Below are 98,034 nucleotides of genomic sequence, written 5' to 3'. Positions count from 1 at the left end.
CCTCTGCGGCGGCGCGCGCCGCGGCTTCGGCGGCCGCACGCGCAGCGGCCTCGGCGGCCCGTGCCGCGGCCTCGGCAGCCTCGCGGGCGGCTCGCTGCTCGGCGATGATCGCGACGAGCTCGCGCTCGACAGCCGCCCGCTCGGCGTCGATCTCAGCCTGCTCGGCCTCCGCCTGCGCCTTGAGCGAGGCGATCGCGTCCTGCCGGGCGCTCTGCTCAGTGATGAGCCGGTTGATCTCGTCCTCGCGCGTCTGGGCCACGCGCCGGGCCCGGTCGGCGGCGACGACGTTGGCCTCGGCCTGCTCCTTCAGCTCGGCGACGCGATCGGTGACAGCGCCCAGGCGGGTCTCGCTGTTGCGGTTGTTCGCATCGACCTGGCGCAGCTCGTCCAGGACGCGCGCCTGGCTGCGCAGCGCCGCATCGACCAGCCGGGCGTTGTCGAGGAAGTCGGTGGCGTCCTTGGCGTCGAGCATCACGTCCATGGCGGAGACCCCGGGTGCCCCCCGGTAGGCCTCCCGCGCCATCGCCCCCACGGCGTCACGAAGATCCTTCTCGTCGGCACGGTCGGCGGCGATGGTCGCGGTGAGGCTGCCTCGCAGGTCGGTCGCGTCCTGGAGTCGGCCGGCGAGGATGGCCGCCTCGCGCTGGGTGGCCTCCAGGGCCGCGCGCGCGTCCTCGAGCTCGGCCTGCGCCGCGGGCAGGCGCGCCTGGGTGGCCTGCAGGTCGAGCGCGGCCTGGCTCAGCTCGCTGCTGAGACCCTCGATGGAGGCTTCCAGCTCCTCGGCGCGTCGGTCGGCTTCGCTGCTGCGCCGTTCGGCCTCGGCACGGCGGTCGTCGATGCCGTCCGCGTAGCTGGCCCCGCCGGTTCCCGTCAGGGCGATCACCGCGGCGAGAAGGACGGCACCCGTCCGACGCCGCAGCCGACTCGTCGACACGACTGAGGGGACCGTCGGCCGGGACCTGACCGGTGTCTCGCGGGAGTGCAGCGACATGTGCGTGACGGCCGGGTTCGGGGACAGGGAGCGGGCGCGGCCGGAGGCAGGTTAAGCGCGGGTCGCCGCGTGGAGTGGTCCTGACACGCGGCCCAGAGCCCTGGACTTCTCGACGCACGACAACCCTGCGCAGCACGTGGAGCGTCTCACCGCGCTCGAGCGACGGGTGCGACGATCGGACCATGACCGAGCGGACGCGCGCTCGTCGGGTCCTGCCGCGGGTCGCCGCGGTCCTCACGGTCCTGCTCGTCGTCGGCGTCGGGCTGGTACTCGCGTTCCAGCGCTCGCTCGTCTTCGTCCCGGACCGGAGCTCCCCTCCCCCGGTGGACGACGTGCTCCCGGGAGCCAAGGAGGTCTCCCTGCGGACCTCCGACGGGCTGACCCTCGCGGCGTGGCACCTGCCGGCGCCGGAGGGCTGCACGGCGACGGTTCTCGTCGCACCGGGCAACGGTGGCCACCGCGGCTCCCGCGCCCCACTGGCCGAGGCGCTCGGCTCCGCGGGCTTCGGTGTCCTCCTGCTGGAGTACCGGGGCTACGGGGGCAACCCGGGGTCGCCGTCCGAGGCGGGTCTCGCCCGCGACGCCCGGGCCGCCCGCGAGTACCTGCTCGGCGCAGGCGTGCCCGAGGCGTCGATCGTCTACCTCGGGGAGAGCCTCGGTGCCGCCGTCGCCGCCGGGCTCGCCGCCGAGCACCCGCCGGCCGCGCTCGTCCTGCGGTCTCCGTTCACGACTCTCGCCGAGGCCGCGCGGGCCGTCTACCACGTGCCGGTGGGGGCGCTGCTGCGCGACCGGTTCGACGTCGTCGCCGCCGTGCGCCGGACGGCCGTACCCGTCGCGGTCGTGCTCGGGGACGCGGACACCACCGTCCCACCCGGCCTGAGCCGGACCGTCGCGGACGCGGCCCGGGAAGCGCCCCGGGAGGTCGTCGAGGTCGTGGTGCCGGGAGCGGACCACAACGACGCACCGCTGGTCTCCGGGACGCACCTGATCGGCGCGGTGGTGGACGCCGCGACCCTCGGGTCGGCGCCGCCGTGCGTCCCGGGCAGATGACCCCAGGTCCGTGGTCCCGGGATCCGCGCGTGCCGGCCGACACGTCGGGCTGTCGGTGGGCGCCGACGACTACCTGACCACGCCGTTCGGCCCACGCGAGCTGCTCGCACGAGTCCCCGCAGCCGGCCGCCGGCCTCCGGGCGCGGGGCGGGGCCGCACGAGTGGCTCGTGCGGCCCCATCCCCTGAGGTCGGCGTCGTCAGGGTGCCGCCGGAACCGTCACCCAGCCGGACCAGGTGGTGCCGAGCGCGTTGGTCGCACCGACGCGGACGTACCAGACCTGGAGCGCCAGGTTCCCTGTGGTGTAGCTCGTGGTGTTCGCCACACGGTTCGCGGAACCGGTCACGGTGGTGCCGTCGGAGCTCCACTGCACGGTGTAGCCGGTCTCGCTCGTCACATCCGCCCAGGTCACCGCAATCCGCTCTCGGGTGTTGCTGATCCGAGTCGGGGTCGCGGTCGGCGCCGGTGCTGCCGGAGCAGCCACGGTGACATCCACCACGGAGCTCAGGACGGTGCCCGCGACGTTCACGGCCCCCACCCGGTAGGAGTACGCAGACCCGAGCGTGACGCTCGTGTCGGCGTAGCTCCTGGCACCGACGGGGAGCGCCGCAACCTGCGTCCACGCCCCTGCGCCGGTCGAGCGCTGCACGACGTAGCCGGTCTCGTTGTTCGCGACGTCGTTCCACGCCAGCGCGACCCGCGGTCCCGCCTGCAGCGTCGCCGTGAGCCCGGTCGGGGCCGCAGGTGCGTTCACGGCCGCCGTGGCGGACGTGCTCTGCACCGTCAGGCTCGGGAACTGCCCGCCGTAGCCCACCGCGTTGCGCGCGACGATCCGGTAGAGAGCCGCTGCTGACGCGTTCGACGTCGGATCGGTGTAGGTGCGCGTCCCGGGGTCGTTGCCGAGGAGCGGCTGGACCCGTGGCGTGCCCACGGTGGTCCACGTCGACCCGTCCGTGGAGCGTTGCACCAGGAAGTCGGTCTCCGTGATCGAGTTGTCAGCCCAGGTGAGCACGATGCGCCGGTTGCTCCCGTTGCCCGTCGTCGTGAACGTCGGAGCGCTGGGTGCGATCGGTGGCAGCGCGAGGCTGACCGGCCGCATCATGTCCATCTCCTCGTGGCTGAGGATGTGGCAGTGGTAGACGTACTCCCACCCGAAGTTGACCAGCCTGTTCTCGATCGGCGTCGTCGGGTTGCCCTGGACGTCGAAATTGTTGAACATYGCGGTCGAGCCGATCGGCATCATCGGGCTCAGCGCCCGCACCGAGTTCGGCACCTCGAACGGCACCTTCGGGATGATCGGACGCAGCGCGACGATCGTGTCCTCGAGGGGGGCGATCCGGACCGTGTCCTTCCAGCCCAGCTCGTTCGGGTCGGGCGGGATGATGATGTTGTCCCACGTCACCCGGTTCAGCACCTGCACGTCATAGAGGTGGAAGTGGATCGGGTGGGTGTCGACGCCGTTGTGCGTGAACCGCCAGATCTGCATCCCGTCCGACGTCGACGACACGGGCGTCACCTTGACGTCCGCGCTCGGGAGCGCGGTGCCGTCGATGATCTCGGTCGCCGGGTTGACGTAGGGATACAGCGTGACGTTCTGCGCCCCCGGTGTCGGCGGCTGCGCCTCGACGCCGAGGTTGGCCTGCATGCGGCCGAACTCGTCGAACGTGGTCGCGTTCATCTCGTCGTGGATGGCCTTGGGCTGGAGCGTGACCGACGACTTGGTCGCCTGGGCGCGCAACGTGTTGAACCCGAAGGCCGTCGTGTCGTTGATGCGGACGAGGCCGTCGCACTTCTGCAGCGGCGAGCCCTTGGCGTTGCAGTTGCTGCTCGCCGCGAACGTCGAGCCGTAGGCGCTGTTGTACGCGGCCTGGCCGACGATCACCGGGTGCTGCCCGGACTCGAACACGCCGGTGCCCTGGGCGTTGTGCTTGAACGCCGCCTGCAGCCGCGCGAGGTCGAAGGGTGCCGCCGGGGTGGTGGCCGCGATCTTCACCTGCATGACCGTCCGGGTGTTCGGGCCGTACCCGGGCATGATCGCCGGGGCGCCGACCGGGCTGAGGTCGGGTGCGCCGGTGTAGTAGTCGTACGACGGCACGCGAGCCGGGAAGGCGGCGGGAGCGTCGTTGTACAGGATGAGCGTGCTCCCCGCGAACTTCGAGAAGTCCACGATGACGTCCGCACGCTCGGCCGGTGCCAGCAGCAGCGAGTGCTTGTCCACGTTCCCGACGTCGAAGCGCGTCGGGTCGGTGATCCACGTCGTCGGCTGCTGCCCGTCGATCACGGCCGGGGCCGGCAGGAAGCCGCCCTCGCTCGCGATCTGCACCCAGTCCGGCCCCGCGGCGCTCGTGAGCGCGCCGACGGGCGTCGGGAAGACCGTGGGGTCGGTCTGCGCCGCCGCAAGCAGGTTCGAGTCGAGCGCCACCTCGGTGGTCCCGTCGCCCTGGGTCGGGTCGGCGAGGTACCACTGGAAGTTGAAGAACCTGTCGTTCGCCGCGTTGAGCACGCGCATCCGGTAGGTCTTCGGGTCCAGCGTGACCGTCGGGTAGGCCACCCCGTTCACGAGCGGGGTGTCGTTGAACTGCTCCATGCCCACCGAGATGTTCGGTATGCCGGGGATCAGCTCAGGCTCGCAGAACGGGTCCGTGTCGTACTGCCACGTCGACGGGACGTCCAGGTTGCAGGCGGGGTCGTAGTACGGGTTCGCGATCGGCCCGTACTTCGTGTCGGCAGCCGGTGGCCAGAACCACGGTCCGTACATCCAGCGCCCGTACGCGCTCATGCCCGACGGGTCGCCGGGGTTCTGCGCGGGCATGTAGACGTGGTGGTACCAGAAGCTCCCCTTGGTGCCCCACCGGGCGGTGTCCCACGTCGGGTCCTGTGCCGCGAGCTGCTCCGCTCCGGGCACGAAGGTCTTGTCCTGCACGATGAGCGGGATCGTGTCGCCGGCACCGGGGATCGTCCCGGCGTCGACCAGTGCGCGTTCCGTGGGGTCGCTGATCATGTACCCGGCGGCCTCGCCGGCGTAGACGTTCAGTCGGGTGATGCCCCACGAGTGGTCGTGGTAGAACATCAGCCGCGCGCTCTGCTGGTTGGTGTAGTAGAAGGTCTGGCAGCCGTCGTCGCCCGCCGTGCAGCCGGACGTCGCCATGTCGGGGACCTCGCTCACACTGACGCCCTGCGGCCACGCGGTCGACTCGCCGGCCGGCGTGATCCACTGGTGAGGCGTCCCGTCACTGATCCACGGCGTGATGCCACCGTGCAGGTGCAGGGTGGCGCGGTTGTCCGCGAAGCAGCTGTCCGGCTTGGGGTACTGCGAGCACTCCGGGTTGCGCACCGCGTCGAGCACCGTGCCCTGGTCGACCGGGTCGGCCATCGTCATCGGGCCCATCCCTGAGCCCATCAGGCTGCTGTCGGTCGGCAGGAACAGGTCACCGGCGGACCCGGTGGGCAGCAGGTTGCGGAAGACGATCCGCACCGGGCGGTCCTTGGTCGCGGCGATGATCGGGCCGAGGTACTGCGGACTCGTCACGGCGAGGTACTGCTGGCCGTTGGCGTCGGTCGCCGGCGCCGAGGTGCCGTCCAGCAGCTCGTTGACCAGCGGGAAGTGCTGGCTGACCGCTGCGTTGGCGGCGGTCTCGAGCTGCACGTAGCCGCGCACGAGCGAGGCCGGCAGGTCGGAGCTGAACGTCGACCGGTACTGGACCAGGCCGATGACGTACTCGTCGGCCACCTGCGTGCCGTACGTCGTGGCCTCGGGGACCGCGACCGGCAGGAACTTGGCGGACGGGTCGCTCGGGCAGCCTGCACCGGCCGGGTCGCACGGCAGCGGCAGCGCGTCCTGGAACTTGCGCATGCCGACCGTGAGGTAGCCGCTGCCCGGCTGGGTCACCGCGATGCCGGTGACGGCGCCGACGGACGTCCGTGCGCTCGCGGCCGCACCGGAGCCGGTGCCGTCGGGATCGCTCACCGTGACCGTCGGCGCGCTCGTGTAGTCGGCCCCGAGCTCGAGCGGGGTCACCGCCGAGAGGGCGAGCGTCGAGCTCACCTGGGCAGGCGTCGCCCCGGAGATCGGGTCGAAGATCGTGCCGTTGTGGATCGCGACCCCCGGCGCGCTGGTGTACCCGGAGCCGGGCTCGTCGACCACCACGGCGGTGATCACACCGGCTGCGTCCATGCCGTCGACTGCGTCGCCGTTGGCGATCATCGGCACGTGGCCCCTCGCCTGCGTGCCCTCAGGCACCGCGGGCAGGTCGAACTCGACGGTGGGCATCGTGTACCCCGCACCGCCGTCCGCGATGATCACGGCGTCGACGCCGCCTGCGGCCGTCGCGGTGGCACCCGTGCCGCCGCCGCCGTCGACCGTGACCGCGAAGGTCGTGTAGCCGGCACCGGGGTCGTCCACGACATACCGCGTCACGACACCGGTGCTCGCGATCGTCGCGACCGCCGCCGCGGTCCCGTCGCCGCCGGTGATGGTGACCTGGGGAACGGTCGTGTAGCCGCTGCCGGGTACGGTCACCTCGATGCTGGCGATCCCGCCGGAGACCGGGTCGACGGTCGCCGAACCCTCGGCGCCGACCCCGTCACCCGTGATCGACACGCTCGCCGTCGGGAGCGTGAAGGGGCTGTTGGCCCAGTTCGGCGACGGCCCGAAGTAGTGCGGCACCACGGACGAGTCGGTGGGGCCCGTCGGCAGTGCGGCAGGAAGCACGGACGAGGAACCGACCGCACCGCTCTGGCCTGCCGGAAGGATCATGGCGGCGACGACGACGGAGATCGAGACCGAGGCGAGCCCCGCACGGCGGGCGCCACGACGTCGATGCCGACTTGGGGACCCAGCTTGCGCGACCAGTTGCGATGACATGAGATTCCTTCCACCCGCCGGACTCCCGGGCCGTCTCGACCCGGGACCAGTGCCCACGCCTTCGTGGGCGAAGTGATCGACCGGGCGCACCGCTCTCCCGCCGATGGACGCTCTCGACACGCTGTTCAGCTCTTGCCAGAATTACCCGGCTTTGTCCGCATGCGGGCAGGGCCGAAGGTCCCGGGGTCGCACACCTCCGGGTCACCTGGTCGGGTCAGACCCGGACCTCCGCAGTCGCGCCAAGCCCTCCCAGGGCACGGAGAGCGGCGACTCCCACCGGCTCAGCGGCCAGGAGCGGGACGATCGCGCACCGGGCGACACCCTCTGCCCGCACGCGGGCGATCTGGTCCGTCTCGGCCGCGCCGCGGCGCCGCAGCAGCGGGTCGGTGGTGGAGGCTGCTGCCACGCAGTCGTTGATCACCCAGGCCCACGGGTGGATGCCCGCACGGTGAAGATCCTCGGCGAGCTCCTCAGCCTCGAGCACCGGGGTGGCTTCCGGCAGGGTGACGATGAGGATCTTGGTGTAGTCGGGGTCCTGCAGCCGCATCATCGGGGTGGTGAACGTCGCGGCGCTCGGGCCCATCTGCCGCACGACGTCCCGGTGGTAGGACCCGGTGGCGTCGAGGAGCAGCAGCGTGTGCCCGGTGGGCGCCGTGTCGATGACGACGAATCGGCGCCTGCCCTCGTTGACGACCTTGGAGAAGGCCTGGAACACGGCGATCTCCTCGGTGCACGGGGAACGCAGGTCCTCCTCCAGGCCGGCACGTCCCGCCTCGTCCAGGGAGGCGCCCCGGCGGGTCAGGACCGACTGGCGGTACCGCTCGGTCTCGACTGCAGGGTCGATCCGTGAGACCTCGAGGTTCGGGACCGCCCCTGCGAGGGTCTGCCCGAGGTGGGCCGCCGGATCGGTGGTGGTCAGGTGGACGGGCAGCCCGCGTTCGGCGAGTGCAACGGCGATGGCGGCGGCGATGGTGGTCTTGCCGACGCCACCCTTGCCCATCGTCATGATCAGGCCGTGCTCCTGGGTGGCGAGCTCGTCGATGAGCGCAGCGAGCGGGTCGACTCCCGTCGGCACGAGGTCATGCGGCTCGGGGAGCCGGATGGACGACAGGTCGTCCGGCGCGAAGAGGTGCGCGAGCGCGTTGAGGCCCACCATGTTCTCGCCCTTGAGGGACAGCACGTCCCGGGGCAGTGCGGCGAGGTCCGGGGGCAGGGCCGCGAGGACGGCCTGCTCGCGCTCGTGGACGGCGGTGGCCAGCGCGTCGCCGGAGAGCGGGACGGGCATGACCGCGTTGATCACGAGGTGTTGGTGGTGCAGCCCGAGGGCGGCTAGCTCGTGATGCGTGCGCTGGACCTCCGCGACCGCCGCCTGGTGAGCCCGGGTCACCAGGACGAGACGGGTGCGACGCGAGTCGGCGAGGGCCGCGACGGCGGCGGCGTAGACCGTGCGCTGGCGGTCGAGACCGGCCAGCGGTCCGAGGCAGGAGGCGTCGCCCTTGCCCTCCTCGAGGAAGTCGGTCCAGGACGCCGGGAGCTGCAGGAGCCGGATGGTGTGCCCGGTCGGCGCGGTGTCGAAGACGACGTGGTCGTACTCGGCGGCCGCGTCCTCGGTGAGCAGCGCCGTGAACTCGTTGAACGAGGCGATCTCGGTGGTGCACGCACCCGCCAGCTGCTCCTCGATGAGCGCGACGTCGGCGGCGGGCAGGATGCCACGGACCGGACCGACGATCCGCTCCCGGTAGGCGGCCGTGGCCTGCTCCGGGTTGATCTCCAGAGCCCAGAGCCCGAGGACCGCAGGAACGGGCGTGATCGTGTTGCCGATGCTCAGCCCGAACACCTGCCCCACGTTCGATGCGGGGTCGGTGCTGACCAGCAGGACGGACCTGCCCGTGCGGGCCAGCGCGATCGCGGCGGCGCAGGCGATGGAGGTCTTGCCCACCCCGCCCTTGCCGGTCAGGAACAGCAATCGCGGGGCGCCGACCAGGAATCGCGGCAGGGTCGGGTCGGTCAGCACGACCCACCGCCGCCGCAGCACCCACCCGTGGAACCCGCCATCGGCAGGAGGGTGCCGACCGGCGCGGCCGCGCTCGGGGCGGCCCAGCGCGCCAGCTCGGCGCGACTGGGGTAGCGGCCTGCCATGGCGATGGTCCCGTCGACCAGGACCAGAGGGAGGCCCTCCGAGCCGGACACCCGCAGGAAGTCCAGCACGGCGGGCGTGCCGGCGAACTCGCCCGGCTCGCCGGCCAGGTTGAAGCGCGAGACCGCGACACCCTGGTCCCGCAGCCAGTCGAGGTCGGCCGAGAACGTCACCAGCTCCTGCGGGACGTTCGGCCCGCACACGCCGGTGCTGCAGCACAGTGCCGGTTCGAAGACTGCGATGGTGCTCATCTGCCACGACCTCCCAGGAATCGCATCGACGGCCGTCGATATCGACCAGTGTCGATCCGTGGACGTCGTCGACAACGTGACCTTCGTCCTGCGCCCGACCCCCGCCAGGCTCTGGGACCCAAGTTCACGCGCTCCCGCCGACCCGGCCGCGGGAACAGGTCTCCATCGGTTCTTCATCGTCCGTGAGCAGAACGTGGATCGGCGTCCCCGACGGTGTGGTGAGCGCCGGACCGTCCGGCGCGTTGAGTGAAGGAGCGTGCACATGACCGCCACCGCACCCGCTGCCACCCGGAGGTCGGTACCGTCAGGCATGAGCATCGTCGATCACCTGTCGCCGCTGTTCGGCAGCCGGCAGGGCACCAACCGCCTGCGCCTGATGCCGACCGACGACTACGAGGCCTCCGACGCGACCGCGTCGGTCGGGGCGACGGCAGCCCGCTTCGTGTCGATCGCGTACACCTGGTCCGACGGCGACGCCCCGCAGGACGGTCTCCTGCTGATCGGCGGAGACGCGACCACGGAGGGCGGCGCCCACGCCGTGTGGGTGGACTCCTGGCACACGGGACCGACCTGGATGACCTTCACCGGCGGCGTCGACGACGCCGGCGTGCTGCGGCTCGAGGGCTCCTACCCCGCAGAGTCCGGACCGGACTGGGGCTGGCACATCCACGTCCGGCCGCAGGACGAGGCGATCACCATGCACAACGTCGTGCCCGGGCACGACCCGTACCAGGTCGTCGAGCTCACGCTTCACCGCACCGACGAGTGATCCCCGGCCGGACACCACGTGGTGCCGACCGGGGATCGTCGCGGGACGACGCCTCTCAGCTGATCTTGCGCCGGTACACGGCCATGGACCAGACGTAAGCCAGCACGAGGATGCCGACGCACCAGGCCAGCGCGATCCAGATGTCGCTGCCGACGGGCTGCCCGGCGAACAGGTTCTGGAGGGTGTCGACGATCGAGGTGACCGGCTGGTTCTCTGCGAACCACCGCACCGGACCGGGCATGGTCTCCGTCGGGACGAAGGCCGAGCTGATGAACGGCAGGAAGATCAGCGGGTACGAGAACCCGGCGGCACCGTCCACGGACTTCGCCGACAGGCCCGCGACGACGGCGAGCCAGGTGAGCGCCAGCGTGAAGAGCGCGAGGATCCCGCCGACGGTGAGCCAGGCCAGCACGTCCGCCGAGGTGCGGAACCCCATGAGCAGGCCCACGAGCACGATGATGACGACCGTGATCGCGTTCGACACGAGCGAGGTCAGCACGTGCGCCCAGAGCACGGCCGAGCGCGTGATCGGCATCGAGTGGAACCGCTCGAAGATGCCGCTCTGCAGGTCGGTGAAGAGCCGGACCGCGGTGTAGGCGATCCCGGACGCGATCGCGATCAGCAGGATCCCCGGCAACAGGTAGTTGACGTAGTTGTCGGTGTCCGTCTGGATGGCGCCGCCGAACACGTACACGAACAGCACCATGATGGCGATGGGCGTCACGGCGGTCGTGATGATCGTGTCCACGCTGCGGGTGATGTGACGGATGGAACGGCCCGTGAGAAGGGTCGTGTCCCCGACGAAGCTCGTGCTCATGACTGGTCCTTCCTGGCCGTCGTGTCCTTGCTCCCGCTGCCGACCAGCGCGAGGAAGATCTCCTCGAGCGTCGGCTGCTTCTCGACGTACTCGACCGTCGCCGGCGGCAGGAGCTGCTTGAGCTCGGCGAGGGAGCCGTTGGCGATGATGCGGCCCTCGTGGAGGATCGCGATCCGGTCGGCCAGCTGCTCGGCCTCGTCGAGGTACTGCGTGGTGAGCAGGACGGTGGTGCCCTGCGTGGCGAGCTCCTGGATCACCTTCCACACCTCGAGACGAGCCTCGGGGTCGAGCCCCGTGGTCGGTTCGTCGAGGAAGATCACCTTTGGCTTCCCGATCAGGCTCATCGCGATGTCGAGCCTGCGGCGCATGCCTCCCGAGTACGTGGCCACCCGACGCGATGCCGCGTCGGTGAGGTCGAACCGGGCCAGCAGGTCGTCGGCCACCTGTCCGGGTGCGTCGACGCGTCGCAGCCGGGCGACGAGCACCAGGTTCTCCCGGCCCGACAGGATCTCGTCGACCGCGGCGAACTGGCCGGTGAGGCTGATGGACTCACGGACCCGCAACGGGTCCGTCGTGACGTCGAAGCCGTTGACCGCGGCGGTGCCGGCGTCCGGCTTCAGCAGCGTGGACAGGATCCGCACGATCGTCGTCTTGCCGGCTCCGTTGGACCCGAGCAGCGCGAAGATGCTGCCGGGCGCTACGTCGAAGTCGACGCCCCGCAGGACGTGCAGCTCGCCGTAGGACTTCTCCAGGCTCTGGAGGCGGATCGCGGGTCCGCGATCCTGGGTGCTGGACATGTGTGTCGTTCCCCTCTTCTGGTGTGGTCCGTGCTCAGCGGGCGCGCTGGACGGTGATGTTCCCGGACCGGGTACGGGCCCGGATCGCGACGGACTCCTCGGACTCCGCGGGCGCGCGGTCGGCCTCGAGGTGGTTGCGCACGTGCCCGTCCTTCGAGGACAGGTCGAGCCAGGCGGGGACGCCCTCCCGGACGCCGACGGTGACCTGCCCGTAACCGCTCTCGACCTGGATGGCGCCGGCGGAGACCTCGTCCAGCCGGATGGCGCCGTACGCGGTCTTCGCCGTGACCGAGGCGAGAGCGCGGGTGATCTCCAGGTCGCCGTAGGAGAGCTTGGCGTCGAGCTCCCCGCCGGACTCACCGACGTGGACGGAGCCGTGGGACGCCTTGAGGATCGCGTCCCCGCTGACCGTGCCCAGTCGGATCTGACCGTGGTCGGCCGTGATCTCCACCCCGCCCTGCGCGGCACCCACCGTGACGCCGCCGTGGCCGGCGCGCAGCCACAGGTCACCGGTGGTGTCGAGGTCCGCTCCGCCGGACGACGCCTTGATCCGGGTGGCGCCGAGGCGGCCGGTCGTGCGGACGTCGCCGACCGAGATCTCGGCCGTGAGGCGCGACCCGGTCGGCAGCTCGACCACGACGTCGACCGAGTCGAAGGGACCGGGGCCGATCCAGCTGAGGCGGGGCTTCGGGCCGGTGATCGTGAGCCGCTGGCCGTCGAAGTCGACCTTGGTGTCCTCGACTCCCCGGCGGTCGACCGACTTGGCCGGGTTGGTGGCCTTCACGGTCACGACGGTGTCGGTGCGGTCGCCGGCGACGACGACGATCTCGCCGACCGGCAGCTTGACGGCGAGGTCGATCGGGCCGGGGGTGCTGAAGGTGGGCATGCTGGCGCCTTCCTGGATCTGGGTGTGTTCGTCCGGCCCCGCGGGTCCGCGTGGCTGGTGGGTCGGAGGGCTGGGCGGGTTAGCGCGCCCAGCCGGCGAAGCTGTCGCCGGTGCGCAGCGTCCGCTGCGCGCTGCGTCGCTGCTTGGGTTGGAGGGCCGCCGCGATCGCGCGGACGAGCCACGTGTTGACGGACAGGCCGTCAGCGATCGCCGCCTCGTCCACCCGGGCCTTGAGGGCGTCGGGCAGACGCAACGTCGTGCGTGAGGTGCTCACGTCGTCGAGGTCGACGGGCGCGGCAGGAGCGTCCTCGGTCTCGGGCTCGCCGGCGGCCTGGGACACCACGAACTCGATCTCGCGTCCGCGGAGCCGGAGGTCGACGGAGCCGGGTGCGAGGTCGCGCGTGATCTCGCCGGCGGCGGCCGACAGGACGTCGAGCAGCACGAGCCGAGCGGCCGCGTCGAGCCCGGCGACGAGGCGCTCGGCGACGGCACGGGTCTCGTCCGTGCCGTTCTCCGCGGCTTCCACCAGCTGGCGCTGCAGGTCGGTGACGTACTGTCCGATGTCCATAGCACCATGGTGACACCATCGTGGTGTCACGTCAAGCCTCGATGGTGTCAGCTGGTGTCAGGGCTGTTCGTGGCCGAGAGTGAAGGCCGGCCGCGGGCGGGTGTCGACCGTGAGCCGGAAGTCGTCCGGGCGGTTGTAGTGCCCGGCGGGGTCGAACATCCGCCGCGCCGCACGGACGTGCGCGAGGTCCACGTCGGCGGTGAGGATCGACTCCTCGTGACGAACCGGGCCGGCGAGCAGCTCGCCGTTCGGTCCGACGATCACGCTGTTGCCGGGCTCCACCCAGCCGCCGTCACCGTCCTTGACCGTCCAGACCTGGTCGCGGTGCGGGAAATCGGCGGGGATCTGGTCGACGTGCGTGCAGGGGTTCGCGCCGATGACGTAGCAGCGACCCTCGCGAGCGATGTGGCGCAGGGTCGCGACCCACGCGTCGCCGCCGGCCAGAGTCGGCGCGGTCCAGATGTCGACGCCCTGCGCATAGAGGTAGAACCGCGCCAGGGGCATGTAGTTCTCCCAGCACGTCAGCCCGCTGATCCGGCCGTAGGGCGTGTCGACGACCGGCAGGGTCGAGCCGTCGCCCATCCCCCAGACGGTGCGCTCGGAACCCGTGGGCATGAGCTTGCGGTGCTTGGCCAGCAGGGTGCCGTCCGGGCCGAGATGGAGGGTGGTGTTGTAGATCGTGGCGCCGTGCGGCTCCCGCTCCTCGACGTTGATCACCACGTAGGCACCAGCGGAGCGGGCCGCGTCACCGAGCGCCTCGGTCACCGGGCCGGGGACGACGACAGCCTGGTCGACGAGCATGGCGAACCACTCCTCGTCCCCGTCCCAGATGGGCCTCGAGTCCATCCAGATCGGCGTGCCCGGGATGAACGCCTCCGGGAAGACCACCACGCGGGCGCCGGTCGCGGCGGCCTGCCCGATCAGGAGCACCGCCTTGTCGAGGCACGCCTGCTGATCCATGAGCACGGGAGCTGCCTGGACCGCGGCGACCCGGGTGGAAGCCATCCTCCACGGTAGCGATCCCGGTCGACGGTCGACAGGGGTGAGTGGGACCTTGACGGCTCCTCCCCGGAGCGCGGACCGTCGAACTCAGCCGCACCCAGGCGGCTCATCGAGCTCGGAGTCAGGAGTCGTCATGCGCACAGCACTCACCACCGCCGTCGTCGCCGGCCTCGGCGTCCTCGTCCTCACCGCCGGGTCCGCCGGGCCTGCTCCGGCCGACCGGTCGCGGGGCCATGACCGGGTGATCACGTTCGACGTGCAGTTCAGCGGGTTCTTCCTGCTCGACTTCAGTGCCACGGGCGTCCGCGAGGTCACGGCCATCGACGACCCCGCGCTCAACCCCAGCCGGGGCGACCAGATCGTGTTCGAGGACACGCTGCTCCAGAACGGGAAGACCGTCGGAGCGGGCGGTGGCACGTGCACCGTGACGTCGGTCGTGCCGGCCGATCCCCCGATCAACCTCAGCTGCCAGGTGTCCTACCAGCTGCGCGACGGCCAGGTCGTCGCTCAGGGCCGGGCCTCGAACGCACCCGTGAAGACCCTCGCCATCGTCGGCGGGACAGGACGGTACGTGGGCGCGAGCGGCGAGCTGGAGCTGACGGAGCTCGGCAACGCGGAGAACACCGGGACGCTGGTGCTCCGACTCGACCGAAAGTAGGCATCGACCCGCGGCCGCTTGACGTCCGACACGGTCGCGTGTGCCATATATCGCATGCCGATCCCACAGGACGTGCCCGCCGTCGACCGGACGCTGCTGCGCGACGACGTCTACCGTCGGCTGCGCGACTCCATCGTCGACGGAACCTTCGCGCCGGGCGAGCAGCTGAAGGACCTGGAGCTGGCCACCTGGCTCGGTGTCAGCCGCACGCCGGTGCGCGAGGCGCTGATGCGGCTCGCGCACGCCGGGCTCGTGGTGGCGTCCCCCGGCCGGTCGACGACCGTGACGACACTCGACCTGCGCGCCGTGTGGGACGCCCGCGACGTGGTCGCCGCGATGCACGAGCTCGCAGTCCGGGAGGCGGTGCCGAGCCTGACCGAGGCGGATCTGGCCCAGATGCGAGACGCGAACCGCCGGTTCGCCCGGGCGATCGCCGACGGCGACGCCGACGCGGCCCTGCGCGCCGACGACGCACTGCACGCCGTGCCGGTGTCCGTCAGCGGCAACCGCTCGCTCGCCTCGGTCCTCGACCAGTTCACGCCGGTGCTGCGCCGCGCCGAGCGGCTCAGGTTCGCCTCACCGGGCGGACGCGACTCCGTCGAGCGGCACGAGGAGCTGATCCGCCTCTGCGCCGCGTCCGACGCGGAGGGCGCGGCGGCCGTCGCCTTCGACCTCTACCACAGCCTGCGGGCCGGTCCCGAGGCGGGCATCACGTCCTGAGCCGTCCGGCGCGCCGCGCAACCCCTGGTGCACCAGCTCCTTCGGATCGAGCGTGCAGTCGAGCTCGATCCCCCGCTCGTCGGGTCCGAGCGGCTCGAGCGTGGCCAGCTGGGTGTCCAGCAGGGACGCCGGCATGAAGTGCCCCTCGCGGGAGCGCATACGCGCCGACAGCTGCGCGTGGGTGCCGACGAGGTGCACGAAGCGGACGTCCGGTGCGGCCTCGCGCAGGACGTCCCGGTACGCCCGGCGCAGCGCCGAGCACGCCACGACCGTGCCGTCCGGCACCGCCGCCAGCGCGGACCCGACGAGCCGGAGCCAGGGCCACCGGTCGGCGTCGTCGAGCGGCGTGCCACCGGACATCTTCGCGAGGTTGGCGGGCGGGTGCAGGCTGTCGGCGTCGAGGAACGGGACGCCGAGCCGGTCCGCGAGCAGCGACCCGACCGTGGACTTCCCGCAGCCGGACACCCCCATGACGACGACGTGGCTCACCAGTCGTGGACCGTTCCGTCAGCCAGCCGGTTGTACGGCAGGTAGGCGGTCTCGTACGGGTACGTGCCGGCCTCGTCGACGTCCAGCTCCACCCCGAGCCCGGGGTTGTCGCCCGGGTGCAGGTAGCCGTCCGTGAAGGTGAACGACTGCTGGAACACCGCGTTGGTCTTGGCCCCGTGCTGCATGTACTCCTGGATGCCGAAGTTGTGGATGGCCAGGCCCACGTGCATCTGGGCGGCGAGACCCACCGGTGAGATGTCCGTCGGTCCGTGGAACCCGGACTTCACCTGGTACTGCGCGGCATAGTCCATGACCTTCTTCAGGGGGCTGATCCCGCCGAAGTGGGTGGAGGCGGCCCGGACGTAGTCGATCAGCTGCTCCTTGATGAGCGACTGGAAGTCCCACACGGTGTTGAAGATCTCGCCGATGGCCAGCGGCGTGGTGGTGTGCTGACGGACGAGCCGCAGGGCCTCCTGGTTCTCGGCCGGCGTGCAGTCCTCCAGCCAGAACAGGTCGTACGGCTCGAGCGACTTGCCCAGCCTCGCGGCCTGGATCGGCGTCATCCGGTGGTGCCCGTCGTGCAGCAGAGGCAGGTCCGGCCCGAACTCGTGGCGCACGGCCTCGAACACGGTCGGCAGGTGCCGCAGGTACGCGCGGGTGTCCCAGTCCTCCTCGGCGGGGTACGCACCGCGCTGGGCGGGCTCGTGGTCGTACCGCTCCTCCCCCGTCGACTGCGCGGCGATGCCGTAGATGGCCTTCAGGCCGGGGACCCCGGTCTGCACCCGGATCGAGCGGTAGCCCTGCTCCTGGTGCTCGCGGATCGAGTCGAAGAGGGACGGCAGGTCGACGCCCGACGCGTGCCCGTACGCCATCAGACCGTTCCGGCTCGCACCGCCCAGCAGCTGGTAGACCGGCATGCCCGCGGCCTTGCCCTTGATGTCCCAGAGGGCCATGTCCACCGCGGCGATCGCGGCCATGGTCACCGGGCCCCGGCGCCAGTACCCGCTGCGGTACAGGAATTGCCAGGTGTCCTCGACCCGGCTCGCGTCGCGGCCGATCAGCAGCGGGGCGACGTGGTCCCGCAGGTAGCTGACCACAGCGAGCTCGCGGCCGTTCAGGGTGGCGTCGCCGAGACCGGTCAGGCCGTCGTCGGTGGTGATCTTCAGGGTGACGAAGTTGCGGTTCGGGCTGGTGACGATGACGTCGGCGGTGACGATCTTCATGGTCGGGCTCCTGCGAGGGTGGGATGGGCGGGACGGTGGACGGCGAGCCGCTCGGACACGTGCCGGGCGAAGACGTCCTTGCGGGCGAGTCGCGGGGCGATGAGCTCGAGGGCCAGGGCGGCGCGGGCCGAGCTGCCCTGGTCGCGCAGCCGGGCGGCGAGATCGGCGGCGCCGGGGTCGGACGACGACGGGTCGACGGTCTCGAGGTGATGGATCCAGGCGGCGACGACCCCTGCAGCCGCGCGTCCGACGGGGAGGCCCGCGGTGGCGCGCTCCTGCGCGACGGCCATGATCCGGACGGGAAGCTTCACGGACCCGTCCTTGGCGATCTGCGCGAGCCGGTGCTCGATGCGGGCGTTGGCGAACCGGGTCCGCAGAGCAGCGGTCGTGTCCTGCACGGACAGCGGGAGGACCTCGGCCGCCTCGGTCCACAGCTGCTCGAGCTCGGCGCGGCAGGCCGGGTCGGCGAAGGCCTCGGCCACCGTGGACAGGCCGCGGGCCAGGCCCTCGTACGCGAGCAGCGAGTGGCCGGCGTTGAGCAGCCAGAGCTTGCGGCGCTCGTACGGCTCGAGGTCGTCCACGAGCTGCGCGCCGGCGACCTCCCACCGCGGACGACCCGCCGGGAACTCGCCGTCGAGCACCCACTCGCTGAACGGCTCGGTGACCACCGGGGAACGGTCCTCGCGTCCCGTCAGCTTCCGCACGATCGCGCGGTCCGCCTCGGTGGTGGCCGGCGTGATCCGGTCGACCATCGTGGAGACGAACGAGACGTGCTCCTCGATCCAGGCGGCGAGCGACTCGTCCACCGCCGAGGCCAGCTCCAGCGTGACCCGACGAGCCACGCGGCCGTTGTCCGGGAGGTTGTCGCAGCTCACGATGGCGATCGGACCGCTCCCCGACGCGCGGCGGGCCCGCAGGCCGTCGACGAGCCGGCCCGGCGCGGTCACGGCCGGCGACCCGTCGCGGAGCCGCTCGATGTCGGACGCGACGTCGGGATCGTGGCGGTCGATCTCGCCCGCGGACGTGCGTCGGTAGCCGGCCTCGGTCACGGTCAGGGTGACGACACCGACCTCGCGCCGGCGGAAGTACTCGCGCCAGGCGTCGGCGTCCGCGCCGTCGTGGACCGCCACCAGGGCGTCGATCGTCGTCGGCGCGTCGCCCTCGGGTGAGCGGACCAGCAGCGTGTAGCGCCCGTCCTGCCGTGCGAGCGTCTCGGCGGCGGCGGCGGACCTGCCGGTGAAGGCCGCGACGCCCCACTGCTCGGCACCGCCCACCTCGTTCGCCCCCTGGGTGTACCAGAGGAGGTGTGCCCGGGCGAAGGCTCCCAGCCCGAGGTGCACGATCCGCACCGGTGCGGGGGGCTCGGTGCGCTCCCAGCCTGTTCCGTCGTGCACGGCTCACCTCCTGGTCGTCGGACCCTCGTCGGTCCTCCACCATTGAGCGCCACCCGCCGCGGCGATGGCAATCGGTTGCCATGACTTGTCCTGTCGAACCGTCACGACCGCCGTCGTCGCGCGCGCCGCGCCGTCGAGTCCCGCACGACGAGCTCGGCCGGCAGCAGCGCGGGACGCACCTGGGGAGGCGTGCGCGACGACATCCCGGCCAGCAGCGTCTGCACCGCGTACTTGCCGAGCGCCGCCAGCGGCGCGGCCACGGTGGTCAGCGCAGGCGAGCAGATCTCGGCACCGAAGATGTTGTCGAAGCCGACCACGCTGACGTCCCGTGGCACTCGCACGTCGAGCGCCGCGAGCCCGCGCATCAGCCCGATCGCGACGAGGTCGTTGTACGCCACGACCGCGGTGACGTTCGAGGCTGCGATGACGGCCGCCGCCTCCCCGCCTCCGGCGAGCGTCGGCGCGAACGGACCGAACCTCTGCACCCGGAGGTCCAGCATCTCCGCTGCCTCGCGCATCGCGCGCCAGCGCATCCCGTCGGCCCAGGACGCCTCCGGTCCGGCGAGGTAGCCGATGGCCCGGTGCTCGAGCGACGCCAGATGCTCCACGGCGCGCCGCGCGCCCCGGGCGTTGTCGGTGATCACGCTCGGGATCCCGGTGAGCACCCGGTTGAGCACGACGGTCGGGCGCTGCTGCGCCATCACGCGGATGGCCGAGTCCGACATGCGGGACGTCCCGAGCACGACGCCCTCGACCAGCGGCAGCGCGCGCTCCAGCGCCTTGCGCTCGGCGGTCGCGGACTCGTGCACGTCCGCGACCAGGAGCGTGTAGTCCGCCTCCGTCGCGGCCATCTCCGCACCGCGGATGATCTCGAAGTAGAACGGGTTGGTCACGTCCGAGACCACCAGCGCCAGCAGCGACGTCTTGCCGGTGGGCAGCGCCCGCGCCAGCGGGTTGGCGCGGTAGCCCATCTCCTCGGCGACCTGGCGGATCCTGGCGGCGGTCTCGGCGTTGACCCTCCCCGGCCGTGAGAACGCCCGGGAGACGGTGGACGGAGCGACGCCGCAAGCCGCGGCCACGTCGTAGATCGTCGGCACCTTGTGCTCGTCCACGCCTCGAACGGTAGGCACCGCGACAAGTCATGGCAACCGCTTGTCGTCCCGGGATCACGGGTCCTCAATGAGAACACCGGCCGATGCGCAGATGCCTCGCCGGCGATGAGAGGAGAGCACCGATGCTTCGTCCCCAGGACACCGTGAGCCGCGAGCGCAAGTCCCTGAACGGCTTGTGGGACTTCCGCCTCGACGCCACGGGCGCCGGCCGTCAGCAGGGCTGGCACGAGGGTCCGCTGGCCGAGGCCCGGTCCATGCCCGTCCCGGCGAGCTACAACGACGTGCTCGTCGGGACGACCGGACGCGACCACGTGGGCGACGCCTGGTACCAGACCACCGTGCGGGTCCCCCGCGGCTGGGCCGGGCAGCGCGTCGCGCTCCGGTTCGACTCGGCGACGCACGCCGCGGTCGTCTGGGTCGGCGACACCGAGGTGGCACGCCACGAGGGCGGCTACACGCCGTTCGAGGCCGACGTCACCGCGCTCGTCTCCCCCGGCGACGAGGTCCGCGTGACGATCGTGGTGAACAACGAGCTGACGTTCCAGACGATCCCCCCGGGCATCGTGCACGAGACGCCGCAGGGCCGCCGGCAGCAGTACTTCCACGACTTCTTCAACTACGCCGGCCTGCACCGGTCGGTCTGGCTGTACGCGACGCCGACCACCTACGTCGACGACGTCGTGGTCACGACCGACCGCCGCGGCTCCACGGGGGTCGTCGCCTACGCGGTGACCGTGGCCGGCGATGCCGCGGTGCGGGTGACGCTGCGGGACGCGGACGGGGTGACCGTCGCGACCGCCGAGGGCTCGCGCGGTGAGCTCGAGGTCCCCGACGCCCACCTGTGGGCTCCCGGCGACGGCTACCTCTACGACGCCGAAGTCGAGCTGGTGGACGCATCGGGCGCCTCGATCGACAGCTACCACCAGAGCGTCGGGATCCGCACGGTCGAGGTGCGCGGGACGCAGTTCCTCATCAACGGCGAGCCGTTCTACTTCCAGGGCTTCGGCAAGCACGAGGACTCCGCCGTGCGCGGCAAGGGCCACGACGACGCCTTCCTGGTGCACGACTTCGAGCTGCTCGACTGGATCGGCGCCAACTCGTTCCGCACGGCGCACTACCCGTACGCCGAGGAGGTCTACGACTACGCGGACCGCACGGGCATCGTCGTCATCGACGAGGTCGCCGCGGTCGGGCAGAACATGGGCCTGGCCGGCGGCATCTTCGGCGGCCAGAACTACACCACCTTCTCCCCCGAGACCGTCAACGACGTGAGCCAGGAGGCCCACAAGCAGGCGATCCGGGAGCTGATCACGCGGGACAAGAACCACCCGAGCGTCGTGCTCTGGTCGATCGCCAACGAGCCCGAGTCCGACACCGACGCGGCGCGCGCGTACTTCGAGCCGCTGTTCGCCCTGACCCGCGAGCTGGACACCAGCCGTCCGGTCGGCTTCGTCAACGTGATGCTCGCGCCGCACGGCACGTGCCAGGTGTCCGAACTGGGCGACGTGCTCATGCTCAACCGGTACTACGGCTGGTACGTCAACACGGGCGACCTGGTCGCCGCCGAGGCCGCGTGGCTGTCCGAGCTCCAGCAGTGGGCCACCGAGGGCAAGCCGATCATCATCACCGAGTACGGCGCCGACACCGTCGCCGGCGTGCACTCCCTGACCCCGCAGCCGTGGTCCGAGGAGTACCAGGTCGAGTACCTGGACATGAACCACCGCGTGTTCGACGCGGTCGACGCCGTCGTCGGCGAGCAGGTGTGGAACTTCGCCGACTTCGCCACGTCCTCCACCTCCGTGTTCCGGGTGGACGGCAACAAGAAGGGCGTGTTCACCCGTGACCGCCGCCCGAAGGCCGCCGCGCACGTGCTGCGCCGCCGCTGGACCACGAAGCCATGACCAGCCCTCATCCCCGCAACCCTGCCGCCCCGCGGCCCGACCGAGGAGTCGACATGACCAGCACCGTCGCTGTCTCCGACCCGATCACCACCCCCAGCACGTCCCCCGCTCCGAAGCTCCGGTTCCGCACGTACCTCGGGTACGCCGCCGGCGACGCGGGCAACAACCTGGCGTTCTCGATGACGTCGATGTTCCTGCTGCTCTACTACACCGACGTGGTCGGCATCTCGGCCGCCGCCGCGGGGACGCTGTTCCTCGTCGTGCGGGTCTGGGACGCGTTCGCCGACATCTGGGCGGGCCGCCAGGTCGACAAGACCATGACCCGGTGGGGCAAGTTCCGGCCGTTCTTCCTGTTCGGCTCGCTCCCCCTGCTGCTGCTCTCCGTGGCGACCTTCACGGTCCCCGGCGGCCTGGGCGGCACGGGCAAGCTCATCTACGCCTACGCCACGTACGCGCTGCTCGGCCTGGCGTACAGCCTGGTGAACATCCCGTACGGCTCCCTGGCCTCGGCCATGACGCAGGAGCCCGTGGAGCGCGCCCGGCTGGCCAGCTTCCGCTCGATGGGTACCGCGGCGACGATCATCGCGCTGGCCTTCATCGTCGCGCCGCAGATCAAGAACTCCGACAACCTGCAGCAGTCGCTCACCTTGACCACGCTGCTGTTCGTCGTCATCGGGTTCGGCCTCTACATGCTGCTGTTCTCCACGTCGAAGGAGCGCGTGGCCCGCGACGTGGCGCACGTGACCCTCAAGCAGAGCCTCGGGACCCTCAAGGGCAACCGCCCGCTGCTCATGCTCTGCCTCAGCGCGCTGTCGTTCCTGGTCGGCATGTTCACGCTCCAGACCGTGCAGGCGTACTACGCCCGCGACGTGCTGGGTGACGCCAACTACTTCATCATCCTCACGGTCGTGAGCACCGGCGTGATGTTCGTGGTCGCCGGCTTCATCCCCCGGATCGTGCGGGCCGTCGGCAAGAAGCCGGCGTACATCTCCGCCAGCATCATCGCGATCGTCGCGGCGCTCGGCATCGCCCTCACCCCGTCCAGCCGTCCCGGCCTGGCCATCGCGTTCTTCGGCCTCTACGGGGTCGGCATGGCGGCCGTGAACACCCTGATGTGGGCGCTGGAGGCCGACACCGTCGAGTACGGCGAGTGGCGGACCGGCGTGCGGACCGAGGGCACCACCTACGCGGTCTTCTCGTTCACCCGCAAGGTCGGGCAGGCCGTCGGTGGTGCAGCTGCCGCGTACGGGCTCGGCTTCGTCGGGTACATCGCGCAGCAGGAGGTCCAGAGCGAGGCGACGCAGGACGGCATCCGCTTCATCGCCGGCTTCGTCCCTGCCGCGTTCATCCTCGTCGGCGTCCTGATCATGATCTTCTACCCGCTGACCGAGACCCGGTTCCGCACCATGGTGGCCGAGGTCGCCGCGCGTCGCGCCGCACGGGAGGACTGACCGTGTCGATCGCCACCACCGAGGCCCTGCGCCTCCACCCGGACCGGCTGCTGCCCACCGCCCCCGAGGTCCGTTCCATCGCCCGGCGCCTCTACGACGAGGTCCGCGACCTGCCGATCCTGTCCCCGCACGGGCACGTCGAGGCCCGGCTGCTCCTGGACGACCAGCCGTTCACCGACCCGACGTCGTTGCTGGTCACCCCCGACCACTACGTCACCCGCCTGCTGCACGCGTCCGGCGTCCCGCTCGACCGGCTCGGGGTGGGGCAGGGCACCCTGTCCCCCGCGGCAGCCCGCGAGGCCTGGCGGCTGCTCTGCCAGAACTGGTCGGTCTACCGCGGCACGCCTGTGAAGTACTGGCTGGAGAGCGCGTTGGTCGACGTGTTCGGTCTGGACGTCCGGCCGAGCGCCGAGACGGCCGACGACCTCTACGACGGGATCGCCGACCAGCTCGTGCAACCCACGTTCCGGCCACGGGCGCTGTTCGACCGGTTCCGGATCGAGGTCCTCGCCACCACCGACGACCCGGCGGACGACCTGGCAGCGCACGCGGCCCTGCGGGACGACCCGACCTTCACCGGCCGGGTGGTGCCGACGTTCCGGCCCGACAGGTACCTCGAGGCCGGGCGCCCCGACTGGGCACGCGACGTGCTCCACCTGGGCGCGGTCGCAGGGGTGGACACCGGCTCCTACGCGGGGTGGGTGGCCGCGATGGAGGACCGGCGCGAGCACTTCCGGCGGCACGGGGGCGTGTCCACCGACCACAGCCACGAGGATGTCGGCACCGAGCCGCTCGACGCGGTGGAGGCGGAGCGGATCTACCGCGCGGCGCTGGCCGGCCAGGCACCGGAGCTCCAGACGACCGCCCTGCGCCGGCACATGCTGCTGGAGATGGCCCGCATGGCGACGCAGGACGGTCTGACCATGACCCTCCACCCCGGGGTTCGCCGCGGACACCACCGGCCGACCGGCGCCCGGTTCGGCCCGGACACCGGGCACGACCTGCCCCTGCCGGGCGCCTTCACGGATGCGCTGCGTCCGCTCCTCGAGCGCTACGGCACCCACCCGAACCTCACGCTGGTGCTCTTCACGCTCGACGAGTCGGTGTTCTCCCGCGAGCTCGCGCCACTGGCAGGCTTCTACCCGTCCGTGTACGTCGGCGCGCCCTGGTGGTTCCTCGACGCTCCCGACGCCATCCGGCGCTGGCGGTCCGCCGTCTCCGAGACCGCCGGGTTGTCCCGGACCAGCGGGTTCATCGACGACACCCGGGCCATCTGCTCGATCCCGGCGCGGCACGACATGGCGCGCCGGCTCGACGCCGGCTACCTCGCGGGGCTCGTGGCGGACCACCGGCTCGACGAGGACGAGGCGGCCGACGCCGTGGTGGACCTGGTCCGCGGCAGGCCCGCCGAGGTGTTCGGCCTCTAGGCGCTCTCGGCGGCCGGGACGTCCAGGCGCTGCGCGGAGAGCCACTCGAGGGCCACGTCGGCGACGTCCCGCCACCCGGCATCGATCGTCAGCGAGTGCCCGCGGCCGGGGAACTCGTGGTACTCGGTGATCGAGCTCGGGTTGTCCGCGTACATCTTCGCGACCTCGAGGGTGACCGACCTGGGCACCGTGTGGTCCTCGCTGCCGGAGGTGAGCAGCAGCGGGCCGCGGACGGCGTGGTGGGTGTCGACCCTGGCGGGCGAGTTCCGCCGGAAGTTCGCCGTGGCGTCCTCGAAGAGCGGGCGACCCGGCCCGGGGATGGTCCACGCCTCGAACAGCGCGTCGGACTCCTCCTCGGTCAGGGTGTTGCCGAAGCTGTACCGGAACTGCTTGGCCGTGAGCGAGACGGTCCGCTTCTTGTTCGCCGGGTTGCCGAGCACCGGGAAGCCCGAGCGCAGCTGCGAGAACGGCAGCGTCTTGACGCCCTTGATGGGTGCCGGGTCGATGGCGACGGCGGCGACGGCCAGGTCGTTGGCCAGCAGCTCCTGCGCGATCAGCCCACCGAAGGAGTGCCCGATGACGATGGGCTTGGCGTCGAGCGTCTCGATGACGTCGGCGTAGTGGTGGCAGATCTGCTCGATCCCGACGTCGTCGAGGGCGTCCGCAGCGGCACGCGTCTCCGCGACCGTGTCCGCGTCACCGGGCCAGCCCGGCGCGCTCGGGTCGTACCCGCGCGAGGCGAAGAGCTCGAGCCACGGCGCCCAGGCCGACGAGTGGATCCAGAGACCGTGGATGAAGACGACCGGGGTTCTCGACATGGGTGCTCCTTCAGAGGGTGGTCAGAGCTGCTTGGCGAAGCCGCCGTCGATGAGCACGTCGGATCCGGTGATGTTGCCCGCGCGGTCGCTGGCCAGCAGCAGGACGAGGTCGGCGACCTCCTCCGGTTCCGTGAAGCGGCCGGTCGAGAACCCGCCGGCGCTGTCGATGATCCGCGTCCGGGCCTCGTCGAACGAGATGCCCATGCTCGCCGCCACCGTCGCCGCGACCCCGCCCTCGCCGAGCCAGAGGGGCGTCGACACCGGTCCGGGGCTGACGGTGTTGAAACGCAGACCCCGCGGCCCGAACTCCTTGGACAGCGACTTGGACAGGTTCCAGACCGCCGCCTTGGTGGCCGAGTAGTCGATCACCCCGGGATCGGGCAGGTAGGCGTTGACCGAGCAGATCGTCACCACGGTGCCGGCGCCGCGGTCGAGGAGCAGGGGGATGGCGGCACGCGTCGTACGGACGGCGGCCATCAGGGTGAGGTTGAGGGTGGCGTGCCAGTCGTCGTCGCTGACGTCGAGAAAGCCGCTCGTGCGCGGGGTGACGGCGCCGACGTTGTTCACGAGGATGTCCAGCCCACCGAAGTGCGCGGACCGGGACACCAGCTCCGCCGGGGTGTCGGCGTCGGCGAGGTCGACCGCGACGGCTAGGACCTGCCCCGTGTCGGACAGGGCGACGAGCTCGTCCGTGATCGTGCGGGCGCCCGCGACCACGTTCACACCCTCGGCGACGAGCGCACGCGTGACCGCGAGGCCGATGCCCTTGCTCGCGCCGGTGACGACCGCGACCTTGCCCGCCAGATGGAGGTCCACGAGGGCGACGCTAGACCTCGCGCGTGGCCGTTTCCTGTCCCTGCTGGTCCCACCCAGAGTCCGCCAGCCGCTGCATCGCCGCCGCGCTGGGAGACCCCGGCTCCGCGTTGTAGAGGAAGAGCGACTGACCGTCGGTGTCGACCAGAGGCAGTCGCAGATAGCTCAGGCGCAGCTCGCCGACGAGCGGGTGGCGCAGGACGTGCGTGCCGGTCCCGACGCGGCGGACGTCCTGGCGTTCCCAGAGCTCCCGGAACAGCGCGCTGCTCGCGGAGCCCTCCGCGACGAGCTCGTCCAGTCGGGCGTCCCCGACGCGGGACTGGGTCATCCCCCGCAGCAGGGCGACCGAACGGGCGGCCAGGCCGTCCCAGTCCGCGTGGAACAGTCGCTCGGCCGAGTCCGTGAAGAGCGACAGGACGCTGTTGACACCGACGCGGAAGCTCGGGTTCAGCCGGCGCGCCAGGGCGTTCGAGGCGAGCACGTCGACGTGCCGGCTGTGCACCACCGCGGCGGTGAGCGGCCACGAGTCGATGAGCCAGAGGATCGCCTCGTCGACGACGTCGGCGTGATCGGGGGCGACGGGGAGCTCCGCCGGCCGCGCGAGCGCGCGGAGGTGGTCGGTGGCGACGGCATCGAGCCGCAGGGCGCGCGCCAGGGCGTCCAGCACCTGGCTGGAGGGGTTGGCGTCGCGGCCCTGCTCGAGGCGGAGGTAGTAGTTCGTGCTCACGCCGGCCAGGACGGCGACCTCTTCGCGCCTCAGACCCGGGACCCGGCGCGCGCCCGGGCCCACCACCAGACCGACGTCCTGCGGTTGGAGCCGGTCGCGCCGCGCCCGCAGGTAGTCACCGAGTCGGCTCCCCGCGGTCATACCGCACCGTAGCGGCTACGCAGGCACGGCCGCCGTCTCGCTCGCGACGCGGTCCGCGACCTGGCCGGCGATGTAGGCCGCATCAGCCCCGACGCCGTGGACCATCGAGGAGGCCAGAGAGTGCTGGAACACGAGGCCGAGGAAGTACAGCCCGTGCTCGGCGGTCACGCCCCGCTCGTGCTGCAGCACGCCGTCGGCGCCGAACACCGGCAGGTCGATCCAGCTGTGGTCCGGGTCGAACCCGGTGCACCAGACGATCGTGGAGACATCCAGCGTCCGACCGTCGTCGAGCGCGGGCAGCCCGTCGCGGACGCCCGTGGTCCGCGGCACCCGCTCGACGCCTGCGGCTGCGAGGTCCTTCGACCGGACCCGGATCAGCGGGCCGCTGTGCGCGAGGACGTCGGCACGGGCACGCCGGCCGATCGGGGTGCTCGTGGTCAGCACGTGCCCGAAGGCCCAGAACGCGAGCCGGTTCAGGGGCCGAGCCAGGGGCTGCTCGATCGGCCACGGGATCTGGCCGGGGTGCCGGCCGGACAGGAAGGTGCGGTGCGTCGCCGCCAGCTCGAGGGCGATGTCCGCGCCCGAGTTGCCGGCGCCGACGACCAGGACGGCGCCCGGGCCCGCCTGCTCCGGCACCCGGTAGCTGCCCGCGTCGAGCTGCACGACGTCCGGTCGCACGTCCGCCGCGAACGCCGGGACCCGCGGCACGCGGTCGAAACCGGTGGCGACCACGACGTTCTGGGCGTGCCACGCGCGCTCGTCGGACTCGACGAGGAACCCCTCGCCCGACCGGGTCACGCCGCGCACGCGCACGCCGGTCCGCACCGGCAGCTGCAGGTCGGCGGCGTAGGACTCGAGGTAGTCGGCGAGCTGGTCCTTGGTGGGCAGGGACCACGGGCCGCCCGGGAACGGACGTCCGGGGAGCCCGTCGTAGCGAGCCGGGGTGAACAGCCGGAGCGAGTCCCAGCGGTGACGCCAGGAGTCGCCGACCCGGTCGCCTCCTTCGAGGACCACGTGGGGCAGGCCGCGCGCCGACAGCTCGTGGCTGGCCGCCAGGCCCGCCTGCCCGCCGCCGACGATCACGGTCTGCACGCTCTCGACGTTCATGCCGCTCCCTCTGCCAGCCTGGTACCGTTCGTCCGAAGACGTTTCGGACGAATTACTGGAGGGTATGGCGGATGCCTCGTGACGTCAACGCTCGGCCCTACCGCTCCCCCAAGCGGGCGGAACAGGCCGCTGCCACCCGGTCGGCAGTCGTGCGGTCGGCGCGCGACCTGTTCCTCAGCGAGGGGTACGCGGCCACGACCGTCGGCGCCGTCGCCGCCCGTGCGCAGGTGGCGGTCGACACGGTCTACGCGGCGGTCGGTCGCAAGCCCGAGCTCCTGCGCGAGGTCGTGGAGGCGTCCCTCTCCGGGACCGACCACGCGGTTCCCGCCACGCAGCGGGAGTACGTGCGCCAGGTCCGGGAGGCCCCGACGGCCCGGGCGAAGATCGCGATCTACGCCCACGCCGTCGCACAGATCCAGGATCGGCTCGGGCCGGTCTACCTGGCCCTGCGCGAGGCCGCCGCCACCGATGCGGACTGCCGGGCGCTCTGGGAGACCATCTCCTCGCGGCGCGCCGCGAACATGCGGGACTTCGTCGCGGACCTGCGCGAGACGGGCGAGCTGCGCGCCGACCTCGCCGACGACGAGATGGCGGACCTGGTCTGGAGCATGAACGGCCCGGAGTACTGGGCGCTGCTGGTGCACGAGCGCGGGTGGACGGCCGAGCGCTTCGGGGACCGGCTGGCGGACACGTGGACGCGCACCCTCGTCGCCGGGGGATGCGAGGACGTCACCGCGTGACGGCCCGGTACGCCCGGGTAGGACCCGGCTGCGCCTCGAGCGCGCCCGCCGCCGAACGCAGCACCTGCACGCCCGGCCCCGCCAACGAGAGCAGGCGTTCGAGCGCCGACCGGATCTCCGCCACCGAGGCCGTGTTCGGGTCCAGCGCCTCACCGACGCCAGCGCGCTCGACGGCCGCCGCGCCGGCGAACTGGTCCGTGGAGAACGGCAGGACGAGCAGCGGCGTGGCCGTGGCGACCGCCTCCGTGACCGAGTTGTTGCCGCCGTGCGTCACGGTGGCGGCCGCGGCGCGCAGGAGCCGCACCTGTGGCAGGTACTCGCGCACCAGCCATCCCGCGGGCAGCTCGCCCAGCTGGGCGACCGGCGTGGACCCGCTGGCGATCGCGGCGCGCACTCCCGCACCCCGCAGAGCCGTGGCCACCCGCGCCAGCACGTCCCCGCGGACCGACAAGAAGCTCCCGAAGCTCACGTACACGAACGGCTCGGCCGAGCTCAGCCAGGCGTCGACCTCGGCGTCCGCGGGCTCGGCGCGCAGCGAGCCGCCGAGGTACCGGTGCGGCGGGAGCGCCGCGGCCCGTCCCGGCGCCGCGAGCTCCTCCGGGTAGTGGTAGAGCACCAGCGGCCCGTGCTGGGAGAACGCGTCCGGCACCGCGGGCAGGCCGGGGTCCAGCTGCGCGGCCGCCCCGTTCCACTCGTCGGTGAACCTCGTCGCGACCCGGCGGCACAGCACGTCGAGCTGGTCCAGCTCTGCCGGGTCGGGCCGGAACGCCCGCGGCCAGCCGGACGGGAACCCGTACACCTCGTCGCCCACGGGCAGGGCGGTCGGGTGGCCGAGCACCACGTCGGCGTGCGGGACGTCCGCGGCCCAGAGCGCCAGGCGCGCGCTGTAGGCGAGGTGGTCGACCAGGATCGCGTCGGGACGCACCCGGTCGATCACCTCGAGCGTGGCGCGGGCCTTCTCGACGGGCCGCCACATGAGGTCGACCATGCGTTCGCGCGCCTGGTAGGCCAGCGTCGGGACCATCCCCTGCCGTGTGGCGTCGAAGAAGCCCCGGAGCGAGTCGGCCTCGTCCCGGGGCTGCTCGTCGGCGCGGATCACGCCGGGGTTCGAGCCGCGACCCAGCTGCAGGTGCTCCCGCTCGTACCCGAACTCCTCCACGATCCCGGCGGTGGCCGGTCCGGACGCGACGACGACCCGCTCCCCCGCGTCCCGCCACGCCGCGCCGAGCGCCGCGAGCGGGAGCACGTGGGAGGCGTAGTCGGGGCTGAGGACGAGGAGGGTCACGCCGCACCGACCAGCGAGGACCGCGCGGCGCGCTCCTCGGCCGCGACTCGGGTGTAGACGTCGTCGAGCATGCCCGCCATCCGCTGGATGGTGAAGCTCGCCTCGACCGTTGCGAGGGACCGCGCGGCGCGCCGCCCGTCCGTCTCGGCGAGCGACGCGTCCAGAGCGACACCGACCGTCGACGCCAGGCGGTCGACGTCCCACGTCGCGGTCAGGAAGCCGGTGATGCCCTCCTCGACGTACGTGGCAGGCCCTCCGCCGTCCGGGGCCACGACCAGCAGGCCGGACGCCATCGCCTCGAGGAGTGCGATGCCGAACTCCTCCTTGAGGCTCGCGCACACGTAGATGCCGCGCGGTGCGCTCAGTCCCGGCAGGCCGGTGCGCGCCGCCGCCATCCAGCGCACCACCACGTCGTTGGGCCGGTGGCCCGCCAGCAGCAGCCCGGCACTCGCACGCTCGGCGGCCGGGACGATCGCGTCGATGACGTCGAGCTGGTCGCGCTCGTCGGCCGACGGGTGGTCGAGATCGCCCCCGACGACGAGCAGGTTCGCCCGGTCGCGCAGACCGGCGCCGGCCCAGGCCTGCACGAGCGTCGCCATCCCCTTGACCCGGTGGAGCCGGCCGACGCTGACGACCAGCGGCAGGCCGCGGCGCTGCTCCGGCAGTGCGTCGACGAGCGCACGGAGCTCCGCCAGCGCGCCGATCGCCGGTGCCCCGGACGCGTGACCAGTGGCCTCGGCCCGGGCATCGTCGACGACCTGCAGGTCCACCCCCTCCGGGACCACGGTGTGCCGCTCCGGGTGCGCCGACAGGTCGATCCCCACCAGCTCGCGCATGTCGCGCTCCAGCGCGGGCCGCGGGAACAGCACGGTGTGCGCCGCGTTGGCCGCGAGGCGCTGCACCAGGCGCACCCGGAACCAGAAGTGCTCCGCCTCGTCGACCGCACCGAAGTTCTCGCGGGTGAGGCGGCCGGCCAGGTCGAGCGAGCGGATCACCGCGTGCGGGTCCGGGGCCACCGTGAACACCACCGGGATGTCGAGCTCGCGCGCGACGTCGGCCGCGGCCAGGCTTCCGACGTCGGCCATCCGCAGGTGGATCAGGTCCACCCCGCCCGCGGACCGCAGCAGGCGGCGGATGCCCCGGCGCGCGGAGACGCGCAGCGACCAGGGGGTCGCCGTGGGCGACGCGTCGTGCTGGAGCGGCACGCGCCCGTAGCGGTGCCCGTCGTCCTGCAGGCTGCGCAGGTCCGCCGCAGCCTGGTCCACCGAACCCCGGGACATGGTCAGCACGCGGGTCACGGGCGAGGGCGCGTCGGCCCCGGGCGCCACGAGCGCATCGCCGAGCCTCACCAGGAGCGTCACGATCCCGCCGTTGTCGCCGGCACCGGCAGCGCTGAGCCGCGCGTCGATGTCGGCGTGCAGGAACAGCTGCGCGACCGTGAGCCCGTCGCGCACCGGCCGCCGGACCACGGAGGACCCCGCGGCGATGTCGACGAGGGCGAGGCCGGCGACGCCCGCGAGGGAGTCCCCGCCCGACGCCAACCGGTCGAGCAGCCCCACGACGTCGCGGTCCCCGGGGCGCCGACCCAGCGCGGCCACCGCGGCCGCCCGCACCTGCTCGGCCTCCCGAGCGTCTCCCCCGAGCGCGAGCAGGGGGCGGACCGCGATGACGTGCTGCACGAGGCCGAGGGTCTCCACGACGCGAGCCCGCTCGGCAGGCTCGACCACGCCCAGCAGGGCGGACTCGAGCCCGACGGCAACCGCCTCGGGCGCGCCGGCGGACCACTGCTCGAGGGTGCGCTGCGCGAGCATGCCGCCGAACCCGCCGGACGCGGTCATCCCGATGAGGCGCGCGATCGCGTCGGCGCGCGGCAGGCCCGAGCCGAGCACCCAGGCGGCGTGCTCCCGCAGGAACAGGTGCTCGCTCGAGAGCAGCCGGACGAGCGCGCGGGAGGCCTCGTCATCGGCGATCGTGCCCAGGGCGTGCACCGCGGCGACGGCCACCAGCTGGTCCGGGTCGTCGAGCGCGGCGGACAGCACGCGGACGGTGCGCACGCCGGGGTCCCGGCTGCTCTCGAACGCGAGCTCGTCGGCGAGCCGCATCGCGTCGACGATCCGGTCGGCGGAACGAAGCGCGTCGATCGAGGTCTGGATGCCCACGGTGATCCTCCACTCCCTGGCGCCGGGAGGCGTCCCGACTCCTTCTCGCGGCCGGGGCAGGACGGATGCACCCACCGACCGAGACTTAGGTCACATTCGTCGGCGAAACGCGGCCCTAGCCTGCAAGAAAAGGCCGCTGCTCGTCACGAAACGGGGATCCCGTGCTCACCATGACCGCCCTCTGGACGTCCTTCTCGTCAACGGCGGAACCGCCGGGTGCGGGCGGTGAGGCGAGCCTCGTGCTCCCCGACCTGAGTGCGGTCACCGTGATGGGCGGCGTCTCGGGTCGCCTGCTGCTGGGCCTCGGCCTGGTCGTGTGCGTGCTCGGTCTCGGCTTCGGCATGCTGGCGTTCGTCCAGCTGCGCCGGCTGCCCGTGCACGCGTCGATGCTCGAGATCTCCGAGCTCATCTACTCGACGTGCAAGGCGTACCTGGTCAAGCAGGGCAAGTTCCTGCTCATGCTCTGGGTGTTCATCGCCGCGGTGATCGTCGTGTACTACCGATTCCTCATCGACTTCCCGTGGGGCAAGGTCTCGATCGTCATCGGCTTCAGCCTGCTCGGGATGGCCGGCTCGTACGCCGTCGCCTGGTTCGGCATCCGTGTGAACACGTTCGCCAACTCACGCACCGCGTTCGCCGCCCTGCGCGGCACGCCGCTGCAGGTGCACCGGATCCCGCTGAAGTCGGGCATGTCGATCGGCATGGTCCTCATCAGCCTCGAGCTGCTCATGATGCTGGTGATCCTGCTGTTCCTCCCCCGCGAGATCGCCGGCGCCTGCTTCATCGGGTTCGCGATCGGCGAGTCGCTCGGTGCGGCGGCCCTGCGCATCGCCGGTGGCATCTTCACCAAGATCGCGGACATCGGCGCGGACCTCATGAAGATCGCGTTCAAGATCAAGGAGGACGACGCCCGCAACCCGGGTGTCATCGCCGACTGCACGGGCGACAACGCGGGCGACTCCGTCGGGCCGAGCGCCGACGGGTTCGAGACCTACGGCGTCACCGGCGTCGCCCTGATCACGTTCGTGCTGCTGGGCGTCCACGACCCCGCGGTCCAGGCGACGCTCCTGGTGTGGATGTTCGTCGTGCGCGCCGTGATGATCATCGCGTCGGCGCTCTCCTACCTGGTCAACGACGCCTGGGTGCGTCACCAGTACCGGGACGCGAAGCGGATGAACTTCGAGACCCCGCTCTCCTCCCTCGTCTGGGTGACGTCCGGCATCTGCGTCGCCGCCACCTACCTGACCACCTACCTGGTGCTCGGGCAGGGCAAGACCGCGACGCTGTGGTGGGTCTTCGCGACCATCGTCGCCGTCGGCACTCTCGCCGGCGCCGTGATCCCGGAGCTGGTCAAGGCGTTCACGTCGACCGGCAGCCGCCACGTCCGCGAGATCGTCATGAGCTCGCGCGAGGGCGGCCCGTCGCTGAACATCCTGTCCGGCCTCGTCGCCGGCAACTTCTCCGCCTACTGGCTCGGCACCACGATCGTCGGCCTGATGGGCGGCGCCTTCCTGCTCTCGCAGCTGGGCCTGGACACGCTGATGCTGGCGCCCGCCGTGTTCGCCTTCGGGCTGCTCGCCTTCGGGTTCCTGGGGATGGGGCCGGTCACCATCGCGGTCGACTCCTACGGCCCCGTCACGGACAACGCCCAGAGCGTCTACGAGCTGTCGATGATCGAGGAGATCGACGACATCGAGGCCGAGCTGGTCCGGGACCACGAGTTCGAGCCGCAGTGGGAGACCGCCAAGACCATGCTCGAGGAGAACGACGGCGCCGGGAACACGTTCAAGGCGACCGCGAAGCCGGTGCTCATCGGGACGGCCGTGGTCGGCGCCACGACGATGATCTTCTCGATCATCATGGGCCTCACCGAGGGTCTGACCACGGGCCTGGAGAACCTCTCGCTGCTGCACCCGCCGTTCCTGCTCGGCCTGGTCATGGGTGGTGCCGTGATCTTCTGGTTCACGGGCGCGTCCATCCAGGCGGTGACCACCGGTGCCTACCGGGCCGTCGAGTTCATCCGGACCACGATCCGCCTCGACGGCGCGACGAGGGCGAGCGAGGCCGACTCCCGTCGCGTCGTGGAGATCTGCACGCAGTACGCGCAGCAGGGGATGCTCACGATGTTCCTCGGCGTGTTCTTCTCGACCCTGGCCTTCGCGTTCGTCGAGCCGTACTTCTTCATCGGCTACCTGATCTCGATCGCCGTGTTCGGCCTGTACCAGGCGTTCTTCATGGCCAACGCCGGCGGCGCGTGGGACAACGCGAAGAAGATCGTCGAGATCGACCTGCACGCCAAGGGCACCGCGCTGCACGAGGCCACGATCATCGGTGACACGGTCGGCGACCCGTACAAGGACACGTCGTCGGTGGCGCTCAACCCGGTCATCAAGTTCACGACGCTGTTCGGGCTGCTGGCCGTCGAGCTCTCGGTCAGCCTCACGGCGGACGGCCTGCACACCCTGGTGCTCGGGCTGGCGGCGGTGTTCTTCCTCGCCTCGGCCTTCTTCGTGTACCGCTCGTTCTACGGCATGCGGATCCGGTCGACACTCTCCGACGAGGCCCCGCCCGTCGGCCACGGGGACGGCGGAGACGCGACGTCCGCTGCCGCACCGGAGACCTCCGGCACCGATCGTGCCCTGGTCGACGCGAAGGCGGGCGACCGATGAGGATCGCGGTCCGCAACCCCGACGTCCTCGTCGACACCGACGGGCACGTCGCCGGGCACGACGCCGGCGCCACCCTGGTGCGCCGCCTGCTGCGCATCTTCCCCGGGTCGATCCTGGTCGGACCCGGCCCGCGGCGCGGTGCCGACTTCGACCTGCTGCCGCTCGAGTTCGTCAACCCGGACGACACGATCGTCATCAACATGGCCCCGGCCGACTCGGTCGCGGTGTGGCGCACCCTCGCCGCCTCGGGCGGCGAGCCGCACGTCATGAACTTCGTGTGGTTGGGCACGTCCCGGTTCCACCACCCCGTCGAACGCGCGGCGGTCGCCCTCTCGTGCGCCCTGTTCCCGACGTTCGCCAACTCGGAGCGCACGGCGGGCGAGGTCCGCGAGATGGTCGAGCGGTGGACGATCCCGTCGCTGGCGGAGAAGTCCGAGGTCGCCTGGGTGAACCTCGGCATCCGGCTCGACCACGTGCTCCCCCGGCGCGACCCGGACGTGCCCGTCGTCCTCTACCCCGCGATCTACCTGTCGGACCGCAAGCAGCCGCAGCTGTTCCTGGACATCGTCGAGCGCGTGGCCAAGCGCACGCCCTTGCGCGTGGAGGCGCGGCTGCACGAGTCGCACCTGGCCACGGAGCAGGCGATGCGGCTCTCGCTGCACGACTGGGCGTGGGTCGGCCCGCTGACCGCCACGCGCGAGGGGTACTGGTCGGCGCTGGCCCGCACGACGGCGTTCCTCGCCACGGCGACCGACGAGTCGTACGGGCTCGAGTACATCGAGGCGCTGGTCGCCGGCGCGGTCGGTGTGCTGCCCGACCGTCCCTGGGCGCGGGCGATCCTGCCGGCCGACTACCCGTTCCTGTACCGCACGCCCGCCGAGGCCGAGCAGATGCTGCTGCGGGCGGTCACGGACACCGACGCGTGCCGCAAGGAGGCCGACGCCTCGGCCGGAGGCAGCTTTGCGGAGTGGCTGCGCGCCCGGCACGACGACGACCGGTTCGATGCCGCGATCGTCGAGCAGGTGGGTCGCTGGTTCGGTCAGTGATGTGAGGTGACGTCGACGGGGTGGCCGGGTTCGCCCGGCCACCCCTTCGACGTCAGGCCAGGTCGTCGGCCGTGATCGGGGCGAGCGCCGCGAGGGCGGTCGGCAGGTTCGCGGCCGTGTCCCGGTCGTGGCGGCGCTGGAACGCGGCCACGTCGTTCATGTCCTTCATCGGACGGGTGTTCCCGAGGACGCCCGCGAGGTGCCGAGCACGGTCCTTGTCCCCGGGCAGCGCGGCGACGAGCTTGTTGGTGTCCGGCACGGCCAGGCACCGCAGGGTCTGCTCCGGGTACCGCCCGAACAGCGACCACGTCCACCCCAGGTCCGCGTACCGACCGTCCCGCAGCGCGTGCGACCACACGCGGGCGCGCTCCTGCCACTCCTGCGCACCGAGGCGGGGGCTGTCGACGGCGACATAGGCGTACTCGGCGATGCCGTCGAGCGCGAGCACGGCGTCGCGCAGCTCGTGCCGCTCGGTGTGCACGAAGCCGAGCAGCGCGTCGTCGCGGTCGGGGTGGGCGAGGATCGTGACGGTCACCGCCAGGCCGGCCTGCCCGTGCGGACCGCGGTCGTCGCGGATGGCTGCCACGGTCTCCACGGCAACCTGCCGGGAGAGCGCACCCAGCACGGACGCGGGCGCGGTGGTCTCGACCAGGCCGGGAAGGCCGAGCCGGACGCGGTCGATGTGGTGGGCGACCCGGGCGGCGAGGGCCTCGTGGAACAGGCGGTCGGCGACGTCGAGGAGGACGGGCTTCAGAGCGGCCGGCAGGGCGAGCGGGTCGGCGGCCCGGCCCGTCAGCAGCAGACCACCGGGGACGTGGAGGCTCATACCACCATCGTGCCGGGAGCCCGACGCCGCACCCTGGGACTACCGACCCACACCGACTCCCGCGACTAGGGTTGGCGCAGATCTGCCGAGGGTCGTGAGGGAGGGTCCGTGCCGCGGTTGACGAGTGCCGACGTGGCGCGGGAGAGCGGCGTGTCCCGGACCACGGTCAGCTACGTGCTGAACGGCAAGAACGACGTCGCCATCCCCGAGGCCACGCGTCAGCGCGTCCGGGACGCCGCCGCGCGCCTCGGCTACACCCCCTCGGCGGCGGCCCGGACGTTGCGGTCCGGCCGGAGCGACCTCGTGCTCTGCGTCCTGCCCAACTGGACCATCGGGCCGGTCATCGACACCCTGATGGACCACCTCACCACCGAGCTGGCGGCCAGGGGCCTGTCCGTCCTCGTGCACCACGACCGCGGCCCGCGTCCGCTCGCCGAGCTGTGGCGGGCGGTGACGCCGCGGGCCGTGCTCGGGCTCGCTCCGTTCGCGGAGGAGGACGAGCGCGCGATGCGCCAGGCGGGCATCCAGGTGGTCGGCAGCGCGCTCGACGAGGACGACCACCCGGGCACCTTCTCGGTCCCGCAGACCCGGATCGGGCGGCTGCAGGTCGAGCACCTCGCCGGCCGGGGTCACCGCGTGATGGCCTACGCGGCACCGAGCGACGACCGTCTGGCCGCGTTCGCGGACCGCCGCCTGGCCGGGGTGGTGCAGGAGTGCGAGCAGCTCGGCCTGCCCGGGCCGAGGGTCCAGGTCGTCGACCTCGACGTGGCGTCCGCCGCCGCGGCCGTCCGGAGCTGGCGCGCAGGTCCGGACCCCGTCACGGCGGTCGCCGCCTACAACGACGAGGTCGCACTGGCCGTGCTCGCCGGGCTGCGCGCCGAGGGCTTGCGCACCCCGCAGGACGTGGCCGTCATCGGGGTCGACGACATCCCCGCGGCACGGCTCGCGGCCCCCGCCCTCACGACCGTCTGGCAGGCCATCGACGCGCAGGCGACGTACCTGGCCGCCGCGGTGATCGCGGCGCTCGACGACGCCGTCGACCCACCGGCGCAGCCGAGCGACGTCTTCCACGTCATCGCCCGCGACTCGACCTGACACGTCGACGGCCCGGCGACGCATGAGCGCCACCGGGCCGTCGACGACCGCGCGCTAGCTGAACGTGAACCAGTTGACGTTGACGAAGTCGGCCGGCTGCCCGGAGTCGAACGTCAGGTAGACGGTGTGGGTCCCCGTCGTGCCCTGGATGTTCGCCGGGACCGTCTGCCAGACCTGCCACCCGCCCGTGCTCCCGATGGCGAAGCTGCCGATCGACGGACCCGTGAGGCTGTCCAGCCGCACGTTGACGAGCCCGCTGACACCACCGGCGGCGCCGGACGCGACCCTCGCGCGGAACGTCGACCGCGGCGTGCTGCCGAAGTTGACGTTGTCGAACCTGACATGGTCCCCGTTGCCGATCCAGGCGATGTTCTCGCCCCCGTCGGTGTCCTGCGTCGCCTCCTTGGCGACGCCCGCCATGCCGTTGTACGCCTCGGCCTGGATGCGGGACGTGGCGTCGATGCCGGTCGAGGTGCCGGTCGTCGTGACGGACACCGAGCTGCTCACGGCCGAGCGGTTGCCCGCCGCGTCGTAGGCCCGCACCGTGAACGCGTAGCCGGTCGAGGGCGACAGGCCCGTCGCCGTGTAGCTCCGGTTCGCGGTCGAGGCGATGACGGAGCCGTTGCGGAGCACGTCGTAGCCGGCGACCCCCACGTTGTCGGTGGACGCCGACCACGCCAGCGTCGTCGCCGACGAGGTGGTGCCCGACGCGGTCAGCCCGGTGGGCGTCGACGGTGCGACGGTGTCGGACCCGCCGGACGTGGTGACGCTCACCGTGCTGCTGCTCGCCGACCGGTTGCCGGCGCCGTCGAGCGCCCGGACGGTGAACTGGTAGAGCGTCGAGGCCGCGAGGCCCGTCGCGGTGAAGGTGGTCCCCGTCGCCGTGCCGACGACGGTGCCGTTGCGGAGCACCTCGTAGCCCGAGACCCCGCTGCCGCCCGCGTTGTCGGTCGATGCGGACCACGACAGGTTCGTCGAGGACGACGTCGTGCCGGAGGCGGAGAGTCCTGCCGGGACGGAGGGTGCCGTCGTGTCCGTCGGGACGGACACGTTCGAGCTGGCGACCGACCGGGCCGGCACCGCGAGCGTGACGCCGTTGGAGAAGGTGACGGTGATCGCCGACCCGCCCATGTTCGCCGCCTGGTACGTCCGGACGCCGTTCTTGACGAAGACCGCGTGCAGCGGGGTGTTCGCCGTGACCGACCGGTCGACGGTGCCGAGCCCGGACAGGCTCTTGAGCCAGTAGAACGTGTGCGCCCGGGACTCCCCCTCCTCGACGGCGTAGGAGTCCGCCTGGGACCGGAACTGCGAGAGCGCCGTGGGGGCGTCTGCCAACGCCTGGAACTCCCAGACGATGTCCTTCCAGACCGTCGCCGGTCCCCCGTTGTTGCGTTCGAGCTCGGCGATGTTGCGGCTGACGTACGACGGGTTGTAGCCGAGGTAGAGGTGCCCGGCGGTGCTGGGCAGCAGGTTGATGCCCTGGATCATCTCCGGCTCGGCGCTGAACCACGTCGAGTACGAGCCGCCGTCGCCCCAGACCATGCCGACCGTGGAGTGGCCGAACGCGGCCGGGAACGCCTCGTCGTCGGTGTCGAACCAGTAGTTCTCGATGGCCGACGCCTGCGTGGTGTACAGGTAGATGCCCAGGTCACGCACGGCGGTGTTGCCGGTCGCCTGACCCCACTGGATCAGGCCGCTGGCGAAGTTCATGCCCTCGGACGACGACTCCTGGTTGTTGCCGGCCCCGAACGCGCCGTGCCCGGCGGCCCAGTCGTGGCCTGCGTAGATGTCGAAGTCGCGCAGGAACGGGAAGCGCGTGTCCGTGCGGTCCCAGTTCGCCGCGTCCTTGATGACCGTGTTGACCATGCCGCCGTACGCGGAGGTCGCGGCCCAGGCCGGGTCGAACTGCGCCACGGTGGCGGCGCCCACCACGTAGTAGCCGTAGTGGAAGTGGTGGTCGTTGAGGTCGGTGTCCGAGCCGTAGGAGGCCGGGTAACCGATCAGGGTGCCCCACGACGGGTTGTACCAGAACGAGCGGGTGGTCTCCCCCGGCGACGCGGTCATCCAGTCCGTGAGGCGCGTCCTCATGGAGCTGACGAGGCTGTCGCGGGCCGCTGTGTTGCCGGTGAGGTTGGCCATGTGGGCGACCTGCGAGATCCGTCCGAACGCCTTGCCCGTCCAGTAGGTGTCGTCGCCGAACCCGGCGAACGGGTCACCCGACGCGACCTGCGAGATGTAGCCGTTGAGCTGGTTCGCGTCGGCGGACCCCGCGGCGAACCCGGTGTTCGCCAGCTGCGGGAGCACGCCGTTGAACGTCGAGACCGTCTGGAACTGCGAGCTGCCGATCACGACCCGCATCGGGCCGCGCGGGGAGGTGTACGAGTAGGGGCTGAGCGTCGCGCCCGTGAGGTTGTCGCGCTGGTGCGGGTAGAGCGCGTAGACCGTGCCGGTCCCTGAGCCCTGACGTGCGGTCGTGGTGAACGCGTAGGTCGCGGTCATCCGGGACGTCGACTCGTCGTAGGACCACGACACCTTCGTCCCGGTCACGTGGTTGTGCGCGTAGGGCGCGTAGGCGTTCAGGGCCGCGACACGGTCCGCGGTGCTGTTGCTCGGCTGCGTGGGCAGGACGGCGACCGAGAAGAACGTGCCGCCGTTCAGCGTGGAGCTGATCGTGTTCCCGGAGACGCTCCAGGTGGAGCCGGTCGGCCCGAAGGCCGCGTAGTCGTGGCCGTTGATCGTGTACCCGATCGCACCGTTCCCGGTGGTCCACACCGTCGGGGCCGCGGTGCCGGCGAGCGAGGCGTTGCCGCCGGTCTTGGTGGCGTACACGAACGGCAGGCCGTGACCGAACGTGGTCCGCAGACTGCTGCTGCCGTTGGTCCAGAGCTCGCTGACGGTCCAGTCGGAGTACCCGTCGACCTTGCCGTCGGCGTCGAGGCCGGCGATCCCGAGCCGGAAGTCCTCGGCGTAGTTGTAGTGGTACTCCCCCACGCCCGTGGCGGTGCCGGAGATGCTCGCCGTGGTCGGGTAGCTCACCCCGAGCCCGTTGGTGTACGCGTGGTACGACAGCGGGTGCGCCATGAGGTTCTCGGAGATCGAGGCGCAGTTGAACTTGCGCCACAGCAGCGACGTCCACCAGTCGTTGGTCGGGATCGCGCCGGCCGGGAAGTTCGCGGTGACGTGCGCCCGCGGGTTGGTGACCGGCGTGCCGTTGCACTCGGTGGGCACGGCACCGCCGGTCGGGGTGCCCTCGGCGTAGCTGCCCGAGCCGACAGTCACCGCCTCTGCGCGCGCGACCGGCAGGAGGATCGCCTGCACCAGGTACGCCAGCATGGCGCCGACGGCCACCATGGCCACCAGCCGGCGGCGGTCCAGGGTGCGATGGGAGGGGGTCGGTCGTACGTGAGCAGACATCCTGCGGTCTCCGATCGGGTGCGGCACGCCCGCCGACGAGGGGTCGGCACAGCGGGCCCGGGGGGCGCGGTGACGCAGCCGTCCGGCGACAGCCGCGGTGAGCGGGCGGGCCGGCAGGTCGAGCGCAACGCTGCGCTCGGCCGGGTCGGCCCTGGGCTGACTTCCGCCAGCCCGGTTCGGAGCGTGATCCGGCCTGCGGGAATCGGGGTCCGCCGCCGGATCCATCGGCACGGGACGCTCACGGAGGGACGTCCTCGCCGGTGAGGTTCCTCCTGAGTGACTCGTGTCACTACTGTGTGACCCCAGAGTCGGACCCCGCGGCAACAAAGTCAAGCCCTCGTTCGACCGACACGTGTCATTCGCTCGGCGGGAGCGCCCCGGAGACGGCACGACGCCCGCTCCCGAGAACGGGAACGGGCGTCGTGCGAGGCTGCCGTCAGCCTCCGGAGCGCGCCTGCGCGGACGCGATGAACGCCAGCATCGCGGAGCGCGAGCTGCCGTCGTCGACCGCCACGTCCGGCAGGCTCACCGCCTCCTGCCAGGCCGCTGCCGCGTCGTCCGCGCCGGCGAGCGCCCGGTACATCAGCAGGTAGCCGCCGAACTGCACGCCGTACCCGCCTGGCGTCGCCTCCTCGACCGAGGCCCGGATCTGCTCCGGCTCCACCCCGTCGGTCATGGCGGACTGCACCGGGCCCATCGGGATGAGCTGGATACCGAGGATGGCGGCGGGCTCGGGGCTGAACCACGTGGCGTAGTCCCGCTTCCCGCCCCAGTTCAGGGACACCATCGTGTGCTCGAAGCCCTCGAACTGCTTGAGGTCCGGCGCCGTCCAGTACGTCCGGGCGGTCAGCGCCTCGGTCGACGCCAGCCAGGTGGCCTCTGTCGCGAGCTCCGGCTGGTCCGAGGCCAGCGCCCACAGGCCGAGGCCGTTCCAGGCGGTGACCGCCTCCGACGACGACTCCTGGTTGTTCCCGTCCGCGAACGGGGACGTGCCCGACGCCCACGAGTGGCCCGCGTACGGGTCGAACGACCGCAGCTGCGGCAGCTCGTCCGACGGCAGGGCCGCGGCGATGTCCTGCGCGAGCAGGTTCATCACCGGAGCGAGCCGGGTCGCCAGCTCCGGGTCGTCCTGCGCGAGCAGACCCGCCGCCGCGAGGATGTAGCCGTAGTGGAAGTGGTGGTCGTTGAGCTCGTCCGACCCGAAGGACGGGGTGAGGCCGATGGCCGAGCGCGCGGTCTCGTCGTAGACCACGCACCTCGCGTCACGGCGAGTGCACCCGTCCGGCTCCGCCCACTCCGTCAGCGCGTCCACCGTGGTGGCCTTCAGCTCCGCCACGACGTCGGGCACCCCCAGCTGCTCCCCGAGCACCACGAGCGACGCCGCACGGTTGAGCGCCTTGCCGCCGAAGTACGTGTCCGACGGGAAGGCCGGCGTGGCCGCGACGTCCGCCGCCAGCGCGTCGACGATCGCCGCGCGCTGCTCCTCGGAGATGCCGTCCAGGTCGAGCTCGCGCGCGGCGGGAAGAGCAGGCGCGAACGACGACAGCTGCGACCCGGCGCAGAGCTCCAGGTCGCCGTAGACGCTCGGGTAGGCGCCGAGCCCGCAGTCCGCGCGCTCCGGCTGGTCGCCCACGCGGTGGTGCGGCATGAGCACGTACGCGGTCGGAGCCCCCCCGGCGGTGCGGTAGGTGAGGGTGGTGCGGGCGACGTCGTCGTCCACGCCGTAGGTCACGTCGACGCCCGTGACCGGGTCGGCTGCGGCGGTCCGCAGCGCGGCGGCTGCCTCCGGTGTGGCCTCCGGCGGCAGCGCGTACCAGGACGCGCTCTCGCCGGCGCTCAGCGTGGTCGACCCGCCGTCGGTCGTCCCGCCGACCAGCCCCCACTGCGACGTACCTGCGTCCGCGGTGGCCGCGCCGTCGTCGCCCGGCGCGAACGCGCCGCCGGTCACGGTGGAGCCCAGCGTCACGTCCTGCGCCGCGGTGAAGCTGACGAACGGTGAGCCTGCCGCCAGCACGACCTTGCCGAGCACCGCCCCCGACGCATCGAGCAGGTCGATCGTCACGCTCACCGGGTCCGCGGCGCTGACCTGCGCGGAGGTGGCCCCCGCGTCCACGGTCACAGCCGGGACGTGCGGCGCGATGATGACCTTCGCGTCCACCGTCGGGGCGGGCAGACCGAGCGTGAACCCCGAGTCGGTGAGCCCGAACGACAGCGGCTCGGCGAACACCGGCTGCGGCTGGCCGCCGAACACCAGGCCGCTGTACCAGCGGTTGCTGGGTGGCACTACGCCGGGGGCGAGGCGCACGGGATCGATCTTGGCCACCGACTCGGTGGGGACCGCGGCGACGAGCGCCGCGGAGTCCACCTCCGGCGGCGTCGCGTCGGGCGGGCCGCTCACGTCGGAGACCGGGGCCGACCCGGGTGCGGCACCGCCGTCACCGTCGGGGGTCCCGCCGTCGTCGTCGGACCAGGGGGCGACCACGACGAGCACCGCGGCCAGCGTGACCACGACGGCTGAGGCAAGGCCGATCACCCACCATCGCCGGCGAGACGTGGGCGGGGGGCGTACCTCGGTCAGGGGTCCTGTCGTTCGAGTCGTCATCCGAAGAGTCCTCCCACGTAGGTCTTCACGGCGGCCGCGGTCCGCGTCACCAGCCCGTCGTTCTCCAGGTGCAGCTCGGCGGTCACCGGCGTGCCCGCGGACACGAGCCCGTTCTGGGCCCCGTCCTCGAGCGAGTCGCCGGAGAGGATCAGCACCGCCTGGGCGGCACCCGCGACGGTCTCGACCTTGACCTCCGAGACGTGCACCGTGATGGCGCGCTGGTTCGGCAGCACGACCGTGACGGTGGCGTCGTCCGCCACCCGTGCGTACTCCTTGGGGGTGAGCGTGTACTCGGCCTGCACGTAGAGCGTGTCCGCTCGCTGCACGGTGGCCAGCTGGGTGGCCGACTGGACGAAGGTGCCGCGCTCGGAGGCGATCTCGGTGATCACCCCGTCGCCCGTGGCGAGGACCACGAGGCGTCCGTCGGCGTCGATCTGCGTCGCCTCGGTCGACGTCCGCGCGAAGCCGTTCTTCACGTCGTACTGCAGCGTCGCCGAGTCGATCACGAACAGGGGGTCGCCCGTGCTCACCTCGTCACCGACGTCGACGAGCTGGTCGACGACGAGACCCGCGTACGGCGTCCCGACGCCGTAGGACTTGGCGAGGATCTGTGCGGAGTCGCTCACGGCGACCCCGCGCGTCTGGTTCAGCTGATAGGTGGCGAACGCGCAGAGGACGAGCACGAGGATCATCCCCGCGAGCAGTCGGATGCGGCTGGTCCAGGTCATGCGGCACCTCCGGGGAGTGCGGTGGCGAGGACGCGTGCGTCGGCGTGGCGCGGCGTGCGCTGCGCCCTGACGGCCGCTCGAGCGTGGCGCCCTTCCCTCCAGGCGGTGACGACGAAGCCGCCGAGGATCAGGGTGTTGGTGGCGTTCCACGCGACGGCGAGGCTCGGGTAGCCGTTGCTCAGGTCCTTCCACACCCCGACGACCGTGGTGAGGAGCAGGAACTGGAAGAACAGGACCTGCGGCATCATGAACGCGAACGGCGACCGGTAGGCGCCCTTCTGGCCGGTCACGTGCCACTTCTGGTCCTTGCGCAGCACGGCGTTGACGAGGGCGCGGGTGTAGATCGGGAACGACACGGCGGCGAGCAGGAGCACCTGCCACCGGAACGAGCCCAGCGTGTAGAACGCGACGAGGATCTGCATCACGTAGAAGCCCGCGTAGTAGAGCAGCCACGTGAGCGGGGTGATGGTCAGGTTCATCGGCGTCAGGTTGAAGTAGATCTGCAGCGGCGGCACCAGGATCAGCAGCAGGGGCGCGATACCCGTGAGGTAGTGGGTCGACGTCACCAGGTACTGCAGCCGCTGGTCCATGGTCAGGTTGCGCTTCGGCGACAGCGGGTTGTGGGTGAGCATGATCTCGAAGCCGCCGGTCGCCCAGCGCAGCTGCTGCTTGGTGTACGCCTCGACGGTCTCCGGCGTGTCCCCCACGGCCAGCTCGGTCGGGATGTAGACCGTCCGCCAGCCGTTCTCGTGGAGCATGAGCGACGTCCACACGTCCTCCGACTTGGAGTCGGAGTAGATGCCACCGATCGAGTCGGCGGCCGCGCGCCGGTAGATGACGTTGGTGCCCACGGAGAACGCGGCGTTGAACCGGTTCCGGCCGGGCTGGATGAACTTGTAGAACACCGACTGCATGTAGCCGGCGCCCTTGGAGATGACGGTGTCGAGGTTGCCGTACACCTGCGGCGTCTGCACGAAGGCGACGTCGTCGGTGGCGAAGAACGGCACGGTCTCGTGCAGGAACTGCGGCAGCGGCACGAAGTCGGCGTCGAAGATGACGAAGAAGTCACCTTTGGCGATCGACAGGGCGTGGTTGATGTTCCCCGCCTTGGCGCCGTTGCTCGACAGCCGTCGGACGTAGCGCGCCCCGAGCTGGGCCGCGAGGTCGCGGACCGCGTCGGACCGGCCGTCGTCCAGGATCCAAGTGTCGTGCCGGCCCTGCATCGCGACCGCCGCGGACACCGTCCGTCGGATGGTGGCGAGATCCTCGCCGTACGTCGTGATGAAGACGTCGACGCTGATGGGCCACTCCTGCAGGTACATGCGCCACGACTGCGGGTCCTTCTCCGTGCCGTCGCGGATGATCTCCGCGAGGTCGTAGAGCCGGTCCTGGGCGTGGTGGAACGCGAAGCCGCGCGGGTTGTGCCCACTGGACAGCACGGTCCACATCGCCAGCAGGGCGTGCGCCACGAGCACGGACTCGGCCACCATGACCAGCGTGTACGGCAGCCAGTCGCCCCGGTTGGCCGGGTTGAGCAGGAAGACCGCGTAGATGATCACGCCCGCGCAGGCGAGCAGGACGAGGAGCATCAGAGACGGGCTCTGGGCCGAGTCGTTCTCGGCGGTGCGGGTGGGCTTGATGGAGAGCTGCTCGGTGCGTCGAGGTTCCAGGAGGAGCTTGTCGAACGTCGTTGCCATGGGGTCGCACCCTTCGGTCGTCCGGTCGGACGGCCGGGTGGACTCACGGGTCCACCTGACCGGTGTGACGGCGACGCTGGCGCCAGGAGCACGGAAGGCGACGGCCGTCGAGGTCCGGGTGACCGGATCTCGAACAGGCGCCGCCGCCTTCGTTGTCGCAAGACGCTACGGAGTGTGTGGGGGTCTGTCCACAAATGGCATCGTGCGGGATGTCACAGGATGAGATCTCGTTCCACGAGATGACATGGACGCACGTCCGTGCGACAGGCGCGTGGGACTCAGCTGCGGTCGCGACCCATGTGCCGGGCAGCGCGCAGGCCGAACACCGTGGCGGGTCCGATGGTCGACCCGGGCCCCGGGTAGGTCCGACCCATGACCGAGGCGGAGTTGTTCCCGGCCGAGTACAGCCCCTCGATGACGGAGCCGTCCTCGCGCAGCACGCGGGCGTCCGCGTCGGTCACCACCCCGCCCTTGGTCCCCAGGTCACCGACGACCACCTGGAACGCCGTGAACGGCCCCTTCTCCAACGGGCCCAGGCACGGGTTCGGGTGCACGGTCGGGTCGCCGTAGTAGCGGTCGTACGCCGAGTTGCCGCGGCCGAAGTCGGCGTCGACGCCGGACCGGGCGAACCCGTTGAACCGCTCGAACGTCGCCCGCAGCCGCTCGGGGTCGATGCCCATCTTCGCGGCCAGCTCTGCCGGGGTCGCCGCCTTGACCATCGTGCCGGCCTCCGCCATGGCCTTGGTGGCGCGCGGGTCCATGGCGTAGCTGCGCAGGTACCGACGGGCGTGGCGGGTGTCGGCGACGATCCAGAAGGTCCCGTCCCTGTCGTGCTCGAGCATGTGGTGGCCGAGGTCGACGTATGACTCGGACTCGTTGGCGAAGCGGTCCCCCTCGGAGTCCACCAGGATCGAGTACGGCATCGAGCGCTCGCCGACGAGGAACCCCGGGCTCGCACCCGGCGCAGGAGCGACCGAGGCGCCCCACCACGCGTCGTCCATGAGCTCGACCGCGGCGCCGAGCTCGTTGGTGAGGTCCAGCGTCGCCCCGAGGTTGCCCGGGTTGCCGGACGGGTTGCCGTCGATCCCCTGGTACTTCTGCCGCAGGACGGTGTTGTGGTCGAACCCGCCCGCGGCGAGGACCACGCCGCGGTTCGCGCGGATCGACACCGTCCTGCCCCCCTGCGTGGTGCGGACACCGACCACGCGGCCGCCCTCGACCACGAGGTCCTCGAGCGGGGCGTTCAGCCACAGCGGGGTGCGCTGCTTCTGCACCACGATGTCGAGGAAGGAGCACGCCAGCGCCGCGCCCGTGCCGACGAGCTTCTTGCCGCGCACCGCCCCGCCGAGGGTGCGGAAGACGAACTGGGCTCCGCGCACGAACCCCGAGGGCGTCGACCAGGAGCGCCCGAGGAGCCAGACGTCGTCCGTCTTGAGCGGCAGGGGCATCATCGCCCGGGTGGACCGCCACCACGCGCCGATCTTCCTGGCGTCGAACGGCTCGACCTCGACGGCCCGGCCGATCTTCCCGCCGGGCAGCTCCGGGTAGTAGTCCGGGTAGTCGGCGGCGCGGGCAAAGCGCATGCCGTACTTCTCGGCGGTGGTGACGAAGTCCGCGACACCGTCGACGAATGCCTCCTTGCGCTCCCGCGAGGTGGCCCGGTAGTCGTCGCCGACGGTCGCCTCCAGGTAGGTCAGCGCCTCCTCGCGCGAGTCGCCCGCGCCCGCACGCTGCATGACCGGGCTGTTCGGCAGCCACAGGCCGCCGCCCGACATCGCGGTGCTCCCGCCCCACTTGTCGGTGGACTCGAGCATGAGCACGCTCAGCCCCTCGTCGGCGGCGCCCATGGCTGCGGCGAACCCCGCGCCGCCGGAGCCCACGACGACGACGTCGTAGGTGTGGTCGAAGAGATCCGGCATCGAGTGCTCCTTCGGGTAACCGGACAACACTGTCCGGATGTCTAGGATGCCATCATGCCCACGCCGTCGCGCACAAGCAACCGAGGGCCGGCCGCCGCGCCGGAGAACCGGCGCGCCATCCTGGACGCCGCCCGCCGGGTGTTCGCCGACCGCGGCTACCACGCGCCGCTGAGCGCCATCGCGCAGAGCGCCGGCGTCGGCCAGGGCGTGCTGTACCGGCACTTCCCGACCCGGCTCGACCTGGCGTTCGCGGTGTTCGAGGAGCACCTGGCCGAGCTCGAGGCGATCGCCGCGTCGCCCGACGACGACGCGTTCGTCCGCCTCTGGTCGCGGCTCGTGGAGCTCACCGTCGAGGAGTCCGCCTTCGTGGAGATGTTCCTCGACGCCCGCCGCAACCTGCCGGAGACCGACATCGGCGAACGCCTGCCGGCGTTCGTCGCCGCGACGCTGCCGCGTGCGCAGGCCGCGGGGCTGGCCAGTCCGCGGCTGAGCGTCGCGGACGTCCTCCTGGCGCAGCGCATGGTCTACGGCGTGGTGGCGACGTCCCTGGGGGCCGCGCAGGCGAAGGAGTCCGTGGACCAGGCGCTCGTCCTGCTGCGCCCGCTGCTGCTGCCCTGACAGGCACAGCCGCCTCCCAGGCGACAGTCCTACGGTGGAGTGCACAGTCGCGTCGCACGGGAGGAACCATGACCACCGAGCCGAGTCCCAGCGCCACCCCTGATCCGCTCGCAGGCGCCCCCGCGACCAGACCGATCCCGGCCCCCGCTCCCCCGCCACCGCCTGCGCAGTACGTCCCCGGGCCACCCGTCCCGCCGCGGCCCCCGGAGCCGTCCGCGCCGGTCGGCTGGGTGATCGCGGGCATGATCCTGTTCTGGCCGACGGGCATCCCCGCGCTCCTGGCCTCGCACCGCGCCGCCCGCGCGTTCGGCGCCGCCGACACCGAGGTCGCCCAGCGGGAGTCGGCAAACGCCCGCAGGTGGGGAATCATCAGCGTCTGCGTCGGAGCGGCCCTGATCGCTGCGTCGGTGCTCCTCTCGATCCTCTGGGCGGTGGTGGCCGCGGTCGCGATCCGCGACGCCGTCGACGACGGGGACTGGCATCGCGGACCCGACTGGTCGTTCGAGATGCCCGACGGCTCGACGGGCCCGGGCATGCCCGACCGCCGCGGCCCGGACGAGTAACCCCTCCCGTCTCCCGGGCACGCGGAGGACGATGGCGAGCGTCCGTCCGACGAGCCCAGGAGACGCCATGACCCGACAGAGCGTGCACACCGACGCAGCGCCCGCAGCACTCGGTCCCTACAGCCAGGCGATCGTCGCGGGCGGGTTCGTGTTCTGCTCGGGCACGGCGGGGATCGACCCGGTGACCGGCGAGATCCCCGACGGCATCGAGGCGCAGACCGACCTGGCCCTGCGCAACCTCGCGGCGACGCTCGAGGCGGCGGGCTCGTCGATGGACGACCTGGTGAAGACCACGATCTTCTACGCCGACGTGGCCGACTTCGGCGCGCTCAACGCGGTGTACGCCCGGCACATGCCCACCCCGCCGCCGGCGCGGTCCGCACCCGCCAACGTGATCCTCCCGCGCGGCCTGCTCGTCTCCATCGAGGCCATCGCCGCGGTGTCCGGCGGGTAGCCCTCACCCGGCGAGGATCTGCGCCAGGACCTGCGGGACGTCCACCAGCGCCACCCGGATGGCTGCGTCGCTGCAGCCGTACGGCAGGACGAGCGTGTCCCCGTGCAGCAGCGCCCCGCACGTGTAGACCACGTTCGGCACGTACCCGTCGCGCTCGTCGGCCGTCGGCGTGAGCAGCGGCGACCGGAGGCTGCCCCGCACGCGGCGGGGCTCGTCGAGGTCGAGGAGCATCGCGCCGATCCCGTACTGGCGCATCGGACCGACGCCGTGCGTGAGCACGAGCCAGCCCTCGGGCGTCTCGATCGGCGACCCGCAGTTCCCGACCTGGATGATCTCCCAGGCCCACACGGGCGCGCTGAGGGTGCCCAGGTCCTCCCAGTGCAGCAGGTCGGTGGACGCCGCGAGCGAGTTGCTCTCGCGGTCCCACCGCGACAGGGCGAGGTACTGCCCGCCGACACGGCGCGGGAAGAGCGCCATGCCCTTGTTCTTCGCGCCGGGCCCGGACAGCCGGCGCATGCGGAACGTGGCGAAGTCGTCGGTCGCGACCAGGTGCGGCGCCACCGACTCGCCGTCGAACGCGGTGTAGGTGCCCAGGTAGCCGCGCTGGCCCTCGGTGTGCTCCACCTCGACCAGCCGGAGGTCCTCGATCCCGTTGCGCTCGGCAGGGCTGCCCGGCAGGAGCACTCGGGAGTCGACCGAGCTCGCGGTCGGGAACGTCGTGTCGTACGAGCAGGACGCGAGCCACGCGAGGCGCGGGCTGCCCTCGACCTCGGCCGCCGTGAACGACGCCGGCAGGGAGCGCAGCCGGGCGGCGGCGTCCGCGGGGTCCCCGGCGAGCTCCTCGTTCTGCCGCAGCAGCTCGTCCCGGGCGTGCTCGATGCCGTGGCGGACCGGCACCGACGTCGTGGGTCCGGGGGCGTCGAAGGTGACGACGTCCGCGGCGTCGACCACACCGGTGCGCAGCTCCACGCAGGAGACGTGCCCCTCACCGACGCCTCGGACGCTCATGACGAACCGCGTCGAGCCCGCCGGCAGACCGCTCTGGTCGGGGTGCGCCACCATCGACGGGTTGAACAGTGCGGCCGACTCGATCGCGTACTCCTGGCTCATGCAGGCACCGATCAGCCGGCGCCGCTCGAGCGACAGGCCGTCCGCGCCCTCGACGTGCCGCGCGACCAGCGCGAACCTCTCGTCCAGGAGCCCGACCAGGTCGTCATGACGAGCGCTGAACGAGGTCAGGACGTCGATCAGTGCGGCGTCCACCTGGTCGTCGGGGAGCGCCAGCAGGCGCGCCAGCACGACCGCGCGACGCGACAGGCCTGCGCCGTGGATCTCCTCGCCCGGGAGGAAAGGGGTGCTCACCACCCGCGACGGGTCCGGGCGCAGCACGTGCGGCGTCCGCTGCAGCAGGGGACGCGCGTCGACGAGGGTCATGCGACCGCCTGCACGAGAGAGAGCCGACCGAGCTGGAGGGTCGACAGCGCGGCGAGGGTCGACTCTGCGCCCTGGTTCTGGTTCACCCCGACCGCGTGGAGCCCGTCGAACCCGCCGCCCGACAGCGCGTCGTAGAGCGTCGCGCCACTGTCGTTGTCGCCCAGGAACCACCCCACGCAGCGGCCGAGGTACGTCAGCCAGACCTCCTGGCGTGTCGCCCGGAACGCCCGCCAGCACGCCTCCGCCAGCGCAGCGACCTCGATGGGCTGCTGGTCGAAGCCGGGACGCTCGTCACCGTCCAGCCGACCGCCCGCAGGCGTGAGGGACAGGTGGTCGTCGTGCGTCTCCTGCGCGACGAGCCAGTGCAGGAGGTCGAGCCCGCGCTGGACGGTGGCGCCGTCGTCCAGCGCCGCGCCGAGCGCGATCAGGGCCTCGGGGAGCACGGCGTTGGCGTAGCTGAGCCGCTCGTCCGGCCACGGCCACGCCGGGTCGGTGGCGGGTCGTGCGAGCACGGTCCGGGCATCCACCAGCAGCGCGCGGGCGGCCGGCTCCCCCGGCACGACCGCGAGCACCTCGGCAGCGCCGAGCGCCGCGTACGCCATGGCGTGCCACCAGGGCGAACGCTGGCGCATGCCGACCACGGCCGCGTCGAGCGCCGCCCGCCGCACGCGAGGGTCACGCGTCGCACCGGCTGCCGTGCCCAGCGCCCACAGGGCACGCCCCCAGTGGTCCTCGGCGGTCGCGGCGTCGGTCCAGCGGCCGGAGAGGTCCCGGCGGTTGTGGAACCGCCCGAGGCCGTCCTGGGCGAAGAGCGTGAACCGCAGGTAGGTCGCCGCGAGCTCGTCCACCTGGGGGGACGGACGCAGCTGGCGCGACGTCACGACGAGGCCCCGGGCGACGTCGTCGAGGCAGTAGCCGTGCTCAGGCCGCGGCTCGGTGAGCAAGGCGTGCTCGAAGAGGCCGATCGGCGTGCTGAGGTGGGCCAGGTGATCGAACACCGGTGCCGGGTACATCACGCGGCCGACCGGGTGCGCGCGTGCACCAGCTCGTCGCCGAGCCCGAGGTACTGGCCCGCGACCGCGGTCCACGACAGGCCGGGCGCCAGACCGCGGGAGACGGCCGACATCGAGTCGGCCAGCCCGGGCTCGGTGAGCACCCTGCGAAGTCCGGCCCCGATCGCGGCCGGATCCCGACGCGGGACGAGGATGCCCGCGCCGCCGGACAGCAGCTCGACCGCGTGCGGGAACGCCGTCGACACCACCGGCTTGCCGGCGACGACCGCCTCGGTCAGGACGCCGGAGGTGACCTGGTCGGGCGAGTCGTAGGGCAGCAGCACGACGTCGGCGGCCGCCACGATCCGCTGCAGCGTCGGGACGTCCAGGTAGCGGTCGTCGAACTGCACCACGGCGCCGAGGCCGAGCCGGTCGACCAGCCGCTCCAGGCGGTGGCGGTAGGCCTCGCCGCTGCGCTCGAGCACCTTGGGGTGGGTCTGGCCGACGATCTGGTAGGTGGGACGCGGTCGCAGGTCGGACAGGCCCGCCAGCGCCTCGAGCGCCCACTCGATCCCCTTGCCCTCGCCGAGCAGCCCCCACGTCAGCACCGTGGGAGCCGTCCGCGCCGGGGTGACGAGCTCGTCCTGGGCGTGGTTGTCCCGGGCGCCGTGGGCGATGACCGTCACGGAGTCGGGGTCGACGCCCCAGCCGGCGATGAGTCGCTGGCGGCCCGCCTCGGTCATCGTCACGGTGACGGACGACGCGGCGACCACCCGGGCAAGCACCTCGTGCTGGTGCGCCGTCGGGTCGGCCAGCACGGTGTGCAGCACGGTGATCACCGGCACGCGGACGCGCGCGAGCACATCGAGCACGTCCGCGCCGTCCGGACCGCCGAAGATCCCGTACTCGTGCTGGACGAGGGCCACGTCGCAGGCGTTGAGCGCCGCCGCCGCGTCCCGTGCCTCGTCGGGCTTCCCCGTCACCAGCTGGTGCGAGACGAGCGGCACCGGGGGCTGCAGGGAGTCCACCACGCGCACCACCGACACGTCGGCACCGGCCTCGACCAGGTGGGTGGCGAGCGCGGACGAGAACGTGGCGAGGCCGCACTGCGTGGGAGGAAAGGTGGAGAGGACGCCGAACCTGATGGCCATGGAGGCCCTTCGCACTGATGGTGCATCGCAGCGGAGTGCGCTACCGACCTCGGGCGGGGCCTGATCGACATCCCCGGGCGTCCTGGCCCGCCGGTCGTGCTCACAGCCGGGCCTGGCGCCGCATCGCTAGGATACCAGCCGAGGTCAGGCGGCCCCCGTGACGTCCGACCTCCCCAGCCGTGGAGGCACCCCGTCAAGATCGCCGTGCTCGCCTCGATCGCGCACCGCACGCCACCCCGCTCCTACGGGCCGTGGGAGCAGGTGGCCTCGACCCTCACCGAGGGTTTGGTGGCGCGCGGTCACGACGTCACCCTGTTCGCCACCGCCGACTCACTCACCCGTGCCCGGCTGCATGCCGAGGCCCCGGCCGGGTACGAGGAGGACCCGTCCATCGACGTGAAGGTGTGCGAGTCGCTGCACATCGCGGCGGTGTTCGAGCAGGCCGCCGAGTTCGACGTCATCTCCAACCAGTTCGACTTCCTGCCCCTCAGCTACAGCCGGCTCGTCGACACCCCAGTGGTGACCACGATCCACGGCTTCTCGTCGGAACGGATCCTGCCGGTCTACCGCGCCTACGACGACATCGCGCACTACGTCTCGATCAGCGACGCGAACCGGCACCCGGACCTCACCTACGACGCGACGATCCACCACGGTCTGGACCTCACGCAGTTCACGCCCGGTCCCGGCGACGGCGGGTACCTGCTGTTCCTCGGTCGCATCCATCCCGACAAGGGCGCTCACGTGGCGGTCGAGGTCGCCCGCCGTTCCGGCCTGCCCCTCGTCATCGCCGGTGTGGTGCACGACGAGGCGTACTTCCGGACGCTCGTCGAGCCGTTCGTCGACGGGTCCCGGGTGCGCTTCGTGGGATCCGTCGGGCCTGCGGAGCGGGACCGCCTGCTGGGCGGTGCCGTCGCCCTCCTGCACCTGATCGACTTCGAGGAGCCGTTCGGTCTCTCGGTGGTCGAGGCGCTCGCGGCCGGTACCCCGGTCGTCGCGACACCGCGCGGGTCTCTGCCCGAGCTGATCCGTGACGGCGTGACCGGGTTCCTCGTCGCCGGTGCCGACCAGGCGGTCGCTGCCGTCGGCCGCCTGCCCTCGATCGACCGGCACGAGTGCCGAGGCGAGGCCGAGAGCCGGTTCAGCGCGGCGCGCATGGTCGCTGACTACGAGCGGTTGTTCCGGGCCGTCGCGGGCTGAGGGCGCGACGCGCGCCCGACCGCAGCATGATGGCGGGAGGACGGGAGGCCGACAGTGGACGTGCACCACCTCACCGACGACGGCGTACGCGAGTGCTCGGTCGACGAGCTGCCCGCCCTGCTCGCGGCACGCGTCGGGCTGGTCTGGGTCGACATCCCCACCTGGGACGCGGAGGCGCAGGACGTGCTGACGCGGGTGTTCGGGCTGCACCCGCTCGCGGTGCACGACTGCGAGGTGCGCAACCGGCTGCCCAAGGTGCACGCCTACCCCGACTCGCTCTTCCTCGTCCTGCACGCACCCGAGCGCGGCGAGGGCGGCCACGTGCACCACGTCGAGCTCGACCGCGTGATCGGCCCGCGCTACCTGGTCACCGTGCACGGACCGGTCAACCCCGCGGTGCCGCCGGACGTGGCGCTGCGGGACACCCGGGAGGTGCTGGAACGGATCCGTGCCGGGCGGCTGCGCCCCCGGACGTCCTTCGACATCTCGCACGCCATCGTCTCGACGCTCACCCGGCGGATGGAGAAGTTCGTCGAGGAGCTCACCGCCGACGTGTGGGAGCTCGAGCGGCGGGTGACGGCCGGCGCCTACGACGATCCGGAGAAGTTCCTCGACGAGATGTTCCGCACGCGCCACGGTCTGCTGGCCGTCCGGACGATCGCCGCGCAGACCGCCGAGATCTACCGCCGGGTGGCCGGCCTGCAACGCGCGGTGCCGGAGGAGAGCCGCCACCTCGTCGGGGACCTCGTCGACCAGTTCGACCGGATCGCGGGCCTCGCCGCCGAGGAGAAGGACTACCTGCAGGGCGTGATCGAGTTCTACCGAGCCCGCACCGAGACCAAGATGACGATCGCGGCCGAGCGGCTCGCCGTCATCGCCGTGGTCACCCTGCCGATCACGGCCCTCGCGTCGGTGCTCGGGATGAACCTCATCGTCAACCAGAGCACGACCGTCGTTCCGCTGGTCGTGGCCCTGACCGTGATGATCGCGATGTCGGGCGGCCTGCTGTGGTGGGCCAAGCGGCAGGGCTGGTGGTAGTGCGTCAGCCTGATCCGAAGCACACGAAGCCGGTGGCGTCGGCGGCCCCGGCGGCGGCCAGAGCGGTCGCCGGGCGAACACCCGCGAGCAGACGGGCGTGCAGGTCGACCATGAGGGGAAGGGCCGCGTCGTCGGTCTCGCGAGTCACGCTGGCGATCACCGTGCGCGAGCCGGAGGCGAGCAGGGCGCTCGCGGTGCCGAGCGACTCGTCGCCCGGTCGCGTGTCGTGCAGGCCCAGGTCGCAGCAGGAGAGCACGACGAGCTCCGGCGGGTGCGGCAGCCGCAGCAGGTCGTAACCCATCAGCGGACCGTCGGCCAGCTCCAGGCTGGAGAAGAGCGGGTTGTCCACCTCGTGCCGGCCGTGCGCGGCGACGTGCACCACCCCCGCGTCAGACAGTGCCGCGCGGGTCGCATCCACGGTCGCCCGCTCGCCCACGAGCCGAGTCGCCGGTCGCTGCGCGGCGTGAAGCAGGTCCGCGATCGCCACCACCTCGGCCTCGCCCCGCGACGTCCCCGGCCCGGCGACCAGGACGCTCGGCCGACCGGACGGCCCTGCTGCGGAACGGTCGAGCCAGCTGCTCGCCGAGACGGCGACCGTCACGGGACGCCCGTGCGTCGCCGGCAGGGCTGACCACGGCACGGTGAGCAGACCTCCCGTCGGGACGACGACGAGGTCGCGGTCTCCCAGCACGGGCAGGATCGGGTCGAGGATCCGTCCACTGAGCGCGGCCGCGTCCGCCGCTCCGGCCGCGCGCACGCCCGAGCGCAGGTCCGCGGGCAGCCCCCCGGCGAGGACGTCGAGATCCGCCCGCAGCCGTGCGGTCGCCTCCTGCGCCTCGTCCAGCGGCCCCAGCGTCACGAGACGCGCCCGGGACCGGGTGGCGACGAGGGCCCGCAGCACCCCTGCACTCTCCACGTAGACCACCAACGCGGCACCCTCCAGGGCCGCCTGCACGCGCGACAAGGAGGCGGAGCGCTGCGTCACGCCCGTGCCGGGTGCCGCCCACGTCCGTCGACGGAGCTCACCGCCGAGGCGGGACCGGCGCTGCCGCAGCTGGGCCGTGGGGCGCCCGTCGAGCTCCGCCCGGGCCAGGGCGACGCCGAGGGCACGCAGGTCCCGCCAGGCACCCTCGTCCTCGTCGCCGAGGACCGCCGGCCGGGTGAGCATCGCCTGCGCGCGCGCCAGCTCCGCCCACGCGAACACCTCGGCCGGTCTGCCCGTCGCGAGAGCGTCTGCGAGCCCCGCCCCCGCGAGCTCCCTGCCGAGCAGGGCCGCCCCGCCCTGCAGGTCCAGCGCACCCAACATGGAGCGCCAGCGGTGCAGGGTGGCCAGGCCACGGCGACGCTCGCGGGCAGCCACCCGCGGCAGTCCCTCGGCGGCGGACGCGTCGGCACGCGCCGCCCGCTGGAGGAGCCGCCCCTCGAGGCCGGCTCCCCGGATGCTCGTGGCGGCGATCAGCCGTCGCGCCTCGTCCGGACGCCCCGCAGCGGCGTGCGCTCGAGCCGCGACCAGCGCCGCGGTCCGTGAGTCCTCGCGCATCCCGAGCGCCGCCAGGGTCTGGTGCAGCTGCTCGGCCCGGGCGGCCGTGCCGTGCCGACGCCGCTCCTCCGCGGCCGCGCCCCGCAGGTCCATCAGCTCGGCCCGCGCCGCCCACCGCACATTGCCGCGCCGCAGGAACACCGTGCGAGCACCCCTCGCGAGGCGGCGGGCGTCCCCCGGCCGCCCGCCGAGCAGCGCCGCCGCGGCGCGCGCGAGCTCCCCCTCCGCGGCGTCCTGCAGCGATCCCTGGGCGCGCAGGGACTCGACCGCGGTCGCGAGCTCGCGCTCGGCCTCGGTGACCAGGCCGGCGGCCACCAGCACGCGGCCGCGGTCGAGGCCGAGCATCGCCAGGATCCCGGGCAGGAGCCCCTCGTAGAGCCGCTCCGCCTGCACGTAGTGGTGCAGCGCGGACGGCAGGTCACCGGAGACGTAGTCGAGGAACCCGAGGTCGTGCACGGCCTTCGCGACGAGCACCTCCGCACCCTCCCGCCGGGCCAGGGCCAGGCACAGGTCGAGGTCCGCCCGCGCCGGTCCGAGCCGCGCGGCCCCCATGTGCACCACCGCGCGGTTGACCAGCACCTTCGCGACGAGCACCGGCTGGGCCTGCACGTCGAGGCCGGCCAGCGCGACGCCGTACTCGACGAGGGACTCCTCGTCGCGCCCGGCCCGGCGCAGCAGGATCGCCCGTTGCGCGTGCGCGATCGCGCGCTCCTGCGGGGGCAGCAGGTCGGTCGCCGCCGCGAGGAGCTCCAGGCCGGCGTCGAGATGCCCGGCCTCGGCCTCCGCCATCGCCAGGCTCACGCTGACCCGGCCGCGCAGGTTCTGCTCGCCGTCGCGGTCGTGCGCAGGGTCGCCGAGGGCGCGCAGCGCGGCCCGAAGCAGCCGAGCGCCTGCCACCGGCCGCATGTCCTCGTTGGCGGCGACGCCCGCCGCGTACAGGTCGGCGGCGCGGCTCACAGCTCGACGGCGGAGGTCACCACGACCCCGTCCGGCGCTCGCACCACCAGCTGCACGGCGCCCGCGGGGACCTCCTCGAAGACGAACCGACCCGAGGCGTCCGCACCGACCACCCGGGCACCCTCTGGCCGCTGCAGCTCGACCTCGGCCGCCCGGCCGGGGAGCAGCCAGCCGTCGACCCGGCGCGCTCCGCTCGGACCCTCGGCCACGCTCAGCAGGACGGTGAGCGCCTCGGCCTCGAACCGGAGCGTGCGGACCCGGCTCGACGCCCGGGCACCCGGAGCCACGGACGCGTCCTCGACGAGCCGGGCCACCTCGGCGTCCAGCTGCGAGGCACCGAGCGCCAGCACCACGAGCTGGTCGAGCACGGGCGGCGGCGGGTCTGCCTCGTCGAAGCCGTCGCGCAGACCGGCGAGGATCTGCTGGTCCAGGACGTCCGGCCAGTCGTTCATGGCGCCTCCCAGAGCGGATCGGTCAGGAGGAGCTCGCGCAGCTTGGTCAGGCACCGCCCACGGGTGGGGCCGATGCTGCCGTGCGGCATGCCCATGGCCTCGGAGATCGCCGTGTAGTCCGGACGGTCCACCTGGGCCACGACCCGCAGCAGCTGCTGGCACCGCTCCGAGAGCTGCGCGAAGGACCGCCACAGGCTCCGCGCACGCTCCCGTGCCACCAGATCGTCGACGACGTCATGCCCGGGGTCGTCCGGCAGCTCGACCGTCTCGGTCGGGACCACCTGGCGGGACCGCCGGTGCACCTTGATCGCCTCGTTGCGCGCGACCGTCGTGAGCCAGCCGGCCAGCGCCTCCGGGACGCGGATCTCGTGGAGCCGGCGGACGAGCTCGAGCCATGTCGTCTGCACCACGTCGGCGGCCGTCGACGTGTCGAGCCCCTGGGACCGGGCGACGTGCCACAGCAGCGGGTTCAGGTCGTGCACCATCTCCTCGATGGCCGCGGAGTCGCCCGCACGCGCCCGTGCGAGACAGGCAGCGAGCCTCTCCCGACGGCTCGCGCGCGGGTCGACCGGGGCAGCCGAGGGCTGCAGGTCCTGGCTCATGGCTCCCCCGGCGCGGTCCCCTGCTCGCGTTCCCCGAGCACGGTCGCGCGCACCCGCCTCGCTCGCTCCAGCACCGCGGCACCCTCGACCGCGGCGCCGTCCGGGTCCTGCGCGATCGCGTGGGCCAGCTTGCCCGCGACGATCGCTGCCGCGAACGAGGTGCCACCCCAGCGCGCCGTACCGGTGGCCATGTCGTCCGAGTCGAACGCCCACGGCTGCTCCAGGGCGGCGGCGAGCCGATCAGGCCCGACCGGGCTGCCGAACGACCTCGGCATCGCGCTGACCACGGCCGACCCGCGCTCGTAGTGCTCGACCCACGGACCGTAGTTGCTGAACGTCGCGAGCGAGCCGTCCGGGTTGGTGGCCCCCACGCTCACGAGCGGGACCGCGGGCAACGAGTCGCTCTCGGCCAGCGCCGTCAGAGCCGCCGGGTAGACCGGGACGCGGTCGGAGCCGTTGCCGGCCGCGCAGACCACCTGGACCCCGAGCTCCCCCAGCTCGCCGAGCACCGACCGCAGCGCCGTGGTGGTCGGGTCCTCCGTCGGACCGTCGTCGACGTACCCCCACGCCAGGCACACGACGTCGACGAACAGCCCGGGGTGCTCGGCGTCGGCACCCCGGACGCGCTCCAGGAGCCAGGTGAGAGCGGACAGCGACCGGCCGGGCGGGAACACGCCGTCGGCGTCCATCGCCTGCAGCGAGAGCAGCCGCGCCGACGGGGCGTGCTGCCGCACCAGACCGGCGACGAACGTGCCGTGCCCGGCCGAGTCGTCGAGCCTGCCGTCCCCGTCCACGTTGCCCACCCGTGGGCCGGGCAGCTCCTCCGTCGGACGCCAGCCGGCCGCGACGGCGTCGGTCACGATCGGCCCGTCCGGCCCGACGAACCACTCGTGGGCGGCGATCCCGCCGTCGACCACCGCCACCACCGGCGGACGGACCGGCCGCAGGTCGTCCGGAGGAGGTGCGAGCAGGCCGACGTCGACCGCCTCACGCACACCCCCGGCGAACGGGCTCCGCACCGCGAACGGGCTCCGGACCGCCAGCGCGGTCCGACTGTCGACGTCGCTCCACGACGCGAACGGGCTCCGCACGGCGAAGGGGCTCCGCACCGCGAACGGGCTGCGGACGGCGGAGGGCGTCCGAATGCCCGCGAACGGGCTCTGCACCGCCGAGGGGTCCTCCAGAGCGGCCGAGTCGTCGGGCACCTTGACCGGGCGCAGCGACGCCACGGTCCGGGCCAGGTCCGCGTCCCAGCTGTGCACCTCGCCGAAGGCCGGGAGCTCCGCCTGGAGCCGCAGGCCCGCCTCCACCGCCGTCATCCCGGACACCCGGAGCGTGAGCCGGCCCCTCTCGACCTCGCCGGCCGTCACCGAGCCGCCGTGGTGCCGCAGCCTCTCGTTCAGCTGCTCGAGCACGTCCTGCGTGCAGGCGAGCGCCTCGACCGTGAGCAGGTCCGCGCTCAGCCGGACGGGCGGGGAGACGACCGGCGGTGCGGGTTCCGTGGAGCCTGCCTCGGCCACGCCGACGGCCTGGCGGTACCACCGCACATCGTTCCCGGCCATGAGACTGCCCCTCGTCGGACGATCCACCGTTGCTTCAGGTTAGGGTCGCGCCGCAGCGCCGGGATACCCCCGCGTGCGCTCTCGTCGTCGCGGTCCTGCGCGGCGCCCGACGTGTCCCTTGTCACCCGGACGGGCTACGGTGCCCGAGGCACCGCAACCCGGTGCAGAACCGACAGCACGGGAGGACTCCGGCATGGGTATCAGCATCCTGCAACGGGCCAGCGTGAGGGCGGGTGCGGTGGCGACAGCCGCGGTGCTCGCCGTGGGCCTCGCCACACCGGCCTACGCCGGCAACGGCCACGGCGGCAGCGGATCGAGCGAGTACCAGCTCACCGTCATGGGCACCACGGACCTGCACGGCAATGCTCTGAACTGGGACTACTTCAAGAATGCGGAGTACGACGACAGCGCCCACAACGACGTGGGCCTGGCCAAGGTCTCGACGCTGGTGAACCAGGTGCGCGCGGACCGCGGGGACCGCAACACCCTGCTCATCGACGCGGGCGACACCATCCAAGGCACGTCGCTGGCGTACTACTACGCGAAGATCCAGCCGATCTCGAAGACGGTCGAGCACCCCATGGCCGCAGCCATGAACGCGATCGGCTACGACGTCGCCGCGCTGGGCAACCACGAGTTCAACTACGGGATCCCCTACCTGCGCACGTTCGAGAAGCAGCTCGACTTCCCCCTGCTCGCGGCCAACGCGACCAACGACAAGAACGGCCGGGCCGCGTTCACCCCGTACGTCATCAAGACGGTCCGGCCCCCGCACGGCAAGCCGGTCAAGGTCGGCATCCTCGGCCTGACCAACCCGGGCATCGCGATCTGGGACAAGGCGAACGTCGAGGGGCAGATGAGCTTCGGCGGGCTCGTCGAGCAGGCGACGAAGTACGTGCCCGAGATGAAGCGCAAGGGCGCCGACGTCGTCGTCGTCGCGGCCCACTCGGGTGCGGACACCTCGTCCTCCTACGGCGACACCCTGCCGTTCCCGGAGAACGCGGCGACGCTCGTGGCCGAGCAGGTACCCGGCATCGACGCGATCCTCGTCGGCCACGCCCACCAGGAGATCGCCGAGCGCACCGTCACCAACACTGCGACCGGCAAGCCCGTCGTCCTCTCGGAGCCGCTGAAGTGGGGTGAGCGGCTGTCGGTGTTCGACATCGACCTCTCGTTCAGCCACGGCCGCTGGAGCGTGCAGTCGGTGGACGCCTCCGTGCTCAACTCCAACACCGTCCCGGAGGACCCCGCGATCGTCAGCCTGCTCCAGGCGGACCACCAGAAGGTCGTCGACTACGTCAACGGCGTGATCGGCACCTCGACCGAGGCCATGTCCGCGGCGACCGCACGGTACGAGGACACCGCGGTGCTGGACTTCATCAACTACGTCCAGGCCGGGGCGGTCAAGGCCGAGCTCACGGGCGCCGACGCCGACCTGCCGGTGCTCTCGATCGCGGCACCGTTCAACAAGGACGCGGCGATCCCGCAGGGTGACGTGTCCGTGCGGGACATCGCGGGCCTGTACATCTACGACAACACGCTCCTGGGCATCAAGCTCACGGGCGCACAGGTCAAGGCGTACCTGGAGAAGTCGGCGCAGTACTTCAAGGCCGCCCCTGCTCCCGGCACGTACCCCGCCGCCAGCCTCACCAACGCGGTGACGCCGACGGCGCCGAACGGCACTCCGGACTACAACTACGACGTCATGGGAGGGCTCGACCAGCCGCTCACCTACGACATCGACCTGGCGCAGCCCGTCGGCAGCCGGATCACCGGGCTCGCCTACGGCGGCGTCCCCGTGACCGACACGCAGGAGTTCGTCGTGGCGATCAACAACTACCGGCAGTCCGGCGGAGGCAACTTCCCGGGTGTGACGACCGCCCCCGTCGTCTACAACCGGCAGGTGGAGATCCGCCAGCTGCTCATCGACTGGGTGAGCGCGAACGAGGTGGTGGACCCGAGCGTGTTCTCGGCCACCAACCCCGACTGGCGGCTGACGTCCGGCGGCACGCCGCTGACCGTCACGCCGTAGCACCTGACGCGGGCGCCGGGACTTCCCGGCGCCCGCGTCATGCCAGCGCTGCCCGCGCCACGAGCTCGAGCGCAGGGCGCGGATCGGTCTCGTCACCACGCGCGATCCGGTGCAGGATCAGCCCCTCGGCGCACGCCATGACCGCAGCCGCACCGGTGGCAGGGTCCGACGACCCGAGCCGCGCGAGCACGGACACCACCTCGTCCTCCAGCGCGCGTCGGCCGGCCGACAGAGCGTCCCGGAGCACGGGGTCGTGGCTCGCCTCCATGAAGAGGACCAGGCGGGCGGTGGTCAGCGTGCGCTGGACCGTGGTCGTGAACACGACCAGCGCACAGACCGACTCGATCACCTCGTCGACCGACGTCGGCGCGAGCGCGGTGGCGGCCTCCGGCATCTCGCGCTCGATGATCCGCCCCGCCACCCCGGCGAGCAGGGACGCGCGGGTCCGGAAGTAGTTGGACGTCGAGCCCCGGGGGATCCCGGCCCGCTCGTCGACCCGGACGTGGGTGAGCGCGCGCAGGCCCTCGGTGCCCAGCAGCTCGATCGCGGCGTCGAGCGCGCGGACCTTCGGTGACGTCATGCGCGCACTATAGACGTAGTAGACTCACTACTACGATCGTAGTACCGTCGGCAGATGGACGCCTTCCCGGCCCTCGACGGGGTCACCCACCGGTTCGTGGAGCTGCCCGGCCTGCGCATGCACGTCGCCGAGGCGGGCAACGGTCCCCCGGTGCTGCTGCTGCACGGCTTCCCGCAGCACTGGTGGGAGTGGCGCAAGGTCATCCCCGAGCTCGCGCAGGACCACCACGTGGTCTGCCCCGACCTGCGCGGCGCCGGGTGGACGGACGCTCCCTCCGGCGGCTACGTCCGCGAGCAGCTCCTGGCGGACGTGGTCGAGCTGCTGGACGCGCTCGGGCTGACGAAGGTCGACCTCGTCGCGCACGACTACGGCGCGATCCTCGGGTACGGGCTCTGCCTCGAGCACCCGGACCGCGTCGGCGCCTTCCTCACGTTCGGCAGTGGGCACCCGTTCGTCCGGATGCACCCGCGGATGCTCACCGTCGCGTGGCGGCTGTGGTTCCAGTGGGTCATCGCCACGCCCGGTCTCGGACCGTGGGCACTGCGGTCCGGACGGCAACGGCTCGTGCGGTACCTGCTGCGCGACTTCCGGACCGGAGCGGACGCATTGCCCGAGAGCGACGTCGAGCTGTTCGCCGCACCCCTGCGAGATCCCGCCCGTGCTCGCGCCGGCTCCGCGCTCTACCGGAACGCCATCCTCGGGGAGGTCGGACGGATCGCCCGCGGAGCGTACCGGGACGCGCTGCTGACCACGCCGACCGTCGTGCTGTACGGCGCGGACGACCCGGCGGGCCTCCCGCTCGAGCTCCTGGGCGGGTACGAGGACCACGCGGACGACCTCACGCAGGAGCTCGTCGCCGGCGCCGGGCACTTCATCGCGGACGAGCGCCCGGACGCGGTCGTCGACCACGCCCGGGCGCTGTTCCGACGCACTGCTCAGGCGGCGCCTCCCCGTGCCACGGCCGCACGGCCGGCCTCCAGCCGCGCGATCGGCACGCGGAACGGCGAGCACGACACGTAGTCCAGCCCCACCTCGTGGAAGAAGTGGATCGACTCCGGGTCTCCCCCGTGCTCACCGCACACCCCGATGTGCAGGCCCGGCTTGGTCGCCCTGCCACCCTCCACGCCGGCCCGCACCAGGGAGCCCACGCCATCGGCATCGAGCGTCTCGAACGGGGAGATGGTCAGCACGCCGTTCTGCAGGTAGTCGGCGAAGAACGCCCGTTCGACATCGTCCCGCGAGAACCCCCACGTGGTCTGCGTGAGGTCGTTGGTGCCGAAGGAGAAGAAGTCGGCCTCCTCGGCGATCCGGTGCGCGGTCAGTGCTGCACGGGGCAGCTCGATCATGCAGCCGATCGGCACGTCGAGCGGGACGCCGGACGACGCACTGACCTCGGCCAGGACCCGCTCGGCCTCCTCGCGGACCAGCTGCAGCTCCCGTACCGATCCCACGAGCGGGACCATGATCTCCGGCCGCGGGTCGAGTCCGGCCTGCCGCAGCTGCACGGTCGCCTCCGCGATCGCGCGCACCTGCAGGGCGAACAGGCCCGGCAGCGTCAGCCCGAGCCGCACCCCGCGCAGCCCCAGCATCGGGTTCTGCTCGTGCATCCGCTCGACCGCCGCCAGGAGGGCGACTTCCTTCGGGTCCGGCTCCTCGGCCACCGCGACCCTGACCGCCAGCTCCGTGAGGTCCGGCAGGAACTCGTGCAGCGGGGGGTCGATGAGCCGGATGGTCGTCGGCAGCCCGTCCATGGCCTCCAGCAGGCTGGCGAAGTCCTCGCGCTGGAGCGGGAGGAGGGCGTCGAGGGCGACCGAGCGGTCGTCGTCGTTGTCGGCCAGGATGAGCCGCTCGATGTGCTCGCGCCGCTCGCCCAGGAACTGGTGCTCCGTCCGGCACAGCCCCACACCCTCGGCTCCCCGCGCCCGTGCGCGGCGGGCGTCCTCGGCCGTGTCGGCGTTGGTGCGCACCTGCATCCGGCGGACGAAGTCGGCATGCCGCAGGACGCGGTCCACGGCCGAGACCAGGGCACGAGCCTCGGGATCGGTCGCCGCAGCCAGCCCGGCGTCGAGCCCTTCGGCGACGTAGACCATGACCGGTGAGTCGACCACCGGCACCGAGCCGCGGAAGACCTCCCCCGTGGACCCGTCGATCGCGATCGTGTCCCCTGCGTGGAGCACCTGGTCACGCACGCGCACCTCGCCGCGGGCGACGTCGACCTCGACCTCCTCCGCGCCGACCACGGCGCATGTCCCCATGCCGCGTGCGACGACGGCCGCGTGGGACGTCTTCCCACCGCGGGCGGTGAGGATGCCGTCGGCGACGATCATCCCCTGCAGGTCGTCCGGGTTGGTCTCCCGGCGCACCAGGATCACATGAGCGCCGGCCTCGGTCCGCTCGAGCGCCTGGGCGTTGTCCAGGACGATCTCGCCCACCGCCGCGCCCGGTGACGCCGCCATGGCGGTGGTCAGCAGGTGCCGGTCGGCGCTCGCGTCGAACTGCGGGAACAGAAGCTGGTTGAGCTTGTCACCCGGGCAGCGCGTGATCGCCTCGTCCATCGTGATGAGGCTCTCGTCCACCAGCTCGGTCGCGATCCGGAACGCCGCGGCCGCGGTGCGCTTGCCCACCCGGGTCTGCAGCAGCCAGAGCTTGCCGCGCTCGATGGTGAACTCGATGTCGCACAGGTCGCGGTAGTGCGTCTCGAGGCGGCGCATCGCGTGCCGCAGCGCGTCGTAGGAGACGGGGTCGAGCACCTCGAGCTCCGACAAGGGCAGCGTGTTGCGGATCCCGGCGACCACGTCCTCGCCCTGAGCGTTCGGCAGGTAGTCGCCGTAGACCCCGGCCTCGCCGGTCGACGGGTCGCGCGTGAAGCAGACCCCGGTGCCGGACGTCTCACCCAGGTTGCCGAACACCATGCTCACCACGTTGACGGCGGTCCCCAGGTCGTTCGGGATGCGCTCGCGGCGACGGTAGAGCCGGGCGCGGTCGGTGTTCCACGAGTCGAGGACGGCCTCGATCGCCATGTCGAGCTGCTCGCGCGGGTGCTGCGGGAACTCCCGGCCCGTCTGCTCGACGACGATCTCCTTGAAGGTGTGCACGAGCACGTGCAGGTCCTGCGCGGACAGGTCGACGTCGGTGGCGGCGCCGACTGCGGTCTTGCGCTCGTCCAGGGCGGCCGCGAACAGCTCCCCGTCGATCCCCAGCACCGTCTTGCCGAACATCTGGATGAGCCGGCGGTAGGAGTCCCAGGCGAACCGCTCGTCCCCGGAGAACTCGGTGAGGCCCTTCACGGACGCGTCGTTGAGCCCGATGTTCAGGACGGTCTCCATCATGCCCGGCATCGAGAACTTCGCCCCGGAGCGCACGGACACCAGCAGCGGCTCGTGGAAGTCGCCCAGGCGCCGCCCGATCGTGTCCTCGATCTCCCGCACGGCCAGCGTCACCTCGACGCGAAGCTCGGGCGGGACGTGCCCGTCGCGCATGTACGCCCGGCACGCCTCGGTGGTGATCGTGAACCCCGGTGGCACGGGCAGGTCCAGCTTGGTCATCTCTGCCAGGTTGGCGCCCTTGCCGCCCAGCAGATCCTTCTTGTCCTTGTCGCCGTCAACGAACCGTGAGACGTACCTGGTCATGGAAAGGCTCCTGTCCACAGGCCTGGACGAGGGAGTACTCGCCGGCTTCGAGCGTCCAGGCTGCTCGGGAGCGGCTTCAATGGATTCATGCTGTCAAGAACAGCACTTCTTGCTCTAGCGTCAACGCCATGTCGACGGACTCAGCCCGGCCGGTCATCGACCTCCCCACCGAATCCCGCGGCTCGACGCCGCCGGGGTCGCAGCTGCTCATGCTCGGACGGCGCATCCGGCACGCCCGCACCGAGCGCGGGCTGACGCTCGACGAGCTCGGACGCCTCGCCGGCAGCACCGCGAGCCAGCTCTCCCTCGTCGAGAACGGTCGTCGCGAACCTCGGCTCAGCCTCCTGCAGGCCCTGGCCGCGGCGCTGGGCACCACGACGACGGACCTGCTCGACGCCGCTCCCCCGTCCCGGCGGGCCGCCCTCGAGATCGAGCTGGACCGCGCCCAGGGCACCGCGGCCTACGCTGCGCTGGGCCTGCCGAGCGTGCGTCCCGCCCGGAACCTGTCGACCGAGGCGCTCGAGGCACTGGTCGGCCTCCACCACGAGCTGGCCCGGCGCGACGACGCCGCGATCGCGACGCCCGAGGAAGCGCGCCGGGCCACGACCGCGCTGCGGCTCTGGATGACGGAGCGCAACAACCACCTGCCCGAGATCGAGGAGGTGGCCGAGGACCTCGTGCGGCGAGCGGGCTACACGACCGGCGCCCTGACCCACAGCGCCGTCGCCCAGATGGCCGCCGACCTCGGCTTCGCGCTCCTGCACGTGGACGACCTGCCCCACTCGACGCGCACCGTCACCGACCTGGCCAACGGACGCATCTACCTGCCACCCGCGTCGATCCCCGGCGGGCACGGCCTGCGCTCGCTCGCGCTGCAGGCGATCGCGCACCGGGTGCTCGGGCACTCGACTCCCCGCAGCTACGCCGACTTCCTGCGGCAGCGCGTCGAGATCACCTACTTCGCGGCCGCCTGCCTGATGCCACGCACGGCCGCGGTAGCGCACCTGAGCGCGGCCAAGCGCCGCAAGGAGCTGGCCGTCGAGGACTTCCGCGACGCGTTCGGGGTCACCCACGAGGCCGCCGCGCAGCGCCTGACCAACCTGCTCACGGAGCACCTCGACATCCGGCTGCACTTCCTGCGGGTGGGCGACGACGGCACCCTGTTCAAGGGATACAGCAACGACGCCGTCCGCTTCCCGGCCGACGGCACCGGGGCCATCGAGGGCCAGGTCGTGTGCCGGCAGTGGGCCGCCCGGTCGGCGTTCACGCGGCGGAACCGTGCCACGGAGTACTTCCAGTACACCGACACCCCCGAGGGCACGTTCTGGTGCAGCACCCAGACGGGCTCGACGTCCGCCGGCGGGTTCTCGATCACCGTGGGGGTCCCGTTCGGCGCCGCGAAGTGGTTCCGCGGACGGGACACCTCGACACGGCGCGAGTCCCGCTGCCCGGACCCGTCCTGCTGCCGGCAGCCCGACCCCGGACTGGCGACACGGTGGGCGCGCCACGCGTGGCCCAGCGCCGCCGTGCACGCGCACGTGCTCTCGCCCCTGCCGACCGGGGCCTTCCCGGGTGTGGAGGTGGCCGAGGTGTACGCGTTCCTCGATCGCCACGCAGGCGGCCACGGGGAGGCCTGAATGGTGCACAGTGGCGTCATGGCCCAGATCCGGGTGTTCGTGCTCGACGACCACGAGGTGGTGCGCCAGGGCCTGCTGCGCCTCATCGAGGCCGACCCCGAGATGACGGTGGTCGGCGAGGCGGCGACCGCCGCGGAAGCGCTCGTGCGCGTCCCGCGCGCCGACGCGGACGTCGCCCTGCTCGACGTGCGGCTCCCCGACGGCAGCGGCGTCGAGGTCTGCCGGGAGCTCGCCGCGCTGGCCCCCGGCGTCCGGTGCCTCATGCTCACGTCGTACGAGGACGACGAGGCGCTGCTGGCCTCGATCACCGCGGGTGCCGCCGGGTACGTGCTCAAGGAGATCCGCGGTCCGCAGCTGCTCGACTCGATCAGGCTCGTCGCCGGCGGCCGCTCGCTGCTCGATCCGGCGACGACCGGTCGGGTGCTCGACCGTCTCCGGGAGTCGCAGCGGCACGACGCCCGGCTGGACCTGCTGACCGCCCAGGAGAGCGCCGTGCTGGACCTCATCGGCGAGGGGTTGACCAACCGGCAGATCGCGGACCGGATGTTCCTCGCGGAGAAGACCGTGAAGAACTACATCTCCAGCCTGCTGGCCAAGATCGAGGTGCGAGGACGGACGCAGGCCGCTCTGTTCATCGCGGAACAGCATCGTCTGCACCCTGACCCGACCGGGGTCACCGCGCCGGAGCCCCGAGCGGACCGGGGTCGATCGGACGCAGGCCCAGAAGCAGGCCGGTGAGCCCGACGCCCCAGGCGCGTGCCCGCTCCAGCTCGCCGTCGCGCAGCGGTCCCTTGATCCCCATCACCCAGAAGCTCTCGGCCTCGGCCGCCACCTGGAACCCGGCACGACGCAGCACGCGCCACGCGCCCACCGCGGCAGACCCGGGGACGTGCGGGCTGTGGATCCGGGTGTCGAACGTCGCCGCGTGGACGGTGCGCTCCGGAGGATCGAGCTCGCGGAGCCACTCGCGCACGCCGACGGACACGCCGTCGGGCTCGGTACCCGCCTGCTTCTCGGCGTCCGCGCGCGTCGCGGGCCGGCTCATGCCGAACGCCTGGGTCGGCGCACCGACCACCAGCAGCTCGAGGTCGGGTGGGAGCCTGCGGGGGGCCGCCGTGACGTCCAGGAGGGCGACGTCCTGCATCCGGCTGAACATGCCCTCCCAGACCGCCTTCGCGATCTGGCCCGTGTTCCCGAACGACGACTCGTACACCACCAGTGCCCGCATCGCCCTCACCTCCTCGTGTGTCGACCTGGGTCCAGGATTCGCCGGTCGCCCTCGCCGCCCCAGGGCCTAAGGGCCCTGTTCGTCTCCACGACGAGTGCTCGCACCTATGCTCCGAGCATGCGAGCGGACGAGGCCGGGACGGAACGCGACGAACGTCTCGAGGCGCTGATGGGCGCCGTGGTGTCGATGTCGGCCGAGCTCGACATCGCGACTGTCCTCGAGCGGCTCGTCTCCGCCGGGTGCACGCTCACGGGCGCCCGCTACGGCGCCCTGGGGGTGCTCGGCGACCACGGCGGGCTGCAGGAGTTCGTGTACCGGGGCATCGACGACGAGACCGCCCGCAGGATCGGTCATCTCCCCGAGGGAAAGGGTGTGCTGGGCCATCTGGTGTCGAGCCCCCACCCGCTGCGGTTGCACGACCTCGCGGACCACCCCTCGTCCGTGGGCTTCCCGCAGAACCATCCGCCGATGCACACGTTCCTCGGCGTCCCCGTCCTCGCGCGCGGTGCTGTCTTCGGCAACCTCTACCTCACGGACAAGGAGGGGCACGCCGACTTCACCGCGCGGGACGAGCAGGTCGCCGTCGCGCTCGCCGCGGCCGCGGGCGTCGCGCTCGGCCATGCGCGGGCCTACCGCCRGGCCCGTGAGCACGAGCTGTGGCTCGAGACGGCCGCCGCGTGCACGTCGACCCTGACCAGCGGCCTGCCGCGCGACGACGCCGTGACGTCGGTGCTCGCCCGCGTCCGGCAGAGCTCCGGCGCCCCGACCTCGCGGCTGTTCGGGCTCACCGACGACCTCCCGCCGGAGATCGAGCCGGACCTCGCCGGTCGATGGCCGGTGCTGCGCCGCGTCCCGGACGGTGCGGACCTCGACGTGGTCGGGTCCGCCTGGGTGCTCGCGGTCCCGCTGCGCAGCGGTGAGCGCTGGATCGGCGCGCTCGCGCTCGCCTGGCCCGCGGGCGACACGACCACGGCGCCCGAGCCGGACCTGCCGAGCGTCGCGGGGTTCGCGGAGCAGCTCGCCCTCGCGTTCGACGTGGCGGACGCGCAGTCCGACCGGGCGCGCCTCGCGGTGCTCGAAGAGCGCGAGCGGATCGCGCGGGACCTGCACGACATGGTCATCCAGCGGCTGTTCGCCATCGGGCTGGACGTGCAGGGAGCCGCCCAGGAGGTGGTGCACCCCGACGTGGCACGCCGGCTCGAGGACGCGATCGACGACCTGGACGAGACCATCAAGGACGTGCGCACGACCATCTTCCGGCTCAGCGCGCGCGGCGGCGCGACCGGGTCCGGGCTGCGGAACCGCATCGACGCCGAGGTGGTGAACGCGCGGCACGGCCTCGGGTTCATGCCCCGGCTGCGCACCGACGGCGTCACCGCCACCGTGCCCGAGGACGTCGCCGAGGACGCCGTCGCGGTGGTGCGCGAGGCGCTGTCCAACATCGCGCGGCACGCCCACGCGCACGAGGTGGTGGTCCGGCTGGACGTCGGGCTCGACCTGCTGATCGAGGTCCAGGACGACGGGATCGGGGTCCCGGCCGACGTCGCGGTGCGCAGCGGGCTGGCCAACCTGGAGTACCGCGCGGTCCGGCGCGGTGGCACCCTCGTCGTGACGGCGCTTCCCGAGGGCGGCACACACCTGCAGTGGTCGGTCCCCCTGCCCTGACGGGACCATCGACCCTGCCTGTCCTGCGCGCCGCGGATCCACGCTGGAGGTGCGCGGGCGACCGTGCCCGACGCGGTCGAGGTGAGGAGTCACCATGAAAGCGCTCGTGTTCCACGGTCCAGGGACCATCACGTGGGAAGAGGTCCGAGACGCCGCCCTGGTCGAGCCGACCGACGCGGTCGTCCGGATGGACACCACCACGATCTGCGGGACCGACCTCCACATCCTGCGCGGTGACGTGCCGACCGTCGCGGACGGCCGCATCCTCGGGCACGAGGGCGTCGGCACCGTGGTCGAGGTGGGCGACGGAGTCCGCAACCATGCACCCGGCGACCGGGTGATCATCGCGTGCATCAGCGGCTGCGGCGTGTGCACGTACTGCCGCGCGCAGTTCCCGTCGCACTGCCTGGCGCCCGAGGGCACCTCCGGCATCGGCTGGGTGCTGGGGCACCTCATCGACGGCACGCAGGCCGAGCTGGTGCGCATCCCGTTCGCGGACAGCTCCCTGCACCGGCTGCCGCCCACGGTTCCCGACGAGCTGGCCGTGCTGCTCTCCGACATCCTGCCCACGGGCTTCGAGATCGGCGTGCGGTACGGGCAGGTGCAGCCGGGCGACACCGTGGCGGTCGTGGGCGCCGGACCTGTCGGGCTGGCCGCGATCGCGACCGCCGGCCTGTACGGCGCCGCGCAGATCATCGCGATCGACCGCGACACCCACCGGCTCGACGTCGCCAAGCGCCTGGGCGCCACGCTCGCCGTCGACTCGTCGACCCCCGACTGGAAGGCCCAGGTCATGGCGGCGACGGACGACGCAGGGGTGGACGTGGCCATCGAGGCCGTCGGCATCCCCGAGACGTTCACGATGTGCACGGACCTGGTGCGCCCGGGTGGGCACGTGGCGAACGTCGGCGTGCACGGCCGGCCGGTCGAGCTGGCGCTGCAGGACCTGTGGATCAAGAACGTCACGATCACGACGGGTCTGGTGAACACGACGACGCTGCCGATGCTGCTGCGCCTGGTCGAGGCCGGGAAGCTGCCGGTCGGGGCGTTCGTCACGCACCGGTTCGCGCTGGCGGACATCCTGGACGCCTACCGGACGTTCGGGAGCGCCGCACAGACGCAGGCGCTCAAGGTCGTGATGACCCGATGAGCGCAGGGGCGCAGGAGGGCCCGGCTCCCCTCGGAGCCGGGCCCTCCTGCGTGAGACTCCCTGTCAGCTGTCGTGCACGACCAGCACGGGGCAGGTGGCCTCGCGCACCACGGCGCTGCTCACCGAGCCCAGCAGCATGCCGCGGAAGCCACCGAGGCCACGCGAGCCGACGACCAGCAGCGCCGCTCCCCGCGACAACCCGGTGAGCGCGTCCGTCGGGTCGTCGTCCACGAGCGCGAGGTCGACCACCAGGCCGGAGTTCTCCGCGCGCAGCGACTCGGCAACCACCCGGGCCGCCTTGTGGGTCGGGTCGTCCTCGTCGTCGGTGGCCAGCGGCGGGACGCTTCCGCGGCCGAACGGGTCGGGGATCGTCGGGCGCGCGTGCACGACGGTGAGCGGCCGCCCGCGCATCCACGCCTCGTGCGCGGCCACGTGCGCCGCGGAGAGCGACGAGGCCGAACCGTCCACGCCGACCACGACCTGCGCCTCGGGCGTCGTCGGGTGCGCCGGGTCCGTGCGGACCACCGCGACGGGGCAGCGGGCGTGCGCGGCGACGTGCGCGCCGGTCGACCCGGTCCGCGCCCGACCGCTGCGGGGCCGCGCGCCGACCACCAGGAGCTGGGCGTCGCCGCTCAGCTCGCGCAGGCACGGCACGACCTGCCCGTGCAGCACCCGGAACTTGACGACCACGCCGGGGTGGTGCTCCAGCAGCCGCGTCTGCAGGTCGGCCAGGTACTGCACGGCCTCGGCGTCGACGTCGCTGCCGCCCACGATCGGGTACCAGCTCCAGGCCGTGACCTGCCACGCGTCGTCGACCGTACGGACCAGCAGAACCTCGGCCTGCCGCCGCACCGCCTCGGCCACGCCCCACTCGAGGGTGCGCGCACTGTTCGACGTGCCGTCGAGTGCGATCACCACGGGTCCGTCGGTACGCATGAGGTGCCTCCTTGCTCCTCGCGCGTGGCCACGCCGGCCGTCCGCCGGCCTCAGCCGCGCTACCTCCAGCCTCCCCTCGCACCGTCGTCCGCGTCCCGGGACCTGAGTCCCTGATCGACACGACCCACGCGGGACCTTCGGCCCTGGGGTGCGCAGACCAGCGGAGATCACCGTGGACTCATCGGAGTATCCACACCCGGTCCCGACCCTGGGGCCCAGCTCGGAGGGAAATCGCCATGGCCACCATCCATCCCGAGGCGCGTACCTCGACGCACCCCGCAGTCCTGGTCGAGGACGACGTCGTCACGTCCGCGACGGGCCGCCGTTGGCTCGCCGTCACCCGGCTCGCCACGGGGTTCATCTTCCTGTGGGCGTTCCTCGACAAGACGTTCGGGCTGCACTACGCCACGGGCGCCGCGGTGGCCGAGGGCGACCCGAGCCTCTCGTGGCTCGACGGCGGGACGCCGAGCCAGGGCTTCATGCAGTTCGCCACGATCGGCCCGCTCAAGGACACGTTCGCCTCGATGGCGAGCCCCGTGACGGACTGGCTGTTCATGCTCTGCCTGTTCGGTGTGGGCGTCGCCGTGATGCTCGGCATCGGGCTGCGCATCTCGGCCGTCGCCGGCTCGCTGCTCATGGTCCTCATGTGGGCGGCCGAGTGGCCGTTCATCCAGGGTTCGAACAACCCGCTGGTCGACTACCACATCATCTACGCGCTCGTCCTGATCGTGTGCGCGACGCTCCTCGCCGGAGACACCTGGGGCCTCGGTCGCCGGTGGGCGCGGATCCCGCTCGTGCAGCGGTTCAGCTGGCTGCGGTGACAGCACTCACCCAGCCGGCACGACGGCACCCCGATCTCGGGGTGCCGTTCGTGTGTGCGCTCTGACACGATCAGGCTGTGAGCGTCGTCGACGGCGGATGGACCGAGAGCACCCTCGAGGTGCAAGGGCACCACGTCTTCTACCGCATCAGCGCGGACGTCCCGGGTGCGTGGCCGATCGTGCACATCCACGGCTTCGCGATCTCGGGCACCTACCTGATGCCCACCGCCCGGCTGTTGGCGGCCCGCGCGACGAACGTGGTACCCGACCTGCCGGGCTACGGCCGGAGCGAGGACTGGGACTACACGCTCGGCATCCCCGCGCTCGCGGTCGCCGTCCTCGACATCCTGGACGCCTTCGGCTTCGAGAAGGTCGTGCTCGTCGGCAACTCCATGGGCTGCCCGGTCAGCCTGGAGGTGGCGCACGCCGCCCCCGATCGGGTCGACCGGATCGTGCTCGTCTCCCCGGCCGGCGGCGTGCACAACCAGGGGCTGGGGCGGGCCGTGCGGCAGCTCGCGATCGACGGCGCGCGCGAGAACCGCCGGATGGCGCGCGTGGCGGTGCCCGACTACCTGCGGTTCGGCCCGGTCAACACGTTCCACCTGTTCAGCGAGCTCACCCGGTTCCCGTCGCTCGAGCGGCTGCTCAAGGTGAAGGTGCCGACGCTGGCGGTGATCGGCAGCAGGGACCCGCTCATGGCGCCGCCGGCGCGGGTGCGCGAGGTCGGTCGGCTCGCCGGCGACCACACCACCGTGGCTCTCATCGAGGGCGCCGCGCACGCGATGAACTTCAGCCACCCGGGCGAGCTCGCGCACGTGATCTCGTCCTGGCTGGACGGCGTCGAGATCGTCGACGACCCCGACCAGCCGGGGTTCACCCGGGTTCTGCAGCTGCCCCGGGAGTGAGGAGCCGTTCGAGCAGCAGCTCGTGCAAGCGAGGATCGGCGAGCGGCCGGAAGTGCCCCGGGGTGTCCAGGACGACCTCCCGCGCTCCCTCGAGCGCGCTGCCCCCGGGGATGTGCGGATCCCAGTGGCTGTACACGGACGTGATCCGTGCGTTCACGTCGCGCTCGGCCGCGAGCGCCAGGATCGTCGCGTCGGTGGGCCGGAACGCGCGCACGGACGGCGCCAGGAACCACCGGGCCAGGACGGACCCGGCGAACGGGGTGTTGACCGCGATCATCGAGTCGATCCGGGCGTCCGGGTCCTCGCGCAGCATCGCGAGCTTGCCGATCAGCCCGCCCTTGCTGTGGGCCACGAGCACGACGTCGCGCAGGTCGCGGTCCGTCAGGTAGCGCCCGAGGACGCCCGCCCCGAACGGGACGGGCCGGCGGTTGTTGCCCAGGTCCGGCAGCACGTGCACCCGGACGCCGTGCTCGTGCAGGAGGGTCGCCAGAGGCAGCAGGAAGTGCCACGACTCGTAGACGCCCGGGACCAGGACGACCGGGGGCCCCACCGGGTGCTCCGGCCGGCGCAGGTCGTCGGGGTCGGTGCGGGACGCGATCCCCGCGGCCTGCCAGCCGAGCACGGCGGCGTAGTCGCGCACGCGCCACCACGTCCTGCGGGCGATCGTGGACGGGGGCATGGTGCCCATCGTCCTACCGGCGGACGCCGCGCACCGGCGCAGCGGTCAGCGGGTCGTCCGGCCACGCGTGCTTCGGGTACCGGCCGCGCAGCTCGGCCCGGACCTGCGGGTAGCCCGTGCGCCAGAACGACTCCAGGTCCGCGGTCACGGCGGCGGGACGGCCTGCGGGCGACAGGAGGTGCAGGAGCACCGGGACGCGTCCGTCGGCCAGCCGCGGGGTCGCGCGCCACCCGAACGTCTCCTGCAGGCGGACCGGGAGGATCGGCTGGTCTCCGGTGTAGTCCACGCGCACCTGCGAGCCGCTGGGTACGGCGAGCCGTTCCGGCGCGAGCGCGTCGAGCCGGCTCGCGTCGGGCCACGGCAGGAGCCTCCGGAGTGCCTGCAGGACGTCGACGCGTCCCAGGTCCCGAGCGCCGCGGACACGGGCGAGGTCGGGACCCAGCCACTCCTCCAGGTGCGCGAGCAGCGCGGCGTCCGACACGTCCGGCCACGGGGCACCCAGTGCGCGGTGCAGGAACGCCATCCGGTGCCGCAGGTTCGTCGCCGCCTCCGACCAGCGCAGCAGGGCCAGACCGTCGCGGGACAGGCCCTCGCGCAGCGCGTCGACGACGAGGGCCGGCGACGGGCTGGTCAGCGGGACGGAGGTCAGCTCGATCGCGCCGAGCCGGCGCACCCGTCGGGCCACGACGCTGCCGTTCGACCAGGACACGTCGTCCTCCTCACGCAGCAGGGCCGGGGCCGCCTCGACCGCGAGGCCCTGGTCGATCGGGGCCGCGGACCGGATCGTCGCATCCCGCCGGGAGGCCCCGCGGTCGGCGTCGGCGACCGCGAGCCACGGCTGGCCCACCAGGGCGGACCCCGGCGGGAGCGACGCGCCCGTCCCGGAGGTCATCAGGTACGTCGACCCCCCTGGTCGGAGGCGGGCGAGGCGGTCCGGGTGGGCGAGGGCGACGAGCAGGCCCACGGTGAGGTCGTCCGTGAGGTCCTCGGTGGGCGCCGTCCCCGGGACCGAGGCCTGCAGACGGCCGACCTGGGTCCGCCACGCCCCCGACTGCGACCCTCCGCGGCGCAGCGCACGCAGGGCCGCCACGAGGTCACCGCCGGGTGCACGCGCGTCGTCGGCGAGCAGGGCGACGACCTCGGCGGCACGTCGGGCGCCGACGAGCGCAGCACCGTCCAGGAGCGCCCGGCCGAGCCGCGGGTCGACCGGGATCGCCGAGACCGCCCTGCCGCGCGCGGTGGGGTGCCCGTCCGCGTCCACGACGCCGAGCCCGACGAGGGTCGCGTGCGCCACCGTCATCGCCGCGGCCGGTGGCGGGTCGAGCAGGGCGAGACCGGCGCCGTGCGGGCTCCCCCAGCAGGCCAGCTCCAGCGCGAACGCGGTGAGGTCGGCCGTGAGGATCTCGGGCTGCGGGTGCGCGACCAGCCGGGCGTGGTCGTGGGCGGACCAGCACCGGTACACCGCCCCGGGGCCCTCGCGCCCCGCGCGGCCGGCGCGCTGCTCGGCGGACGCGCGGCTGACGGACACGGTGACCAGGCCCGCGAGCCCGCGCGCATGGTCGGTGCGGGGCTCGCGCGACAGCCCGGCGTCGACCACCAGCCGGACGCCCGGCACGGTGAGCGAGGACTCGGCGACCGCGGTGGACACCACGACTCGTCGACGGGTGCCTGGCGTGAGCGCCCTGTCCTGCTCGGCGGCCGGCAGGCGGCCGTGCAGCGGGCGCACGTCGGCGTCGAGCCCGCCGAGCCGACGAGCGACGCCGTCGACCTCACCGGCGCCCGGCACGAAGACCAGGACGTCGCCGGTGCGCTCGTCCAGCGCTCGTCGCACGGTCGAGGCGACGTGGTCGAGGAATGCGGGCGTCACACCGCGGTCGTCCGTCCGGGCGGTGCGTGCGGGGGCCGGGCACCACACGGTCTCGACCGGGAACTGCGCCCCGGGGACGGCCACCACCGGCGCAGGCTCGGCACCGCCGAGCAGAGCGGCGGTGCGCTCGGCCTCGACGGTCGCCGACATCGCCACCACCGCGAGGTCCTCGCGCAGGTTGGCCCGGACGTCGACCAGGAGCGCGAGCGCGAGGTCGTCGACCAGGTGCCGCTCGTGCACCTCGTCGAGGATCACCACGGCGACCCCGGGCAGCTCGGGGTCGCGCTGGAGCCGTCGCAGGAGCACCCCGGTGGTGACCACCTCGACGCGGGTCGACGCGCTGGTCCGGCTCTCCCCACGCACGGAGAACCCGACGGTCCCGCCGAGCGGCTCACCCAGCAGCTGTGCGAGCCGGCGCGCGGCCGCGCGGGCGGCGATCCGGCGCGGCTGAGTCACCACGACGCGGCCCTGCACCGCCGCGGCGACCGCGGGCGGGACGAGGGTGGTCTTGCCCGTCCCCGGTGGCGCCTGGGCCACGACGACCCCGCGGGCGCGCACGGCCGCGACGACGTCGGCCAGCCCGTGGCGCACGGGCAGGTCGGGCGGGTCGGCCAGCAGCCGGCCGATCGGGTCGTCGTCCACGCATGGAGTCTGAGGGGTCAGGGCCGCGAACGCTCCCTCGCCGACTCGACCGGCAGCAGGACGGCGCCGACGAGGAAGCACACCGCCCCGAGGAACGTGCCGAGGTTCACCAGCGACAGGTTGGCCAGCTCGCCCGTGGACCGCAGGTAGCGGGCGGCGAAGGCCGCCACCCCGAACGCGACCGACCCGACCAGGTTGAGCGCGGCGATGCTCCACCCGACCGACCGGTCGGACCGCGGGAGGATCCCCCGGTTCACCTCGGCGTAGGCGAGCCAGCTGGCCACCAGGAAGCAGATCGACCCGCCGACGTCCGGCACCCAGACCAGGTGCCGCTCCTGCGCGGTGCCGAGGTCGGGGCGGGTCGCCGCGAACGTGCTGATGTTGAAGAACACCGTCCCCACCAGCTGGACCAGCACCGCCCAGGCGTCGATCCGCCGGGAGCTCCAGCCCAGGAGGCGGGGCCGTGGGGATCCTGCGAGCACACCGACGGGTGCCCGCAGCGTCTCGTGGAGCTGCAGGTAGGCGGCGGACGTGAAGAAGATCGACCCGACGAAGAACGTCCAGCCCACGACGGACGCGGCGACCCGGTCGAAGTACAGCGGCAGCGACCCGAGGGCGAAGCAGACCGACCCGAGAGCGAACAGGCCTCCGATCCACCAGCTCAGGGCGCTCGCCGGACCACCGCGTGCCCCGGTACCCCGCAGACCGAGCCCCTTGCGGTGCCGCCGCGAGCTCCACTCCACCTCGGTGCCGTCGGGCCGCGCCAGCACGGCGTGCGTGACGAAGCCCAGCGGCCCGCGCCGACGGACGACCCGCCAACCGGCCGGAAGCTCGGGGACGGCCGAGGTCACTTCGCCAGGCCGGTGCGCGCCTTGCTCCGCGCCGCCGCGTGCGCCGGTGAGGTCCACAGGTCGGGCTTCGCGCTCGGACGCCGGACCGGTTGCTCCTCGGCGAGGTCGTCCCACGCCTTCATGAGGTCGCGCAGCAGCTGCTCGACCATCACGCGGCTCAGGTCGAGCCGGACCACCACGCGCAGCAGGTGCACCGCGTCGGCGTCGGGCGGCAGGCTGTACGCCGGGACGATCCAGCCGTCCTCCCGCAGCCGCGCCGACAGGTGGTAGACGTCGAACCCCGGGTCGCCCGCGATCCGGAACGTGACGACCGGTTCCGCCAGCCCCGGGTTGAGGATCTCGAACCGCCCGCTGGCCACGAGCGACTCGTTGAGGAACCGCGCGTTCGCCAGCATGTTCTCGACGATCGAGGTGTAGCCGCTGCGCCCCAGCCGCAGGAAGTTGTACAGCTGCGCCTGGATCATGGCCGAGCCGCGGGAGAAGTTGAACGTGTACGTCGGCTGCGCACCCCCGAGGTAGTTCACGCTGAACACCAGGTCCTCCGGCAGCCGGGACGCGTCGCGGAAGATCAGCCAGCCCACCCCCGGGTAGACCAGGCCGTACTTGTGCCCGGACGCGTTGATCGACGCCACCTGCTCGAGCCGGAAGTCCCAGCGGAGGTCCGGCTCGGCGAAGGGTGCGATGAAAGCACCGCTCGCCCCGTCGACGTGCAGCGGGATGTCCCAGCCCTTCTCCGTCTTGATCCGGACCAGCAGGTCGTTGATCTCCTCGATCGGGTCCGCCTCGCCGATGTGCGTCGTGCCCAGCACCGCGCCGACCGCGATGGTGTTCTCGTCGACGTGCGCCTCGACGTCGTCGGCGCTGAGCACGAACCGGTCCGCCTTCATCGGGATCTTGCGCATCTCGACGTCGAAGTAGTTGGCGAACTTGTCCCACACCACGTGGGTCTCCGCGCCGAACACCACGTTGGGCCGGTCGGTCGACAGCCCGGCTGCCCTCCGCCGGTCGCGCCACGCGCGCTTGTGGGCGAGCAGTCCGAGCATGATCGCCTCGGACGACCCGATCGTCGCGACGCCGACGACCGCGGACGGGTCGGGTGCGTGGAAGAGGTCTCCCAGCATGTGCACGCAGACCTCCTCGATCAGCGAGGCCGCCGGGTACTCCTCGTGGTCGATGTGGTTCTTGCGCAGCGCGTCATGGATGAGCCGCTCCGCCTGCGGCTCCATCCACGTGGTGACGAAGGACGCCAGGTTGAGCGTCTCGCGGCCGTCGAGCATGAGGCCCGTGTGCAGGAGCTCATAGGTCTCGTCCGGGTCGAGCCCGCGTGCGGGGAACGTGCTGCGGTCGACGTGCTCCCGAAAGCTCGGGCGGCCATGGATCGGGCCGTGGGGATCAGGCGTCTCGCTCACGTGTGCTCCTCCAGTTCCTCCCGCCGGAGCTCTGGCTGGACTGCCGCCCCCGGCGCACCCACGAGTCCGAACGTAGACCCGCAGCACCCGATCTGTCCCGGTTCGCCCCGCTGCGCCCAGGCCGTCACGGCCGGCCAGGTAGAATCGACCGATCCCCGCCTGCCCGGCTCTCGTGCTCCCCTGCCCGTCGGCCACCCCTGTCGACCAGCTAGGAACCGCACGATGACTGCCGTGAGCACAGCCCCCGAGACCGTCGACGGCGTCGACGCCGCCGAGCTCGACGTCTTCCTGCGCGTCGCGGACCAGATCAGCAGGCTGCCGTCCGACCACCCGCACCTCGCCCTCGCCCGGCGCGCGACGTCCGCCCTGTTCAAGGCGGCCAAGAAGCAGCGCCGCGCGGAGAAGCGGGACGCCATCAGCGCGGCCGACCGCGCGGTCATCCACGCGACGGCCACCGGCAGCCCGGGCCGCATCGACGACGAGACGCAGGGCATCCCGCTCGTCTCCAGCGTGCAGGGCGCCACCGCGGGGACCCTGCTCAAGGCCCGGCCCTGCTACATCTGCAAGGAGCCGTACGTCGAGGTCGACGCGTTCTACCACCAGCTCTGCCCGGCGTGCGCGCGGCTCAACCACGCCAAGCGCGACGCCCGGACCGACCTCGTCGGCAAGCGCGCCCTGCTCACGGGCGGCCGCGCCAAGATCGGCATGTACATCGCCCTGCGCCTGCTCCGCGACGGCGCCACGACGACGATCACCACCCGGTTCCCCCGCGACGCCGCCCGCCGGTTCGCCGCGATGCCCGACAGCGCCGACTGGCTGGACCGCCTGAGCATCGTCGGCATCGACCTGCGCGACCCCGCCCAGGTGGTCGCTCTCGCCGACTCCGTGGCCGCGCAGGGACCGCTCGACATCCTCATCAACAACGCCGCACAGACCGTCCGCCGCTCCCCCGGCGCGTACACCCACCTCGCGGACGCCGAGCTGGAGCCGCTGCCCGACCGCCCGCTGCCGCAGATCACCACCTTCGGGCGGACCAGCAGCGCCCACCCGGTCGCGCTCGCGGGGTCGGTCACCGAGCTGACCAGCGTCGCAGCCGGGGTCTCCACGCTCGCGCTCACCGCCGAGCACGCGTCGCTCGAGCGGCTCGTGGCGGGCACGGCCATCGACGCCGGCGGGCTCGTGCCGGACACCGCCGAGACCAACAGCTGGGTGCACACGGTCGACCAGGTGGACCCGATGGAGCTGCTCGAGGTCCAGCTGTGCAACCAGACCGCGCCGTTCATCCTGGTCAGCCGGCTGCGCGGCGCGATGCGTGCGCCGGGACGCGCCTATGTGGTCAACGTGTCCGCCATGGAGGGCGTCTTCTCCCGCGGCTACAAGGGTCCCGGCCACCCGCACACCAACATGGCCAAGGCTGCGCTCAACATGCTGACCCGGACCAGCGCCACCGAGCTGGCCACCGACGGCATCTTCATGACCAGCGTCGACACCGGCTGGATCACCGACGAGCGCCCCCACCCGACCAAGGTGCGGCTGGCCGAGGAGGGCTTCCACGCTCCCCTCGACCTGGTCGACGGCGCCGCCCGCGTGTACGACCCGATCGTGCGCGGCGAGTCCGGCGAGGACCTGTTCGGCTGCTTCCTCAAGGACTACGTGCGCTCCGCCTGGTAGCCCCCGGAGGCGGACGACGCCTCGGTGCACCACCATGAGCGCGTGCATCGCGACATGAGCGCCCACCTGTCCCTCGACGTCACCTCCCCCGCCACCCTCGCGTTCGAGCTGGCCGTGTCCACCCAGCTCACCGCCCGCGAGTCGCTGACGATCACCCTCGACGGGGTGCCGATCGAGGCGAAGGAGGTCCCCGACCATCACGGGACGCGTCTGCACGTCGTCCGGGCGGAGGTCGGCCGGCTCGTCCTGGACTACTCCGCGTCGATCGACGGCCGCGCCGCCCCGGTCACGTCCGACGAGGCCGACCTGCTGCGCTACCTGCGTCCCAGCCGGTACTGCGAGTCCGACACGCTCGGGCCGACCGCCTACGCCGAGTTCACGGGGCTGCACGGGTTCGACCTGCTCGCCGCGGTGAGCTCCTGGGTGGGGTCCCGCCTCTCGTACGTCCCCGGATCCAGCCTGCCGACCGACGGCGCCGTCCAGACGCTGCTGGCGCGCAAGGGCGTGTGCCGCGACTACGCGCACCTCGTGATCGCCCTCCTGCGCGCGCTGGACGTCCCCGCACGGCTCGTGTCGGTGTACGCCCCGGGACTGTCCCCCATGGACTTCCACGCCGTGGCCGAGGCGAACCTGGACGGGCAGTGGTACGTCGTCGACGCCACCACGCTGGCCCCGCGCTCGAGCCTGGTCCGCATCGCGACGGGCCGCGACGCCTCCGACACCGCGTTCCTCAACGTGCACCACGGCTACGCCAACCTCATGGAGCTCGAGGTGACCGCGGTCGCGGACGTGCTGCCCGACGACGACGTGCGCGATCTTGTGACGATCGGCTGACCCGACCGATAGCCTCCGGAAGGTGACATCACCGGACGAACCCGGCACGACGACGCCTCCCCGGCGCCGGTCCTTCCTCGCTCGCCGGACCGGCACGGACGACTTCGGCATCGTCCTGAGCCTGCTGGTCACCGCGTACGTGGCCTTCGCGCTGAGCTCCGACCAGTGGGTCGAGATCCTCGTCCTCGTCCTCTACCTGTTCACGCTCGGCCTCGCGGTCCGGACGTCCCAGCCGATGCCGCACCAGCGACGGTTCGTGCGCATCGTGCTCGTCGTCTCCGCCGTCGTCGCGCTCGTCGCGCTCACCGTCCTCCCGCAGCCGACCGCGGACGGGGTCATCGACGGCGTGGTCTGCGTGATCCTCATGACCGCGCTGGTGGTCATCCTCGACCGGATCCTGCGCCGGACCGCCGTGACCGTGCAGTCGCTGGCGGGCGCCCTGAGCGCGTACCTGATCATCGGGATGTTCTTCGCGAGCCTGTTCGGCGTGATCGACGTGCTGACGCCCGGCCCGTTCTTCGCGGGCGGCGAGGCGGCGAACGCGCGCTCGTTCCAGTACTTCTCGTACACGACCCTGACCACCCTCGGATACGGCGACTACACGGCCGCGCTGTTCCCGGGGCGCAGCATCGCCACCTTCGAGGCGCTCGTCGGTCAGGTGTTCCTCGCCGTCCTGGTCGCCCGCCTGGTCGCCGCGTTCCACGGTCGCGCGGAGGCCGTCCTGCCCGAGCACCCCGAGTGACGTGGACGCCGCCACCGCACACGCCTGGGACGCCCTCGGCGGCTCCCAGGACCTCTGCTCGCGCGTCGAGTACGTCGGCACCCCGGGGCTGAGGTCGCCGCTGCCGGTGCGCGAGCTCGCGCGCGCGACCGTGGGCGTCTGCTCGCTGGCCGCGGCCGAGCTGCATCGACTGCGCACGGGCGGCGACCTGCCCGCGGTGCGGGTCGACGAGGGGGCGGTCGCGGTTGCGTTCACCAGCGAGCGGCACCTGCGGGTCGACGGACGGCCGATCCCCCTGTTCGCGCCGCTGTCCGGGTTCTGGCAGTCCGCCGACGGGTGGGTCCGCACGCACGCCAACTACCCGCACCACCGCGCGCGCCTGCTGGCCTCGCTCGGGATCCCCGACGCCGGCGACGACGCCGACCTCGTCGGCCGGCTGGCCGTCGTGCTCGCGGAGCGTCCGGCTCTCGACGTGCAGGAGGCCGCCTACGCGGCCGGCGGCCTTGCCGTGGCGGTCGCGCCGCCGCGTCCGAGCGACGAGCCCCTGATCGAGACACGCACCGCGGGCACCGCGGACCCGCGCCCGCTGCGACCCAGCACCCTGCCCGCCGCCGGTGTGCGGGTCCTCGACCTGACGCGCGTGCTCGCCGGGCCGGTGGCCACGCGCACGCTCGGGCTGCTCGGTGCGGACGTCCTGCGCGTCGACGCCCCCTGGCTGCGCGAGGACGACGGGACCCACATCGACACGGGGTTCGGCAAGCGCTCGACCCGGCTCGCGCTCGAGGACCCTGCCGACCGCGCGACGTTCGAGGAGCTCCTGAGCGCCGCGGACGTGCTCGTCCTCGGCTACCGTCCGGGCGCGCTGGACCGGTACGGCCTCGACGACGACGCGCTGCGGGAGCGACGGCCCGGCCTGGTCGTCGCCCGGCTCTGCGCCTGGGGGTGGCAGGGTCCGTGGGCCGGCCGGCGGGGGTTCGACAGCCTGGTGCAGGCCGGCACGGGCATCGCGGTGGCCGAGCAGGACGCCGACGGCCGACCGGGCACCATGCCCGCCCAAGCGCTGGACCACGGGACGGGCTACCTCCTCGCCGCGGCCGTCCTTCGGGCGCTCACAGAGCGGGCGACGACGGGGGCGACGCACCACGTCCGGCTGTCGCTGGCGGGCACCGCAGCGTGGCTGCTCGGCGGGATGACGCCCCTTCCCGGGACCGCGGGCGCACCGGGCGCGCCCGATCGCTGGCTGGCCGAGACTGTGTCGCCGTACGGGCTGCTCCGGCACGCCCGCTCGCCCGTCGCGGTCGCCGGTGTGCCCGACGACTGGGACCGACCCCCGAGCCGCTGGGGCACCGACAGCCCTCGCTGGACCGGCGGCTGAGCCTGCCCGCCGACCGGGCCGTCGTATCTGTTCGGCTGTCCAGCACTCTTCTCCTCAGGGACGACGTCCCTCTCGTCGGTGGATCGGTGGGCACGCACGGTGCCCCAGCTGGAGGCAGCCATGGCGCTCGATCAGGGGTCCGCCGGCCTGGTGCCGGGACCGGTCGCACTCGACGGGCTGACGGAGATCCGGGTGCACGGCGTCGGCGGCACCAGCCCGGAGTCGCTGCTGGGCGACCTGGAGCCGACCCGCGTCGCCGGTGACCGCGTGGCGGGGTTCTTCCGCACGCGGGATGCGCGCGGACGCCATCGCGAGGCGTACTCGTGGGGCGGCCTGACCTCCCGGAGCCGCACGCGTGCCCTCTGGGCACTGCTCCTGCCGTCGATGTTCGCGAACATGGCGGGCTGGATGGCACGGCGCTGGGTCATGTCCGGCGACCAGGAGGACGACGAGCCCGCCACGATCTGGGTGTTCCGGTGGTTCGCGCGACTGGCCGCCCTCGCGCTCACGCTGAGCACCGCGGTGATGGTGACGATGCTGTTCACGGACGTCATCGCGTACCAGTGCGGCGGGATGGCGCAGTGCCGTCGCGACGGCTGGTGGACGACAGCCGCCGACCGGTGGCTGCCGGTCGACCACGCCGGCCAGAGGATCGTCGTCGGCGCCGCCACGGCCACCCTGGTCGCCCTCGTGTTCGCCCTGCTCGCCCGCCACACACGGTCGGCTTACGAGCGCGTCGAACCCCCGACGCCGATCAGCGCCGACCAGGGCGCGCTCGACTCCGACCCGCAGCCGTCCCGACGGTGCGCGGCCGCCCAGGAGGGCGGGCTGCGGAACCCCGACTTCTGGTCCGGCCTGCGGTGGCACATCTTCCTGTCGCGGCTGCACCTGTCCGCGTGCCTCGGTGTGGTCGGCCTGCTGCTCGGGTGGTCCGTGGCCGCGCTCGGCGGCGACTCGACGGCGGGCGGGCTGGGCCGCGTCGCCGCGATCGGTGCGGCGGCGGGCATCGTCGCCGTGATGGGCCTCCTCGCGTTCGACGACGCCCACCCGGTGCTCGCCACCCTCGTGCTCGGGCTCACGGTCGCGGCACTCGTCCTGGCGGGCGCGGCCGCGCTGACCCTCCCCGCGGGCGACAGCGCAGCGGGCATGCTGCCCGGGTCCCGCTGGGCCGTCAACGCGGTGTGGGGTGCCAGCCTCCTGCTCCTGCTGCCGCTGGCGGGCCAGCAGGTCGGCGCCTGGGTCTTCCGGCGGGTCAAGGCCCGACAGCTGCGGGCGCAGCACCTCACGATCCCCCGGATCGGCCTGTTCCCGTGGGCGGCGCCGTTCGTCATGAACACCGTCGCCCTCATGGTCGCCAACACCGTCCTGCTCTCCGCGATCGTGTACGTCGCCCGCGTCCTGGGCACCATCACGTGGGGCTTCGGCCCGGAGCCGGGCTCGGACCCCGTCCCGGGTGCCATCTACGTCCCGGAGGCGGTCGGCTCGCTGGCGTCGATGCTCTCGCTCGGACTGATCTCGCTCTTCGTCGTGTTCGGGATCGGCTTCTGGGTGGCGATGACCCGGACCCGCACGCGCACCGCACCAGCAGTGGAGGCGCGCCTGCGGCAGCAGTACGCCGACGCCGGCATCCCTTCGCAGGCGCCGGACGCCGCGGTGCGGACCGAGGCGGGCTGGTGGCGGTCGGCGTTCGACCCGCCGCTGTTCGGCAAGGCCGCCTCCGAGACCGGCGACCGGCCGTCGCGCTGGGTCCGCAAGGTCGCCCTGATGCGGTTCGTCGGGGACCACTCGCGTGCCGTGGCCATCCCGCTCGTCGTCGCGACGGTCGGCGGCGTGGTCGGCCTGATCTACTTCCTCACGTGCGTGTGGGTGCTGCGCAGCGGGACGCCCATGTTCCTCGTGGACATCGGGACGACCGTGGCGGTGGCCTTCCCGCCGCTGTACGTGCTGATCCTGGCCAGCGCCTGGCGCAACGAGCGGTGGCGGCGCGTCCTGGGCACGCTCTTCGACGTGGGCAGCTTCTTCCCCCGCGCGTTCCACCCGTTCGCACCGCCCGCCTACGCCGAGCGTGCGGTCCCGGAGCTGACCCGTCGGATCTGGCGCCTGCACGACAGCGGCGGCCGCGTCGTCCTCACCGCGCACTCGCAGGGCAGCGTCATCGCCGCTGCCGTGGTCGGGCGCAGGTCGCCGGAGCGCGGTGCCGACGAGCCGACCATCGGCGTGGTCACCCTGGGCTCGCCGCTCGGCAAGCTCTACCGCTGGGCGTTCCCGGCGCTGTTCAGCGACGGGTTCCTCGCGGGCATCGCGGAAGGCCGCGCCGGCATCGGGCCGGTCCTGTGGACCAACGTCTTCTACGCGACCGACTACATCGGCGGCGCGGTGCGCACCGGCGACTCGACGCTGCCCGGCACCGTCGACCTCGAGCTGGTCGACCCCCCGACCCACCGGTACGTCGCCGACCAGCCCCTGCCGCGCGTCCTCAGCCACACGGGCTACTGGCACGACCCGGCGTTCTGGGGCCAGGTCGACACGATGTGCGACCGGACGACGGCCGCCGACCCGGGCCGCGACACGGGAAACGGCTCCGCGCACGAGGACACGATCGCCCCGGACCCGCGCACCCCGGTGAACTACCTCTGAGCGGCCGCGATCAGGCGGTGATCCCGCTGGTGGAGGCCACGACGTCGCCGATCTTGCGGGAGAGCGCCTCGTAGAACATCGACAGCGGGAACTCGTCGTCCAGCACTGCGTCGGTGAACCCCTTCGGCGGACCGTCCAGGGGCAGGTCCCCCCGCGCCCACGCCGACGCCGGGTGCGGGGTCACGGTGCCGGACACCAGCGCGTACGCCGCGAGCCAGTGCGCGGTCTTCGGCCGGTCGATCGAGCGCCAGTAGAGCTGCTCGATCTGCTCGGCCAGCGCGATGACGGCGCCGGGCACCTGAGGCCAGTCGACGGTGAGGCGCGAGTCGGTCCAGTGCAGGACGTGGTGCTGGTGCAGCCAGGCGAACAGCAGCTGACCGCCCAGGCCGTCGTAGTTGCGCACCCGCGACCCGGTCACGGGGAACCGGAACAGGCGGTCGAACAGGATCGCGTACTGCACGTACCGCGCGTGCGGCACGCCCTCGTCCTCGAGCCGCACGGCCGCCCGGAAGGCGGTCAGGTCGCACCGCAGCTCCTCCAGCGAGTAGAGGAAGTACGGCATCCGCTGCTTGATCATGAACGGGTCGAACGGCAGGTCACCGCGCATGTGGGTGCGGTCGTGCACCAGGTCCCAGAGGACGAACGTCTCCTCGGCGAGCCGCTGGTCGTCCAGCAGGCGCGCGGCGTCGGGCGGGAGCGCGAGGCGGGTGGTCTCCGCGGCGGCACGGACCACCCGGCGGAACCGCGCGGCCTCGCGGTCCGCGAAGATCGCACCCCACGTGAACGTCGGCACCTCGCGGACGGCGACGGTCTCGGGGAACAGGACCGCCGAGTTGGTGTCGTAGCCCGGGGTGAAGTCGAGGAACGTGACGGGGACGAACAGCGCGTTGCTGAACTGCTCGGCCTCGAGCCGGGCCACCAGCTCCGGCCAGCGGACCTGGAGCAGCACCGCCTCGACGCGCCGATCGGTGCTGCCGTTCTGCGTGTACATCGGGAAGAGCACCAGGTGGGGCAGCCCGTCGACGCGCTGGCGCTGCGGCTGGAACGCCACGAGCGAGTCGAGGAAGTCCGGCACCCCGAACCCGGCGTCCGCCCACCGCGTGAGGTCCTTGCCGACCGCCGTCAGGTAGTCCTCGTCGTGCGGCAGCTGGCCGGCGAGGTCGTGCACGGACGCGGTGATCGCGTGCACGAGGTCGCGTGCACGCGCATGGTGCGCGGCGTCCGGGATCGAGCCGTCCTTCACCTGCAGGGTCTGCAGCTCGGTGACGTCCTGCTTGAGACGCCCCCAGGAGGGGTGCGCCGCGAGGTCAGACCGGCGCGTCGTGCTCGCCTCGAGGGCCGACGGACGCGCGGCCCAGACGAGCGCGTTGAGCAGGACCTCGGGCGACGGGTCCACGCCCAGGACCAGGAACGCGCCGTCGGGGTCGCGGTTCCCCGCGGCGACGACGCTGCCCAGGGCCTGGCTCCCCGTCGCCGACCGGAGCACGGGGTGGGCGGACCCGGCGAGCTCGAGGGTCGCCCGCACCGGCAGCTCGACGTCGGTGGTCCAGGCCAGGAGGTCGTCCGCGGTGAGGTCCGCCGGGACCAGCCCGGTCGGCTGCGTGGCGGCCGCGGCGCGCACCACGACGCCACGGTCCGCGAGCACCTCGGCGATCTCCGGTGCCTCGGCGCCGGTGGCAAGCGCGACGAGGCCTGCTCCGCCGGACGCGCCGGCCGTCGTGGTCCCCGGCAGCACGAGCACCACGTCGGGATCGTCGTCGGCTCCGACGAACGTCAGCCCGTGGCGCTCGAGGTGGGCGCGGTGCGGGGTCGGGAGGTCACCGGTCGCGTGGACGGTCGGGAACAGACTCATGCGTCATCTCACCATTCGGACGGCAGCGTTACTGCACGGTACGTTCCGCGCGTCACGCGGTCAACGGTCGAGCGGGCGCGCGGCCGCCGTCTCCCCCAGACTGATCCGGTGCGAACCCTGGGGGTCGAGGAGGAGTTCCTGCTGGTCACGCCCGAGGGCAGACCGCAGCCGGTCGCAGCGGCGGTCCTGCGCCACGCGTCGTCGGTGGACCACCCGTCCACGGACGAGCCCGGCGGCGACCTCGAGAAGGAGTTCAAGCTCGAGCAGATCGAGACCTCGACGCCCCCGCGGGCCGACCTGACCGAGCTCGTGGCCGAGATCCGCGCCGGCCGGGTGCGGACGGACGAGATGGCCCGGCGCGCCGGTGCGCGGATCGCGGCCCTCGCGGCGGCTCCGCAGGTGGTGGAGTCGACGGTCCTGCCCGACCGCCGCGCCTTCGCCATCCGCGCGGAGTTCGGCCAGACCGCGCGGGACCAGCTCACGTGCGGGTGCCACGTCCACGTCTCGATCGACGACGAGGAGGAGGGCGTCCGCATCCTCGACCACCTCCGCCCGTGGAACGCGGTGCTGCTCGCCCTGTCCGGCAACAGCCCGTCCTGGCAGGGCAGCGCCACGGGGTACGCGTCGTACCGCTCGCAGGTCTGGGGCAGGTGGCCGACCGCGGGGCCGACCGCGCCGTTCGGCGACGCCGCCGGCTACCGCGCCGTCATCGAGGACCTGCTCCGGACGGGGGCGATCCTCGACGAGGGGATGGTCTACTTCGACGCCCGCCTGTCCTCGCGCTACCCGACGGTGGAGGTGCGCGTCGCGGACGTGTGCCTCGATGCCGACGACGCGGCTCTGCAGGCGGCGCTCGTCCGCGGGCTCGCGGAAGCGGCCATGGGCGATCCGATGCCACAGCCACGCACCGAGCTGCTGCGGGCCGCGACGTGGCGGGCCGCCCGCTCCGGGCTCACCGGTGACCTCGTGAGCCCGCTGACCGGCGAGCCGATGCCGGCCGCGGACGTGGTCGGCCAGCTCGTCGACCACGTCCGCCCCGCGCTCGCCGCCGCCGGGGACCTCGCGTGGGTGGAACGCCACGTCTCCACGGTGCTGCGCCGCGGCAACGGCGCGATCCAGCAGCTCGGCTGGCGGGCGGAGGGAGCCGACGACGACGAGGTGGTCCGCCGCGCCGTCGACCGGACGCTGACCAGCTAGAGGAGGTCCGCGAGCGGGACGTCCGGGTCCGCCAGGCGGTCGTGGTCGATCACCGCACGGGACCGGATCAGCGCCTGCACGTCGTCGACCACGTCCCACACGTTCACGTTCATCCCGGCGAGCACCCGGCCGTCGCGCCGCCAGAACGCCACCAGCTCCCGGTTCTGCAGGTCGCCGCGCACGACCACCTCGTCGTAGCCGTGCGAGCCCACGTACCCCACGTACTCCATGCCGAGGTCGAACTGGTCGGAGAAGAAGTACGGCAGCCGGTCGTAGGGCTCGTCCGCACCCACGATCGTCGCCGCGGCCGTGGACGGCTGGTTCAGGGCGTTCGCCCAGTGCTCCACCCGCACGTGCGTGCCCAGGAACGGGTGCTGCGCGCGAGCGATGTCCCCGACCGCCAGCACGTGCGGGTGCGACGAGCGCAGGTGGGCGTCGACGACTACGCCGTCCTCCACGTGCAGGCCCACGGACCTGGCCAGGTCGACCCGCGGGCCGGCGCCGATGCCGACGACGACCAGGTCGGCGTCGACCAGGGTGCCGTCCGCCAGCTCGACCGCGCCCACGTGGGTCCCGTCGCCGGCCGCGACGATCTCGGAGACCTCCGTCCGGGTCCGCAGGTCGACGCCGTTCGCCCGGTGGAGGTCCGCGAACATGGCCGCCAGCTCGGGGCCGAGCACGCGGAGCAGAGGTTGGGGGTCGCGGACGAGCACGCTCACCGTGCACCCGGCGGCGCGCGCCGCGGCGGCGACCTCGAGCCCGATCCACCCGCCACCGATCACCACCACGCGGGGCGCCGCGCTCAGCAGGGCGCGCAACCGGTCGCTGTCGTCGATCGTGCGCAGGTGGACCACCCCGGTGAGGCCCGCGCCGGGCACGTCGAGGCGCCGGGGCTCCGAGCCGGTCGCGAGCACGAGGTGGTCCCAGCCCGTCCGTGTGCGCGAGCCGTCGAGGACGTCGTGGGCGGCGAGGTCGATCGCGGTGACGGTCGCGCCCAGCCGCAGGTCGACGTCATGGTCCGCGTACCAGCCGGCCGGGTGCGTGAACGCGCTGTCGCGCTCCTCGCCGCCCTGCAGGTACCCCTTCGACAGCGGCGGGCGCTCGTACGGGCGCTCGGTCTCCGCACCGAACAGGACCACCCGCCCGTCGTACCCGCGCTCCCGCAGCCCTTCGACCGTCTTGGCGCCCGCCAGCCCGCCTCCCACGACCACGACCTGACCGCTCACCGCTGTCTCCGCTCTCGTCGGACCCCCGGACGGCCAGCGCACCAGGTCGCGGGACGAAGCGCAACGCCTGAGGATGTGGTGAACTCCACGCCCGATCGTCCTCGCCCCCCGCGCCAGATGGACTCCCGACTGGCACCCTGGGCCCATGCTGATGTGGCCGGGACGCCCCTACCCCCTGGGCGCCACCTACGACGGGACCGGGACGAACTTCGCCCTGTTCTCGGAGGTGGCCGAACAAGTCGAGCTCTGCCTGATCGCGGAGGACGGCACGGAGACCCGGGTGAACCTGACCGAGGTCGATGCGTTCGTGTGGCACGGGTTCCTGCCGGCCATCGCACCGGGGCAGCGCTACGGCTACCGCGTGCACGGTCCGTACGACCCGGCGCACGGGGCTCGCTGCAACCCGAACAAGCTGCTGCTGGACCCCTATGCCAAGGCGATCGACGGCCAGATCGACGGCGACCCCTCGCTCTACTCGTACCGGTTCGACGCGCCCGACAAGCGCAACGACGACGACTCCGCGGCGCACACGATGACCTCCGTCGTCATCAACCCGTACTTCGACTGGGGCCACGACCGCCCGCCGCAGCACGAGTACCACGAGTCGGTCATCTACGAGACGCACGTGCGCGGGCTCACCATGCAGCACCCCGCCGTGCCCGAGGAGCTGCGCGGCACCTACGCGGGCCTCGCCCACCCCGCGGTCATCGAGCACCTCACGTCGCTCGGCGTGACGGCGGTCGAGCTCATGCCCGTGCACCAGTTCGTCAACGACCCGTCCCTCGTCGAGAAGGGCCTGTCGAACTACTGGGGCTACAACACGATCGGGTTCTTCGCGCCGCACAACCGCTACGCCGCGTTCCAGCACGCCGGCCAGCAGGTGCAGGAGTTCAAGGCGATGGTCAAGGAGCTGCACGCGGCCGACATCGAGGTGATCCTCGACGTGGTCTACAACCACACCGCCGAGGGCAACCACCTGGGCCCGACGCTGAGCTTCCGCGGCCTCGACAACGCCAACTACTACCGGCTCGTCGACGAGGACCAGGCGCACTACTTCGACACGACGGGCACCGGCAACTCGCTGCTCATGCGCTCTCCGCACGTGCTGCAGCTGATCATGGACTCGCTGCGCTACTGGGTGCTGGAGATGCACGTCGACGGGTTCCGCTTCGACCTGGCCGCGACGCTCGCCCGCCAGTTCCACGAGGTCGACCGCCTGTCCGCGTTCTTCGACCTGGTGCACCAGGACCCGGTCGTCTCGCAGGTCAAGCTCATCGCCGAGCCCTGGGACGTGGGCGACGGCGGCTACCAGGTGGGCGGGTTCCCCCCGCTGTGGTCGGAGTGGAACGGCAAGTACCGCGACACCGTCCGCGACTTCTGGCGCGGCGAGCCGTCGACGCTCGGGGAGTTCGCCAGCCGCCTGTCGGGCTCGTCGGACCTGTACGAGCACACGGGGCGACGACCGATCGCGAGCGTGAACTTCTTCACGGCCCACGACGGCTTCACCCTGAACGACCTCGTGTCCTACAACGAGAAGCACAACGAGGCCAACGGCGAGGGCAACAACGACGGAGAGAGCCACAACAGGTCCTGGAACTGCGGTGCCGAGGGCCCGACGGACGACGCCTCGATCAACGCGCTGCGCGCGCGTCAGCGCCGGAACTTCCTCACCACCTTGCTGCTCTCGCAGGGTGTCCCGATGATCGCGCACGGCGACGAGCTGGGCCGGACCCAGCAGGGCAACAACAACGTGTACTGCCAGGACAGCCCGATCTCCTGGGTCGACTGGGACCTCGACCAGGAGAAGACCGACCTCCTGGAGTTCACGCGTCGGCTCGTGCGCCTGCGCCAGGACCACCCCGTGTTCCGGCGGCGCCGCTTCTTCGCCGGCGAGCCCGACCTGTCGGACGAGTCCGACCTGCTCGACCTGGCCTGGCTCGCGCCGGACGGTCACCACATGCGGGACGAGGCATGGGCCGCCGACCACGCGCGTGCCGTCATGGTGTTCCTCAACGGCGACGCGATCGCCGAGCCCGACCTGCGTGGCCAGGAGATCGTCGACGACAGCTTCCTCGTGCTCTTCAACGGGCAGCCTGACGCCGCCACGTTCACGCTCCCGCAGAGCCGGTTCGGGGACGTGTGGACCGCGGTCGTGGACACGGACTCGCAGATCGAGGCCGGGAGCAGGGTCGCGGCGGGAACCAGCCTCGAGCTCCGGGAGAAGTCGATCATCGTGTTCACCCGTCCCTCGATCGCTCCGTCGCCGACGTCGTCGGGCATCGGTGCGGTCGCGACGGCGGCGAGCGAGGCGGCCAAGCAGACCAAGAGCCGACGGCAGCGCACGGAGTCCGCGGACGAGAAGCCGAAGCGCCGGACGACGAAACCCCGTCCCAGCGCATGAGCGAACCGCGCCCGACGCCCACCCGCCGGCTGCCGACGGCAGGCAGGCCCGTGCCGGTCTCCACGTACCGCGTCCAGCTGGGCACGGACCTGACCCTCGACGACGTCGCGGCGCGAGTGCCGTACCTCGCCACGCTCGGGGTGACACACGTCTACCTGTCGCCGATCCTGCGTGCCGCGCCGGGCTCGACGCACGGGTACGACGTCATCGACCACGACGAGATCGCCCCCGAGCTCGGCGGTCTGCCCGCCCTGCGCCGGCTGGCCACGACCGCGCGCGACTCCGGGCTCGGCCTGGTGCTCGACATCGTGCCCAACCACATGGCCGTCCCGACGCCGGTCTGGCACAACAAGGCGCTGTGGTCCGTCCTCGCCGAGGGCCCGGACTCCCCCTACGCCGACTGGTTCGACGTGGACTGGTCCGCGGGTGACGGCGCGGTGCTCATGCCCGTGCTCGGCGACCGCATCGGGGCCGTCCTCGGCCGCGACGAGCTGGCTCTGGACGAGGTGGAGATCCCGGGCGAGGGAACACGCACCGTCCTGCGCTACTACGACCACGTCTTCCCCGTCCGTCCCGGCACCGAGTCGCTGTCGCTCGCGGAGCTGGTCGAGCGCCAGCACTACCGCCTGGCCTACTGGCGGGTGGCCGACGAGGAGCTCAACTACCGGAGGTTCTTCGACGTCGGGACCCTGCTGGCGGTCCGCGTCGAGGACCCGGCGGTGTTCGACGCGACCCACGCGCTGGTCCTGTCCCTGCTCGAGGACGGGACGATCGACGGGCTGCGGATCGACCACCCCGACGGTCTGGCCGACCCCGCCGGCTACCTGGCACGGCTGCGCGAGGCGAGCGGTGGCGCCTGGGTGGTCGTCGAGAAGATCCTCGAGGGCGCCGAGACCCTGCCGCCCGACTGGGAGACCGCGGGAAGCACCGGCTACGAGGCGCTCTGGCGCATCCAGGAGACCTTCGTCGACCCCGGTGGTGCGGCCGTCCTCGGCGCCGTCATGCACCGCCTCACCGACGACACGTCCGACGCCTTCCCGGCGATCGCGGAGCAGGCCAAGCGCGAGATCGTCGACGGCCCCCTGTACGCGGAGGTGCACCGGCTGACCTCGCTGGCGGCGGACATCTGCCGCGACGACCTGCGCCTGCGCGACCACACGTGGCGCGCCCTCGAGGACTGCCTGATCGAGCTGCTCGTCGCGTTCGACCGCTACCGCGCGTACGTCGTGCCCGGCGAGCCGGTGCACCCCGAGTCGCTCGACGTGATGCAGACCGCAGCGGCCCACGCGCGTGCGCGGCTCTCGCCGGAGCGCAGCGAGACCATGGACGTCGTCGTCGACCTCCTGCTCGGCCGCGAGGTCGGCAGCGCGGGGCGGACCCGCAGCGCCCGGCGCGACGAGCTCGTCGTGCGGTTCCAGCAGACGTGCGGCGCCGTGATGGCCAAGGGCGTCGAGGACACGGCGTTCTACCGCTGGACCCACCTGACCGGCCTGTGCGAGGTCGGCGGCGCACCGGAGCAGTTCGCCCTCACCCCCACCGACCTGTCCGCGTGGGCCGCCGGGCAGCAGGTTTCCGCGCCCCTCGGCATGACCACGCTGTCCACCCACGACACCAAGCGCGGCGAGGACGCCCGGTCACGGCTCGGGGTGCTCAGCGAGCTCCCGCGGGAGTGGTCCGCGCTCGTCGACGGGCTTCGCGCCGCCTCCGCGCCCTATCGCAGCGCCCTGCTCGACGGCCGCACGGAGTACCTGCTCTGGCAGACGCTCGCCGGCACGTGGACCGACGACGGCCCGATCGCCGAGGACCGGCTGGTCGAGTACCTGACCAAGGCGATCCGCGAGGCGAAGAGCCGGACCACGTGGACCGCGCCCGACGAGGCGTACGAGCGCGCCGTGCTCGACGCCGCGCGGCAGGCGCTGCTCGACCCGACGGTCGCCGGGCTGTTCGGCGGCTGGGAGGTCCGGACCCGCGCGGCCGTCCGTGCGGCGACCTTGGGCACGAAGCTGGTGCAGCTGACCCTGCCCGGCATCGCCGACGTCTACCAAGGCACCGAGGTCCCGAACCCGGTGCTGGTGGACCCGGACAACCGCCGGTACGTCGACGTCGGTCCGCTGGCCGCCCGGCTCGCGCGGCTCGACGACGGCGCCGGCCCCCGGGACCTCGCCGACGAGAAGCTGCTCGTCACCTCGCGCGCGCTGCGCCTGCGCCGCTCCCTGCCCGAGGCCTTCGTCGGACCCGACAGCGGCTTCCTGCCGCTGGCCCACTCCTCGGGGCACACGCTCACGTACGCCCGGACCGTGGCGGGCGATGCTCGCGTCGCCGTCGTCGCCACCCGGCTCGCCGCCGCGGTGGACCGCCTCGGCGGCTGGTCGGACCACACGGTCGCGCTCCCTGACGGCGACTGGCACGACGTGCTCACCGATCGGCCCGTCGCCGGCGGCGTGGTGGACGTCGCCCCCGTGCTCGACCGCCTGCCCGTCGCCCTGCTCGTGCGGGCGGAGAGCTGACCCCGGTGCGGGCTCGGGTCTGGGCACCGTCGGCGTCGCGCGTCGACCTCGTCGTGGGTGCGTCGCGCACGCCGCTCTCCGCGGAGGACGGCTGGTGGTCCGACGACAACGACCTGCCGCACGGCACCGACTACGCGTTCTCGGTGGACGGCGGCGATCCCCGCCCCGACCCGCGCAGCGCCTGGCAGCCGTCCGGGGTGCACGGACCCAGCCGGGTGTTCGACGCGTCCGCCTTCCGGTGGACCGACGACGGGTGGGCGGGCGTCGACGCCCTCGGGCACGTGACGTACGAGCTGCACGTCGGCACGTTCAGCGCCGAGGGCACGTTGGGCTCCGCGATCGACCACCTCGACGAGCTGGTCTCGTTGGGTGTCGACCTGGTCGAGCTGATGCCGGTCGCACCGTTCAGCGGTGTCCGGGGGTGGGGCTACGACGGCGTCGGCACGTTCGCGGTGCACGAGCCGTACGGCGGCCCCGCGGCGCTCCAGGCCTTCGTCGACGCCGCGCACGCGCGTGGCCTGGGCGTCTGCCTGGACGTCGTGCACAACCACATGGGCCCGTCCGGCAACTACCTGGGCGACTTCGGTCCGTACTTCACCGACGCGCACCAGACCCCGTGGGGCTCCGCGATCAACCTGGATGGGCCCGGGTCCCCCGAGGTCCGCCGCTGGGTGTGCGACAGCGCGCTGCGCTGGTTCCGCGACTTCCACGTCGACGCCCTGCGCCTG

Annotated in this window: 73 protein-coding genes and 3 pseudogenes (1 of these 76 only partly in view); 34 read left to right on the top strand and 42 right to left on the bottom strand. The window is 72.5% G+C overall.

The annotated features are described in order from the left end of the window. Positions 1-934: pseudogene (locus AC1DXT_RS13940) on the bottom strand (peptidase M23); the annotation flags it as partial. Between the two features lie 239 nt (positions 935-1,173). On the opposite strand from AC1DXT_RS13940, the gene AC1DXT_RS13935 reads away from it, so the two are divergent. Together AC1DXT_RS13935 and AC1DXT_RS13930 are read left to right on the top strand one after the other, a co-directional pair. Further along, complete coding sequence (locus AC1DXT_RS13935; RefSeq protein ID WP_477061903.1) at positions 1,174-2,040, top strand: alpha/beta hydrolase; 867 nt, start codon at positions 1,174-1,176, stop codon at positions 2,038-2,040. A gap of 43 nt (positions 2,041-2,083) precedes the next feature. Further along, positions 2,084-2,182 (top strand): annotated as a pseudogene (locus AC1DXT_RS13930) (DNA-binding response regulator); the annotation flags it as partial. 56 nt (positions 2,183-2,238) lie between these two features. Here the strand turns inward: AC1DXT_RS13930 and AC1DXT_RS13925 are convergent. From AC1DXT_RS13925 to arsD, 3 genes are all read right to left on the bottom strand, one after another. After that, entirely contained in the window at positions 2,239-6,795 is a 4,557-nt protein-coding gene (locus AC1DXT_RS13925; RefSeq protein ID WP_477061902.1) for a multicopper oxidase domain-containing protein, read from the bottom strand. A 322-nt stretch (positions 6,796-7,117) separates the two neighbouring features. Next, positions 7,118-8,917, bottom strand: a complete 1,800-nt coding sequence (arsA, locus tag AC1DXT_RS13920; RefSeq protein WP_477061901.1) for an arsenical pump-driving ATPase — start codon at positions 8,915-8,917, stop codon at positions 7,118-7,120. After that, positions 8,911-9,291: an arsenite efflux transporter metallochaperone ArsD gene (gene arsD / locus AC1DXT_RS13915; RefSeq protein WP_477061900.1), complete on the bottom strand. Its 381-nt coding sequence runs from the start codon at positions 9,289-9,291 to the stop codon at positions 8,911-8,913. Before arsD ends, arsA begins: the two co-directional genes overlap by 7 nt. Before the next feature lie 310 nt (positions 9,292-9,601). Here arsD and AC1DXT_RS13910 point away from each other — a divergent pair, with 310 nt between their 5' ends. Next, positions 9,602-10,060 carry a DUF1579 family protein gene (locus tag AC1DXT_RS13910; RefSeq protein WP_477061899.1) on the top strand — a complete coding sequence of 153 codons (459 nt, stop codon included), beginning with the start codon at positions 9,602-9,604 and terminating at the stop codon, positions 10,058-10,060. A 55-nt stretch (positions 10,061-10,115) separates the two neighbouring features. Here AC1DXT_RS13910 and AC1DXT_RS13905 read toward each other — a convergent pair whose 3' ends face one another. The 5 genes from AC1DXT_RS13905 to AC1DXT_RS13885 form a co-directional block, all read right to left on the bottom strand. After that, a complete protein-coding gene (locus tag AC1DXT_RS13905) occupies positions 10,116-10,877 on the bottom strand; it encodes an ABC transporter permease (RefSeq protein ID WP_477061898.1) in 762 nt (253 codons plus the stop codon). Next, the gene (locus tag AC1DXT_RS13900) at positions 10,874-11,674 is read right to left on the bottom strand and encodes an ABC transporter ATP-binding protein (protein ID WP_477061897.1); all 801 of its coding nucleotides are present in this window, start codon (positions 11,672-11,674) and stop codon (positions 10,874-10,876) included. Before AC1DXT_RS13900 ends, AC1DXT_RS13905 begins: the two co-directional genes overlap by 4 nt. Before the next feature lie 34 nt (positions 11,675-11,708). Next, positions 11,709-12,560, bottom strand: coding sequence for a DUF4097 family beta strand repeat-containing protein (locus AC1DXT_RS13895; RefSeq protein ID WP_477061896.1), 852 nt, complete (start codon positions 12,558-12,560; stop codon positions 11,709-11,711). A gap of 79 nt (positions 12,561-12,639) precedes the next feature. Further along, positions 12,640-13,128 carry a type II toxin-antitoxin system HicB family antitoxin gene (locus AC1DXT_RS13890; protein WP_477061895.1) on the bottom strand — a complete coding sequence of 163 codons (489 nt, stop codon included), beginning with the start codon at positions 13,126-13,128 and terminating at the stop codon, positions 12,640-12,642. 57 nt (positions 13,129-13,185) lie between these two features. Further along, positions 13,186-14,133 carry a carbon-nitrogen hydrolase family protein gene (locus AC1DXT_RS13885; protein ID WP_477061894.1) on the bottom strand — a complete coding sequence of 316 codons (948 nt, stop codon included), beginning with the start codon at positions 14,131-14,133 and terminating at the stop codon, positions 13,186-13,188. Positions 14,134-14,263: 130 nt separating this feature from the next. Here AC1DXT_RS13885 and AC1DXT_RS13880 point away from each other — a divergent pair, with 130 nt between their 5' ends. Both AC1DXT_RS13880 and AC1DXT_RS13875 read left to right on the top strand, forming a co-directional pair. Further along, positions 14,264-14,788 carry an allene oxide cyclase barrel-like domain-containing protein gene (locus AC1DXT_RS13880; RefSeq protein WP_477061893.1) on the top strand — a complete coding sequence of 175 codons (525 nt, stop codon included), beginning with the start codon at positions 14,264-14,266 and terminating at the stop codon, positions 14,786-14,788. Between the two features lie 54 nt (positions 14,789-14,842). Next, on the top strand, positions 14,843-15,508 hold the full coding sequence (locus AC1DXT_RS13875; RefSeq protein WP_477061892.1) for a GntR family transcriptional regulator: 666 nt from the start codon (positions 14,843-14,845) through the stop codon (positions 15,506-15,508). A 45-nt stretch (positions 15,509-15,553) separates the two neighbouring features. Here AC1DXT_RS13875 and AC1DXT_RS13870 read toward each other — a convergent pair. The 4 genes and pseudogenes from AC1DXT_RS13870 to AC1DXT_RS13855 all read right to left on the bottom strand — a co-directional run. Further along, positions 15,554-15,979 (bottom strand): annotated as a pseudogene (locus tag AC1DXT_RS13870) (gluconokinase); the annotation flags it as partial. A 14-nt stretch (positions 15,980-15,993) separates the two neighbouring features. Continuing rightward, positions 15,994-17,220: a D-mannonate dehydratase ManD gene (gene manD, locus AC1DXT_RS13865; protein WP_477061891.1), complete on the bottom strand. Its 1,227-nt coding sequence runs from the start codon at positions 17,218-17,220 to the stop codon at positions 15,994-15,996. Further along, positions 17,217-18,614 (bottom strand): mannitol dehydrogenase family protein, encoded by a 1,398-nt coding sequence (locus AC1DXT_RS13860; protein WP_477061890.1) that lies wholly within the window; start codon positions 18,612-18,614, stop codon positions 17,217-17,219. Before AC1DXT_RS13860 ends, manD begins: the two co-directional genes overlap by 4 nt. Positions 18,615-18,715: 101 nt before the next feature. Next, complete coding sequence (locus AC1DXT_RS13855) at positions 18,716-19,726, bottom strand: LacI family DNA-binding transcriptional regulator (RefSeq protein ID WP_477061889.1); 1,011 nt, start codon at positions 19,724-19,726, stop codon at positions 18,716-18,718. A 122-nt stretch (positions 19,727-19,848) separates the two neighbouring features. On the opposite strand from AC1DXT_RS13855, the gene uidA reads away from it, so the two are divergent. Genes uidA through uxaC form a run of 3 tightly spaced genes read left to right on the top strand, consistent with a single transcriptional unit; the run spans position 19,849 to position 24,505 of the window. Then, positions 19,849-21,627 (top strand): beta-glucuronidase, encoded by a 1,779-nt coding sequence (gene uidA, locus AC1DXT_RS13850; RefSeq protein ID WP_477061888.1) that lies wholly within the window; start codon positions 19,849-19,851, stop codon positions 21,625-21,627. A gap of 53 nt (positions 21,628-21,680) precedes the next feature. Further along, positions 21,681-23,078 carry a glucuronide transporter gene (gene uidB, locus AC1DXT_RS13845; RefSeq protein WP_477061887.1) on the top strand — a complete coding sequence of 466 codons (1,398 nt, stop codon included), beginning with the start codon at positions 21,681-21,683 and terminating at the stop codon, positions 23,076-23,078. Between the two features lie 2 nt (positions 23,079-23,080). After that, the gene (gene uxaC, locus AC1DXT_RS13840; protein WP_477061886.1) at positions 23,081-24,505 is read left to right on the top strand and encodes a glucuronate isomerase; all 1,425 of its coding nucleotides are present in this window, start codon (positions 23,081-23,083) and stop codon (positions 24,503-24,505) included. Here the strand turns inward: uxaC and AC1DXT_RS13835 are convergent. Genes AC1DXT_RS13835 through AC1DXT_RS13820 form a run of 4 tightly spaced genes read right to left on the bottom strand, consistent with a single transcriptional unit; the run spans position 24,502 to position 28,111 of the window. Next, positions 24,502-25,323, bottom strand: coding sequence for an alpha/beta hydrolase (locus AC1DXT_RS13835; RefSeq protein WP_477061885.1), 822 nt, complete (start codon positions 25,321-25,323; stop codon positions 24,502-24,504). The two genes, uxaC and AC1DXT_RS13835, sit on opposite strands and share 4 nt — an antisense overlap. A gap of 21 nt (positions 25,324-25,344) precedes the next feature. After that, positions 25,345-26,139 (bottom strand): oxidoreductase, encoded by a 795-nt coding sequence (locus tag AC1DXT_RS13830; protein WP_477061884.1) that lies wholly within the window; start codon positions 26,137-26,139, stop codon positions 25,345-25,347. 10 nt (positions 26,140-26,149) lie between these two features. Continuing rightward, positions 26,150-27,004, bottom strand: a complete 855-nt coding sequence (locus AC1DXT_RS13825; RefSeq protein ID WP_477061883.1) for a helix-turn-helix domain-containing protein — start codon at positions 27,002-27,004, stop codon at positions 26,150-26,152. A gap of 15 nt (positions 27,005-27,019) precedes the next feature. Next, complete coding sequence (locus tag AC1DXT_RS13820; RefSeq protein ID WP_477061882.1) at positions 27,020-28,111, bottom strand: flavin-containing monooxygenase; 1,092 nt, start codon at positions 28,109-28,111, stop codon at positions 27,020-27,022. A gap of 71 nt (positions 28,112-28,182) precedes the next feature. Between AC1DXT_RS13820 and AC1DXT_RS13815 the strand changes: the two genes are divergently transcribed. Then, entirely contained in the window at positions 28,183-28,851 is a 669-nt protein-coding gene (locus AC1DXT_RS13815; RefSeq protein ID WP_477061881.1) for a TetR family transcriptional regulator, read from the top strand. Here AC1DXT_RS13815 and AC1DXT_RS13810 read toward each other — a convergent pair. Together AC1DXT_RS13810 and AC1DXT_RS13805 are read right to left on the bottom strand one after the other, a co-directional pair. Then, entirely contained in the window at positions 28,841-30,136 is a 1,296-nt protein-coding gene (locus AC1DXT_RS13810) for a nucleotide disphospho-sugar-binding domain-containing protein (RefSeq protein WP_477061880.1), read from the bottom strand. The genes AC1DXT_RS13815 and AC1DXT_RS13810 overlap by 11 nt on opposite strands. Further along, the gene (locus tag AC1DXT_RS13805; protein WP_477061879.1) at positions 30,133-32,295 is read right to left on the bottom strand and encodes a glycosyltransferase; all 2,163 of its coding nucleotides are present in this window, start codon (positions 32,293-32,295) and stop codon (positions 30,133-30,135) included. The genes AC1DXT_RS13810 and AC1DXT_RS13805 overlap by 4 nt, the downstream gene beginning before the upstream one ends. Before the next feature lie 170 nt (positions 32,296-32,465). Here AC1DXT_RS13805 and AC1DXT_RS13800 point away from each other — a divergent pair, with 170 nt between their 5' ends. Together AC1DXT_RS13800 and AC1DXT_RS13795 are read left to right on the top strand one after the other, a co-directional pair. After that, on the top strand, positions 32,466-34,964 hold the full coding sequence (locus tag AC1DXT_RS13800; protein ID WP_477061878.1) for a sodium-translocating pyrophosphatase: 2,499 nt from the start codon (positions 32,466-32,468) through the stop codon (positions 34,962-34,964). Then, a complete protein-coding gene (locus AC1DXT_RS13795; protein WP_477061877.1) occupies positions 34,961-36,010 on the top strand; it encodes a glycosyltransferase family 1 protein in 1,050 nt (349 codons plus the stop codon). The genes AC1DXT_RS13800 and AC1DXT_RS13795 overlap by 4 nt, the downstream gene beginning before the upstream one ends. Before the next feature lie 52 nt (positions 36,011-36,062). Here AC1DXT_RS13795 and AC1DXT_RS13790 read toward each other — a convergent pair whose 3' ends face one another. After that, complete coding sequence (locus tag AC1DXT_RS13790; RefSeq protein ID WP_477061876.1) at positions 36,063-36,836, bottom strand: hypothetical protein; 774 nt, start codon at positions 36,834-36,836, stop codon at positions 36,063-36,065. Between the two features lie 132 nt (positions 36,837-36,968). On the opposite strand from AC1DXT_RS13790, the gene AC1DXT_RS13785 reads away from it, so the two are divergent. Continuing rightward, on the top strand, positions 36,969-37,931 hold the full coding sequence (locus AC1DXT_RS13785) for a LacI family DNA-binding transcriptional regulator (protein WP_477061875.1): 963 nt from the start codon (positions 36,969-36,971) through the stop codon (positions 37,929-37,931). Positions 37,932-37,985: 54 nt separating this feature from the next. Here AC1DXT_RS13785 and AC1DXT_RS13780 read toward each other — a convergent pair whose 3' ends face one another. The 5 genes from AC1DXT_RS13780 to AC1DXT_RS13760 form a co-directional block, all read right to left on the bottom strand. Next, positions 37,986-41,345: a glycosyl hydrolase gene (locus AC1DXT_RS13780; RefSeq protein WP_477061874.1), complete on the bottom strand. Its 3,360-nt coding sequence runs from the start codon at positions 41,343-41,345 to the stop codon at positions 37,986-37,988. Between the two features lie 436 nt (positions 41,346-41,781). Further along, positions 41,782-43,878, bottom strand: a complete 2,097-nt coding sequence (locus AC1DXT_RS13775) for a glycosyl hydrolase (RefSeq protein WP_477061873.1) — start codon at positions 43,876-43,878, stop codon at positions 41,782-41,784. A gap of 65 nt (positions 43,879-43,943) precedes the next feature. Then, positions 43,944-44,675, bottom strand: a complete 732-nt coding sequence (locus tag AC1DXT_RS13770; RefSeq protein ID WP_477061872.1) for an HlyD family secretion protein — start codon at positions 44,673-44,675, stop codon at positions 43,944-43,946. Next, positions 44,672-46,372: a glycosyltransferase family 2 protein gene (locus tag AC1DXT_RS13765; protein WP_477061871.1), complete on the bottom strand. Its 1,701-nt coding sequence runs from the start codon at positions 46,370-46,372 to the stop codon at positions 44,672-44,674. Before AC1DXT_RS13765 ends, AC1DXT_RS13770 begins: the two co-directional genes overlap by 4 nt. Before the next feature lie 278 nt (positions 46,373-46,650). Further along, positions 46,651-48,291: an FAD-binding protein gene (locus tag AC1DXT_RS13760; RefSeq protein WP_477061870.1), complete on the bottom strand. Its 1,641-nt coding sequence runs from the start codon at positions 48,289-48,291 to the stop codon at positions 46,651-46,653. 54 nt (positions 48,292-48,345) lie between these two features. Between AC1DXT_RS13760 and AC1DXT_RS13755 the strand changes: the two genes are divergently transcribed. The 3 genes from AC1DXT_RS13755 to AC1DXT_RS13745 all read left to right on the top strand — a co-directional run bounded on the left by AC1DXT_RS13755 (position 48,346) and on the right by AC1DXT_RS13745 (position 49,926). Further along, positions 48,346-48,909 carry a TetR/AcrR family transcriptional regulator gene (locus tag AC1DXT_RS13755; protein WP_477061869.1) on the top strand — a complete coding sequence of 188 codons (564 nt, stop codon included), beginning with the start codon at positions 48,346-48,348 and terminating at the stop codon, positions 48,907-48,909. Between the two features lie 68 nt (positions 48,910-48,977). Then, positions 48,978-49,472 (top strand): CD225/dispanin family protein, encoded by a 495-nt coding sequence (locus AC1DXT_RS13750; protein WP_477061868.1) that lies wholly within the window; start codon positions 48,978-48,980, stop codon positions 49,470-49,472. Between the two features lie 67 nt (positions 49,473-49,539). After that, positions 49,540-49,926 (top strand): RidA family protein, encoded by a 387-nt coding sequence (locus AC1DXT_RS13745; protein ID WP_477061867.1) that lies wholly within the window; start codon positions 49,540-49,542, stop codon positions 49,924-49,926. A gap of 3 nt (positions 49,927-49,929) precedes the next feature. Here the strand turns inward: AC1DXT_RS13745 and AC1DXT_RS13740 are convergent, their stop codons facing one another. Genes AC1DXT_RS13740 through AC1DXT_RS13730 form a run of 3 tightly spaced genes read right to left on the bottom strand, consistent with a single transcriptional unit; the run spans position 49,930 to position 53,503 of the window. After that, a complete protein-coding gene (locus tag AC1DXT_RS13740; RefSeq protein ID WP_477061866.1) occupies positions 49,930-51,360 on the bottom strand; it encodes a glycoside hydrolase family 130 protein in 1,431 nt (476 codons plus the stop codon). Further along, positions 51,357-52,358 (bottom strand): glycosyltransferase, encoded by a 1,002-nt coding sequence (locus AC1DXT_RS13735; RefSeq protein ID WP_477061865.1) that lies wholly within the window; start codon positions 52,356-52,358, stop codon positions 51,357-51,359. Before AC1DXT_RS13735 ends, AC1DXT_RS13740 begins: the two co-directional genes overlap by 4 nt. A gap of 14 nt (positions 52,359-52,372) precedes the next feature. After that, positions 52,373-53,503, bottom strand: coding sequence for a glycosyltransferase (locus AC1DXT_RS13730; protein ID WP_477061864.1), 1,131 nt, complete (start codon positions 53,501-53,503; stop codon positions 52,373-52,375). A 204-nt stretch (positions 53,504-53,707) separates the two neighbouring features. Here AC1DXT_RS13730 and AC1DXT_RS13725 point away from each other — a divergent pair, with 204 nt between their 5' ends. After that, positions 53,708-54,703, top strand: a complete 996-nt coding sequence (locus AC1DXT_RS13725; protein WP_477061863.1) for a glycosyltransferase family 4 protein — start codon at positions 53,708-53,710, stop codon at positions 54,701-54,703. Positions 54,704-54,757: 54 nt separating this feature from the next. Then, positions 54,758-55,741 carry a magnesium transporter CorA family protein gene (locus AC1DXT_RS13720; protein ID WP_477061862.1) on the top strand — a complete coding sequence of 328 codons (984 nt, stop codon included), beginning with the start codon at positions 54,758-54,760 and terminating at the stop codon, positions 55,739-55,741. A gap of 4 nt (positions 55,742-55,745) precedes the next feature. Here AC1DXT_RS13720 and AC1DXT_RS13715 read toward each other — a convergent pair whose 3' ends face one another. From AC1DXT_RS13715 to AC1DXT_RS13700, 4 genes are read right to left on the bottom strand one after another with little or no spacing between them, the layout of a single operon-like run. Next, positions 55,746-58,238: a CHAT domain-containing protein gene (locus AC1DXT_RS13715; protein ID WP_477061861.1), complete on the bottom strand. Its 2,493-nt coding sequence runs from the start codon at positions 58,236-58,238 to the stop codon at positions 55,746-55,748. After that, positions 58,235-58,690: a hypothetical protein gene (locus tag AC1DXT_RS13710; RefSeq protein ID WP_477061860.1), complete on the bottom strand. Its 456-nt coding sequence runs from the start codon at positions 58,688-58,690 to the stop codon at positions 58,235-58,237. Before AC1DXT_RS13710 ends, AC1DXT_RS13715 begins: the two co-directional genes overlap by 4 nt. Further along, on the bottom strand, positions 58,687-59,292 hold the full coding sequence (locus AC1DXT_RS13705; protein ID WP_477061859.1) for an RNA polymerase sigma factor: 606 nt from the start codon (positions 59,290-59,292) through the stop codon (positions 58,687-58,689). The genes AC1DXT_RS13710 and AC1DXT_RS13705 overlap by 4 nt, the downstream gene beginning before the upstream one ends. After that, positions 59,289-60,854, bottom strand: coding sequence for a S8 family peptidase (locus AC1DXT_RS13700; protein ID WP_477061858.1), 1,566 nt, complete (start codon positions 60,852-60,854; stop codon positions 59,289-59,291). The genes AC1DXT_RS13705 and AC1DXT_RS13700 overlap by 4 nt, the downstream gene beginning before the upstream one ends. A 193-nt stretch (positions 60,855-61,047) precedes the next feature. On the opposite strand from AC1DXT_RS13700, the gene AC1DXT_RS13695 reads away from it, so the two are divergent. Next, positions 61,048-62,886, top strand: a complete 1,839-nt coding sequence (locus AC1DXT_RS13695; RefSeq protein ID WP_477061857.1) for a bifunctional metallophosphatase/5'-nucleotidase — start codon at positions 61,048-61,050, stop codon at positions 62,884-62,886. A gap of 37 nt (positions 62,887-62,923) precedes the next feature. Here the strand turns inward: AC1DXT_RS13695 and AC1DXT_RS13690 are convergent, their stop codons facing one another. After that, entirely contained in the window at positions 62,924-63,466 is a 543-nt protein-coding gene (locus AC1DXT_RS13690) for a TetR/AcrR family transcriptional regulator (RefSeq protein ID WP_477061856.1), read from the bottom strand. 54 nt (positions 63,467-63,520) lie between these two features. Between AC1DXT_RS13690 and AC1DXT_RS13685 the strand changes: the two genes are divergently transcribed. Next, positions 63,521-64,486 (top strand): alpha/beta fold hydrolase, encoded by a 966-nt coding sequence (locus AC1DXT_RS13685; RefSeq protein WP_477061855.1) that lies wholly within the window; start codon positions 63,521-63,523, stop codon positions 64,484-64,486. Here the strand turns inward: AC1DXT_RS13685 and ppdK are convergent. Then, positions 64,402-67,095 (bottom strand): pyruvate, phosphate dikinase, encoded by a 2,694-nt coding sequence (gene ppdK / locus AC1DXT_RS13680; RefSeq protein WP_477061854.1) that lies wholly within the window; start codon positions 67,093-67,095, stop codon positions 64,402-64,404. The two genes, AC1DXT_RS13685 and ppdK, sit on opposite strands and share 85 nt — an antisense overlap. Positions 67,096-67,223: 128 nt before the next feature. On the opposite strand from ppdK, the gene AC1DXT_RS13675 reads away from it, so the two are divergent. Both AC1DXT_RS13675 and AC1DXT_RS13670 read left to right on the top strand, forming a co-directional pair. After that, on the top strand, positions 67,224-68,732 hold the full coding sequence (locus tag AC1DXT_RS13675; RefSeq protein ID WP_477061853.1) for a helix-turn-helix domain-containing protein: 1,509 nt from the start codon (positions 67,224-67,226) through the stop codon (positions 68,730-68,732). An 18-nt stretch (positions 68,733-68,750) separates the two neighbouring features. Then, the gene (locus AC1DXT_RS13670) at positions 68,751-69,470 is read left to right on the top strand and encodes a response regulator (RefSeq protein WP_477061852.1); all 720 of its coding nucleotides are present in this window, start codon (positions 68,751-68,753) and stop codon (positions 69,468-69,470) included. On the opposite strand, the gene AC1DXT_RS13665 is transcribed toward AC1DXT_RS13670, so the two are convergent. Then, positions 69,406-69,960 (bottom strand): flavodoxin family protein, encoded by a 555-nt coding sequence (locus tag AC1DXT_RS13665; RefSeq protein ID WP_477061851.1) that lies wholly within the window; start codon positions 69,958-69,960, stop codon positions 69,406-69,408. The two genes, AC1DXT_RS13670 and AC1DXT_RS13665, sit on opposite strands and share 65 nt — an antisense overlap. 117 nt (positions 69,961-70,077) lie before the next feature. Here AC1DXT_RS13665 and AC1DXT_RS13660 point away from each other — a divergent pair, with 117 nt between their 5' ends. Both AC1DXT_RS13660 and AC1DXT_RS13655 read left to right on the top strand, forming a co-directional pair. Beyond that, entirely contained in the window at positions 70,078-71,625 is a 1,548-nt protein-coding gene (locus tag AC1DXT_RS13660) for a GAF domain-containing sensor histidine kinase (protein WP_477061850.1), read from the top strand. A gap of 94 nt (positions 71,626-71,719) precedes the next feature. Beyond that, the gene (locus tag AC1DXT_RS13655) at positions 71,720-72,775 is read left to right on the top strand and encodes a zinc-dependent alcohol dehydrogenase family protein (RefSeq protein ID WP_477061849.1); all 1,056 of its coding nucleotides are present in this window, start codon (positions 71,720-71,722) and stop codon (positions 72,773-72,775) included. Positions 72,776-72,838: 63 nt separating this feature from the next. Here the strand turns inward: AC1DXT_RS13655 and AC1DXT_RS13650 are convergent, their stop codons facing one another. Continuing rightward, positions 72,839-73,711: a universal stress protein gene (locus tag AC1DXT_RS13650; RefSeq protein WP_477061848.1), complete on the bottom strand. Its 873-nt coding sequence runs from the start codon at positions 73,709-73,711 to the stop codon at positions 72,839-72,841. Between the two features lie 236 nt (positions 73,712-73,947). On the opposite strand from AC1DXT_RS13650, the gene AC1DXT_RS13645 reads away from it, so the two are divergent. Both AC1DXT_RS13645 and AC1DXT_RS13640 read left to right on the top strand, forming a co-directional pair. Continuing rightward, positions 73,948-74,532, top strand: a complete 585-nt coding sequence (locus tag AC1DXT_RS13645; RefSeq protein ID WP_477061847.1) for a DoxX family protein — start codon at positions 73,948-73,950, stop codon at positions 74,530-74,532. A 77-nt stretch (positions 74,533-74,609) separates the two neighbouring features. After that, positions 74,610-75,437 carry an alpha/beta fold hydrolase gene (locus AC1DXT_RS13640; RefSeq protein WP_477061846.1) on the top strand — a complete coding sequence of 276 codons (828 nt, stop codon included), beginning with the start codon at positions 74,610-74,612 and terminating at the stop codon, positions 75,435-75,437. Here AC1DXT_RS13640 and AC1DXT_RS13635 read toward each other — a convergent pair. The 4 genes from AC1DXT_RS13635 to gad are packed head-to-tail and all read right to left on the bottom strand — an operon-like array spanning position 75,406 to position 80,885. After that, positions 75,406-76,116 carry an esterase/lipase family protein gene (locus AC1DXT_RS13635; RefSeq protein ID WP_477061845.1) on the bottom strand — a complete coding sequence of 237 codons (711 nt, stop codon included), beginning with the start codon at positions 76,114-76,116 and terminating at the stop codon, positions 75,406-75,408. The two genes, AC1DXT_RS13640 and AC1DXT_RS13635, sit on opposite strands and share 32 nt — an antisense overlap. A gap of 13 nt (positions 76,117-76,129) precedes the next feature. Beyond that, positions 76,130-78,625 (bottom strand): ATP-dependent helicase HrpB, encoded by a 2,496-nt coding sequence (hrpB, locus tag AC1DXT_RS13630; protein WP_477061844.1) that lies wholly within the window; start codon positions 78,623-78,625, stop codon positions 76,130-76,132. A gap of 17 nt (positions 78,626-78,642) precedes the next feature. Further along, positions 78,643-79,476 (bottom strand): hypothetical protein, encoded by an 834-nt coding sequence (locus AC1DXT_RS13625; protein ID WP_477061843.1) that lies wholly within the window; start codon positions 79,474-79,476, stop codon positions 78,643-78,645. After that, positions 79,473-80,885, bottom strand: a complete 1,413-nt coding sequence (gene gad, locus AC1DXT_RS13620; protein ID WP_477061842.1) for a glutamate decarboxylase — start codon at positions 80,883-80,885, stop codon at positions 79,473-79,475. The genes AC1DXT_RS13625 and gad overlap by 4 nt, the downstream gene beginning before the upstream one ends. Before the next feature lie 222 nt (positions 80,886-81,107). Here gad and AC1DXT_RS13615 point away from each other — a divergent pair, with 222 nt between their 5' ends. The 5 genes from AC1DXT_RS13615 (at position 81,108) to AC1DXT_RS13595 (ending at position 88,123) form a co-directional block, all read left to right on the top strand. After that, positions 81,108-82,556 carry an SDR family NAD(P)-dependent oxidoreductase gene (locus AC1DXT_RS13615; protein ID WP_477061841.1) on the top strand — a complete coding sequence of 483 codons (1,449 nt, stop codon included), beginning with the start codon at positions 81,108-81,110 and terminating at the stop codon, positions 82,554-82,556. Positions 82,557-82,598: 42 nt separating this feature from the next. Continuing rightward, positions 82,599-83,390 carry a transglutaminase-like domain-containing protein gene (locus AC1DXT_RS13610; protein WP_477061840.1) on the top strand — a complete coding sequence of 264 codons (792 nt, stop codon included), beginning with the start codon at positions 82,599-82,601 and terminating at the stop codon, positions 83,388-83,390. A 22-nt stretch (positions 83,391-83,412) separates the two neighbouring features. Continuing rightward, a complete protein-coding gene (locus AC1DXT_RS13605; RefSeq protein WP_477061839.1) occupies positions 83,413-84,132 on the top strand; it encodes an ion channel in 720 nt (239 codons plus the stop codon). A 1-nt stretch (position 84,133) separates the two neighbouring features. Beyond that, complete coding sequence (locus AC1DXT_RS13600; RefSeq protein ID WP_477061838.1) at positions 84,134-85,486, top strand: CoA transferase; 1,353 nt, start codon at positions 84,134-84,136, stop codon at positions 85,484-85,486. A 120-nt stretch (positions 85,487-85,606) separates the two neighbouring features. Next, positions 85,607-88,123, top strand: coding sequence for a hypothetical protein (locus tag AC1DXT_RS13595; protein ID WP_477061837.1), 2,517 nt, complete (start codon positions 85,607-85,609; stop codon positions 88,121-88,123). A 10-nt stretch (positions 88,124-88,133) separates the two neighbouring features. Here the strand turns inward: AC1DXT_RS13595 and AC1DXT_RS13590 are convergent, their stop codons facing one another. Beyond that, positions 88,134-89,498, bottom strand: a complete 1,365-nt coding sequence (locus AC1DXT_RS13590; RefSeq protein ID WP_477061910.1) for a DUF6421 family protein — start codon at positions 89,496-89,498, stop codon at positions 88,134-88,136. A 585-nt stretch (positions 89,499-90,083) separates the two neighbouring features. On the opposite strand from AC1DXT_RS13590, the gene AC1DXT_RS13585 reads away from it, so the two are divergent. After that, a complete protein-coding gene (locus AC1DXT_RS13585) occupies positions 90,084-91,172 on the top strand; it encodes a carboxylate-amine ligase (protein WP_477061836.1) in 1,089 nt (362 codons plus the stop codon). Here the strand turns inward: AC1DXT_RS13585 and AC1DXT_RS13580 are convergent. Next, entirely contained in the window at positions 91,169-92,398 is a 1,230-nt protein-coding gene (locus AC1DXT_RS13580) for an NAD(P)/FAD-dependent oxidoreductase (RefSeq protein WP_477061835.1), read from the bottom strand. The two genes, AC1DXT_RS13585 and AC1DXT_RS13580, sit on opposite strands and share 4 nt — an antisense overlap. A 145-nt stretch (positions 92,399-92,543) precedes the next feature. Between AC1DXT_RS13580 and glgX the strand changes: the two genes are divergently transcribed. The 3 genes in view from glgX to treZ are tightly spaced (at most 5 nt apart) and all read left to right on the top strand, a layout consistent with a single transcriptional unit that may run on beyond the window. After that, positions 92,544-94,799, top strand: a complete 2,256-nt coding sequence (gene glgX, locus AC1DXT_RS13575; RefSeq protein WP_477061834.1) for a glycogen debranching protein GlgX — start codon at positions 92,544-92,546, stop codon at positions 94,797-94,799. Further along, the gene (gene treY / locus AC1DXT_RS13570; RefSeq protein WP_477061833.1) at positions 94,796-97,306 is read left to right on the top strand and encodes a malto-oligosyltrehalose synthase; all 2,511 of its coding nucleotides are present in this window, start codon (positions 94,796-94,798) and stop codon (positions 97,304-97,306) included. Before glgX ends, treY begins: the two co-directional genes overlap by 4 nt. Before the next feature lie 5 nt (positions 97,307-97,311). Then, positions 97,312-98,034 carry the 5' portion of a malto-oligosyltrehalose trehalohydrolase gene (treZ, locus tag AC1DXT_RS13565; RefSeq protein ID WP_477061832.1) on the top strand. It continues 1,065 nt past the right edge of the window, so only the first 723 of its 1,788 coding nucleotides appear in the window; its start codon is at positions 97,312-97,314; the stop codon falls past the right edge of the window.

The sequence above is a fragment of the Cellulomonas sp. P1_G12_2 genome (genome assembly GCF_056405535.1).
Note: the sequence above shows the minus strand (reverse complement) of the source record. Positions and strands in the feature narration are given on the sequence as shown.

Coding starts and splice junctions, on each gene's coding strand:
- AC1DXT_RS13935 (WP_477061903.1), top strand. CDS start 1,174: ATGACCGAGCGGACGCGCGCTCGTCGGGTCCTGCCGCGGGTCGCCGCG.
- arsD (WP_477061900.1), bottom strand. CDS start 9,291: ATGAGCACCATCGCAGTCTTCGAACCGGCACTGTGCTGCAGCACCGGC.
- AC1DXT_RS13910 (WP_477061899.1), top strand. CDS start 9,602: ATGAGCATCGTCGATCACCTGTCGCCGCTGTTCGGCAGCCGGCAGGGC.
- AC1DXT_RS13905 (WP_477061898.1), bottom strand. CDS start 10,877: ATGAGCACGAGCTTCGTCGGGGACACGACCCTTCTCACGGGCCGTTCC.
- AC1DXT_RS13900 (WP_477061897.1), bottom strand. CDS start 11,674: ATGTCCAGCACCCAGGATCGCGGACCCGCGATCCGCCTCCAGAGCCTG.
- AC1DXT_RS13895 (WP_477061896.1), bottom strand. CDS start 12,560: ATGCCCACCTTCAGCACCCCCGGCCCGATCGACCTCGCCGTCAAGCTG.
- AC1DXT_RS13890 (WP_477061895.1), bottom strand. CDS start 13,128: ATGGACATCGGACAGTACGTCACCGACCTGCAGCGCCAGCTGGTGGAA.
- AC1DXT_RS13885 (WP_477061894.1), bottom strand. CDS start 14,133: ATGGCTTCCACCCGGGTCGCCGCGGTCCAGGCAGCTCCCGTGCTCATG.
- AC1DXT_RS13880 (WP_477061893.1), top strand. CDS start 14,264: ATGCGCACAGCACTCACCACCGCCGTCGTCGCCGGCCTCGGCGTCCTC.
- AC1DXT_RS13875 (WP_477061892.1), top strand. CDS start 14,843: ATGCCGATCCCACAGGACGTGCCCGCCGTCGACCGGACGCTGCTGCGC.
- manD (WP_477061891.1), bottom strand. CDS start 17,220: ATGAAGATCGTCACCGCCGACGTCATCGTCACCAGCCCGAACCGCAAC.
- uidA (WP_477061888.1), top strand. CDS start 19,849: ATGCTTCGTCCCCAGGACACCGTGAGCCGCGAGCGCAAGTCCCTGAAC.
- uidB (WP_477061887.1), top strand. CDS start 21,681: ATGACCAGCACCGTCGCTGTCTCCGACCCGATCACCACCCCCAGCACG.
- AC1DXT_RS13835 (WP_477061885.1), bottom strand. CDS start 25,323: ATGTCGAGAACCCCGGTCGTCTTCATCCACGGTCTCTGGATCCACTCG.
- AC1DXT_RS13825 (WP_477061883.1), bottom strand. CDS start 27,004: ATGACCGCGGGGAGCCGACTCGGTGACTACCTGCGGGCGCGGCGCGAC.
- AC1DXT_RS13820 (WP_477061882.1), bottom strand. CDS start 28,111: ATGAACGTCGAGAGCGTGCAGACCGTGATCGTCGGCGGCGGGCAGGCG.
- AC1DXT_RS13815 (WP_477061881.1), top strand. CDS start 28,183: ATGCCTCGTGACGTCAACGCTCGGCCCTACCGCTCCCCCAAGCGGGCG.
- AC1DXT_RS13800 (WP_477061878.1), top strand. CDS start 32,466: ATGACCGCCCTCTGGACGTCCTTCTCGTCAACGGCGGAACCGCCGGGT.
- AC1DXT_RS13795 (WP_477061877.1), top strand. CDS start 34,961: ATGAGGATCGCGGTCCGCAACCCCGACGTCCTCGTCGACACCGACGGG.
- AC1DXT_RS13790 (WP_477061876.1), bottom strand. CDS start 36,836: ATGAGCCTCCACGTCCCCGGTGGTCTGCTGCTGACGGGCCGGGCCGCC.
- AC1DXT_RS13780 (WP_477061874.1), bottom strand. CDS start 41,345: ATGTCTGCTCACGTACGACCGACCCCCTCCCATCGCACCCTGGACCGC.
- AC1DXT_RS13770 (WP_477061872.1), bottom strand. CDS start 44,675: ATGACCTGGACCAGCCGCATCCGACTGCTCGCGGGGATGATCCTCGTG.
- AC1DXT_RS13765 (WP_477061871.1), bottom strand. CDS start 46,372: ATGGCAACGACGTTCGACAAGCTCCTCCTGGAACCTCGACGCACCGAG.
- AC1DXT_RS13760 (WP_477061870.1), bottom strand. CDS start 48,291: ATGCCGGATCTCTTCGACCACACCTACGACGTCGTCGTCGTGGGCTCC.
- AC1DXT_RS13755 (WP_477061869.1), top strand. CDS start 48,346: ATGCCCACGCCGTCGCGCACAAGCAACCGAGGGCCGGCCGCCGCGCCG.
- AC1DXT_RS13750 (WP_477061868.1), top strand. CDS start 48,978: ATGACCACCGAGCCGAGTCCCAGCGCCACCCCTGATCCGCTCGCAGGC.
- AC1DXT_RS13745 (WP_477061867.1), top strand. CDS start 49,540: ATGACCCGACAGAGCGTGCACACCGACGCAGCGCCCGCAGCACTCGGT.
- AC1DXT_RS13740 (WP_477061866.1), bottom strand. CDS start 51,360: ATGACCCTCGTCGACGCGCGTCCCCTGCTGCAGCGGACGCCGCACGTG.
- AC1DXT_RS13730 (WP_477061864.1), bottom strand. CDS start 53,503: ATGGCCATCAGGTTCGGCGTCCTCTCCACCTTTCCTCCCACGCAGTGC.
- AC1DXT_RS13710 (WP_477061860.1), bottom strand. CDS start 58,690: ATGAACGACTGGCCGGACGTCCTGGACCAGCAGATCCTCGCCGGTCTG.
- AC1DXT_RS13705 (WP_477061859.1), bottom strand. CDS start 59,292: ATGAGCCAGGACCTGCAGCCCTCGGCTGCCCCGGTCGACCCGCGCGCG.
- AC1DXT_RS13700 (WP_477061858.1), bottom strand. CDS start 60,854: ATGGCCGGGAACGATGTGCGGTGGTACCGCCAGGCCGTCGGCGTGGCC.
- AC1DXT_RS13695 (WP_477061857.1), top strand. CDS start 61,048: ATGGGTATCAGCATCCTGCAACGGGCCAGCGTGAGGGCGGGTGCGGTG.
- AC1DXT_RS13690 (WP_477061856.1), bottom strand. CDS start 63,466: ATGACGTCACCGAAGGTCCGCGCGCTCGACGCCGCGATCGAGCTGCTG.
- AC1DXT_RS13685 (WP_477061855.1), top strand. CDS start 63,521: ATGGACGCCTTCCCGGCCCTCGACGGGGTCACCCACCGGTTCGTGGAG.
- ppdK (WP_477061854.1), bottom strand. CDS start 67,095: ATGACCAGGTACGTCTCACGGTTCGTTGACGGCGACAAGGACAAGAAG.
- AC1DXT_RS13675 (WP_477061853.1), top strand. CDS start 67,224: ATGTCGACGGACTCAGCCCGGCCGGTCATCGACCTCCCCACCGAATCC.
- AC1DXT_RS13670 (WP_477061852.1), top strand. CDS start 68,751: ATGGCCCAGATCCGGGTGTTCGTGCTCGACGACCACGAGGTGGTGCGC.
- AC1DXT_RS13665 (WP_477061851.1), bottom strand. CDS start 69,960: ATGCGGGCACTGGTGGTGTACGAGTCGTCGTTCGGGAACACGGGCCAG.
- AC1DXT_RS13655 (WP_477061849.1), top strand. CDS start 71,720: ATGAAAGCGCTCGTGTTCCACGGTCCAGGGACCATCACGTGGGAAGAG.
- AC1DXT_RS13650 (WP_477061848.1), bottom strand. CDS start 73,711: ATGCGTACCGACGGACCCGTGGTGATCGCACTCGACGGCACGTCGAAC.
- AC1DXT_RS13645 (WP_477061847.1), top strand. CDS start 73,948: ATGGCCACCATCCATCCCGAGGCGCGTACCTCGACGCACCCCGCAGTC.
- AC1DXT_RS13635 (WP_477061845.1), bottom strand. CDS start 76,116: ATGCCCCCGTCCACGATCGCCCGCAGGACGTGGTGGCGCGTGCGCGAC.
- AC1DXT_RS13615 (WP_477061841.1), top strand. CDS start 81,108: ATGACTGCCGTGAGCACAGCCCCCGAGACCGTCGACGGCGTCGACGCC.
- AC1DXT_RS13595 (WP_477061837.1), top strand. CDS start 85,607: ATGGCGCTCGATCAGGGGTCCGCCGGCCTGGTGCCGGGACCGGTCGCA.
- glgX (WP_477061834.1), top strand. CDS start 92,544: ATGCTGATGTGGCCGGGACGCCCCTACCCCCTGGGCGCCACCTACGAC.
- treY (WP_477061833.1), top strand. CDS start 94,796: ATGAGCGAACCGCGCCCGACGCCCACCCGCCGGCTGCCGACGGCAGGC.